The 115,343-nt window shown below is 40.1% G+C and carries 95 protein-coding genes, 8 pseudogenes and 2 riboswitches (2 of these 105 only partly in view); of the genes and pseudogenes, 32 read left to right on the top strand and 71 right to left on the bottom strand.

Features of this window, described 5'->3' with window-relative positions; all coding sequences use genetic code 11:
- Window positions 1–894 carry the 3' portion of an accessory Sec system translocase SecA2 gene (gene secA2 / locus CEF16_RS12390; protein WP_091580797.1) on the top strand. It extends 1,476 nt beyond the left edge of the window, so 894 of the gene's 2,370 nt are visible here — the last part of the coding sequence; its start codon lies off the left edge, out of view; it ends in the stop codon at window positions 892–894.
- A complete protein-coding gene (locus CEF16_RS12395) occupies window positions 894–1,814 on the top strand; it encodes an accessory Sec system S-layer assembly protein (protein WP_091580794.1) in 921 nt (306 codons plus the stop codon). Before secA2 ends, CEF16_RS12395 begins: the two co-directional genes overlap by 1 nt.
- Before the next feature lie 278 nt (window positions 1,815–2,092).
- On the opposite strand, the gene CEF16_RS12405 is transcribed toward CEF16_RS12395, so the two are convergent.
- Both CEF16_RS12405 and CEF16_RS12410 read right to left on the bottom strand, forming a co-directional pair.
- A complete protein-coding gene (locus tag CEF16_RS12405; protein ID WP_091580789.1) occupies window positions 2,093–4,312 on the bottom strand; it encodes an S-layer homology domain-containing protein in 2,220 nt (739 codons plus the stop codon).
- A 318-nt stretch (window positions 4,313–4,630) separates the two neighbouring features.
- Entirely contained in the window at window positions 4,631–7,720 is a 3,090-nt protein-coding gene (locus CEF16_RS12410) for a CotH kinase family protein (protein WP_091580786.1), read from the bottom strand.
- 463 nt (window positions 7,721–8,183) lie between these two features.
- Between CEF16_RS12410 and CEF16_RS12415 the strand changes: the two genes are divergently transcribed.
- The 4 genes and pseudogenes from CEF16_RS12415 to CEF16_RS24430 all read left to right on the top strand — a co-directional run.
- On the top strand, window positions 8,184–8,963 hold the full coding sequence (locus CEF16_RS12415; RefSeq protein WP_091580784.1) for a polyphosphate polymerase domain-containing protein: 780 nt from the start codon (window positions 8,184–8,186) through the stop codon (window positions 8,961–8,963).
- A gap of 352 nt (window positions 8,964–9,315) precedes the next feature.
- A complete protein-coding gene (locus tag CEF16_RS12420) occupies window positions 9,316–9,996 on the top strand; it encodes a DUF4956 domain-containing protein (RefSeq protein ID WP_091580781.1) in 681 nt (226 codons plus the stop codon).
- Window positions 9,997–10,069: 73 nt separating this feature from the next.
- Entirely contained in the window at window positions 10,070–10,330 is a 261-nt protein-coding gene (locus CEF16_RS12425; RefSeq protein ID WP_096241750.1) for a helix-turn-helix domain-containing protein, read from the top strand.
- A gap of 38 nt (window positions 10,331–10,368) precedes the next feature.
- Window positions 10,369–10,657, top strand: a pseudogene (locus CEF16_RS24430) (transposase); the annotation flags it as partial.
- A 331-nt stretch (window positions 10,658–10,988) separates the two neighbouring features.
- Here CEF16_RS24430 and galU read toward each other — a convergent pair.
- Window positions 10,989–11,873 (bottom strand): UTP--glucose-1-phosphate uridylyltransferase GalU, encoded by an 885-nt coding sequence (galU, locus tag CEF16_RS12435; RefSeq protein ID WP_091584043.1) that lies wholly within the window; start codon window positions 11,871–11,873, stop codon window positions 10,989–10,991.
- 22 nt (window positions 11,874–11,895) lie between these two features.
- Window positions 11,896–12,849: an S-layer homology domain-containing protein gene (locus CEF16_RS12440; protein ID WP_170031896.1), complete on the bottom strand. Its 954-nt coding sequence runs from the start codon at window positions 12,847–12,849 to the stop codon at window positions 11,896–11,898.
- A 505-nt stretch (window positions 12,850–13,354) separates the two neighbouring features.
- On the opposite strand from CEF16_RS12440, the gene CEF16_RS12445 reads away from it, so the two are divergent.
- Complete coding sequence (locus CEF16_RS12445; protein WP_091584036.1) at window positions 13,355–13,921, top strand: transposase; 567 nt, start codon at window positions 13,355–13,357, stop codon at window positions 13,919–13,921.
- Between the two features lie 19 nt (window positions 13,922–13,940).
- The gene (locus CEF16_RS12450) at window positions 13,941–14,396 is read left to right on the top strand and encodes a single-stranded DNA-binding protein (protein ID WP_091584033.1); all 456 of its coding nucleotides are present in this window, start codon (window positions 13,941–13,943) and stop codon (window positions 14,394–14,396) included.
- Between the two features lie 296 nt (window positions 14,397–14,692).
- Here CEF16_RS12450 and CEF16_RS25320 read toward each other — a convergent pair whose 3' ends face one another.
- Complete coding sequence (locus CEF16_RS25320) at window positions 14,693–14,950, bottom strand: S-layer homology domain-containing protein (protein WP_091584109.1); 258 nt, start codon at window positions 14,948–14,950, stop codon at window positions 14,693–14,695.
- A 20-nt stretch (window positions 14,951–14,970) separates the two neighbouring features.
- A complete protein-coding gene (locus CEF16_RS12460) occupies window positions 14,971–16,758 on the bottom strand; it encodes an SLC13 family permease (RefSeq protein WP_170031900.1) in 1,788 nt (595 codons plus the stop codon).
- 381 nt (window positions 16,759–17,139) lie between these two features.
- Between CEF16_RS12460 and CEF16_RS12470 the strand changes: the two genes are divergently transcribed.
- Entirely contained in the window at window positions 17,140–17,379 is a 240-nt protein-coding gene (locus tag CEF16_RS12470; protein WP_091584028.1) for a DUF362 domain-containing protein, read from the top strand.
- Window positions 17,380–17,499: 120 nt separating this feature from the next.
- On the opposite strand, the pseudogene CEF16_RS12475 reads toward CEF16_RS12470, so the two are convergent.
- Window positions 17,500–17,823: pseudogene (locus CEF16_RS12475) on the bottom strand (hypothetical protein); the annotation flags it as partial.
- Between the two features lie 523 nt (window positions 17,824–18,346).
- On the opposite strand from CEF16_RS12475, the gene moaA reads away from it, so the two are divergent.
- The 6 genes from moaA to moaD are packed head-to-tail and all read left to right on the top strand — an operon-like array spanning window position 18,347 to window position 22,901.
- Window positions 18,347–19,363: a GTP 3',8-cyclase MoaA gene (gene moaA / locus CEF16_RS12480; RefSeq protein WP_091584023.1), complete on the top strand. Its 1,017-nt coding sequence runs from the start codon at window positions 18,347–18,349 to the stop codon at window positions 19,361–19,363.
- A gap of 22 nt (window positions 19,364–19,385) precedes the next feature.
- Entirely contained in the window at window positions 19,386–20,414 is a 1,029-nt protein-coding gene (locus tag CEF16_RS12485; RefSeq protein WP_091584020.1) for a MoeB/ThiF family adenylyltransferase, read from the top strand.
- Window positions 20,415–20,419: 5 nt separating this feature from the next.
- Window positions 20,420–21,709, top strand: coding sequence for a molybdopterin molybdotransferase MoeA (locus CEF16_RS12490; RefSeq protein ID WP_091584018.1), 1,290 nt, complete (start codon window positions 20,420–20,422; stop codon window positions 21,707–21,709).
- Window positions 21,679–22,206 carry a molybdopterin-guanine dinucleotide biosynthesis protein B gene (gene mobB, locus CEF16_RS12495; protein WP_170031903.1) on the top strand — a complete coding sequence of 176 codons (528 nt, stop codon included), beginning with the start codon at window positions 21,679–21,681 and terminating at the stop codon, window positions 22,204–22,206. Before CEF16_RS12490 ends, mobB begins: the two co-directional genes overlap by 31 nt.
- Complete coding sequence (locus CEF16_RS12500) at window positions 22,199–22,675, top strand: molybdenum cofactor biosynthesis protein MoaE (protein WP_091584012.1); 477 nt, start codon at window positions 22,199–22,201, stop codon at window positions 22,673–22,675. The genes mobB and CEF16_RS12500 overlap by 8 nt, the downstream gene beginning before the upstream one ends.
- Window positions 22,665–22,901: a molybdopterin converting factor subunit 1 gene (moaD, locus tag CEF16_RS12505; RefSeq protein WP_425427985.1), complete on the top strand. Its 237-nt coding sequence runs from the start codon at window positions 22,665–22,667 to the stop codon at window positions 22,899–22,901. The genes CEF16_RS12500 and moaD overlap by 11 nt, the downstream gene beginning before the upstream one ends.
- A 383-nt stretch (window positions 22,902–23,284) precedes the next feature.
- On the opposite strand, the gene CEF16_RS12510 is transcribed toward moaD, so the two are convergent.
- From CEF16_RS12510 to CEF16_RS12520, 3 genes are all read right to left on the bottom strand, one after another.
- Window positions 23,285–24,241, bottom strand: coding sequence for a glycine betaine ABC transporter substrate-binding protein (locus tag CEF16_RS12510; protein ID WP_091584007.1), 957 nt, complete (start codon window positions 24,239–24,241; stop codon window positions 23,285–23,287).
- A 72-nt stretch (window positions 24,242–24,313) separates the two neighbouring features.
- Window positions 24,314–25,147 (bottom strand): ABC transporter permease, encoded by an 834-nt coding sequence (locus CEF16_RS12515; protein WP_091584004.1) that lies wholly within the window; start codon window positions 25,145–25,147, stop codon window positions 24,314–24,316.
- Entirely contained in the window at window positions 25,131–26,333 is a 1,203-nt protein-coding gene (locus CEF16_RS12520; RefSeq protein WP_091584002.1) for a quaternary amine ABC transporter ATP-binding protein, read from the bottom strand. Before CEF16_RS12520 ends, CEF16_RS12515 begins: the two co-directional genes overlap by 17 nt.
- 268 nt (window positions 26,334–26,601) lie before the next feature.
- Here CEF16_RS12520 and CEF16_RS12525 point away from each other — a divergent pair, with 268 nt between their 5' ends.
- From CEF16_RS12525 to CEF16_RS12535, 3 genes are all read left to right on the top strand, one after another.
- Entirely contained in the window at window positions 26,602–27,153 is a 552-nt protein-coding gene (locus CEF16_RS12525; protein WP_091583999.1) for a GbsR/MarR family transcriptional regulator, read from the top strand.
- Window positions 27,154–27,199: 46 nt separating this feature from the next.
- Window positions 27,200–27,727, top strand: coding sequence for a nitroreductase family protein (locus CEF16_RS12530; RefSeq protein WP_091584106.1), 528 nt, complete (start codon window positions 27,200–27,202; stop codon window positions 27,725–27,727).
- A 582-nt stretch (window positions 27,728–28,309) separates the two neighbouring features.
- Entirely contained in the window at window positions 28,310–30,205 is a 1,896-nt protein-coding gene (locus CEF16_RS12535; protein ID WP_170031906.1) for a 5'-nucleotidase C-terminal domain-containing protein, read from the top strand.
- A gap of 90 nt (window positions 30,206–30,295) precedes the next feature.
- On the opposite strand, the gene CEF16_RS12540 is transcribed toward CEF16_RS12535, so the two are convergent.
- Window positions 30,296–31,249 (bottom strand): agmatinase family protein, encoded by a 954-nt coding sequence (locus CEF16_RS12540; protein WP_091583994.1) that lies wholly within the window; start codon window positions 31,247–31,249, stop codon window positions 30,296–30,298.
- Window positions 31,250–31,532: 283 nt separating this feature from the next.
- Between CEF16_RS12540 and putP the strand changes: the two genes are divergently transcribed.
- Together putP and CEF16_RS12550 are read left to right on the top strand one after the other, a co-directional pair.
- Window positions 31,533–33,035 carry a sodium/proline symporter PutP gene (gene putP, locus CEF16_RS12545; RefSeq protein ID WP_091583991.1) on the top strand — a complete coding sequence of 501 codons (1,503 nt, stop codon included), beginning with the start codon at window positions 31,533–31,535 and terminating at the stop codon, window positions 33,033–33,035.
- Between the two features lie 18 nt (window positions 33,036–33,053).
- Window positions 33,054–33,743 (top strand): aspartate/glutamate racemase family protein, encoded by a 690-nt coding sequence (locus tag CEF16_RS12550; protein WP_170031909.1) that lies wholly within the window; start codon window positions 33,054–33,056, stop codon window positions 33,741–33,743.
- Window positions 33,744–33,837: 94 nt separating this feature from the next.
- Here CEF16_RS12550 and galE read toward each other — a convergent pair whose 3' ends face one another.
- Entirely contained in the window at window positions 33,838–34,842 is a 1,005-nt protein-coding gene (galE, locus tag CEF16_RS12555; RefSeq protein WP_091583985.1) for a UDP-glucose 4-epimerase GalE, read from the bottom strand.
- Between the two features lie 284 nt (window positions 34,843–35,126).
- Between galE and CEF16_RS12560 the strand changes: the two genes are divergently transcribed.
- The gene (locus CEF16_RS12560; protein ID WP_091583982.1) at window positions 35,127–36,128 is read left to right on the top strand and encodes an LLM class flavin-dependent oxidoreductase; all 1,002 of its coding nucleotides are present in this window, start codon (window positions 35,127–35,129) and stop codon (window positions 36,126–36,128) included.
- Between the two features lie 42 nt (window positions 36,129–36,170).
- On the opposite strand, the gene CEF16_RS12565 is transcribed toward CEF16_RS12560, so the two are convergent.
- The 12 genes and pseudogenes from CEF16_RS12565 to CEF16_RS12620 all read right to left on the bottom strand — a co-directional run bounded on the left by CEF16_RS12565 (window position 36,171) and on the right by CEF16_RS12620 (window position 46,873).
- On the bottom strand, window positions 36,171–37,223 hold the full coding sequence (locus tag CEF16_RS12565; RefSeq protein ID WP_245917853.1) for a phosphotransferase family protein: 1,053 nt from the start codon (window positions 37,221–37,223) through the stop codon (window positions 36,171–36,173).
- 41 nt (window positions 37,224–37,264) lie between these two features.
- Window positions 37,265–37,690: pseudogene (locus CEF16_RS12570) on the bottom strand (3-hydroxyacyl-CoA dehydrogenase family protein); the annotation flags it as partial.
- Window positions 37,632–38,204 (bottom strand): alcohol dehydrogenase catalytic domain-containing protein, encoded by a 573-nt coding sequence (locus tag CEF16_RS12575; protein WP_342750473.1) that lies wholly within the window; start codon window positions 38,202–38,204, stop codon window positions 37,632–37,634. The pseudogene CEF16_RS12570 and the gene CEF16_RS12575, both read right to left, overlap by 59 nt.
- 4 nt (window positions 38,205–38,208) lie before the next feature.
- Complete coding sequence (locus tag CEF16_RS12580; protein ID WP_342750474.1) at window positions 38,209–39,195, bottom strand: NAD(P)H-dependent flavin oxidoreductase; 987 nt, start codon at window positions 39,193–39,195, stop codon at window positions 38,209–38,211.
- A 58-nt stretch (window positions 39,196–39,253) separates the two neighbouring features.
- The gene (locus CEF16_RS12585) at window positions 39,254–39,838 is read right to left on the bottom strand and encodes a TetR/AcrR family transcriptional regulator (RefSeq protein ID WP_091583977.1); all 585 of its coding nucleotides are present in this window, start codon (window positions 39,836–39,838) and stop codon (window positions 39,254–39,256) included.
- A gap of 298 nt (window positions 39,839–40,136) precedes the next feature.
- The gene (locus CEF16_RS12590) at window positions 40,137–40,472 is read right to left on the bottom strand and encodes a beta-ketoacyl-[acyl-carrier-protein] synthase family protein (RefSeq protein ID WP_245917854.1); all 336 of its coding nucleotides are present in this window, start codon (window positions 40,470–40,472) and stop codon (window positions 40,137–40,139) included.
- A gap of 84 nt (window positions 40,473–40,556) precedes the next feature.
- Window positions 40,557–40,863, bottom strand: a pseudogene (locus CEF16_RS12595) (alpha-amylase family glycosyl hydrolase); the annotation flags it as partial.
- Window positions 40,864–40,926: 63 nt separating this feature from the next.
- Window positions 40,927–41,746, bottom strand: a pseudogene (locus tag CEF16_RS12600) (carbohydrate ABC transporter permease).
- Complete coding sequence (locus CEF16_RS12605) at window positions 41,746–42,609, bottom strand: carbohydrate ABC transporter permease (protein ID WP_091583975.1); 864 nt, start codon at window positions 42,607–42,609, stop codon at window positions 41,746–41,748. The pseudogene CEF16_RS12600 and the gene CEF16_RS12605 overlap by 1 nt, the downstream one beginning before the upstream one ends.
- 16 nt (window positions 42,610–42,625) lie before the next feature.
- A complete protein-coding gene (locus CEF16_RS12610; RefSeq protein WP_091583972.1) occupies window positions 42,626–43,855 on the bottom strand; it encodes an ABC transporter substrate-binding protein in 1,230 nt (409 codons plus the stop codon).
- A gap of 34 nt (window positions 43,856–43,889) precedes the next feature.
- Window positions 43,890–45,578 carry a glycoside hydrolase family 13 protein gene (locus CEF16_RS12615; protein ID WP_091584091.1) on the bottom strand — a complete coding sequence of 563 codons (1,689 nt, stop codon included), beginning with the start codon at window positions 45,576–45,578 and terminating at the stop codon, window positions 43,890–43,892.
- Window positions 45,579–45,865: 287 nt separating this feature from the next.
- Window positions 45,866–46,873 (bottom strand): LacI family DNA-binding transcriptional regulator, encoded by a 1,008-nt coding sequence (locus tag CEF16_RS12620; protein ID WP_091583969.1) that lies wholly within the window; start codon window positions 46,871–46,873, stop codon window positions 45,866–45,868.
- A gap of 170 nt (window positions 46,874–47,043) precedes the next feature.
- Here CEF16_RS12620 and asnB point away from each other — a divergent pair.
- Window positions 47,044–48,931, top strand: a pseudogene (asnB, locus tag CEF16_RS12625) (asparagine synthase (glutamine-hydrolyzing)).
- A gap of 238 nt (window positions 48,932–49,169) precedes the next feature.
- Here the strand turns inward: asnB and phnE (CEF16_RS12630) are convergent.
- The 5 genes and pseudogenes from phnE (CEF16_RS12630) to CEF16_RS12650 form a co-directional block, all read right to left on the bottom strand.
- Window positions 49,170–49,955, bottom strand: a complete 786-nt coding sequence (phnE, locus tag CEF16_RS12630; RefSeq protein WP_091583967.1) for a phosphonate ABC transporter, permease protein PhnE — start codon at window positions 49,953–49,955, stop codon at window positions 49,170–49,172.
- Window positions 49,952–50,755, bottom strand: coding sequence for a phosphonate ABC transporter, permease protein PhnE (gene phnE / locus CEF16_RS12635; RefSeq protein WP_091583965.1), 804 nt, complete (start codon window positions 50,753–50,755; stop codon window positions 49,952–49,954). The genes phnE (CEF16_RS12630) and phnE (CEF16_RS12635) overlap by 4 nt, the downstream gene beginning before the upstream one ends.
- Window positions 50,752–51,517 (bottom strand): annotated as a pseudogene (phnC, locus tag CEF16_RS12640) (phosphonate ABC transporter ATP-binding protein). The gene phnE (CEF16_RS12635) and the pseudogene phnC overlap by 4 nt, the downstream one beginning before the upstream one ends.
- A gap of 337 nt (window positions 51,518–51,854) precedes the next feature.
- Window positions 51,855–52,883: a phosphate/phosphite/phosphonate ABC transporter substrate-binding protein gene (locus CEF16_RS12645; protein WP_091583962.1), complete on the bottom strand. Its 1,029-nt coding sequence runs from the start codon at window positions 52,881–52,883 to the stop codon at window positions 51,855–51,857.
- A gap of 114 nt (window positions 52,884–52,997) precedes the next feature.
- Window positions 52,998–55,592: a single stranded DNA-binding domain-containing protein gene (locus CEF16_RS12650; RefSeq protein WP_091583960.1), complete on the bottom strand. Its 2,595-nt coding sequence runs from the start codon at window positions 55,590–55,592 to the stop codon at window positions 52,998–53,000.
- Window positions 55,593–55,766: 174 nt separating this feature from the next.
- Here CEF16_RS12650 and CEF16_RS12655 point away from each other — a divergent pair, with 174 nt between their 5' ends.
- Window positions 55,767–56,612 carry an HAD family hydrolase gene (locus tag CEF16_RS12655; protein ID WP_091583957.1) on the top strand — a complete coding sequence of 282 codons (846 nt, stop codon included), beginning with the start codon at window positions 55,767–55,769 and terminating at the stop codon, window positions 56,610–56,612.
- Window positions 56,613–57,366: 754 nt separating this feature from the next.
- Here the strand turns inward: CEF16_RS12655 and CEF16_RS12665 are convergent.
- Both CEF16_RS12665 and CEF16_RS12670 read right to left on the bottom strand, forming a co-directional pair.
- A complete protein-coding gene (locus tag CEF16_RS12665) occupies window positions 57,367–57,936 on the bottom strand; it encodes an FAD-dependent oxidoreductase (RefSeq protein WP_091583951.1) in 570 nt (189 codons plus the stop codon).
- 666 nt (window positions 57,937–58,602) lie between these two features.
- Window positions 58,603–59,517, bottom strand: a complete 915-nt coding sequence (locus CEF16_RS12670; RefSeq protein ID WP_091583948.1) for a TIGR01777 family oxidoreductase — start codon at window positions 59,515–59,517, stop codon at window positions 58,603–58,605.
- Window positions 59,518–59,811: 294 nt separating this feature from the next.
- On the opposite strand from CEF16_RS12670, the gene cobT reads away from it, so the two are divergent.
- The gene (cobT, locus tag CEF16_RS12675) at window positions 59,812–60,855 is read left to right on the top strand and encodes a nicotinate-nucleotide--dimethylbenzimidazole phosphoribosyltransferase (RefSeq protein WP_091583946.1); all 1,044 of its coding nucleotides are present in this window, start codon (window positions 59,812–59,814) and stop codon (window positions 60,853–60,855) included.
- A gap of 17 nt (window positions 60,856–60,872) precedes the next feature.
- On the opposite strand, the gene CEF16_RS12680 is transcribed toward cobT, so the two are convergent.
- From CEF16_RS12680 to dcuS, 6 genes are all read right to left on the bottom strand, one after another.
- Entirely contained in the window at window positions 60,873–62,300 is a 1,428-nt protein-coding gene (locus CEF16_RS12680) for a HAMP domain-containing sensor histidine kinase (RefSeq protein WP_091584089.1), read from the bottom strand.
- Complete coding sequence (locus CEF16_RS12685; RefSeq protein WP_091583943.1) at window positions 62,293–62,976, bottom strand: response regulator transcription factor; 684 nt, start codon at window positions 62,974–62,976, stop codon at window positions 62,293–62,295. Before CEF16_RS12685 ends, CEF16_RS12680 begins: the two co-directional genes overlap by 8 nt.
- A 521-nt stretch (window positions 62,977–63,497) precedes the next feature.
- Window positions 63,498–64,121 (bottom strand): hypothetical protein, encoded by a 624-nt coding sequence (locus tag CEF16_RS12690; RefSeq protein WP_091583940.1) that lies wholly within the window; start codon window positions 64,119–64,121, stop codon window positions 63,498–63,500.
- A gap of 198 nt (window positions 64,122–64,319) precedes the next feature.
- A complete protein-coding gene (locus tag CEF16_RS12695; protein ID WP_091583938.1) occupies window positions 64,320–66,008 on the bottom strand; it encodes an SLC13 family permease in 1,689 nt (562 codons plus the stop codon).
- 173 nt (window positions 66,009–66,181) lie between these two features.
- The gene (locus tag CEF16_RS12700) at window positions 66,182–66,907 is read right to left on the bottom strand and encodes a response regulator (protein ID WP_091583936.1); all 726 of its coding nucleotides are present in this window, start codon (window positions 66,905–66,907) and stop codon (window positions 66,182–66,184) included.
- A complete protein-coding gene (gene dcuS, locus CEF16_RS12705; RefSeq protein ID WP_091583934.1) occupies window positions 66,904–68,514 on the bottom strand; it encodes a DcuS/MalK family sensor histidine kinase in 1,611 nt (536 codons plus the stop codon). Before dcuS ends, CEF16_RS12700 begins: the two co-directional genes overlap by 4 nt.
- Window positions 68,515–69,001: 487 nt before the next feature.
- Between dcuS and CEF16_RS12710 the strand changes: the two genes are divergently transcribed.
- Together CEF16_RS12710 and CEF16_RS12715 are read left to right on the top strand one after the other, a co-directional pair.
- Complete coding sequence (locus CEF16_RS12710; RefSeq protein WP_091583931.1) at window positions 69,002–69,181, top strand: hypothetical protein; 180 nt, start codon at window positions 69,002–69,004, stop codon at window positions 69,179–69,181.
- 234 nt (window positions 69,182–69,415) lie between these two features.
- The gene (locus tag CEF16_RS12715; RefSeq protein WP_091583929.1) at window positions 69,416–70,627 is read left to right on the top strand and encodes a CynX/NimT family MFS transporter; all 1,212 of its coding nucleotides are present in this window, start codon (window positions 69,416–69,418) and stop codon (window positions 70,625–70,627) included.
- A gap of 363 nt (window positions 70,628–70,990) precedes the next feature.
- Here the strand turns inward: CEF16_RS12715 and CEF16_RS12720 are convergent, their stop codons facing one another.
- From CEF16_RS12720 to CEF16_RS12745, 6 genes are all read right to left on the bottom strand, one after another.
- Entirely contained in the window at window positions 70,991–73,717 is a 2,727-nt protein-coding gene (locus tag CEF16_RS12720) for a YheC/YheD family endospore coat-associated protein (protein ID WP_170031912.1), read from the bottom strand.
- Window positions 73,718–74,532: 815 nt separating this feature from the next.
- Window positions 74,533–75,204 carry a thiaminase II gene (gene tenA, locus CEF16_RS12725; RefSeq protein WP_091583923.1) on the bottom strand — a complete coding sequence of 224 codons (672 nt, stop codon included), beginning with the start codon at window positions 75,202–75,204 and terminating at the stop codon, window positions 74,533–74,535.
- A 1-nt stretch (window position 75,205) separates the two neighbouring features.
- On the bottom strand, window positions 75,206–76,492 hold the full coding sequence (locus tag CEF16_RS12730; protein WP_175488348.1) for an acetylornithine deacetylase: 1,287 nt from the start codon (window positions 76,490–76,492) through the stop codon (window positions 75,206–75,208).
- Between the two features lie 72 nt (window positions 76,493–76,564).
- Window positions 76,565–76,667: riboswitch (TPP riboswitch) on the bottom strand.
- 137 nt (window positions 76,668–76,804) lie between these two features.
- On the bottom strand, window positions 76,805–78,244 hold the full coding sequence (nhaC, locus tag CEF16_RS12735) for a Na+/H+ antiporter NhaC (RefSeq protein WP_091583919.1): 1,440 nt from the start codon (window positions 78,242–78,244) through the stop codon (window positions 76,805–76,807).
- Between the two features lie 27 nt (window positions 78,245–78,271).
- Entirely contained in the window at window positions 78,272–79,297 is a 1,026-nt protein-coding gene (locus CEF16_RS12740; protein WP_091583916.1) for a proline racemase family protein, read from the bottom strand.
- The gene (locus tag CEF16_RS12745) at window positions 79,294–80,484 is read right to left on the bottom strand and encodes an NAD(P)/FAD-dependent oxidoreductase (protein WP_091583914.1); all 1,191 of its coding nucleotides are present in this window, start codon (window positions 80,482–80,484) and stop codon (window positions 79,294–79,296) included. Before CEF16_RS12745 ends, CEF16_RS12740 begins: the two co-directional genes overlap by 4 nt.
- A 268-nt stretch (window positions 80,485–80,752) precedes the next feature.
- Here CEF16_RS12745 and CEF16_RS12750 point away from each other — a divergent pair, with 268 nt between their 5' ends.
- From CEF16_RS12750 to CEF16_RS12760, 3 genes are read left to right on the top strand one after another with little or no spacing between them, the layout of a single operon-like run.
- Complete coding sequence (locus CEF16_RS12750) at window positions 80,753–81,028, top strand: (2Fe-2S)-binding protein (RefSeq protein ID WP_091583911.1); 276 nt, start codon at window positions 80,753–80,755, stop codon at window positions 81,026–81,028.
- Window positions 81,028–81,363: a (2Fe-2S)-binding protein gene (locus CEF16_RS12755; RefSeq protein WP_091583908.1), complete on the top strand. Its 336-nt coding sequence runs from the start codon at window positions 81,028–81,030 to the stop codon at window positions 81,361–81,363. The genes CEF16_RS12750 and CEF16_RS12755 overlap by 1 nt, the downstream gene beginning before the upstream one ends.
- On the top strand, window positions 81,360–82,583 hold the full coding sequence (locus CEF16_RS12760; protein WP_091583906.1) for an NAD(P)/FAD-dependent oxidoreductase: 1,224 nt from the start codon (window positions 81,360–81,362) through the stop codon (window positions 82,581–82,583). Before CEF16_RS12755 ends, CEF16_RS12760 begins: the two co-directional genes overlap by 4 nt.
- Before the next feature lie 35 nt (window positions 82,584–82,618).
- Here CEF16_RS12760 and CEF16_RS12765 read toward each other — a convergent pair whose 3' ends face one another.
- The 6 genes from CEF16_RS12765 to CEF16_RS12790 all read right to left on the bottom strand — a co-directional run bounded on the left by CEF16_RS12765 (window position 82,619) and on the right by CEF16_RS12790 (window position 89,750).
- Window positions 82,619–84,058 carry an aldehyde dehydrogenase family protein gene (locus CEF16_RS12765; RefSeq protein WP_425428024.1) on the bottom strand — a complete coding sequence of 480 codons (1,440 nt, stop codon included), beginning with the start codon at window positions 84,056–84,058 and terminating at the stop codon, window positions 82,619–82,621.
- Window positions 84,059–84,077: 19 nt separating this feature from the next.
- Complete coding sequence (locus CEF16_RS12770) at window positions 84,078–84,959, bottom strand: dihydrodipicolinate synthase family protein (RefSeq protein ID WP_091583901.1); 882 nt, start codon at window positions 84,957–84,959, stop codon at window positions 84,078–84,080.
- A gap of 98 nt (window positions 84,960–85,057) precedes the next feature.
- Window positions 85,058–86,806 (bottom strand): sigma-54 interaction domain-containing protein, encoded by a 1,749-nt coding sequence (locus CEF16_RS12775; RefSeq protein WP_091583898.1) that lies wholly within the window; start codon window positions 86,804–86,806, stop codon window positions 85,058–85,060.
- A gap of 336 nt (window positions 86,807–87,142) precedes the next feature.
- A complete protein-coding gene (locus CEF16_RS12780; protein WP_245917856.1) occupies window positions 87,143–88,189 on the bottom strand; it encodes an ABC transporter substrate-binding protein in 1,047 nt (348 codons plus the stop codon).
- Window positions 88,186–88,956, bottom strand: a complete 771-nt coding sequence (locus CEF16_RS12785) for an ABC transporter permease (RefSeq protein ID WP_091583895.1) — start codon at window positions 88,954–88,956, stop codon at window positions 88,186–88,188. Before CEF16_RS12785 ends, CEF16_RS12780 begins: the two co-directional genes overlap by 4 nt.
- Window positions 88,953–89,750: an ABC transporter ATP-binding protein gene (locus tag CEF16_RS12790; RefSeq protein WP_091583893.1), complete on the bottom strand. Its 798-nt coding sequence runs from the start codon at window positions 89,748–89,750 to the stop codon at window positions 88,953–88,955. The genes CEF16_RS12785 and CEF16_RS12790 overlap by 4 nt, the downstream gene beginning before the upstream one ends.
- A 268-nt stretch (window positions 89,751–90,018) precedes the next feature.
- Window positions 90,019–90,123: riboswitch (TPP riboswitch) on the bottom strand.
- A 143-nt stretch (window positions 90,124–90,266) separates the two neighbouring features.
- Between CEF16_RS12790 and CEF16_RS12795 the strand changes: the two genes are divergently transcribed.
- A complete protein-coding gene (locus CEF16_RS12795; RefSeq protein WP_091583890.1) occupies window positions 90,267–90,461 on the top strand; it encodes a hypothetical protein in 195 nt (64 codons plus the stop codon).
- A gap of 518 nt (window positions 90,462–90,979) precedes the next feature.
- On the opposite strand, the gene CEF16_RS12800 is transcribed toward CEF16_RS12795, so the two are convergent.
- Window positions 90,980–91,735 carry an IclR family transcriptional regulator gene (locus CEF16_RS12800; protein ID WP_091583888.1) on the bottom strand — a complete coding sequence of 252 codons (756 nt, stop codon included), beginning with the start codon at window positions 91,733–91,735 and terminating at the stop codon, window positions 90,980–90,982.
- Window positions 91,736–92,018: 283 nt separating this feature from the next.
- Here CEF16_RS12800 and CEF16_RS12805 point away from each other — a divergent pair, with 283 nt between their 5' ends.
- A complete protein-coding gene (locus tag CEF16_RS12805; RefSeq protein ID WP_091583885.1) occupies window positions 92,019–92,447 on the top strand; it encodes a gamma-glutamylcyclotransferase family protein in 429 nt (142 codons plus the stop codon).
- A gap of 71 nt (window positions 92,448–92,518) precedes the next feature.
- On the opposite strand, the gene CEF16_RS12810 is transcribed toward CEF16_RS12805, so the two are convergent.
- The 7 genes from CEF16_RS12810 to CEF16_RS12835 all read right to left on the bottom strand — a co-directional run bounded on the left by CEF16_RS12810 (window position 92,519) and on the right by CEF16_RS12835 (window position 98,272).
- On the bottom strand, window positions 92,519–93,700 hold the full coding sequence (locus CEF16_RS12810) for an iron-containing alcohol dehydrogenase (protein WP_091583882.1): 1,182 nt from the start codon (window positions 93,698–93,700) through the stop codon (window positions 92,519–92,521).
- Window positions 93,701–93,812: 112 nt separating this feature from the next.
- On the bottom strand, window positions 93,813–94,043 hold the full coding sequence (locus tag CEF16_RS24435; RefSeq protein WP_245917857.1) for a hypothetical protein: 231 nt from the start codon (window positions 94,041–94,043) through the stop codon (window positions 93,813–93,815).
- Window positions 94,043–95,122 (bottom strand): sodium:solute symporter family protein, encoded by a 1,080-nt coding sequence (locus tag CEF16_RS12815; RefSeq protein WP_245917858.1) that lies wholly within the window; start codon window positions 95,120–95,122, stop codon window positions 94,043–94,045. Before CEF16_RS12815 ends, CEF16_RS24435 begins: the two co-directional genes overlap by 1 nt.
- A 292-nt stretch (window positions 95,123–95,414) precedes the next feature.
- On the bottom strand, window positions 95,415–95,609 hold the full coding sequence (locus CEF16_RS12820) for a hypothetical protein (RefSeq protein ID WP_091583879.1): 195 nt from the start codon (window positions 95,607–95,609) through the stop codon (window positions 95,415–95,417).
- Window positions 95,590–95,772, bottom strand: a complete 183-nt coding sequence (locus CEF16_RS12825) for a hypothetical protein (protein ID WP_091583876.1) — start codon at window positions 95,770–95,772, stop codon at window positions 95,590–95,592. The genes CEF16_RS12820 and CEF16_RS12825 overlap by 20 nt, the downstream gene beginning before the upstream one ends.
- A gap of 9 nt (window positions 95,773–95,781) precedes the next feature.
- Entirely contained in the window at window positions 95,782–97,212 is a 1,431-nt protein-coding gene (locus CEF16_RS12830) for an aldehyde dehydrogenase family protein (protein WP_091583874.1), read from the bottom strand.
- Between the two features lie 64 nt (window positions 97,213–97,276).
- Window positions 97,277–98,272: a LacI family DNA-binding transcriptional regulator gene (locus tag CEF16_RS12835; RefSeq protein ID WP_091583871.1), complete on the bottom strand. Its 996-nt coding sequence runs from the start codon at window positions 98,270–98,272 to the stop codon at window positions 97,277–97,279.
- A 271-nt stretch (window positions 98,273–98,543) separates the two neighbouring features.
- On the opposite strand from CEF16_RS12835, the pseudogene hisD reads away from it, so the two are divergent.
- Window positions 98,544–99,762, top strand: a pseudogene (gene hisD, locus CEF16_RS12840) (histidinol dehydrogenase).
- Between the two features lie 366 nt (window positions 99,763–100,128).
- Here hisD and CEF16_RS12845 read toward each other — a convergent pair.
- From CEF16_RS12845 to CEF16_RS12920, 14 genes are all read right to left on the bottom strand, one after another.
- On the bottom strand, window positions 100,129–100,920 hold the full coding sequence (locus tag CEF16_RS12845; protein ID WP_091583868.1) for an alpha/beta hydrolase: 792 nt from the start codon (window positions 100,918–100,920) through the stop codon (window positions 100,129–100,131).
- 1,015 nt (window positions 100,921–101,935) lie between these two features.
- Window positions 101,936–103,717, bottom strand: coding sequence for an L-lactate permease (locus CEF16_RS12850; protein ID WP_091583865.1), 1,782 nt, complete (start codon window positions 103,715–103,717; stop codon window positions 101,936–101,938).
- Between the two features lie 267 nt (window positions 103,718–103,984).
- Window positions 103,985–104,764: a fumarylacetoacetate hydrolase family protein gene (locus tag CEF16_RS12855; protein WP_091583862.1), complete on the bottom strand. Its 780-nt coding sequence runs from the start codon at window positions 104,762–104,764 to the stop codon at window positions 103,985–103,987.
- A 31-nt stretch (window positions 104,765–104,795) separates the two neighbouring features.
- Window positions 104,796–106,253 (bottom strand): FAD-binding oxidoreductase, encoded by a 1,458-nt coding sequence (locus CEF16_RS12860; RefSeq protein WP_091583860.1) that lies wholly within the window; start codon window positions 106,251–106,253, stop codon window positions 104,796–104,798.
- Complete coding sequence (locus tag CEF16_RS12865; RefSeq protein ID WP_091583857.1) at window positions 106,253–107,614, bottom strand: (Fe-S)-binding protein; 1,362 nt, start codon at window positions 107,612–107,614, stop codon at window positions 106,253–106,255. Before CEF16_RS12865 ends, CEF16_RS12860 begins: the two co-directional genes overlap by 1 nt.
- A gap of 3 nt (window positions 107,615–107,617) precedes the next feature.
- Complete coding sequence (locus CEF16_RS12870) at window positions 107,618–108,943, bottom strand: FAD-binding oxidoreductase (protein ID WP_091583855.1); 1,326 nt, start codon at window positions 108,941–108,943, stop codon at window positions 107,618–107,620.
- 75 nt (window positions 108,944–109,018) lie between these two features.
- Window positions 109,019–109,720 (bottom strand): FadR/GntR family transcriptional regulator, encoded by a 702-nt coding sequence (locus CEF16_RS12875; protein ID WP_091583852.1) that lies wholly within the window; start codon window positions 109,718–109,720, stop codon window positions 109,019–109,021.
- A gap of 1,048 nt (window positions 109,721–110,768) precedes the next feature.
- A complete protein-coding gene (locus CEF16_RS12885) occupies window positions 110,769–111,461 on the bottom strand; it encodes a GntR family transcriptional regulator (protein ID WP_091583846.1) in 693 nt (230 codons plus the stop codon).
- A gap of 215 nt (window positions 111,462–111,676) precedes the next feature.
- Entirely contained in the window at window positions 111,677–112,549 is an 873-nt protein-coding gene (locus CEF16_RS12895) for a hypothetical protein (RefSeq protein ID WP_091583840.1), read from the bottom strand.
- A gap of 151 nt (window positions 112,550–112,700) precedes the next feature.
- Window positions 112,701–113,159 carry a flavin reductase family protein gene (locus tag CEF16_RS12900; protein ID WP_091583837.1) on the bottom strand — a complete coding sequence of 153 codons (459 nt, stop codon included), beginning with the start codon at window positions 113,157–113,159 and terminating at the stop codon, window positions 112,701–112,703.
- 57 nt (window positions 113,160–113,216) lie between these two features.
- Window positions 113,217–113,567, bottom strand: a complete 351-nt coding sequence (locus CEF16_RS12905) for a cupin domain-containing protein (RefSeq protein WP_091583834.1) — start codon at window positions 113,565–113,567, stop codon at window positions 113,217–113,219.
- 2 nt (window positions 113,568–113,569) lie between these two features.
- Window positions 113,570–114,265 carry a DUF2848 family protein gene (locus CEF16_RS12910; RefSeq protein ID WP_091583831.1) on the bottom strand — a complete coding sequence of 232 codons (696 nt, stop codon included), beginning with the start codon at window positions 114,263–114,265 and terminating at the stop codon, window positions 113,570–113,572.
- Window positions 114,262–115,053 (bottom strand): carbon-nitrogen family hydrolase, encoded by a 792-nt coding sequence (locus CEF16_RS12915; RefSeq protein WP_091583829.1) that lies wholly within the window; start codon window positions 115,051–115,053, stop codon window positions 114,262–114,264. Before CEF16_RS12915 ends, CEF16_RS12910 begins: the two co-directional genes overlap by 4 nt.
- Window positions 115,054–115,076: 23 nt before the next feature.
- A protein-coding gene (locus tag CEF16_RS12920) for a 4-hydroxyphenylacetate 3-hydroxylase family protein (protein ID WP_091583827.1) crosses the window boundary here: on the bottom strand, window positions 115,077–115,343 show its end. The gene runs 1,203 nt beyond the window's last position; 267 of the gene's 1,470 nt are visible here — the last part of the coding sequence; its start codon lies beyond the right edge, outside the window — the gene reads right to left on this strand; its stop codon occupies window positions 115,077–115,079.

Here is a 115,343-nt window from a genome sequence, read left to right on the forward strand (position 1 = left end):
GATATCATGCTTGGAGAAGGCGCGGCAGAAGTGGGAGGCTTGTTTGTGCTTGGCACCGAACGTCACGAAAACCGTCGTATCGATAACCAGTTAAAAGGACGTTCCGGACGTCAGGGAGACCCCGGAGAAACCCAAATGTTTCTTTCATTAGAAGATGATATGCTGCTTCGCTTCGGAGAAGAAGACATTGAAAAATTACAAGAAAACTTACAAACAGACACAGTTGGGAAAGTTTTAAATGAAGACGCGCACCGTGCTGTAAATCTTGCCCAAGAAATGTGCGAAAATGCAAATGCTTCCTTCCGTGAATATACGCTTAAACTGGACGACATCGCCAATGAACAACGAAATGTCATTTACACGCTGCGTGATAAAGTGCTCGAAAACAAAGATCCGCTCAGCACATGGATCGATATGGTTCAATCCAGTACGAAGAAGCTTGTGGAAAACTATTGCGGCGATGAATACCTGCCCGATGACTGGAATATGGAAGAACTGCAAAGCCGGTTAAATCATATTGTACTAAACCCTAAAATACAGCTTCCTAAAAACGTAGAAGACCGCCGCGACATCTTGGAGATTGTGGAAGAAAGTACAGTAGAATACTTAAAAAAAGTGGAAGCTTTTCGTGAGAAAAGCGGTGTCCAAACCCAGGCCCGCAAAGTACTATTAACAACTATTGACCGTCATTGGCTAAGTCATCTAGAAGAAATGACACGATTAAAAGAAGGGATTGGGCTGCGAAGCTATCAGCAAGAAGATCCTATGCGCGTCTTTACCAGGGAAGGATATGAATTATTTGCAAGAATGTACGATATGATTGAACAAGACGTTTCCGTTCATTTATCTAAATTAATACGACCATTAGTGCAGCCAGAAGAGGTGAAAAAATAATGCTCTCATTTTTTCGTAAAAAAGGAAACGGCAAACCAAAGATGGAAGGAAACGAAACGACCGTTTCTTCCGAAGAACTATTAAATGAAACAAGCGAAACAGACGACACCGAACAAAAAGTAGAGACAGACCTGTCAATTCATCCTGAATGGACCATCTCCAAAGAAGACCAATATTCCTTTCAGTTTTTGAACATGGAGTGTCCGCCGTTAAAACCAAATCAAATTTCGCTTTCGGGCATCAGTCTTCAAGAAGAAAAAGACGGACAATATCAAGTCACTGCATTTATTCGCAACAGCTTAAATAAAACGATTAAACTTCATGAAACAACGTTAGTACTGCTTGACAGTACAGACAAAGTACTTGGACGAAAAACGATGGACTTATCCCAGGCAGGAGAAATTCCAGGTAAAAGCAGCCGTCCTTGGAAATTTTCTTTTGCCGGTACCGACTTATTTATAACCGAACTTCCAAATGAGGGATGGAAACTGGCCTTTCAGCTAAAACCATCCTCCCGTAAACACAGCCTTTCTCTTGAAAACAGCTGGGAACAGTCCTTAGCGGAAAAAGACAAAGTGAAACTGCAGGAAATGGTAGATAACTTGACTCCTCCCAAACCTGGAGAAGTAAACTTTATGGGATTAAAAGCCCTTCGAAAAGAAAACGGAGACCTGCACGTTACTATGCTTATCCGTAACGGCAGCAATAAAAATATTAATCTGGAACAAATTCCTCTGCAAGTAGAAGATGCAAGCGGCGAAACCATTGCTAAAGGCGGGTTTACGCTCGATAAATTTGAAGTAAAAGCAAACACGAGCAAACCTTGGACTTTTATTTTCCCGCAAGAGCTTGTAAGTGATGAAGAAATTGATTTGAGCAGCTGGCAAGCGTACCCGGTTCAAAAAAATAAGAATCATTAAATGAAAATAGAAAAGTAAATAAAAATAACCCATTTCCGTCTTATGTAGGCAGAAGGGGTTTTTATATGCATAGGGGAAAGACGTACCTTTGCATTTACAGGCATAACTTTTTTGATTTGATCGTATTTTTTTCTTTTATGAGCCGTTTTCGCAAATTTATGTTTAGAAAAATAAATAAAAATGCTACAAATTTGTTCTTGCGGGGTCTGGACCTCCACAATGCATTAAAAAGCTCCTGCCCATGTGAAAAACCACAAGGGCAGGAGCAATTAATTTTTTTATAAATTTTCTAATGCTCGTTTCATAAATGTCGCGAATTGGGCTCGTGTAACAGCTTCTCCGGGACGGAAGCTGCCATCACTGCCGCGGCCTATGTCATGTGCAGCCAGTGCCTCAATTTCTTCATAAGCCCAGTAATTGGAATCTACATCATTAAATGTGTTTGCAGGCTCACTCTCGAGCTTAAATGCACGTGCGAGAATTACAGCCATCTGAGCACGAGTCAGATCCCCGTTCGGACGGAAGGAATTACCGTCGCCGCGCATTAAGCCTTCATCCGCTACCGTTGCTATAACGGAATAAGCATGAAAATCTTGATCTACATCTTTAAACCCAGGATCCGGTCGATTAATTCGGTCAAAATCGAATGATCTAGAAAGCATGCTTGCTGCTTGAGAACGTTTTAATTTCATACCGGGACGGTACGTTCCATCTTCATAACCGCTCACAATCTCACGTTCTGCAAGGTATTCAATTTCGCTTGCTGCCCAGTAATCATGGCTGACATCGCTAAACATGGCCGGTGCGTTTACTTGAACAGGTATTTCTTTTTCATTTCCGGCCAGTTTTGCAGTAATGGTGCCAGAACCTTTTTCACTGCTGGCTGTAAATCGCCCATTGCTGTTAATGGTACCAATATCACCGCTGACTTCCCATTCGATCCGAGAGGAGTTAAATAACAGCTTTTCTCCGTTAGATAGTTCCGGGCTTGCTGACAATGTTACAGTTTCCCCGGTGCCAATGTTCAGTTGAGAATGCGATAGATTCCAAGAATAAAACGTGTTGGTTACTTTTACAGATGTTGACCCTACTTGATTGCCATTAAAATTCGCTTGAATGCGTCCTTCCCCTGCCTCTTCTGCAGTAAAAGTGCTGCCGCTCATAGAGCCAGTGTTATTGCTGACACTCCAGCTGATTTCACTGCCGTTTACGTCTACTGGATTATAATATTTATCCATGCCGTAGGAATAAGACATATCCATCTTATGACCTACTAGCAGTGTACCGCTTTCTCTAGAGAGAATAAGACGTGCCAAGTCAGAAGTTGGAGCCGTACTTACTGCCTGTAGGGTAGAAGAGACAGAACGCTCGCTGCCTGCTGAAAGATTGTTCATGACACTAGCAAACTCATCTCCATGATTTCTTGCTATTAAGGTAGTTGAACCGCCGCCATCAAAGTTCAGCGCTCGATCTGCACCTAATCTTTTCATATAGTTTGCCAGCTCACCGATGTCTGCTCGATCTAAAGTGACCATATACGCTTTATTACCGGAAGCATCTACGCCTACCGCTGTGCGGGCCGTTTTTAACGTATACCGCCAGCTGTTTGGATCCATTGTTATGTCTACTTCACCATTGTGAACGAGCTGAGGCCCGCTTCCTAAAATAAAGGAAGCGTCTTGCCAGCGGTCATTAATAGAAGCTCCGACTGTAATAGAGTCGCCAGCTTTTACATCTTTTAATTGATCATACTTCATTCCGTTAGCAGAAAGGACAAATCCATTAGTTGGGATACGCGAATTTCCATTTTCATTGTAATCTCGTACTTCTGAAACGGTTCCACTGATTTCATCGCCAAACGAAAAGCTTCCAGGACTCCCTGAAGCGTTTTCCACCACAATTTCTATTCCATATGAATTGGTGCCTGTCCTATCATTTATGTAAGAAGGAGTAAACAAAACCGCTTCATTTTTGCGGCGGGTGTTATTAATATTATTTACGCTTACCGATTTTCCGTTCACTTCGGCCGTTACCTTGGCATCATATTCCCCAATGAAAACTTTTCCATTGCTTCTTTCTCCAAACACAATTGGTTCACTCCGATAGTGTTGTCTGCCATCCGAGATTTGTCCGAAACTAATAATCTCGTTATCTTTAGTGATAATACTAAACGGCAGCTGACTAGAGCCTGCGCCCATATCAAAAAAAGAAGCATTGATCGCACCAACTACTCTATTACCTTCTGAAGAAGCGTTCCTTGCCTGCTGTGATGTCGTTTGCAGCTGATTAAGCGGATTAGGCACTCCGATATCAAGTTTACTATGTTCATCTGTTAAATCGATCGTTAAAACACTTGCTCCAGCACTCGAATCACTATTATAGGACACTCCCGGCCCAACTTGAAACGACGCAGCTCCAGCGCCTTGAGCTGCCGTAAAAAACAGCGTCATGGAAAGCGCAGCAGTAACCCCGTGTTTCATTACATTTTTTACATTCATTTTTCTAAATCCTCTCCCAATATGTAAAATCTTATGAAACTATGAAATTTATACTAATAGTAGAATATTCCAACTGTCGGATTCTGTCAATTCTATTAGAATAAATGTAAAAAAGATGCACTCGCTAAAGTTAAACGATTGAAACGAAAAATAGTTGTTTCAGCGCTTATCCTCTTGATTCTGCGCTTTTTTTTCTCTGATACAACTCTTCTGCTCTTCTCCTCTTGCAACTCTTCATGCCGCTTTTTCAGATCTTCCTATATTTCAACCCGAAAAAAGTCAGGAAGCTCGCTTCCTGACTTTTTTGTTCTATTTTTATTATTGTATAACTTCAAAACTGTCGATGTGAACACGGTGGTTCACAGCATCCTCGTGGTGGTCTCCACTTACTGCAATTGTTAAGGTATGCGTTTTATCCTCTAACCCCTCGACGCTGTATAATTCTTTGTTAAAAGCAGGTTCTTCTGCGAAAGTATCTACTTCCGTTTTTTCTCCATCTACTTCGATTTCTGCTATTCCCTGAGTAACTCCTTCATAACCAAACCAGCGGATGCCTGTTCCTTTAAAAGTAATTTCTACTTTATCTCCAGCTATGTCGCTAAACGCAGCTGTTCCTTCATGGTGTTCTTCATTCGTGCTTTCCTGCCAGCTTCCTTCAAACTTTGCAGCTGGATGATCCTCATTATAAACACGAGCTTCATCAGCTGGATCTATTACTTTTACTCTCGCCATAGCAGTTACTTCGTCATTTTCATTATGAATGGTCAGTAGTCCTTCTCCAGCTCCTTCAGCGGTGAATTGTTCCCCGTCTGTCTCTCCCAGGTCCGGGTTGCTGATGGAAGCATAAGCACCCTCTGCACTTCCTTCTTCAGACCAATTGATGGTTTCACCGGATTCTACGGTGATATTTTCTTTTTGGACAGAAGATCCTTCGACTTGGATTGTGCCGATTGCTTGTCCGTCATTACTGGCAAGTTCGATTTCCGTATTTCCATCTGCCGAAATAATCAGTCTGCCGTCTTCATCAACGGATTCCGCATCCGCGTTACTAGAAGTAAGTTTGGCCGGTTTTCCATCCACTCTTATTTCAAGCGGAACTCCTGCTAGATACTTACCTTCCCATTGGCCGTTTTCTAGCGGTACTTCTTCTCCATATATTTCTACTTCATGATCTCCTTTGATATCAAACGTAAGATCAGCGTATCCATCTAACTGAAGATAGTCAATTAAATGGGCGTACATATAGTCATCACGTACTTGACCAAACTGTCTCATCACATCAACATTTTCGTGCCATTTTTCCATGCTTTCTGGTTCGTCCCAGCGCTCTATATTTTTCTTCATTTCAGGTTCATACATCGCTTCAAACTCTGAGAGCTTCTCTGTTACTATCTCATCGTCAAAATGAGTGTTCAAATAATGAGCAAATTTGCCGGCAAACTGAGCTCGAAACTCTTCATTTTCAAGCAGCGTGCGTAAAAGGAACGTTGCCCAATCTGGGTTAGGCCAGCTGTCATTTCCTTCTTCCGTGGCAAAACCAAGCGTGTGGTGAGCTGCCGTTTCACTCACACCAGCCAAATCAAAACCAAAATCAAGATCAAACACTGTCCAGCGCCATTTGCCATTTGGCTTTTCCCGCCAGTATCGGTTATTGTTTGCCGGCCAGTCCGTGTTTCTTACGTAAATCTCAGCGATATTATAATCAATAAAGTTATTAATATCCATTTGTTCTTTAACCTGTGCATACACTTGCGGGTCCGTTATATCGTTATGTTCCATGTACGAAAGCATTTTTTGATAGTGGCGGTTGTCACCTTCTCTGACATTAGCGTTATTTTCTAGATATTCAAGATCCTCTTCTAGGATGCCGAATTTATATTCAAAATAATGTTTGTCAATGCGTTCCCTCAGGTTATAAATTCCCCAATACTCTCCATTCAAGTACAAGTTAGATGATTTAAATGCCTGTTTTTCTACATCAAATCCGGTAATAAGCTCTTGCAAGAAGGCATCCCGAAAGAGCGTGTCATCCCAGTCATTACCTGAATTACGGAGGAGAAGCCGATTATATTCACTGTCATCCTCGCTTTCAAAAATAGGATAACTGAATGTATTTTCACTATCATAATCAGAGCGGCCGTATAAGCGGAATGATTTTTTTGGATAGTAGCGGCTTGTATTGCCGTGAAGTCTCACTCCCGCCTGCTGGTGAATCATGTTCGTGCCGTCCGGCTTGTACATTTCTACGCTCACTTCTCGTTCCCATTGGTCGCCGCTCTGGGCATAGTTCGCCGTTTCTTCAGGATTTTCAGCATCCTCATCGTAATTTGCACCTTTTGCATAAATGCCATTTGCTTCGCCGAAGAAATCATCTGGGTTTCCTGCGATAGATACAATCGGAAATGTACTCTCTTCTCCAATAATGTACGTATTAGAAACCATTTCTCCTGCGTTACCATATTGATCAAAAAATTTCGCTTTGACGACCGTAGTTTCATCCACCTCTATCGGGCCTGTGTATGGTTCGGAATCTTCATTTGGCTCACTTCCATCTGTGGTGTAGCGTATTGTCCCTGGTTCTTCTTCCATCAGCTGCTCTAATTCAATTGTTTGAGGAGATGGATAAACACCTCCCTCTTGATTGAAAACAAGTGCAAGCTCAGGTTTATCAATATCCATGTTGTCTACTTGTTCAAACAGCGGAATGAAATCTTTCATATTGACACCTGGATTTCCCTCTACGTATAGCCGTTCTGTTAGATGAGGGAGCTGAAACACCGGTGAGAAGTCTTGAATGGTATTATGCCGTAAATTAATATCTTCCAATTTATTCAAATTAGATAATACAGATATATCCTCAATATGGTTATTACGTACATTTAACTTCCTTAATTCCACCATATTTTCTATCGGGGCCAACGACGTAATGTTATTGCCTCTCACATTTAAATCCTGTAAAGCCGTCATGTGGGCAATGGCTTCTACATCATCAATACCAGTCTCCCTCAAATCAAGGCTTCGCATTCTTTCCATTTGTTCAAGAGCTGATACATCTTCCACATGATTTCCACGAAGGTTAAGGTCTTCTAAGTATATTAATTCCTTCAGCGGTTCAATATCTTCTATCCGATTTCCTTCTAAATTTAAATCCCTCACGGTTATTAGTTTTTCTATTCCTTCTAAGGATTCAATCCCGCTATAACTTAGATCGATCGCATCGACTTCTTGTAAATCTTCTTGTCTAACCGGCCCTTCTGGCTGATCTAACGCTTCCCGGACCGCCGCCTCTAAATTTTCATCTCCAAAATGCACAGTGCTGTCGTCAGCTATGATAAATGCAATAAAACCAATAACCACTGCGATCGGGATCAGCAGCAATGCTGCTCCTTTTGAATGTTTACGGTTCAAAATGCGGTCCCTGCCTTTCCTTTTCTATGGCGTATACTTTGATCCTTTAACAAAGTTAAAACTTTCCTAAAATATTAGAAAAACTTGGCTTATCACCATGTAAAGGATGCTGCCTAAAAACGCCGCGTCCATCTGCAACGGAGGCATTAGTATATCCTGTACGTTGAATGCCGAAGTTTTGCTTCTTGTTTACCACTAAAATCTTTTGACTTTCTTAACAATGGAACAAACTATATTATAGCAGACTACATCATCTTCAAACAGAGTCGTTTCAGCAAAGCAAAGACGCTTCATTATGCACTTCCTAAAAATTTAAAAATGTGAATCATATACCATGTCACTATCGATTTATACATGATATAATTTTAATATTGTAAAGCTTTTGTTAATGTTTTGTTAATTATGTAAATAGGAATACCGATATAAACGCAGTAAAGGTTTACTAAAAGGATGGTGAAGGAAGATGCTTTCAAATGAAATTTTTCAGAGGTATGAATTAAAGTATCTTATCCCATTTGAAAAATACCAGGAAATTGCAAAACAACTCACGGCAAATGGTAAATTGCGCTACGACAAATTCGGTGATGGATTTGGCTGTTACAATATTGTAAGTCTTTATTTTGATTCCGATGATAAGAAAATTTATTATGAAACCCGCAATAAATTAAGATTCCGCCAGAAGCTTCGTCTCCGTATTTATGATGATGCCACCATAAACAGCCCTTCCTTTTTGGAAATTAAACAAAAGTTTAACAAGGTGGTTAATAAGCGCAGAACCAAAATAAAATTAGCAGACGCCTATGAATATTTGAAATATGGTAATCAACAAGGTGATTTACGAGATTATGAACCTTCTAACCCGCAGATTATGAACGAAGTAGAATCATTTCGCAGCTTGTACGAATTAAAGCCGCGAGTGGTGGTAAGCTATGACCGCCAGGCTTTTCACGGTGTAGAAGATTCTGATCTGCGCGTAACCTTTGATTATAATTTGATGGCACGGGATAATAACCTTCACATTGAGGACGGTCCGGGGAGCACTTATTTTGTTAATCCTAACTTAGTCGTTATGGAAGTCAAAGTTTCACAAAGTGTTCCTTTTTGGCTGTCAAGAATGCTAAGTGAATTTGAATGTCCGCGGCGCAGTGTTTCTAAATTCTGTACCAGTATTGATCTCATGGAAGAAATGCAGCAGTCCCGCGAGCAATCTGTAAATGAAAACCTTAAGTCTTTAATTGTGTAAAAGCTCTTACTGCCATAAAGGATATTGCCAGAAACGCTTTCAAAACCTATAATGAAAAATGGAATAAAAATTCTTGTATACGGTCAGACCCTTGCGGCAGCTAAGTGATTTATAAACTGATGATGCTATTACAAATACTCAGTTTGCAAATGCCACGTCATATACGTTTAATGATGGTCATAATGATTATACTTTTTGAACAGTATCAAACGGGGTTGTTTCAAAAGCTGAATCGGAGGGAAAATGCTACCCATTCCTCTCCGCCGACTTCTTTTGAGACAGCCTCCTCCTTTTGTGTAAAGAATGAACCAATGTTAACAATATTTCACGGATTTTTTAGAGGAGAATTCTCATGAATCAATTTATGAATGAAATTCGCGATTTTTCAGATTTAACCACCAGAGCAGTAGTGTTAGAAGGCCTTGCTGCTATTGGGCTTAGTTTTATACTTAGTTTGATCATTACCTTTTTGTATAAAAAAACACATAAAAGCGGACGCTACTCTCAATCCTTTGTGCATACGATTATCATTATGTCCGTTGTTGTCGCCATTATTATGATTGTTATCGGCAATAACATCGCCGTTGCTTTCGGTCTAGTTGGTGCCTTCTCTATTATACGCTTTAGAAGTGCGATGAGTGATCCAAAGGATATTGCGTTTATCTTTTTTGGCATGGCAGCCGGTATTTCCTGCGGACTCGGCTTTTATGCACTGGCGGTTATGTTTACTATTGTTTTATCGATATTAATTTATGTTTTATTTGTATTCGACTATGGCGGAATCAAAGGGTCATACAAATCTTTAAAAATAACGATTCCGGAGAACATGCATTATGAAAACGTATTTGATGATATTTTTGAAGAATACTTAGAATATCATCAACTGAACATGGTAGAAACGACGAACCTCGGTACCATGTATCAACTCACTTACTTGATTGCCAAAAAAGAAGGAATCAGCGACAAAGATTTAATGGATGCGATCCGAGAAAGAAACTCCAATCTTAAAGTTGCCGTTGGTATGGTAAACTAACTAGAAAAGAACCGTCAGAAATGTACTGCACCCCAAAAGTTAGAGTAAAATCTAACTTTTGGGGTGTTTCTTTATGGCTAAATATAGTGAACAATTTAAGTTAATGGTAGTAAGAGAATATCAAGAGGGTTATTTGGGATATGACATGTTGGCTAAGAAGCATTGCATGACAAACAGTTCACCAATTAAAAGGTGGGTGAAACTATACGAGAAATTTGGGATAGAAGGATTAAAAAGGATACGACAAAAGAAAGTTTATTCTGTTCAATTCAAGCTGGATGTATTAAGCTTTATGAAGAGAACAGGTTCTTCAGAAACGGAAACAGCCCTTTAGTTTGGTATAACAAACCCTCCAATGATAAGTTCATGGCTCAAGGGTGGCATTATCAACATAGAAGTTGGGTTAAGACACTAAAGAAAAATAATGTGTTTCAGAGTATGTCGCGGAAAGGTAACTGTATAGATAATTCTCCTATGGAGAACTTCTTCGGTCTATTAAAACAAGAGATGTATCACGGTGAGGCACGATCCTCATATGAAGATTTAAAAAAGAAAATTGAAGAACAATATCGATTATTATAATAACAAGCGTATAAAGCAAAAATTGACAGGTATGAGTCCAGTTCAATACCGGATTCATACTTGCCAATTAGCTGCTTAATATAAAACTCTAACTTTTGGGGGTCACCTCAAAAAACGGTTCTTTTTTATATGTTTCATAGTATTTTTGGCAACGACTTCATATTATCGGCTTGTTAACTAACCGAACTTCTACTAAAAATGTACACCCTGACGCCTAGGAAGTGACGTTTTGGTCGGAGGAGTGTGTTATTTCGTTGAAAAAAGTACAACTCAGTGCGGTACGCGGCATTCGTATGTCACGTACGTTCACTCCACAGTTCAGCTTATACTGTTTACCAATAAAACCTATGCTTTCTTAACAGCGAAAAAAAACCTGATTTTGGGACACCCCCGAAATCAGGCTTTTTTTGTTACTTCCTTGTATGGGCTTCTAAGGATTCTTTCAAATATGCTTCCAGTGGTTCTTTTAAATCGTCACGGTGTAGGGCAAAGTCAAGGGTAGCTTTAATAAAACCAAACTTATCGCCCACGTCGTAGCGGACACCGCCGAATTGATAAGCCAGCACAGCTTGCTTTTGATTTAATTCTTTAATCGCATCTGTTAATTGAATTTCGTTGCCTGAGCCTGGCGGAAGCTGTTGTAAAATCTCAAAGATTTCCGGACGCAGCACATAACGGCCCATAATCGCATAGTTAGAAGGTGCTTCTTCTAGCGGAGGTTTTTCTTTTAAATCCTCAAGATGCAGAACACCTTCCTCTATTTCTTGTCCTTTTGGCTCCACAATTCCGTACTTTGAAACATCTTCATCTGGCACCTGCTGCACCCCTACTACAGAAGAGTGATACCGCTCAAACGTTTCAATCAGCTGCCTTAAGCATGGTTTTTCTGATTTTACTATATCGTCCCCAAGCAGTACCGCAAACGGTTCATTTCCCACAAAGCTGCTTGCACAAGCAATGGCATGTCCTAACCCTTTTGGTTCTTTCTGCCGAATATAATGGATGTTTGCCATGTTTGAAATGGCTTGTACTTCTTCGAGCTGTGACCATTTTTTCTTTTTAGACAATGTTTCTTCTAATTCATATGACTTGTCAAAATGGTCTTCGATCGCACGTTTACCGCGCCCGCTGACAATAATAATATCCTCAATACCAGATTCAATTGCTTCCTCGACAATATATTGAATCGTCGGCTTATCTACAATGGGAAGCATTTCTTTCGGCTGAGCCTTTGTTGCTGGTAAAAATCTTGTTCCAAGCCCTGCTGCTGGTATAATTGCTTTTTTTACTTTCACAAAGATTCACTCCCCGTTTCGTTTACTCTTCCTGTTCGTCCCACAACATAAATATATCACTAGGACGAGGATTGATTTCTATTTCTCCAAGCTGCTGAACTTCTTCTGTTTGTTCTGCCTGTTTTAATGCATTAAATATATCATCTGCTGAAAGCGGAGCTCCGAGTGCTTCTGCAGCCTTAGAAGCTAGTTCAAAATTAGACTCGGTTGTCCGTGATATGACATATTCCCTGCGCTCTCCTTGATAAGCTTGAAATAAATGATAGTATTCAGGATCTGCGGTTGCAAAACTGCTGTTGTCACGTGCATACAGGGTTACTCCTGCTTCACTATACAACGAACGGACTTTTTCTGTGTAAACATTTGAACCTTCTGGTGTCATATCTAGTAATATTTCACCCCGCCATTGCGTGAATTGACTGTCATGCAGGCGTTTGAGGAACACTGCTGCCTGGGCGCGAGTCAATTTGCCATTGACATCATAACGTTCAGTTTGTGTGCTTCCGTCTTGTCGTCCTGTCGTCAAGTCTTCTTTAAACATCCATGCTACAGATTTCTCTAAGCCTGGTTCCTGGCCTTGAGAATGAGCAAGCGCCTGGCTGATAATACCGCGGGTCACTTCTCTGTTTTTAACCGAATCATTACGCAAACCAGGCATTCTTAACAAAGAATTAGAGAGCGCTTGATAGGATGGCTGAGACCAATGGCTGTTTTCTCCTTCGCTAGTTTCAAGGTTAAAATACCGCTGAAGGATGGTCACAAACTGAGCCTCCGTCATTTCATCTCCCGGCCCGAAGCTGCCATCTTTATAACCGGTCATCAGTCCGGATTCATCTGCCCAGGTTATTTCTTCATAGGCCCAGTACCTTTCATTGACATCTGGAAAGCCAGCGGATTGAGCATTTGCCTTACTAGGCTCGAATGACCCTATATGAAAGTCAGCTTCACTTATGTACAATAAAGAACTTACGGTCATAGCTGCGATTGCCATTTTACAAAACGATAGTACAATACTGCGGCTGTTAGTATTCGTAATGCTGTTAAATCTTCGGTTTAAGATTGTTTCCCCACCTCCTAAAAGCTGTAATCCTTTTTCATTATATCGTTTCTAGCATTGCGCTTGCTACCTTCACAGAAAAAAAGTCGAGCAATGTTTCGGATCTTCCCGATTTACGGCCAAATATCCCAGACAATTCCCATAAAGCTTATGAAAGATGATCATTCCTGGGCTTTTCACATTATGGGATTTTGGGGAGGGCCTGGCCCCTCATAAAATTGTAAAAAAAAAGTAGTGATTTTATCCTATTTATCTGGTATATTTAGGTTACTCCATTCCGAAAGGAGGACCGTTAACGTTTTACTGCCTAATCTTTTGTAAGCTAACCCCCTAAGCTTACAGCCCCCTCTTATTAACTTTACCTCCCATCTTATGATGGGTCTTCTCATTGTCTTGTTTATCATCCTAAAGGTGGTGTTAAAGCGTGCCCCGTCAAGAACGGATCTGGTTCCCAGGACTTACGTACCGCATAGAAGCTAAGGGAATTAGAAACTCTCAGCTATTCTATGATGAAAAAGATTATTCCCACTACATCTATCTATTAACAAAAATAAAAGCAGATTGCGGCTTTGACCTGCATGCTTATTGTCTACTCCCTAACAAAATTGATTTATTAATAGAAACATTTAAAACAGACTTGTCTACACTAATGCATCGGCTGCAGACAAATTATGCCATGTACTTTAACCGGAGGCACCAGTTACACGGCCATGTGTTTCAAGGAAGGTACCTTTCTGAACCGATCAAGGATGAAACGCATTTTTTTGAAAGTTCACAGTATATTCACCTTACCCCCCTTCGTGAAAAAAATGTGAATCGTCTATTACACTACCGTTGGAGCAGTGCTCGAGATTACCTTTCTCCTCAACCTGAAGAAGAACCTTTACACCCCCTGCTGACACTAGATCGAACACTGCAGCTTTTCCCATCTCCAAAACACCAGCACTTTGAAGAATTTTTATTCAATTTTATGAGGGAAGAAATCCTGTAGAGCCAGAGAGGAGCTTTTTATGTTTAACCAGGTCACGATTGTAGGCCGTTTTACTCGCGACCCAGAAGTAACCTATACCAAAGACGGTACAGCTGTCTGCAACTTCACCTTAGCGGTGCAGCGATCATTTCGTAATATGCAAGGAGATTTTGATGCTGATTTCGTCCCGATTACTGTCTGGAGAAAACAAGCAGAAAACACCGCACTTTACTGTCATAAAGGTGCTCTTGTTGGAGTGAACGGCAGAATCCATACGAGAATTTATGAAAATAAAGATCAAAAACGCATTCAGGTTGTAGAAGTGAATGCCGATCAAGTTCGCTTACTTAAACTAAATTCCAATCAACAGTCCCCTGCCGCTTCACCTGAAGCGTCTCCAGTCGATAAGAACAGCCGGGATGGTGTTCAAACTCCGCTTGCCCCTACAGAAAACGTTCCCGTGATGAATGTAAGAGAAACGAACACGCCTCAGTAAACAGAAATATCATAACAATTTTGCCTTCAGAAACAGGTGTCTTCTATTATCCTCGTTTTACTTCTCCTATAGTCCCTCCAATTGTAATGCCTCTGGTCTGCCTGTTGCCAGAGGCTTATTTATATATGAGATGAAAAAAGTACATTAAAGGCTCTTCTGCATGAGCGGCGAAAGCGAAAACACCTTACTGGGTGAACATTCGAGAAAGCCGGGGAGCTTGTATCATAAAGGGGAGCGGAAACATACAAACCTCCCCAAGCAAAAGCTAAGGGAGGCATCCTTTTACATTACTACGTTTAGTTGCTGAAGTTTACAAATTTCAGGTATTCATCCAGCATTTTGGCCATCTGAGCACGGGTGGTACCTGTTTTTGGATCAAAGATAGTGCCGTCTTCACGGCCGCTGATAATCCCTGCTTGAACTAATCGTTCTACATCTTCTTTCGCCCAATCTCCAATTCTATCTGTGTCGTCAAAAGAAGCTATCGATTTATGTTCGTCCAGTTTTTCTTCTTCAAACCCTGTGATGTCTAATGCTCGAGGAGTAAATTCGATTAACTTTTCAAATTATTGCATTAACCCCAAACCGTCCATGTAATGGATACCGTAATGGCCATAACCATCAAACTGACAGGAATCCCGATTTTCATAAAATCAATAAATCGGTAGCCTCCTTGTCCATAAACAAACAAATTGGTCTGATAACCGATCGGGGTAATAAAACTTGCTGATGCAGCAATCGCTACGATAACAGCAAGCGGTGTGATTTGAATGCCCAAAATCGCTGCCGTTTCTATAGCTACTGGAAGCATAATAATAGCAGCTGCGTTATTCGTAATAACTTCGGTCAATATATTGGTTAACACGTAGAGCAGTATAAATATTCCTATCAACCCAAATGGTGCCATCCATTGCAGCATCATTTCTGCTAAATAAGTAGCGGCCCCTGTTTTCAACATGGCTTCCCCAATTCCAAAAGCTGCTGATATGACAATCAGCACTTGAAATGGGATATAATTTTTCATTTCTCGAACTGGTAAAATGTTTAATACCAATAACAGCATAACTGTCACAGCTGCTGCTGTAAAAATAGAAATGATTTGAGCTGCTGCCAACACGATCATCATACCGAAAAGGATAATTGGCAGAAATCTTTTCCACGCCGGAAAAGGTTGAAAGGGATTGCTGCTTTTATTCGTTCGTAATATCGTGAATTCATTTCTTGTACTCGTTCTATTTTCAAAGTCAGGTCCTGCCAATAGCAACAGTGTATCACCAGGTTTAATCGTAATTTCTTCCATCCGCTGTACATGCTGGTCATCGTAGCGGTGAACTCCGACAATCGCTGCGTCAAATTGCTGAGGAAATAACGTATCTTTCATTTTTTTAAATAACAGAGAAGAATAATGAGTTACCACTACTTCTAAAAGCTGGCTCTCTCCTTGGCGCAGGCCATCAAGCTGATACGCTGCACCTGTATCTAATTGAAGTCCATCCCGGCCCTCTAAGTAAGCAATGTCGTTTAAACTGCCGATCAATAGCAAATAATCATGTGCTTTAAGTTTAAAAGACGAAGAATAATTCTCTAAAACTTTACCTTTTCGTACAATTCCAAGCAGCTCCACCCCATTTTTTTGATGCAGGCCTGCTTGTTTAATGGTTTTTCCCGCAAAATCCCCATTCGGCTCTACTACCATTTCCGCTGAAAAGCGTTTTTGGTTTTTATCTGTATTATAATATGGCATGGTAGGTACTCGATTTGGAAGCATTCTGAGCCCAATTCCAATCATGAACACAATTAAAAACAACGTAATGGGCACGCCGATAATCGCAAGTTGAAAAAAAGAAAAGCCTGCAAACCCTCTTTCAATCAGCATGCCGTGGACAACCAAATTAGTAGACGTCCCAATCAGCGTCATCGTGCCGCCGGCAATGGTTGCAAACGAAATCGGCAGTAAAAATTTAGAAGGTGCAACGTCATGTTTTTCACACCATTGGCGGACGTATGGGGTGAAAGCCGCCACAATCGGCGTGTTATTCAACACACCGGAAAAAAGGGAAGAAGGCACCATAATACGAAGCAAGGATTGTCTTGGACTATGGCCGTTATTTAAAACATTTTCCACAAACCTTTCCACTAATCCGCTTTTTTGTACCGCGCCGGCAACAATACATAGCAAACCAATCGTAAGCATCCCTTGGTTGTAAAACCCTTGCACCGCTTGTGCAGGGGTAAGAATACCCGTTAAAAGGAGTACAAAAAGCGCAGTAAGCAAAATAACTTCAGGGCGTGCTGCTTCTTTAATTAAAGCTCCCATCATCGCTAGAATAACGATACCGGTTACTGCCATCTCCCACGTCATCACCATCACCCCCGCTTTCATATCCCTGTGTACTATATATATGTAATTAAACAAAGTAATTTGATAGGTTTTATAAACTTTAATATTATATTATACCTTTCTTATCGGAATTGTAAATATTAATCACTCAAAAAATAAAATTACTTTAAATTTTTTCAGCTTCCACCGCATATAATCGTGCAGCAGTTTATTTTTAAAAAAACTGACTTTGTAGATTTTCAGGCTCTTTGATACACTATAAATCAGAATAAAAAATTTCGACGAATTTAGCAGGAATGAAATAAAAAATATAGAAGATACTGAATAAACAGCTGCAATTTTGCCTATTGTACACACCAAGAAATTTAGACACATGGGCCACTTAAAAAGGAGGTGGAGCATATGGCTTTTGTTATTACCTCACCTTGTATTGAGGAAAAAGCCGGTGACTGTGTAGAAGTTTGCCCGGTCGATTGCATTGAAGAAGGCGAAGATCAATTCTATATCGACCCTGACGTATGCATTGATTGCGGCGCTTGTATTGTCGTCTGCCCGGTTGAGGCTATTGTAGAAGATACCGAACTCACGCCTGAAACAGAGCCATTTTTAGAGAAGGCTAAAGAGTTTTACGGCACGAGTTAACAGAAAGAGCCTGGATTCTCTTATCTCCAGGCTCTTTTTTATGCTTTAAGAAAATTTATTTTTTCTAACGGAATAAAATATAAGTAAAGACTAGGGCTTTCCGCCGAAATCACCAAAAAATTATCCTGTAAGAGAAATAATTCCTGCTCCTACAAAAATAAGAGCAGCACATCCTATTAAATGGAGCGTGATAAAAAATATTCTTGATAAAAGAACGGTTAAAATAGGATCTACCGCTAATATAGCGCCAACATAGGCAACATTTATTTTTTGTACAGCGATAAAGAAACTTAGTAAAGCAAAACTCGTGGACAAACCACCTAAAATGTAAAATTTATTTCGAATATTAACGTTCATTTTCAAAATTTCTATTATATTTCTTTTTTTCCAATAAGCGATAATGAAAGCACTAACAAAATCAACAGCTGCTCCAATAAATGCCCCAGCAAAAGGATTTCGTAAAAAATAATAGCCTGCTTTCTAACTGCCTGTCCGACCCCAAACCCTAAAGCGGAGCCAAGTGTAATAATATAGCCAATTAATTAGCTCTCGTGTTTTCTTGTGTTAGAAAAACTTGGCTTACCGCCAAGTCCAAATGGCGGAAGCCGAGTTTTCCTAATAATAAAAATAATGACTTGCTAATTAGGAATCTTTCATATACAATGACAAAAAATTTAGGGGAAAATATTTCATTATGTGGAAATTTGTAAATAAGATAGGAATAAAGCAGAAAGAAAAGAAAGAAAAGATTTACATTTTTGGGTGTCATCACATCGAAATGCTAAAAAACTGCAGTTTCTCATATGCTGATCATCGATAAAATGTCTCCTTTCCTTAACAGGACAAGTTTTTATGATAAAATGGCACCTAAGAACCTATGAATGATCACAATATATAGGTAATACACTCACCTTCGTCTTGTCATCCTAGTCTTGTATTACTAATTAATCCTCTTAGGAGGGAAATAATGAAAAGAAATGTTATCACAGACACGTTAAACCGTCCTTTACGCGATTTGCGTATTTCTGTCATAGATCGTTGCAATTTTCGCTGTTCCTACTGTATGCCTAAAGAAATATTCGGCGATGATTATCCGTTCATGCCAGAAAATGAGCTGCTTTCCTTTGATGAAATCCTTCGTCTGGCAGAACAATTTACAAAACTAGGAGCAGAAAAAATTCGTATTACCGGCGGTGAACCGTTAATGCGAAAAGACCTCCCTCTTTTAATAGAACAATTATCAGAATTAGAAGGAATCCATGATATTGGTTTAACGACAAACGGCGTATACTTGATTAAACAGGCAAAAGCCTTAAAGGAAGCCGGTTTGCATAGAGTAAATGTCAGCCTTGATGCAATAGAAGAAAAGGTTTTTCAGACCATGAACGGCAGAAATGTAAAACCGAAAGCAGTATTTAAAGGTATCGATGCTGCTTTGTCAGCCGGCCTGCAGGTAAAAGTAAACATGGTCGTAAAAAAAGGAGTCAATGACGGACAAATCCGTCCTCTGGCAGAATATTGCAAAGCTAAAGGCATCACTCTCCGTTTTATTGAATATATGGATGTCGGTCAAACGAACGGCTGGAACTTTTCTGATGTGGTAACCAAAAAAGAAATTTATGAAAAGCTGACTGATATTGCTCCATTAATTCCAGTAAAAAAAGCTTATTTTGGAGAAGTAGCGTCAAGGTACCGTTATAAAGACAGTGATGTGGAAGTTGGGTTTATCTCTTCTGTCTCTGATGCGTTTTGTTCGAGCTGTACTCGGGCACGTATTTCAGCAGACGGGAAACTCTACACTTGTCTGTTTGCCGAATCAGGCCATGATTTACGTGCTTTCCTTAGAAACGGTGCCTCTACCGAAGAATTAGAACACTACCTGACTTCGATCTGGACCAACCGCAGCGACAGATATTCTGAGGAAAGAACGGAAGAAACCGTAAAAAAACGAAAGAAAATTGAAATGTCTTATATAGGCGGATAGACAAATAAGGAGGAAAGGGCCGATGGATACTCGTTACTCAAGACAAGAACTTTTCTCCGGAATCGGAAAAGAAGGGCAAAAGCGGCTCCAGGAAAAACATGTGCTCGTTCTTGGAGCTGGAGCCCTTGGAAGCGCAAGTGCAGAGACTCTCGTCCGTGCTGGTGTCGGTACCCTTACTATAATAGACAGAGATTTTGTGGAATGGAGTAATCTTCACAGACAGCAATTATACACCGAAGCTGATGCCGAACATAACCATCCAAAAGCTATCGCAGCCAAAAACCGGCTGCAAAGTATTAATAAAGACACAACGGTAAAAGCATATGTACTCGACGCCAAAGCCGATAATCTGGAAAAGTTAGTTCAAGGTGCTGATGTTGTTATTGATGGAAGCGATAACTTTGATATTCGTTTCATTATAAATGACCTTTCGCAGAAATACCGAGTTCCGTGGATTTTTGGTGCTTTTGCAGGGAGTTTTGGAATGTCTTATACGTTTCTGCCCGAAAAGACACCTTGCTTGCAATGCATTCTTTCCACCATCCCTAGCAGCAGTATGAGCTGTGAAACGTCCGGCATCATTGCTCCTGCCGTACAGATGACATCCGCCCATCAAACCACCGAAGCATTAAAAATACTTACAGATCAAGAAGAGTCATTGCGTAGGACATTGCTGTTATTTGATGTGTGGAACACCCAGCAGCAATCGATCCGCACCGACAAGGTAAAGAAAACAGACTGCCCTTCCTGCGGCAAAGAGAGAACCTACCCATACCTAGTCCACGAACAAGATACAAGGCTTGAGGTATTGTGCGGACGAAATACCGTTCAAATCCGGCCACCGGAGAAAAAAGAATACGATTTTAACGCGCTTGCCAGCGAGCTCAAACAACATGGAAATGTTAGAAAAAACAGTTATATTTTAATATGCACATTAAGTGACTGCAGACTTGCCATTTTTCAAGATGGACGCGTACTTATCCATGGAACCAAAGAAATTGACAAAGCCAAACATTTATATCACCGCTTTATCGCAAAAGAAAAGGAGTAGAGAGTATGGTAGAAAAACGAATGCCCCTCCCGGTTGCTGAAGCTGTGGAGCGTGTCATGAATTATAAAAAAAGACAAGAAAAAGAATGGGTTCCGCTAGAAAAAGCACATGGCCGTTTTTTGGCTGAAGATTTAAAAGCCGATCATGACGTACCATCGTTTGATCGCTCTCCTTATGACGGATTTGCTATTATTGCCGAAGATACAACCGAGGCATCCCAGGAAAAGCCGGCGGTACTCGAAGTGATCGGTGAAATCGGTGCCGGCTCTGTATTTGAAAATGAAGTCAAACAAGGACAAGCCGTACGGATTATGACCGGAGCCCAAATTCCCGACAGCTGCAATGCTGTAGTTATGCTAGAACTTGTTAAAGAGAAAAAAGATAATAATAACAGCTATATCGAGATCAAACGGTCTTTTAAAGCCGGTGACAATATATCCTTTCAAGGCGAAGATACGAAAGCAGGAACATCTCTCATCGATAAAGGCACCTGCATTACACCGGGCATCAGTGCATTACTTGCTACATTTGGATATGATAAAGTCCCCGCTGCCAAAAAACCTGTTGTTGGTATCATTGCTACAGGCAGTGAACTTTTAGAAGTCAAGGAGCCCTTGCAGCCGGGGAAAATTCGTAACAGCAATGCCTATATGATTATGGCACAAATTGAAAAAGCAGGTGCAGAACCGAAGTATTTTGGCAAATTCAGCGATGATTTTGATGATTGCCTGCGTGCAGTTCAAGACGCCCTGGCGGAAGTAGACTTATTAATAACGACAGGCGGTGTATCCGTCGGTGATTATGACTACATGCCTGCTATTTTAAAAGAATTAAATGCTTCTGTGTTATTTAATAAAGTAGGAATGCGGCCAGGCAGCGTTACCACCATTGCTGCTATGGAAGACAAGCTTATTTACGGTTTATCTGGGAATCCATCTGCCTGCTATGTTGGCTTTGAGCTTTTTGTTCGTCCGATTGTCCGTCATTCTTTATTTACTAACAAACCCCATCTAAGAAAATCTAAAGCTGTATTAGGCACGAGCTTTCCAAAGCCTAACCCGTTCACACGCTTTGTTCGTGCCAAACTGTTCGATGAAGACGGTCAATATCAAGCGGTTCCTGCTGGTCTTGATAAATCAGGTTCTGTCACTTCTCTTGCCGAAGCGTCTGCTTTTATTGTTCTCCCTGGAGGCACACGCGGGTATGAAAAAGGAATGATTGTGGACATTTTACTGATCGACGATGAGCAAGGAAGTGAATGGCCATGGGCCAACATTGTCCCGTCTTACAAATAATTGGTTACAAGAACAGCGGAAAAACGACATTTATGGAAAAGTTAATAAAAAAAAGCAGCTGTCTCGGCCTTCAAGCAGCCTCGGTAAAACATCATGGCCACGGCGGAGAACCAGCAAAAGAGAGGGCCGATAAAGACAGCTGCCGCCACCAGGAGGCTGGGGCCTTCCTTTCCTCTGTAGAAGGAAGCGGGATGCTGCAGCTGCAAGCTTCAAAAACGCGGTGGGACCTAGAAGAAATCATTGAATTATATCATCATTTTCACCCTGATATTATTTTTGTAGAAGGCTACAAAAATGCTGCTTATCCAAAAATAGTACTATTGCGTAATCAAGAAGATGAACTCCTTCTAGACCAGTGTACAAACGTAATTTGCGCTATTTCTCATTATAAGAACACTGATGAGAAAAGACGTCTCCCGGTACGGCATTTCTTTATGCAAGACGATGCCGAATATATTGATTATATTTTTCAAAAGGTGAGAAGACAAGATGAATAAAGAGAAACGTTTTGAGGTAACGGATCACCCTATATCAACAGAAAGTGTTATTCAGAAAGTAACGCGCCGTGAGTGCGGAGCTATTACTACATTTATCGGAACGGTTCGTGAATTTACTGACGGCAAACGAACTCTTCGCTTAGAATATCAGGCTTATAAAGACATGGCCGAAAAAATGCTGGAGCAAATTGATAAAGAAGTACAAGAAAAATGGCCGAATGCAATGAGTGCGATTACACATCGTACAGGAACGTTAGAAATTTCCGATGCTGCTGTCGTCATTGCGGTATCCTCTCCTCACCGGAAAACAGCATATGAAGCTAATGAATACATTATTGAGCGCATAAAACAAATTGTCCCTATTTGGAAAAAAGAGTATTGGGATGATGGCTCAGCCTGGATAGGTGATCAATTAGAAAAAACCCCGTATCCAGAAGGAAACCCCCCGAAAGGAGCAAATGATGATTAAAATATTATTTTTTGCCCGCTTGCAGGAAGAAATCGGTAAAGATAGTTTAAATATAGAAAAAGCTGGCTTAACCGTCAATCAGTTAAAGCAGTGGCTGGAAAAAGAGCACGGTTTGCATTCTCTTGATCAAACCATGGCTGCAGTGAATGAAGATTATGCTGATGGATCAGAAGTGCTTAAAGAAGGAGATACCGTAGCATTAATCCCGCCAGTGAGCGGCGGATGAGATCAAGTACACCCATTAAAAAAGGTATGGAGGTCAAATTTCTCCATGCCTTCTTTTTCTTTCAATTTTACCATTGCATGAAGCTAGAGCGATGGTGATTGAAGCGGAGAATATTTCCTCTATTTTCCAATACTATCCGAATTTGCTGATTTACTCGGCCGTTCGTAACCAAATACTAGCCAAAAACACCGTTTTACTCGCCAACAATAGCCATTTTCTCGCCAATGCTTCTTTTTAAAAATCTCGTTAAAAATCTCGGCTTGCCGCCGAGTCCTCATGGCGGATGCCGTAGTTTCACTTATACTTTGATCCTTTAACAAAGTTAAACATTCCTAAAGTATAAAAAAAGAACCACCCCAAAGCTGGAGTGGTTCACAAATATTTTATTGAAGATCTTCGATAGAATCAGCTTCCACATACTCTGGTACAACAAGACCGATTTTCGCGCCTTCAAGGTTTGCACCCAGGTCTTCGAACTCTCCTTCATAATCGTTGTAATATTGTTCGTGTGTCCCTGGGAGCCATGCAGCTACCATAGCATCTGCTTCACCTTCAGCAACTGCACCAAACATAATCGGTGCTTCCATTGAGTTTGTCTTGACCTCGTACCCAAGATCAGACAATACAGTTGCCACGACATTGGTAGAAGCAATTTCAGAATCCCAAGCAACAAATGCTAGAGTGATCTGTTCACCATCAACTTCTTCGACACCTTCCGTCCATTCGGAAACCATGTCTTCATTTTCATCTACCCAAGTGCGGGCAGCCTCTTCTGGTTCAGTGCCTTCATTTACCTCAAGCATAACCTCTTCCATATCCTCGCCTTCCCAATTGAAGTTATCGAGAACCTGATAAGCTTCCGGCATATCAGCTTCCAAATCGTTTCTTACGAGGGTATGAATATCTTCTGATTCACCAAAAGACCCTTCAGGATCTTCGAGATATTTCAAGTCATGAACGGCAAACTTCCAATGCGGGTTCCAGCCTGTTACGATAATAGGTTCTTCATTGGCAATTGCATCATCTAATGCACTGGTCATAGCAGCCGAAGAACTTGGCTGTACACTCCAGTCTTCTAATTCATAATCTTCAATAGCTTGCTCTGCTGCTGCCATAACACCTGCACCAGCGTCAATACCAGTAATGGTGTAATCTACTTCTTCTCCGATATTGCCTGCTGCTTCTTCGTCACTTCCTTCATCTGCACCGTTTTCTTCTGTATCTTCTGGTATCTCTCCTTCTGTGGTGTCTTCTTCGTCTTCCTCTGCCCCGCATGCTGCAAGGATAAGAGACAAGGAAAGTCCTGCAGCTATACCTGCTCTTTTCCAAGTCTTCATCATGATTGACCCACTCCTTATAAAAATATTATATATGTTTACTCTTGTTTTTTTATCAAACAAGAGATAAACGCCTTATTTGTCTTTGCTTAAGCTTTGCGTTAAGCGATCAAGAATAATAGCGAGAATAACGATGGCGAAACCGGCTTCAAAGCCTCCGCCTGCATCATTACGGCCCACCGCATAATACACGGCTGTTCCAAGACCGCCTGCTCCGATCATCGAAGCAATAACAACCATCGATAAAGCAAGCATAATCGTCTGGTTAATTCCAGCCATGATCGTTACCTTGGCCATTGGAAGCTGTACTTTAAACAGCTTTTGACTAGCAGTAGAACCAAATGCATCTGCCGCTTCTATCGCTTCGGTAGATACTTGACGAATCCCCAAATTCGTCAACCGGATCGTCGGCGGCATAGCAAAAATAACTGAAGCTACTACACCCGGCACTTCCCCTATACCAAAGAAAGCAACCGCCGGAATTAAGTATACAAATGCGGGCATCGTCTGCATAAAATCAAGTACTGGTTTAATAATGTTTTCGACGATATCGTTTTTTGCCATCCAAATCCCAAATGGCACACCGACAACTACCGAAATTAAAGATGCAGATATCACAATCGCAAGGGTTAATACCATGTCTTCCCAATACCCCATATTATCTATGAGAAAAAGTCCAAGAAACACAAAGAATGTAAGCCCTGATTTTCTTCCTGCAAACCAAAACGTAAGGGCACTAATTAAAACAATTAAAATCCATGAAGGTAAAAAACCGATTATGGCTGCTAAGCTTTCAATGATGACATCAATCAATTCCGTTAATGTATCAAACAAGAAATCAGCATTTTTTAACCAATCAACAAATGCATCTATCCAGTCGGCTAACGGTAGTCTAGGAAGGAAGTCCATCTTGTTCCACCTCACTTCCGGACAATGCCGCTATGACCGTTCCACGAACGACAACGCCTTTTAATTTTTCTTCTTCCACAACAGCTACCGGTACATTTGTATAAGTAAGCAAGTTCATGATTTCTCTTAATACCGTATCTTTTGCAGCAGTCGGAACATTGGTCTGAATAATTTCTTCTATATTGTTTTTTCCTTCTTTCACCATTCGGGATACATCATCAGCATGGACAATTCCTATTAACTTTCTCTCTCTATTGGTGACATAAATGCTGGATATTCTAGCATCTCTCATCCGCTGCAGTGCAACACGCGGTCCTTCTTTATCCATGTTCACAGATTCCGCGCGCGACATCACGTTTTCTACCGTGAAAACTTTTGAACGGTCTACATCTTCTACGAATTTTTCTACGTATTCATTTTCTGGATTCGTGAGAATTTCTTCGGGTGTACCGACCTGAACAATAGCCCCATCTTTCATGATAGTAATACGGTCTCCTATGCGGAGCGCTTCATCCAAGTCATGTGTAATAAACACGATCGTTTTTTTCATCTTCGTTTGTAAATCGAGCAGTTCATCCTGCATATCTTTACGAATAAGCGGATCAAGTGCGGAAAACGCTTCGTCCATTAATAAGATGTCCGGATCATTTGCAAGAGCTCTAGCCAATCCAACACGCTGCTGCATGCCTCCAGACAACTCTTCAGGATACATATTTTCATAGCCTTTTAAACCAACAAGTTCAAGCGCGTTGAAGGCCTTTTGTCTTCTATCTTCTCTTTGCTCTCCTTGAATTTCGAGTCCGTATTCTACGTTGCTAAGTACGGTTCGGAAAGGAAATAACCCAAAATTTTGGAAAACCATACTCATTTTCTTGCGGCGGGTTTCTCGCAGCGTTTTATCATCCATAGTAGATAAGTCTTCTCCGTCTACCCAGACATTTCCAGAAGTAGGATTAATCAAACGGTTCAATAAACGAACGAGAGTAGATTTCCCGCTTCCCGAAAGCCCCATAATAACAAAAATTTCTCCATCTTCAACGGAAAAAGAAGCACGGTTAACCCCAACCGTATTTCCTGTTTCACTTAAAATGTCGTCTTTGCTTTTATTTTGTTTAAGCAGCTCTAGTGCTTTTTTTGGCTTTTTACCAAAAATTTTCGTAAGGCCGTCAACTTTTAACTTGGCCACCCCTATACACCTCATTTAATCGATTTGCGTTCAAATAAATTACTTTCCTCACTATACGGGAATAGGGAAAAAGTAGCAAATCTTATTTATCGTTAATACAGTTTGTTTGAATCGTAAAGTTTAAACTGTATGAAATTTATTTGCTTATATCTATTAATGCCTTCCTTTTTCTACATATTTCCTATTTTTCTTTCACTTTTACTATTTTCTCCTATATCTGTTAGACTTTTTTCATCTGAGTTAAAAGCGGGAAAGGAGGTTTTGAAGGATGGATGAATTCAATAAAAATAAATCATATGAGTGGGAAAAACTGCAAAGTACAAGACACCATTTTATCTCGGTAATGGCACAAAACATGGGTCTGTACGGCATTTCGGAAACTAACGGGAGGTTATATGGAACCGTATTATTTTCCGATGCGCCAATGACGTTAGATAGCATGAGCAAGGCTCTTGAGATGAGCAAAACGAGCATGAGCACCGGTGTTCGCGCCCTGAGTGATGCATGTATGCTTTCTAGGGTCTGGGAAAAAGGTGTGCGAAAAGATTTGTATCAAACCGAGGATGATTGGTATAAATCATTTATTTCTGTATTTGTGAACCGCTGGCGGGAAGCAACAGATAATAACCACGATGCTGCCTTAGAAGCTATTCACGAGTTGAAAGAAATAAACGAACAAACCGATGATGTTTCCTTACAAGAACAAATAGAAACGGATATCAACAAACTTCAACAAGCAGTTAAATATTACAGTTGGCTCGATGAAGTGATTGCTCTTTTTGAAAACGGAGATATTTTTCAAATTGTTGAAAAAAAATGATATGATGGTAGTGAGTTCCAATTCCGATGAGAAAGGGCGGATTAGAATGGATTACAAAGATATTATTCGAAACCGGCGTGAAATTACAAGCTACCACGACAAAGATATTCCAGATAAAGTCATCAAAGAATTACTGGATGCTGCTGTGCTTGCACCTTCTGGAAATAATTTACCATCTCGTGAATTTATTGTGGTGCAAAACAAGGAGATGCTTCAACATTTGGAAGGTGCCAGCCCTTTTATACCATGGATGAAAGAGGCAAAAGCTGCGATCGTCGTAACGGGCAGACCCGATATTAGTAAATACTGGCTTCAGGATGCTTCGATTGCTTGCAGTTTCATTTGGCTTGCTGCTGTGGACAACGGACTTGGTTCGGCATTTGGAGCCATTTATCATGCACAGGACCAAGAAGAATCAAGAAAAAGAGAGGGGTATGTCCGCGAAGCATTATCCATTCCAGATGACAGACGTATTGTGGCTATTTTAGGACTAGGATACCCTTCTGATCATCCAGGACCGAAAAAGCCGCCAGAACATAGTGAACTTGTCCATTATGAAGTTTTTAATCAATGATTTCTTATCATGATAAGGAGCTGCCACAATGACAACAGGGTGTGGATAGCTCCCTTTATCAGAGAATCGTTTTGCCTAAGGCGTAAGTATGCATCTTTCGATATAACAGCCGATAAAGGAACGAGCATACGCCATTTCTTTAAAGATCAGTTATACCTTAGCACTGTTCTTCCACGTCCTGTTCGCAATGTAAAACGCGGCACCTTCTTTCTACGTTGACCATTGTATTATCTTTTAGCAGTTCACCCTATCTTTTATCCTTTCAACGATCTCTAAGGCAATAAAGCAGGCAGCAATAATGACCGCAATCATAGATAGCACAAGAATAATTGTATCCTTTTCTTTTTGCAAGCATCACCTTTGACTACATGACTGCTTTATTTTACCTGCTCCCTTTTTATCATTTTATAAAATTCCCACCTGCTCTATTTGTCCAGGCAACATACTAATGACAATTTCCCTAATCCTTTTTTTATATCAATATAATCGAAGCATTCCAAATTATTCATGCAGCATTCCGCCTTTTTTCCTAAAATAATCAATAGCTGGACAATTTTGTTAATAACATACAGGAGGGATGGCATGTTAAATAAGTGGACAGTCTGCTGGTGTGCTGCGGCGCTATTATTAATTTTGCCAATAAGCCAGGCATCGGCAGCAGAAGAGATTTCTCGTGAAGAGTTCATCAAAGAACTAATGGATACTATGGATGTGCCTGTAGAAAGTTGGGAAGTGGAAGAATCACATTTCACCGATGTCGACGAAGAATTTGCTCCGTATGCAGAAGCTGCGTTAGAACTAGGCATTACAAACGGCTGGACCGAAAAAGAATTTGGAACAGAGAAATCAGTTACTGGCAGCCAGGCCCTGCTCCTTTCACTGCGCGCTCTCCAATTGGAGAACTCATATGATAGGTACGACAGTACTATAAAAAACGGAAAACACCGTGGTAAAGCTGCTCAGCTAGGTCTTCTGCAAAACTATGAAAGCGGACCGCTTCGCCCTAACCATCCTATTAATGAAGATCAAATGGACGAGCTGTTTGATCGATATGAAAACAACTTTGAAAGACTAACTTTTGTACATACCAACGATGTACATGGACGCCTTGCTGCCGATGAAGAAAACGGAGAAATGGGCTTAGCTAAAATTGCAACGATTGCAGACAAGATAGAAAATGAAAGTGAAAGTAGTCTAATAGTAGATCTTGGTGATGCTTTTCACGGTACAAATGTCGTGAATTTTAATGAAGGCGAAGCGGCAGCAGACGTCATGAATGAAATCGGGTACGACGCCTTAACCGCCGGAAACCATGATTTCAATTACGGTTATGAACGATTGCTGGAATTAGATGACAGGACTGATTTTCCTGTGTTAAGCGGCAATGTCGTTTACACAGAATCCGGGGAGGAATTTTTAACTTCCACTCATCATGTGAGGGCTTTGGATAAAACAATTGCGCTCGTAGGGTTAACTGCAGCAGATACACCTATAAGCACGCATCCTGACAATGTAGATGGATTAACATTTGAAAACGAGGTCGATGCTGCACAGCAGCTCGTTGATGAAGCCCGAAAAGAGGCCGATCATGTTGTTCTTTTAACTCATAACGGCTACTCCGTGGATCAGAAAATTGCAGAAAAAGTGGACGGAATTGACTTAATTTTAGGTGGACACAGTCATACGACGATAGAGTCACCTAAAAAACATGGAAATACTTTTATTTCTCAAGCCTATGAACACAGTAAAGCAGCCGGTGTTACTCATATGGTTTTTCATAAAAATGAACTCCTAACCGTAAATGGCCACCTTATACGTGATCATGAAGAATTAGAGCCGGATCCTGAAATCGAGCAAATTATATCAAACTATGAAAAGGAAGTAGAGGAGCAGTTAAGTGAAGTCATCGGCACGATTGATACAACGCTTGATGGAGCACGGGAGTTAGTGCGCACCCAGGAAACCAACCTTGGCAACCTAGTGACAGATGCCATGCGGGAAATGACAGATGCTGATATAGCTATTACAAATGGCGGAGGGATCCGTGATAATATGGAAGCAGGTGATGTGACGCTTCAAGATGTGCTCACTGCTTTTCCATTCCCAAATACGGTAGTTGCAATTGAATTAACCGGTGAGCAAATTATAGAAGGCATTGAACACGGTATTAGGCTGTACCCGGAACAGAACGGAGGTTTTCCGCATATATCCGGAGCTCAGTTTACGTTTGACCCTTCACAAGAACCAGGATCTAGAATTCAAGAGTTCACTATAAATGGTGAAACTCTCGATGAACAAGAAACGTATGTGGCAGCGACCAACGACTTTTTGGCAGCAGGTGGTGACGGCTATGAAAGCTTCGCTGAGGGAGAAACCCTCTTTGAATCAGGTAAAGCACTTAGCGATGTAATCAGCGATTATATTGCAGCTGGAAAGCCTATTCCGAAAGCAGAAGGACGTATTATTCCCCTTGACTAATAGAAGCGGAAAAAGGGTGTCCCTAACGTTACTAGCGGACACCCTTTTTTACATAGCTCCAATGAGACATAAATATAAATATTAAAAAAATTATCCCTGTTGATTTTTCACTACACCGGCAAGAGCGTACAACACGATCGTGGAAGCCAGATGAGCAGAAAACTGGTTAAGATCTGTTTCCGGATAGACTTCGACAAAATCCATACCGATAATTCCTTTTTTGCCGAATTCGTGCACCAGCGTCAACAGTTCATAGGAAGTAAGACCATTCGCATCAGGCGGGCCGCCTGGATTAAAAGCAAAGTCTAAAATGTCGCTGCAGATGGATAAATATACAACATCTACATCCTGACTTGCTTTTTGGTAAATCTCATCGGCCATTTTATAAATATCACTGCATTCACGGATATCTCTTACTGTAATCGTCACAGCACCTGCTTCGTTGGCAAATTTACCGCTTTCCGGTTTGTTTCGAGGACCGTGAATCCCGGTATGAATTAAGCTTTCGTTACGCACACCGTCCAGCTCATACAAACGGGCAAACGGTGTATTTCTTGCATATTTATCGTCACCAAACGTTTTTGCATTGTCGTAATGCGCATCAAGATGAATGATGCCGACTTTTTTGCCCTGTTCTTCCACCAGCCCCTTAATAATAGGGTATGTAATACTATGGTCACCGCCTAACCCGATTGGAAACACAGACAGGTTGCTCCATATATTTTTTCGTGTAAACGAGGTAATATGATCCATCGTTTCTTCCGGGCTGTTCCAGTTAATCATAATGTCGCCTAAGTCACCGAGTTTTATATGCTCGAATACATCGACAGCATCGAGTTCAGGCAAAAAACCGGAATAGCGGCCTGACGCAAGGCGCATTGATTTCGGGCCCATTTCACAGCTCGTATAATTCCCCCACGTCACGCCGCCTTCCCACGGCACACCATAGACGACGGCATCTACTTCATTCAGTTCTTTTTTATCATGTATCTTTTTACCATTTAAAAAACATGGTGTATTTCCATAAACAAATTCTTCAGCCATTTACATTGTCTCCCTTCCATACAGGAAATTTTTAAGCTGATTTGCTAGAAAATTTTACCGTATTATTAGGAATGCGTCAATTTTATCCCCCCTTTAATGTCTGATATTAATTTGACTTTAAGAATGCACTTCATTACTATGAATACACTTATAATAACCAAAAAGGAGGGAATTTTATGGAAACATTTACATTTTGGACGTGGTTTTGGCTCTTTTTCCCTATGCCTCTTCTGATTGTATGGGCGATTGTTTCTTATATTAAAGAAAAAGGAGGGAACCAAACGTGAATCCGGTTTATATTACATTTGGCTTTTATTTAGTACTTCTGATTGTCATTGGTATTATCACTTACCGTATGACAAACTCTATGTCAGACTATGTCCTCGGCGGAAGAAAACTAAACAGCTGGGTAACCGCTTTTTCTGCACAAGCCAGTGACTTCAGCGGGTGGCTGCTCCTGGGTCTGCCAGGTGTCGCTTATGCTTCAAGTATGAGTGAATGGAGCTTATTTATTGCAATTGGTCTTGCCGTTGGGGCTGCAATTAACTGGCACTATGTAGCAAAACGACTTCGAAATTATACGTATTTTGCTAATGATTCTATTACAATTTCTGAGTTTTTCGAAAACAGATTTCGTGACAAATCACATCTTCTTCGCGTCGTTTCCGCTGTGTTTATTGTCATTTTCTTTATGTTTTATACAGCATCTGGACTCGTTGCAGGCGGAAAATTGTTTGAAACGACCTTTGGATTTGATTACACGCTCGCTCTTTCCATAGGAGCTCTTATCATTTTCGGTTATACCTTTCTTGGCGGGTTTATCGCAGTAAGCTGGACGGACTTTATTCAAGGTTTTCTGATGTTTTTAGCCCTTCTGGTGACACCAATTATTGCGATACAGCAGCTGGGCGGTTTTGGTGAAGTTCTATCTGCTCTGGGGCAGGTGAATCCTTCCCTGTTAAGTGTTGGTGAAGCAGTAGAGTATGATTTTGCCAATGATGTCTTCTGGGAAACTTCAGGCACTGTTACGATTGTCGCTGTTATTTCCGCACTCGCCTGGGGACTCGGCTATTTCGGCCAGCCTCATATCCTAACTCGTTTTATGGCGATTAAAAGCGTTGCTCATATTCCAAAAGCGCGGCTGATTGCCATTATCTGCGGTCTTGTTGTGCCGCTGTATGGTGCGATTATGGTTGGTACTGTTGGAATCGCTTATTTTGGGCCGGACAATCCGTTAAATGACCCGGAACAAGTATTTATTCAGATGGTACAAGTGGTTTTTAATCCCTGGGTAGCTGGTATTCTGCTTGCTGCAGTGTTATCTGCAATTATGAGTACGATTGACTCACAGCTCCTCGTATCATCTAGTGCATTAATTGAAGACTTTTACCGCGTGTTTATTCGAAAACAGGCTTCTCAAAAAGAACTCGTGTGGGCGAGCCGGACCGCTGTGTTTATTATTTTGCTGATTGCTTTCATTCTTGCCTTTAATGAAAGTAATACCGTGCTAGAATTGGTATCGTACGCCTGGGCAGGATTTGGTGCGGCGTTTGGCCCGGCAATTTTGTTTTCACTGTTTTGGAAAAGAACAACTATGGCTTCCGTTCTTGTTTCTATTATCGCGGGAGGCCTAACCGTCCTTCTCTGGGGCTACACAGGTTCAGATCTGTATGAAATTGTTCCAGGCTTCGCGCTTGCCTCTCTATCCATCGTCATTATCAGCTTAATCAGCAAAGGCCCTTCTCAAGAAATAATGGATGAGTTTGATCACGTGCGTCATATGTAGAACAATGGAGTGATAAATGTGAAAAAGATCGGATTGATTGGCGGCATAAGCTGGCAGTCCACCCACTATTATTATAAGAAAATAAATGAAGAAGTCTCCCAACGCCTTGGCGGCATGCATTCCGCCAGGGTTCTGTTAGAAAGTGTAGATTTCAATGACATCGTGGCTGCCCAGGAAAATGATGACTGGGAGCTGGTGGGAGAAACACTAACAGAAGCAGCTCTAAACCTCGAAAAAGGGGGAGCACAATTCCTGGCGATTTGCAGTAACACCGTACACGCCGCTGCCTCCAAGGTTCAACATTCCTCCAATTTGCCTTTTATTCATATCGCCGATGCCACAGCTGATGCTGTTAAAAATCAAGGTATTGTCAAAGTCGGGTTAATTGGAACTGAGTACCTGATGAAATCAAGCTGGTACCGAGAAAGACTTCATTCCTGCAGCATTGAAGTTATCCTTCCTGGTGAAGTTGAACAAAAGGAGCTGCAGCGCCAGATTTTTGAAGAACTTTGCTTTAGTCATGTTCGCTCTTCTTCTAAAAGACAAACGGTTAATATTCTTAATAACATGAGAAAACAAGGTGCTGAAGGGATGGTTCTCGGCTGCACCGAATTTGGATTAATGCTGCAGGAAAAAGACGTTTCTTATCCTATATTTGACAGCTCGGAGATTCACATAAAAAAAATAACAGACCAGGCGCTAAATTAAGCCTGGTCTTCTTATTTACTGCTTTCCCGGCGACCAAACGTCGCTATTTCTACTTTTTCACTCATCTTTCTCCCTTCATTTAATCGCTCCAGCATCAACTCATCCGCGGCCTGCCTCCATATCCTTGAGGATTTAAGCTGTGCCAATTCCAGGCATCTTTAATAATCGTGTGAATATCGGTACGTTTTGGCTCCCAGCCAAGCATTTTTTTTGCTTTTTCAGAAGAAACAATCAGTCTGGCTGGACCCCCTGCTCTGCGTTCACCCGAAGTAACAGTAATTTGTTTTCCTGTAACTGTACGAGCCGCTTCAATTATTTCTTTGATAGAAAAGCCCTCACTGCTTCCAAGGTTAAAAACATCACTATGCCCGCCCTTTTTTAAATGATTCAGGGCCTTAAGGTGGGCAGCAATTACGTCTTCTACATGTATATAATCCCGTATACACGTGCCATCCGCAGTCGGATAATCTTCTCCAAATACAGTAACGGCTTCGCGCTTACCCATTGCTGCTTCTAAAATAATCGGAATAAGATGGGTTTCCGGGCGGTGGTCTTCTCCTATCAACCCGCCCGATCGTGCTCCTGCTGCGTTAAAATAACGAAGCGACACATAACGAAGTCCATGAGCTTTTTCACACCATTTCATCATTTTTTCTATCGCCCATTTTGTTTCTTCATAAGGACTTTCCGGGTTGGCTCGTGCCTCCTCTGTAAATGGCACCTCTTCTGGCTCTCTATACACAGCGGCCGTGGAGGAAAATACAATTTTTTTCACATTTGCTTCTATCATTGTTTCAAGCAGCACTTGAATGCCAAATACATTATTGTCATAGTACTGAAGCGGATTTTCTATCGACTCACCAACAAGAGAGTGAGCGGAAAACATCATAACCTGGCGGATTCGTTTTCGTTTAAACACATTCCTCATAAACGCACGGTCACGAACGTCGCCTTTGTAAAACACTGCTCCTCTTGGCAGGGCTTCAAGATGACCGGTTTGTAAATTATCTACGACTACAGGCTGTTTTCCCTGCTCTAGTAATTGATGCACAGCATGTGAACCAACATAGCCAGCTCCTCCTACTACAAGAACACTCATGCTAGACTTACCTCCTCGATCCATTCTTTTACTCGGTCCTGCATTTGCTTTATAATAATCAGCCTAATAACCAGTAGCTAAACGATAGTACGGTTGAACATTCCTGATACTAATACGCATTTCTATCATATTAACATTTAGTAAAAATAAATAGCACGCGGAACAGAGAAATGGACCAAATAAATCTAAACGAATTAAAATGCAACCACTTTGCTTTTTTCTTATTATCTCATCCATAATAAGCACAGACTAAGACATGAATTGACGTGAAAGGAGATTGTCTTTTGAAATTAAGCATCCTTGATCAGTCCCCCATTTCAAAAGGGTCTACGGCCCGTGAAGCATTACTGCAAACAAAACAGTTAGTCCAAACAGCGGAAAAACTGGGGTATTCGAGATTTTGGGTGGCAGAACATCATAGTACAAGCGGGCTCGCCAGCACCTCCCCCGAAGTGCTAATTTCTCACTTAGCTACAAGCACCAACCATATTCGTATCGGTTCAGGCGGTGTCCTGCTGCCACAATACAGTCCTTATAAAGTAGCGGAAAACTTTAAACTGCTTGAAGCGCTGTTCCCTGGCCGAATTGATCTTGGTGTCGGACGTTCTCCAGGTGGCGGTGAAACGATAAGGCTCGCTCTCACAGATGGAAAAAAGAAAAACTTAATTGAATTTCCAAGACAGCTTGCAGATTTACAAGGCTTTTTAGATGACGATTTACCAAATGACCACCCTTACGGAACGATAAAAACAGCACCAGCAATTGATACCATACCCCAATCCTGGGTACTTGGGCTTTCTAGACGTGCCGCTAAACATGCGGCGAAAAACAGTACTGGTTTCACATACGGCCATTTTATTAACCCAGAGTACGGCCAAGAAGCAGCAGAAAAATACTTATCATGCTTTCAGCCTACTAAACGTATGCCGCATCCTAGAATAAACGCCTGTGTATTTGTTATCTGTGCAAAAACGCAGAAAGAAGCCGAAGATTTAGCTCTTAGTCAAGACTTGTGGCTTTTAGCAGTTGAAAAAGGCAGAAGCACCCAAATCGTTTCGGTAGAAGAAGCCAAAAACATCCCTCTTACCTCTTTGGAGGAAGCACGAATACAAGAAAACCGAAAACGAGCAGTCATCGGCTCTCCTGACTACGTAAAAAAAGAGCTGCACCACTTGGGTGAGCTCTATCAAACGGATGAAATGATGGTCATTACAAATATTTTTGATTTTAATAAAAGAGTCCGTTCTTATGAACTGTTAGCAGAAGTTTTCGATTTGCAGTCTTAGTCACAATTCCAACGCCGCTAATTTAGAAGGAGATGGCTCCACTTAAACGATGCGGCGCCGTCTTGCATTCTCAGCCATTTCCAATAAGTTAGCAATACTTGTATTTAACGTTTTGAACCTGCTGTCTTCTATTTCTCCTATTTTCCAACGGTGATAGAGCTGCTGGAGAATTCCAGCCAGTTTATAAAAACCAAAGGCAGTATAATAATGGATATCCGATAGATCACGGCCGCTTTTAGTCGCATATTCCTCTAAAAACTCTCTTCTGCTGTAAAACCCTGATTGATCGGTAACCCTGGAGATCCCTATGTCCGGGTCATCGGATTCCGCCCAGTAAGCAATGGTTGATCCTAAATCAGTAAAGGGATCACCAATGGTAGAAAGCTCCCAGTCCAGAATGCCTTGAGTTTTTCCCGGATCATCTGCATCTAGCACCATATTGTTCAATTTAAAATCATTGTGAACAATCGTCGTTTCTCTTTCGGGAGGAAGATGATCGATCAGCCATTGCTCAAGATCTTTCACTTGAGGCTTATCCTCCGTATCAGCTCTTTCGTACCGTTTGATCCAGCCATGAACCTGCCGCTCTAAATAACCTCTTGGCTTTCCGAGATCTTGTAAATCAGCTTCTTTATAATCAATAGATTGAAGCGATACGAGCGTATTTATGACGTTTGTTGAAATAAGCTGTCCTGCATTTTCTTTATCCTTATATTCAGCAGGCAGTTCATCATCCACCACAACGCCTTCCTTTTTTTCCATCACATAAAAATGTTTATCCATCACCTCTGGATCATCACAATAGAGATAGGGCTTTGGAGCAAGCGGAAAAACTGGATGTACTTTTGTTAAAATGCGGTGTTCTCTCTTCATATCGTGAGCCTTAGGAGGAACATAACCAAACGGCGGCCGTCTTACCACGGCTTCCCAGTCACCAATTCGCAGCAAATACGTTAAATTAGAGTAACCTTCCGAAAATTGCTTAATTTCCATATTGCCTTTTGGAAGATCTGGCACCTCAGAACGAAGATAATGTTCAACTTTTTCCCAATTAATCGTTTCCTGCCGGCTGTTGTTTATGCTTTGTTCCCTCAAATGATCCCACCTAACCTTGCACAATATTGTGTATTTACGTATTATTTGTAAGAATAAAAACCTTCTCCTGTTTTTCGTTTCAAACGACCTGCTCTTACGTATTTTTTCAATAGAGGAGCTGGTCTGTATTTTGAATCGTTCGTTTCTGTATAAAGCGTTTCAATGACCAACAGGGTCGTATCAAGCCCGATCAAATCAGCAAGTGCTAACGGTCCGATTGGATGACTGGCTCCGAGTTTCATTCCTTCATCAATGTCTTCTGCACTGGCGATGCCTTCTCCTAATACAAAAACAGCTTCATTTATCATAGGAACGAGGATGCGGTTTACGGCGAATAATGGGGCATCTTCTACGGAAATAGCTGTCTTATTAAATTCTTTTACTAGACGATGAGCAGTTTCAAACGTTTCATCTGATGTTTGTTCGCCTCGAACCACTTCTACCAGCGGCATTACCGGTACAGGGCTGCTTCGACTTACCGCGCCAGCCATTTATCCTAATTGAATCGCAGCAGAGCCCACTCCTCCTGATCCAGCGTGTACTAACAGTACCTCGCCTTTCTGTCAAACGGCCGCAGCGATGAAGCGCGAAATAAAAAGTCTGATACGTGATAAACATCGAAGCTGCTTCACTCGCTAGCAGCGATTCCGGAATCGGAAAAACATCTTCTTCTTTGACAACAACGTACTCACTCCACCCCCCATTTGGAAGCTGAGGAGTAGCCAGAACACGCTGTCTTTTTGAACTGGCTGTACCAGGACCGGTGTCTTTAATTTCTCCTGCTATCTCTGCGCCAGGTATAAAAGGAAGCGGCGGCTTTTCCTGATACTCTCCTTTACACAGTAAAATATCAAAGAAATTCAGAGCAGCTGCTTCTGTTTTAATAAGAATTTCACCAGGGCCAGGCTCGGGTGCAGGCATCTCTTCTATTTGAAGGGATTCTTTTGGTTCTCCTAATTTCCGTACTTGCCAGGCTTTCATATTACTATCTCTCTCTCAATTGCTTAACTGTTAATTCGTTAAAAGCGGAGTGGTAAGATTCTTTTAATTCCTCTATCATTTCCTGAAGCGTTTGTATTTGTGTCACCGAACCTACACCGTGTCCTGCTGACCACACATCTTTCCATGCTTTTGTTTCGGAAAATTCGCTGACATTATGCTTCGTTACTTTTTTATCCACAATATCTTTTGGATCGATTCCTGCTTGTGTAATACTCGGTTTAAGATAATTAGCATTTACACCGCTAAACACATCCGTATACATGATGTCTTCCATTGTTGATTGAACGAGCATTTCCTGATATTCTTCCGGTGCTGAGCTTTCGGCTGCAGCTATAAATTTTGTTCCGATATAAGCGAAGTCTGCACCCATTACCTCAGCTGCTAAAACATCTCGGCCATCTGATATGCTTCCTGCTAAAACGGTAATTCCATTAAAAAACTGTTTTACTTCCTTTAAAAATGCCATCGGATGATAAGTGCCAGCATGACCGCCTGCACCATTACAAACTAAGATAAGCCCGTCTACTCCTTTGTCTGCTGCTTTTTTGGCAAAAAAGATATTAATGACGTCAGCAAAGACGAGTCCCCCATACCGGTGCACGATATCAACAACTGGCTTCGGGTCACCTAGCGAAGTAATCACAATCGGCGGCTGGTATTGTTCTATTAGCTCTAAATCTTCGTCATAACGCTTGTTATGATTTTTATGAGAAATAAAGTTTACAGCCCAAGGTGCGATTTCCCCTGCAGGATTTTCTGTTTTTGCCTTTTCTATTTCAGCTTTGATTTCTGTCATCCATTCGGCCAATATATTACCCGTTCTAGCATTTAAAGCTGGAAAAGATCCGATGATCCCGGAGGTACAGCCTTTAATAACCGTTTCAGGATTTGATACTAGAAACATAGGTGCCATAATGACCGGCAGTGACATATTATCGGAAAATTCTGAATACTTATGGCTTTTATTCAATCTTATGTCCCCTCTCCATCATTGAATTTCTGTAACATAGAAGAGCTGTAGTAAATCTTTATGTGAGGATTTTAAGCAAATATTTTGCATAAACATCGGCAATATCTTCAATGTTTTTATCTCCCTCGGATGAATACCATTGTTGAATCCAATTCACCGCTCCTAGAATAATCATGCGTGCCATCTTTTTTTCCTTAACTGCAAATTCTCCGTTTTCTATACCTTGCTGAATAATTTTGTCAAAAATACTGGCATACTCATCTCTTTGCTGCAAAATCAAGGAGATATGTTCATCAGAAAATATTAGTTCCGGCTTGATAATCATATTGAACGTTTCTTTTTCGTTAATTACTACTTCGATATGAAACGTAATTGCTCTTTTCATTTTTTCGGTGGATGAAATATTTTCTTTATATATCTCACCTACTTGTTTGGAAACCTCTGATAGAATGAGATAATGACATTGATAAAGTAAGTCTTCTTTATTTGCAAAATAGTAGTATAAAGCTCCTTTTGTCATTAATAATTCAGCTGCAATATTCTCCATTGTGGCGCCGTTGTACCCTCGTCTAGATATAATCTTAGAAGCAGAACGAAGAATATCTTCTTTTTTCCTGGCGGCTTTTTTTTCTCTTAAATTCATTTAAGCCCCACCTCCAATCGTTATTAATATGGCGTATGGTGATCCCCCCCTTATATGTAAAGGCTTTCATTTATGAGTACAAGAGGTTCTTTCTCCACGTTTGTTTATTCTGTAGGTTCAAATTCATTCTATAAGGTTTAAATTTAAATTACAAGTATAATTTTAAATATTTTGACAAATTTCAAGAAAATATCTGGACCTCCTTGCGGCTCAGTGCTGGTCTAGTCTATTAGAACGTCCATTCTTTCTACAATGAAGAAAACCAGCCTTCGCCAGACTGGTTTGCCATTATATGAAATCATAACTGCATGTTTTCTACAATCATAGCAGCCCCTGGACCGCCGCCTGCACAGAGCGTTGCACATCCATACCGTTCTCCGCTTCTTTTCAGTTCATGAAGCAAGGTAACTAAGAGACGAGCTCCTGTTGCACCTGCAGGATGTCGCAATGAAATGCCAGAACCATGCCGATTCACGTTATGAAGATCTAGCTTAAGGTCCCGGTTAACAGCTAAAAACTGCGCAGCAAACGCTTCATTAATTTCCCAATAGTTTATAATCTTATTAGAAAAACTCGGCTTGCCGACGAGTTCTATGGCGGAAGACATAGTTTTACTTATACTTAGACCCTTCAACAAAGTTAAAATTTCCTAAAATACAAAATAGTGTATCTATTACTATTGATATTAGCAATCTTTTATCTTTTGCTGATAGATGCAGTGATTTACCACTAAATCCATGATCACCTTCATATCACGCGCATGAATTTCTGAAACCAGTCTGTTAAATACCTCAAAGTCTTGTGCTTTTTCCATAATGGCATAATAATTTGATATATCATATCCATTATCTATGTCCGGAGATCTATAGAAAGGATTCAGCCTGAGAACATCTACTCCAAGTTCCTTAAAATAGTCCAATTTTTATATTAGTCCACCAAGATCGCTATATCTATTCCGGTTGTATCGTTAAAACTGCGCCAGTAAAGTGATACACTACTGCTTCTTTCCACCAGGTTTTTTGTATATTCTCATTACTTATCATAAAATAAACCGGCTAATGGTTTACATTATACCGGTTTATTGTTAATTATTTCACAGCTCCTCTAGTCACCCCGCTGATAATCCATTTTTGGGCGATGATATACACGAGAACCATCGGTATTAAAGCTAGTAGATAAGAAGCAAAGGCAAGGTTGTAGTTCGTATTGAACTCCGATTGAAAAATATACTGAACCAGAGGAAGCGTGGCATGATCGGGGTCTGACAAGATAACGAGCGGAAGCATAAAATCGTTCCAGGCAAACAAGCAGGTCAGTATCGCTACCGTGGCATTCATCGGAGCAAGCAAAGGAAAGATTACCTTCCAAAACACACCCCATGAACTGGCTCCGTCAACAATCGCTGCTTCTTCTAATTCTCTTGGAATAGACTTAATGTATCCCACATAGATGAATACGTTAAAAGAAAGCTGATACACCACATAAAGAAAAATTAACCCGAGCAAATTATCCATGTTCCATACCGCAGTCTGCCGCACAATCGGAAGCATGATGATGGGAAACGGTACAAACATAGCACTGACAAAATAATAAAATAATATTTTATAAAACTTTTTATGCATGTTTCTTGCAATCGCGTAGGCCACAAGAGTATTTGTTAAAACCGTAAGAATAACGACACTGACAGTTACCGTTAAACTATTCGAAAGGGCATTGAAAAAATTGGTCAGCTCTATTGCTTCCATGAAGTTTTCCCAGCGCCATTCCTGCGGCAGCGATAAAAGCGGTCTCGACATTTCCTCAGGGGGATTTCAAAGCTACCGTTACTGTTAAATATAACGGAAACAATATAACGAGTGTTCCAAGTATTAATAAAATTGTTATCGGCCAGTTGGTTTTTCGGTTCATTATAATTCCACCTCTCGTTTTTGCAGGACACGGAGTTGAAAGATTGAAATAATAACAATTACAACAAAGTAAATCACAGCGTTCGCAGACTGATAGGCAAATTCTCCGCCTTGAAATCCCCCTCGGTAAATAAGCAGCGAAATAGACTCCGTAGCCTGTCCCGGTCCACCGCCTGTTAACGCAATGATGTGGTCAAAGACCATTAAGAAATTTTTCATCGCAAGCACCATGTTGATGGTAAAAAAAGGTGCAATAAGAGGAAAAGTTATACTTATAAAATTCCTCCACTTTCCAGCACCATCGATCTTCGACGCTTCATAAATATCTTCAGGAATCGTCTGCAGACCAGCCAAATATAAAATCGTATTGAAAGCTGTCGCCTGCCAGACAGCCATGATCACGACACCAACCCAGGCAAGGTCCGGATCTCCGAGAATATTTCCTGTCAGGGCATTTAAACCAATTGCTGCAGCGATTTCCGGTAAGAAATGAGTAAAAATAAAATTGAAAATAAAACCGACAATTAATATACTTAAAATGTTGGGCACAAAATAAAGCGCCCGCAGTGTTTTTTGAAATTTTATTTTCGCATTCAGCCCTAACGCAATCATTAAACTGAATATGTTTACTAAAATGGTAGACACAATCGCAAATTGAAACGTAAAACCATATGCACTAAGTGCTCTAACATCCTGAAGTACATTAAGATAGTTGCTGAAGCCTACAAAATTCCACTCTCCATACCCTTTCCAATCAGTGAAACTGTAAAAAAACCCTTGCAGGACAGGATAGGTATGAAAGGTGAAAAAGAGAAGCAGGGCCGGCAGCGTCATCATTAAAAATGCTCGATTTCTATTTGCCATTATGCTCTCTCCTTTCCTAATATCTTCGCTCAACTTTTTCCCATTCGTTGTCCATTTTTTGAAGGAACCGCTCTTTATCTTTTTGAATGTAAAATTCCTGAATTAAATTTTCTGCTCCAATACCGGGCGGATAATAATGATCGGGGAAGCTTGTAATTCTGCCTTCCTCAAAGTTTTCCCGGATGCCTCCTAAAACAGGATCATCTTCATAGACTCCTTCTAAGGCAGGGAAAGCTGCTTGTTCATCGGTGTATTGCTTCATGTTTTCTTCTTCAAGCATAAAATCAATAAACAACTGAGCTTCTTCTGGGTGTTCCGATTCTTCCAGTGTTGCAAATAGCACATCGACCCCTGAAACTAAATCATTTTCGTCCGGCTCATTTGTAACCGGCATAGGAAATACCCCTAAATCTAGGTCCGGGTTCACCTCTAAAAGCTCTGGGACAGCCCAGTTTCCTTGCAGATAAATAACCCCTTCCCCATTAGCAAAAGCATTGTTGCCGTCATCATAGCCAATACCAAAGGTGCGGTCATGGCCATATTCCAACAGAGTCAGCATTTTATCCGCTACTTCTTGATAATCTTGTTGAAAGCTTGCTTCATCGTTGTTTTTCTTTTGAGCAAATTGCTCCGGCTCCAAATTGCCTGCTACCGCATTCCAGGCAATCATGCCAGTCCATGCTTCTTGAAGGGTAAAATAAATCGGTATTTCTCCTTCTTCTTTTGCTTTGTCTAAAATTTCAATAAATTCATCCCACGTTTTTGGCGGTTCCACCCCAAGCTGTTCGAATTTTTCTTTGTTGTAAATTACTGTATTGGCATTGGTCGCATAGGGGACACCATAGGTTCCACCTGGCTCCTTTTCTGTTAGGTCATCCAGCATCTCTAGATAGGCAGGCTGAATATCTTCTATTAACCCGCTGTCACTGTAGTCTTTTAATATCCCAGCGTCTGCGAGTTCACCATATAAAGCGCTTCCAGCAATGGCCAGCATATCCGGCATATCATCTTTTACAAGCCTAGTCCGTAAAATCGTCTCTGCTTCCGGCGGTGCGTATAAATCCACTTTAATATTCGGATGCTTTTCTTCAAATTTCTCGATTAAGCTTTGATACGTCCCAATATTCTCTACTTTATTTGAAAACAATTCTAGCTCCACTTGTCCATCGTCTCCACTGCTTTCCCCGCAGGCTGCCAAAAGCATGGCAGCCATAAACGAGAAAAGGAACCCTCCTTTTTTCCACATCTTTTTTCCTCCCTTTTATGTGCTGGTTTGGTTATCAGGAAAACTTGTAAACAAATGCTTCATAAGGATTCAGCCAAACCGATAGCAAATCATCATTTTCGCTGCGTCCCTCATCGTTTGCGATCAATAATTCTTTGTTTTCTCCTACAAAAGAAGGAATATAGTCTCGCTTGACTTTTTTATCTGTAAAATTACATACCACAAGCAGAGTTTCTTTGCCTAAAGTGCGTGTATAAGCAAAAATGTCTTCATCTTCTTCAAACAACAGCTCATAATCACCGTACACCACGATTTCTTCTTGCTTTCTTAATTGAATAAGTTTTTGGTAATAGTAAAAGATAGAATTGGGATCTTGGAGTGCTTGTTCTGCATTGATTTGTTTGTAGTTTGGATTCACTGCAAGCCACGGAGTGCCATCTGTAAAACCTGCATTTTCTGAAGCATCCCATTGCACAGGAGTTCGTGCGTTATCACGGCCTCTTGCGTAAATCGACTGCATCAGCTTGTCCGGATCGGTATCAAACTCTTCCCGCTGTTCGTTATACCAATTTAATGTTTCAATATCTTCGTAGTCCTCGATAGATGGAAAAGCTACGTTTGTCATCCCTATTTCTTCTCCTTGATAAATATAAGGCGTACCTTTCATCATATGAAGACAGGTGGCAAGCATTTTCGCAGATTTTTCTCTGTATTCTTTGTCATTGCCGAATCGGGAAACCACTCGCGGCTGGTCATGGTTGTTCCAATAAAGGCTGTTCCATCCTTTCTGTTCCAGCCCTTTCTGCCACTTTGTCATAATTTTTTTCATGTCGGTTAATTTCCACGGCTGATTATCCCACTTTCCGCCAGGACCATCACCCAGTCCCATATGCTCAAAGTGAAACACCATATTTAATTCCTTTCGATCTTCTCCAGTGTAAAGTTTTGCTTCCTCTACGCTGACACCCGGCATTTCACCGACCGTCATTACATCGTAGTACTGGAGAACTTTGTTGTTCATTTCATGTAAAAACTCATGAATCCGCGGGCCGTTCATAAAATAAGGCGAGCCGGAGGCGTATTTGACTCCCGGTTTCTTTTCGCCGTCAGGAAAACGCTGATCCTTGGAGATAAAGTTGATAACATCCATCCGGAAGCCATCTACTCCTTTATCAAGCCACCAGCGCATCATTTCATACACATCTTCTCGCAGCTCTGAATTTTCCCAATTTAAATCGGGCTGTTTTTTACTGAAAAGATGCAAGTAATATTCTCCGGTGTTTTTATCATACTGCCACGTTGAACCGCTGAAGCTGGATTCCCAATTGGTCGGTTCTTCACCGTTTTTGCCTTCTTTCCATATGTAGTAATCTCTTTTCGAATTTTCTTTAGAGGAACGGGACTCTGCGAACCATGGATGTTCATCGGATGTGTGATTCACCACCAAATCCATCACAAGCTTCAAGTCTCGTTTATGCATTTCTTCTAACAGTTCATCAAAGTCTTCCATGCTCCCGAACTCATCCATAATCTGCTGATAATGACGGATATCGTAACCGTTATCATCGTTTGGAGAATCATACACCGGAGATAGCCAGACCACATCTATTCCTAACTCTTTGAGATAATCGAGCTTTTCTGTGATCCCTTTGATGTCTCCAATCCCATCACCATTGCTGTCATTAAAGCTTCTTGGGTAAATTTGAAATACGACGCTTTCTTTCCACCATTGTTTTGTCTGCATATGGTTTAACATCCTTTCATCTTCATCTTGGTATGTATTAAAGTGCTGAGTTTCACTCTTAACTGATGAAATTTCCTGTCTAAACGCTGAATCGGTAGTTTTAAGAGCTGAATTCATTAAGTAGAAGAGCTGTATCCTCGGATAAATGCTGAAATCTTCACCCTAACCACTGAATTGGCGGCTCTAAGAGCTGAATCCCCTCCTACAAACAGCGCTCGTTAAATAGAAAGCAAGAGTAAACGTTTACTCTTTTGTGTAAAAAGAAGCAGTCAGTAAAATTACCATTTCTACAGCTCTTTTACTGACTCGCGTTCCACAATACGGTGAGGCATTATGATGTTTTGACTGCTCTCTCCCGTTTTCAATGTTTCAAACAGCAGTTCCGCTGCTTTTTCACCCATTTCTCTTAACGGCTGGGCAACAGTAGTGAGTGGTGGAATCGCCATTTCTGATATCTTAATATTGTCGTAGCCAATAATAGAAATGTCATCCGGGGTTTTCACGTTCATTTTATAAGCAGAAGCGAGTGCGCCGACTGCCATTTCATCACTTGCAGCAAATACTGCAGTAATATCTTCTGCTTCGCTTCTCAGCTTTTTAAACATTTCCATCCCATCTTCATAGGAAAATCCCTCGGCTGAAAAGACAGAAGGGCCTTGATCAAGCAGTTCATAGTCACGAAGAGCTGCTTGAAAGCCTTCTATTCTCGGAAGACCAGCAATAATATCTTTGGGACTTCCACTGAGCATTCCAATCCGCCGGTGTCCTTTTTCTATTAAATAGGAAGCTGCTGCATAGGAAGCATCCCGGTCATCCACTTTCACATACGGCAGCGGATGTTTCTGAGATTTGGTTGAAACAAGGACCGCCGGAACTTTCATCGCTTCAATTGCTTCATAATATTCATCTTTCAACACTTCACTGGCAAACAAAATGCCTTCCACCCTTTTTTCACTTAAGAGCTGTAAATAGTCGAGTGTTTTCTTTCCCTGCGATGAGGTATTGCATACAATGACACTATGCCCCAACCGATGTGTAACGTTTTCAATACCATAAAGCAGTTCTGAGGTTACCATGCCTGATACATCAGGAAAAAGGACCCCGATTGTCTGTGTTTTATTGTTAATTAAACCACGTGCCACAGCGTTAGGTTTATACCCCAGCTCTTTAATTGCTGCTTGCACCCGCTCCTTCGTTTTCTCTGAGTATCCCGCAGAAGTACTGTTTAAAATTCTTGAAACAGTGGCTATAGAAACATTTGCTTGCTTGGCCACATCTTTTATGGTTGGATTCATTATATCGATCTTCCTCCCAACAGGGTAAACGTTTACTCTTTATAAGAATCACTTTACTGTATCAACCATCACACGTCAATAAAAATAAATTTATTTTATTTGCCACTTTTTCTCAAGTTTTTACGTCAAACTGATGTAAAATATATACAGAAAAATATGGGGGTAGCTAAATGTGTGGATTTCTCGGGGAAATGACAGATTTTCCAAAAACGATAAATGAGCAAGATAAATTGCAATTTTACGAAAGAAACAACTTACTTTATCATCGCGGGCCTGATGAAGAAGGCTACTATTTCGATGAACACGTTTCTTTAGGTTTCAGACGATTAAGCATTATTGATTTAGAAAGTGGAAGTCAGCCGGCCAGCTATGACAGTGAAAGATATTGGATTGTGTTTAACGGAGAAATATATAACTTTTTATACTTAAAAAGTCAGCTTGCTGATAAGGGGTATACTTTTTCTACCTCCTCAGAGGCGGAGGTTATTGCAGCGATGTTTTCTCATTGGCACGTTAACATGTTTTCATATCTTCCGGCATGTTTGCTATTCTTATTTGGGATAAAGAAGAACAAGAACTGTATGGAGCCAGAGATCCTTTTGGTATAAAACCGCTGTATTATAAAAAAGAGGAAGTTGACAGGATCACTTTTTCATCTGAAAAGAAAACCTTAATGGCAGAAAAAGAAAATATAAATGAAGAAGCGCTGCACCATTACATGAGTTTTCAATATGTCCCTGAACATACGCTAACAGCAAACATCTGCACCCTTTCCCCAGGCTGTTACTTTAAGAAAATACCAGGGAAACCTATTGTTGTTTCGAAATATTGGGAACTTTCTTTTCAACCATTTTACCGTGAAAAAACAGAATGGCAGACACTTATTAAAGAAACATCATTTTCATCCGTCCACGCCCACTTACAAAGTGACGTTCCTGTTGGTTCTTTTTTGTCAGGGGGCATTGACTCTGCCATTATTGCATCGATTGCAAAAGAGTTTAAGCCGGACTTGACTACTTTTTCCATAGGATTTGAAACACAGGGTTATTCTGAACTTGATGTGGCAAGAGAATCAGCTGAAAAACTAAAAATAGAAAATAGAAGATACACTATTTCCGCTGAAGAATTTGCAGAAAGTCTTCCAAAAATCATATGGCACATGGATGACCCTTTGGCCGATCCTTCCTGTGTTCCTCTATATTTTTTAGCGAAAGAAGCAAGAAAGCACGTCAAAGTTGTTTTATCTGGAGAAGGAGCAGATGAGTTATTTGGCGGTTACAATATTTACCGAGAGCCTCTTCGTTAAAGCTATTTAATTATTGTCCGGCTGTTTTACGCGGCTTATTAAATCAAGCTGCTAAAGCACTTCCAGATCAAATGAAAGGAAAGAATTTTATTGAAAGAGGAACGACACCCCTTGCCGAAAGGTATATTGGCAATGCCAAAATGTTTGAAGAACATGAAAAACGATTATTTTTAAGAAATACGTCAGAGGACTGGCACTATCAAACAGTTACACGTCCTTTGTTTGAAAAAGCGCAGCATTTACACCCAGTCCAGCAAATGCAAGCCATAGATATTCAAACTTGGCTCCGCGGTGATATTTTATTAAAAGCAGATAAGATGACAATGGCTCATTCTTTGGAACTACGTGTTCCGTTTCTAGATAAAGAGGTATTTGAGGCGGCTCGTAAACTGCCATTTAACCTTACTATAGCCAATAAAACGACAAAATCCATTTTGCGGGATTCTTTTCGCGGAATTGTCCCAGACCATGTATATGATCGCAAAAAACTAGGTTTCCCTGTCCCAATTCGTCATTGGTTAAAACACGAACTATATGATTGGGCAGTACATCTTATTAAAAACAGTCAAACTGAACGTTATATCGACAAATCATACATCTTATCGCTCTTAGAAGCTCATGCTTTAAACAAAGCAGACTACAGCCGTAAAATCTGGACCGTGCTCATTTTTATGATTTGGCATAACGTTCATATGGAAAACAAATACCCATTTGAAAGTGCTCAAGTGCAGCCTGCCTCGGCAATCGTTTAAAATAATTAGCGGTTATGGCTATTCCTTAAGTAATTCGTAAACAAACAGTACAGCTTGCCCACTCTCTCATATTAGGAAAACTTGACTTTCCGCCAAATAGTGTTTTGTAAAGTTAACTTTCTATAGTACAAAAAAGCGAATCATTGCATTTATTGCAAATGATTCGCTTTTTTTTACAGTGTGCCCCTTTGCGGCTGTTATTCGGTTCATTTTCCATAATCAGTGTTCGTCTTACTCATTAAGTTAAACGAGCTCTTATTTTGCCTGATATTACATCAATCACTGTTACCATTACGATGATGCCAAGTAAAATAATTCCAACTCGTTCCCAGTCTCTTACACTTAAAGCAAATATGAGCGGAGTGCCAATCCCTCCTGCCCCAATAATACCTAAAATCGTAGCAGCCCGAACATTTATCTCAAAGCGGTACAAAACGAAAGAAAAAAAGTTAGGCATCACCTGAGGAATCACTGCAAACATAAGGGTTTTCACAGGATTGGCTCCCGTTGCAACCAATGCTTCCCGAGCACTGAAGTCTATTCTTTCTATATCCTCAGAAATAAGCTTTCCGAGCATCCCAACTGCTCCAATTCCCAGGGCTAAAACCCCCGAAAAAGCTCCGGGACCAACTGCTTTGATAAATAAAAGCGCAAGCACTATATCAGGAAAGACACGAATGAAGCTTAAAATAAATTTATTCGTTCCAACGACCGCTTTATTTTTCACAATATTACGAGCAGCCATAAACGAAAATGGGATGCACAAAAAGGCTGCGATAAACGTGCCTAGTAACGCTATCGCCAACGTATCCAGCAAACCACGCAGCAAATCTTCTCCTTTTGGGTCATAAACATAAGTCCAATCCGGCTGCAGCAGCCCTGAAAAAATAGAAGAAATAACTTCCATTGAAGTTTCTTTAAACTGCAAAATCGGTAAACCAGAAAATGCCCAAGTGTATACAGCCAGTACAGCGATCACAAGCAGCACTCTTCGAATGGTTAGGAATGATTTGTCTCGCTTCATGTTAATTTCTCCCTTGCAACCGTACTAACATAGTCAATAATTAACACCACTGCTAAGGTATATACAATCAAGGAAGCCGTTTTATCGTATTCAAAAAAGCCTAACGTTTGTTCATAATACAATCCAATTCCTCCCGCGCCGACTAACCCCAGTACAGCTGCCGCTCGGACATTAATTTCAAAGGCATATAAAAAAAACGAGACAAACGACGAAGTAACTTGGGGAAGAACCCCAAATACAATCCATTTTATTTTATTGGCACCAACAGCGGTCATTGCTTCCATTGGTCCAGGATCAATGGATTCAATCGACTCATAGAACAATTTCGAAATAATGCCGAGTGAAAAGAGAGCTAACGCAAAAATACCTGGAATAGGACCAATGCCAAATATAGCCACAAATATCGCAGCCAAAAGAAGTTCAGGCAGTGTTCGAATTAAATTTAAAATAAATCGGCAAGGGATAGTTACCCACGACGTATGAATAACATTTCTAGCGGCCAGCATAGAAAGCGGTGCGGCTAAAAGCCCCCCAATCGTCGTACCGACCACCGCCATTCTGATTGTTTCTAAAATCGGAACGGTGATCTGAGAAAAATAACTCCAATTTGGAGGAATCAATTGAACAATAAGATCCCACATATTTGGAAGACCAGACATCAATTCTTCAAATGAAAATCCTGTCTGCCAGCCGCTTGCCAGAACAAGCAGTAAAACAAGAAGAACGGTAAACTGCTGCTTCGTTTTTTTAGGCGGAGCCGGCATGCCTGTGGTTTGATTTTTTAATTCTGCTGTTTTCATCGCGCCACACCCATTATTTCATCTTCTTCCAACGGACGTCCGTAAATTTCAGCAAACATCTCGTCTGTTGCATCTGCAACTGGTCCATCAAAAACGACTTCTCCTTAAACCGATAATTCTCGTTGCATATTTTCTTGCCACGTCGATAAAATGCAAGTTAACAACCATTGTTATACCTAATTCCTGGTTTACACGCTGCAAGTCGTCCATCACTTGTTTTGTCGTTAATGGATCAAGTGATGCAACGGGCTCATCAGCAAGAATCAGTTTTGCTTCTTGTGCTAATGCCCTGGCAATAGAAACCCGCTGCTGCTGCCCCCCGGAAAGCTGGTCTGCTCTAATATAAGCTTTTTCGGGCATATTCACACGTTTTAAAGCCTGAATGGCAAGCTCTTTATCTTTTTTTGGAAACAAACCGAGAACCATCTTCCACGTCGAATGGTACCCTGCCCGGCCTGATAGAACGTTACGCATCACAGAAGAACGTTTCACAAGATTAAAATGTTGAAAGATCATTCCAATGTCACGGCGAATACGATACAAGTCGGTTCCTTGTGCTTTTGTAATAGATTTACCTCCAACGATAATTTCTCCGTTACTTACTTCATGCAGACGATTAATGGAACGAAGCAACGTTGATTTTCCTGCGCCAGATAGACCCACAACCACAACAAATTCACCTTTTTCTATTTTAATATTGATATTTTTTAATCCTCTTGCTCCGTTGGGATACACTTTCGAAACATTCTTAAACTCTATCACACAATTTCACCTGCTCTTTCTTTCCTTCGGTAAATGTGAATTTCAGGCTTCTTAAAGAAAACTTGGCTAGCGCCAAGCCTTTAGGCGAAGGCGATTGACTAGTTGCACTTATACTGATTTCCTCAACATTTTGACGACGTCGATGATTCATTCATGCTAAAATTTTATCCTATCAGTGTTAGAAAAACTTGACTTGCCGCCGAGTCCTTATGGCGAAGTCTTAGTTTTTCTATGCTTTGCCCCTTTAACAAAGGCAAAATTTACTATAGTACAAGGAAAGAGCTGCCCAAGACGTTTGTCCACGGCAGCTCTTCTTGTCCATATTCTCACGTAGACGTTACTCGACTTCTTCACTTACTTTCTCTTCGTATTCTCTTACGATATCAAAATTGCTGTCGTCGGATTCGGTGTACCCTTCATGAGAATAAATATCACGAATAATTTCGCGTCCTTCTTCATCTTTTCCAATGTTGATAAACGCTTGTGTAACATCTTCTTTCATATCGTCGGTAATTTCTGGACGAATGGCGATCGTGTCATTTGGAATATCTTCTGTAAACTCTATAACTTTTGTTTCATCAAACACTTCTTCGTAATCTTCAACTACCGTATTACGAGCATCCTGGAAAGTTACAGCAGCATCTACATCTCCATTCAAAAGAGCTATTATCGCCTGATCATGACCTTTCAACGTGACGGGTTCTACATCTTGAAGAGGATGAAGGCCGACATCCATTAAAGAAGCTGCCGGCCATACAAAACCAGCGGAGGATGTCACATTCTGATAACCAATTGCTTTTCCTTCAAGATCTTCAAGAGATTCGATATCGGAATCTTCATTTACAATAAACATAGATTTATAGAAATCAACGAGCTCGTCCGTTGCAGAACCATCTTCATCGTTCACACCATATCGCTGCGCCTGAAGAATGACTTCTGCCGCTCCTTGTTCTTCAGCTAATACATAAGCAGTTGGAGGCAAAAATCCTACATCTATCTGTTCAGAGTCCATTGCCTCTACAATCGTATTGTAATCCGTTGATACGCTTACTGTTACCGGAATCCCTAATTCCTCACCGAGAAGTTCTTCTAACGGCTTTGCTTTCGCTTCCAGCGTATCAGCGTTTTGAGAAGGGACAAATTGTACATTAAGTTCGTCAAGTTCTTCCCCCTCTTCACTAGCTGTTTCTTCATTTTCTTCACTTACTTCTGCCTCGGCCTCATCTTCTTCTGCTTCGACTTCTTCGTTTGACTCTGCTTCTGTTTCTTCTCCAGCTGCTTCTTCTGTTTCCTCGCCTTCACCGCAAGCTGTCATCAATCCTAGTGATAGAAGCAGTGAAAATCCCATGTAAGCAAATTTTTTCATGTTTTTACCCCCTAAAGTCTTAGTAAGTATTTCTCACTAAACTCTAGCAAACTTGTGTAAAAGGAATATTTTTCTTCCTTGTTGAAATAATTAATTTTGTTTATCTTTTGTAAATTATTGGGGGTATTGCCAGTATTGTAGGTATTCTTCTTCTATTTTTTTACCAGATTGTGCTTTCATCTGATGCTGCAATGCATTCCATTTCCCTTGCCGGGATGGTTCATTTTTTGCCTGCTGGACATTCTCTGCTTTTTTCAGCAAGCGTTCCGCCACTTTATCATTTTTAATAAACCCTTGTTGGTTTCCTTTCTCAATCAAATCGTCTAACTGTGATAAATCAAGCACTGCCTCAACTGTAAAAGTGCGTTCTGTACTATTTCCTTCCTCATCGGCTGCTTTGACGTTTATTTCATATTCACCGGGCGTTACCAGCAAAGGAGAAATTTTTATTTGATCTTCCCATGTTTCATCGTTAAGGAAGGCTGTTACTTCAGCAATATCGTTATCTTTATCCGTTACCGTGATAGGCACGGAGTATTCTTTTGTTATATCAAACGTAGAAAAATCAATATCCTGAATTACTGGCGGATGTGTTTCTTTTTTGATATCTTCCAAATTCAGAAGCATAAGCTGATAAGTGTCTTGATAAATAGAAGCAATTCCGGCAATCGTTACAAGATCTCCTTCTTGGAATTGAGATTGAAATGATTCTAAGGAGATTCCTGTTCGATTATCCACCCGCACTCTCGTTGCTTTATCATTTTTATCGATATCAAATTCAAACGCATTATAATAACTTTCTACATTTTTTATTGTACCGGAAGCTATTTCTACACGTTCTCCTTGATTCTGATCATTTACGTCGTTCACTACATGATACGGCGGTAATTCTGTTGAACCGTTCTTTTCTATAGATTCAATGTCTGTCAGCTCGATTTGGTTTTGAAAAGACGCTGTCGATCCTGTTATTGTTACGTGCTCACCTTTTTCAAAACCGCTGTCATGCTGATAAATATATATTCCGCCTGTATCATCCTGCACATAAAAGCCTTGAGCTCCAAATATCCCAGGTGTGGAAGTAATCACGCCCTCCACTTGTACAGTTGTTCCTTCTGTTTGCTGACGGGCTTCAGCAATCGTCATGAATTGCGGCTCTTCTTCCGGATTATCGGATGTTTCTTCAGCCAATGTTACCGTGGTCGTATAAAGGTTGCTTCCACCTTGTCTTAAGCGCAGATTAGCTGGTCCTTCCGTTCCTTCTTTGACTCGAACAGTTAATTCTTTTACAGCAATACCTTCTTCATCCGCTGTTACCGAAAACTTCTCGCTGTATCCGTAAGAAGAGGGCCAGCTCCCATCTTCGTTTTGTACTTGGGCTATCTGCTCTCCTCCATCAAGGTACATTCCAGCGTTATATCCCGTTACTGTTTCTCCAGATTCCAGTCCTTCTATAATTAATTCCAAAGTGAAAGATTCATTGTTTGGAAGCGGGTCTTGATGCTGAAATTGATAGGAAGGATCTTTTTCTGCTTCTTCATATGATCCATAGGACCCTGAAGCAAAGGTATCCGGGTTATACCATTCATAATTTGCTGCAGGCTCAGACCAGGGCTCTTTTTCAGGTTCTGTAGATTGTTTAGGGGTTTCTTTATCTAAAAGCGGCGAGACGTTATCCAAAGGTATATCTTTTTCAGAAAAGCTTTCATAGGATTCTTCTTCAGCTAACCAATCCACCATATTTAAAAGTAAAACGGAATCGTCTGCTTCTTGAAAACCATCATATGTCGTTTTACTATCTCCTGTTTCTTCATTGCGGTATTTAGGTGTTGCGTCTTCAACAGGAGAGGAATCTCCGATAAAAGCTGCCTTACCGGCTTGAAGTTTAGAGATAGCAGCATAAGGCCCTTCTTCTTCTCCGCCTCCAAAGTAGATTCCTTCATCCACAGCCGGTCCCCATTTATCACTTTCATTTAAATTTTCAGGTAAATAAACAATCCCTTTGGCTTGTTCTGGATTGGTTATTGCTAATGTGGAGCCGGCATGCACCGCTACTTCATTCACACCTTCTGTAATACCAAAGGTTTCGTCAGGTGAAACAATTTCATCGGCCGTAATTGTACCAGGAGCATTATATCGAAAGCGAATCCCAAAATGATCAGCTAACCAATCGGAACTTTCTACTCCCTCCATGGCTGCTTTTTCATCATCATCCATGCCTTTTGTTGGATTACTGTAAGCCCCGCGGCGGTACCCATTCATAATTTCTGATGAATCCCAGCGATTTTTATTGCGGTCTGCATTGTAATGATCAGAAATGAAGAAAATACTGCCTCCGTTTTCGGTATATTCAATTAGTGCTTCTTGCTCTTCTTTTTGAAAAGGAATATTAGCCTCAGGAATGATAAACACATCATACGCTTCTAAATCATCCACTTGTATTGGGGTTATTTGACGAAGCTCCTCTACGTAATAACCCCTATCAGCAATTCCTTCTGCAAAATCAGAAAAAGCACCATCAATCACCCAGTCAGCTTGTCCAGCCGTCTGCCCGTGCGAATTATCAAATAATACCTGTTTTCCATTAGCCTCTTCAGGCTCGATAACGGGGGCAGGGGCTTCTGGACCAAATGCTGCTGCCGTCCCCGGAATCCATAAACATACTGCGAGTATAACTGCAGATAAAAACGTGCGAACATGACGTAATTTCACTTTTGTTTCCTCCTTTTAACAACTTTTTTATAGTCACCGCCAAGTATAAAACTCCTTTATGTACATACTTTTAAAATAGTGTAAATATTTTATAATGCTTGTATTATTTTCCTATTTTCTTTTTCTCTTTGGTATACTAATGAAACAATAAAAGACAGGGGAAGGAAGGTCACATTGCCAATTCAGTGGAATGAAATAAAAACAGCGATCTTTGATTTGGATGGAACATTATATGAAGATACTCATCATTTTGAGTACTATGCAGCATTACTAGAAGAAAAGCTAGAAAAGAGCGATCGGAATTCTTTTAGAAAAGATTATGAAAACATGCTGAAAGGAAAGCACCCGGTTGCTGTCGGCCGTGTATATGATGCAGTCCGCGACCGTGTGTTAGAAGTAGATCCGGAAACAAACCGTGTGATAAACACATGGGATTGGGAAGGAAAACCCGTTACAAAAGAAGAGGAATATAAAGAGCCGATTACTTTTGATTTTGATTCCATGATTGCGATTGGTGATGGTTGGTGGCTCCCTGTAGCAGCGGCAAAGCACTATGGTTTACAAAGTACTTATGATGCTTACCATAAAACTAAGGAATTTATGCAAACAGAAGCCTTTCAATTTGCTGAACAGCCCGAACGACGAAAAGCACTAAAGCAGCTTAGAGCTCATATGAAACTTATTCTTATCACAAATTCTCAGGCAGATGATGTAAAACGGCTGCTTGATACTTTAGATTTAAAGGGAATTTTTCATGAAGTGATTGCTAATGCCAAAAAGCCTGTACACACAGAAGAGCACTTCAAAAAAATAATAGAAACAGAAAAGATACTGCCAAATGAAGCCGTATCGCTTGGTGATAACTATTTAAATGATATCGTTCCAGCAGAAAACCTAGGAATGAATGCTGTCCTTATCGATCCACAAGGCTGTACAACGACACGCCGACATACAGAGTGTGTTCAATCACTGACAGATTTATTTCCAGCCATTCAGCGATTACAGAACACCTCCTATTAAAAAACTAGTCGATAGTTCATTCTGAAAAACAATGACATAGATATGGCGGCCTTATACTAACTTCGAAATATTTTATCCGCCTGATCATTTAATAAGAAAAGCGCAAGCGCCCTGCTCAGCCGCGACAGGTTCTGGAGCTTTCGCGCAGGGTCGCCTGCGGCCCGGAGTCGAAAGGGAAGAAACCCCGAGCGGCTGGGCGCTGAAGCTAGACATCAAAAACGCCAAATATTTATAATTTCTTACCTTATAAGAAAAGTGCAAACACCTTGAAATAAGAAGATGGGCTAAGTTAAAGACACTGCTAAGATCACACAGGTCCGGGTGCTGAAGTCATCACTTCATATGGAAAGACGCCCGATGACGACGCCGCTGAGCTGGAAAGTTCCTCCTTATCAATGTGCGCTGAAGATAGACATGAAAACACCCAACTTTTATACTTCCTTTTATTTAAATGAAAAGGATAACCTCGATCTGTGAAAAGATCTGGTTTTCCTTCTTTTACATTAAAACCCAACCGGTCCGGCACTAAAGCTATAGGCAGACCAAACAATATGAAAGCTGTTATTTGCAATGGGGAAATAACTCTGGTGATGAAGCTTTGAACGAGCATTAAATCCTTTACGAGTAAAAACGCTAAAATTATAATTTAACCAAAACAAATCCCCAGTCTGTTACTATACCAGCTAATATACACTAGACCTTTTTCTTTTACACAGCTTCCGTTTTTAAATCTATTACGCTTGTGAAAAAAACTCTATTTTGATTTTAAAACGTCATGATCTACATAACGTTCACCATTTAATTCTGTAAGTACATTTATCGCTACTTTTGCTCCGTCACCTGCAGTAATAATCGTGTGAACACTTACACCGGCAACGGTCCCTGCAGCCCATACTCCTTGTATGCTTGTTTTACCAGCATCATCTGTGTCTATAATCGTCTTAATACGCGGTTCCTTTCCTTCCGTGGTTTTTATACCGGATGTTTCCGCAAGCTTGGTGTTTCCTCCAGTCGTTATAATAACGTGTTTGGCTTCATAGCTGCCATCATCAGTCTCGACTATTACGCTCTGATCTTTTTCATTTTTTACGTTATTGACCTGTGTTTTTACCATTTCCGCTCCGAACTTTTGGGCTTGTTCTTTTCCTGTTTGCAAAAGTTCAGGTCCTTCGACTTCCGGAACACCGTAATGGTTTTCCACCCAGGCTGCTTTGGTCATGCTTTGATCGCTATCAAGGACGAGTGTTTTCTTGCCTGCTTTTGCAGTAAATAATGCGGCACTTGCGCCAGCAGGCCCTGCTCCGACAATAATTACGTCATACATGTGTAACTCCTCCTACTAATTATTTTCGCATTTTCCTAACCACTAACAGTTTAAATCTATTATATTAAAAAGGTCAAAGAAAACGCTTGCAGACTTTTTAACACGGTTTCCTTATTTAGGTCTTCTTTTTCGCCTCTATCTGATTCAGCGATCCTCTTCTGTTATCAGAGCTTCGCCTTCTTATCTCTCTATTAACTTTTAAACATACTAATGAGGAAAACTCGGCTTACCGCCAACTCTATGGCGGAAGACGTAGTTTTTCTTATACTTTGTTCCTTTTAACAAAGGTAAATATTCTCAAAGTACAAAAAATAAATCCCCGATTGCTGCGCTCGGGGATTCGAAAAAGTATAAGGAGGCTTAAAAGCTTGCGGATGGGAAGGACTTCATAGCGAAAAGGGTGGCTGACCTCTTATCAATCAGCTCTATTATTTAAAGGAGGAATTATCATGCTCGCCTGAAGAAATTATCCTTACCACATTTTTTATACTTTTAAGATGCTGGCATTGGCCTCCTTATATTAAAAAGGGGGATTTGGGATAGATGAGAGTGTGTGTTATCTATCCGTTACAATTCTTACTGTACGCTCGTTTTGTGTCAGCAAAATGTCAGGATAACAATTTTTTAGTAATATATATTAAAAGGATTCGTTGACTTCTCTTCTTTTTATCCCGACAATAAATCAGACAATGCGGTTTTAAGATTATTATATTGAAAAGTGAAGCCTTCATCTATTAATTTTTGCGGCAAAGCATTGCGTCCTGTCAATGCAAGGCTTGGTTCTGTCCCCATCACCACGTAAGCTCCTGCCCATACGAGCGGTGTTGGAGCAGGCGGCGCCCAACCTTTATTCATCACTTTGCGCAACGTTTTCATGAACACTTTATTCGTTACTGGCTGCGGTCCAGTTGCATTATACATGCCGCCCATCGATTTATCTTCTATCGCTTTTAGAAACATACTATTTAAATCATCGATGTGCAGCCAGCTTATATACTGATTGCCCGGACCAACTTTGCCGCCGAGATTGTATTTCGCCAATTTTTTTAACGGTTCTAATGCACCGCCATCACGACCAAGAGCAAAACCTATTCTAAGCATAACTTGTCTTGTATGTGGAAGGGATGCTGCAAAAAAAGCTTTTTCCCAAAGCTGGCAGACTTTGACCGAAAAGCCTTCTCCATGTGGAGAGCTTTCGGTACATACATCTCTTGTATTTCCAAAGATAGCAAGTGAACCTGCTTGAACAAATGCCTGAGGCGGCTGCTCGCATGATTGAATTGCTTTTTGCAGGATTCTCACAGAGTAATAACGAGAACGAATGATTTCTTTTTTATTTTCTTCGGTATAAATGCAGTTCACACTTTTTCCAGTAAAGTTTACGACGGCATAACATCCGTCCAGCTCTTTTGCCCAATCTCCCATCGTTCTGCCATCCCAGTGGACATAACGGATACTATTCTCCACTCTAGAATGTCGTCTAGTTAGAATCGTTACGTCGTATCCTTTATTTAAAAGAAACAAGGCTAACGATTGACCAAGAAAACCAGAACCGCCCGGAAGTACAATTTTTTTATTCATAGATATCCCTTCCTTCAAAAGCGCAAAAAACTAGTATCTTTCTAACCATACCATATTTTCAACCTTCTTCGTTTCCTTTTAAAAATATTGGTAAAAGGTGTATCATTACAAAAGAAAAGCCTAAGCGGCCAGAGTGGCTGCTTGCTGATCAAATATTAGAAAAACTTGGCTTGTCGCCGACTCCCTTATGGCGGAAATCGTAGTTTTTCTTATACTTTGTTCATTTAACAAGGTTAAACATTCTAAAGTACAATAACATAATTATATTTGTTGTCAGTAAAGGAGTTATGTTAAATGACGATTGCTCAATGGACGTCCCGTATACCTTCCCTGGATATGGAAGCAGGCGAAAAAGCAGCAGCATACATAGATAATTTAACGAAACCACCAGGAAGTCTCGGCCGTCTTGAAACCATCGCAGCCAAACTAGCGGCAATGACTGGAAATCCTTTTCCAGAGGTAACACCAGCAGGCGTGCTTGTGTTCGCGTCTGACCACGGCGTCACTGCAGAAGGTATTTCTGCTTTTCCTCAAGAAATAACAGTGCAGATGGCCAAAAACTTCCTAAAAAAAGGCGCTGCTATCAATGTGTTTGCTAATCAAATCAATGCCGATTTCCAGCTGATTGATATTGGAATGGCCAAAGAAGTAAACGAAAACGGAATTATTTCGAGAAAAATAAAAGCAGGAACGGCCAATTTTTGCAAAGAAGACGCTATGACAAGAGACGAAGCAGTTCAAGCGATTCAAGCTGGTTTTGAAGAAGCCGAAAAAATGATTGCCCGAAAAGGGATTAAATGCTTGATTTTAGGCGAAATGGGTATTGGCAATACGACGGCAAGCAGTGCAATGATATCTGCGTTCACCAATAAAAATCCTGCCAGCGTCACAGGTCCTGGTACTGGTCTCACAGAAGAGCGCATTCTTCATAAACAACATATTCTTCAAACTGCACTACAAAACAGAAACATAAATGCCCATGATCCGCTTGATATTTTAGCAAAAGTGGGCGGATTGGAAATAGCCGGCATTACCGGTGCCATGCTGGCAGCTGCGGCTCACCGGGTGCCCATTCTGGTTGATGGCTTTATTAGTGCTGCAGCTGCTGTTACTGCTCAAGCTCTTTCGCAGCTTGCTGCCGATTATATGTTCGTCGGCCATTATTCGACTGAACCAGGGCATGCTATTGCCATAAATATACTGGACAAGAAACCTTTGCTTGATCTTCAGATGAGACTTGGCGAAGGCAGCGGAGCAGCGCTTGCTTTTCCTATTTTGCGTTCAGCTTGTGCGATGGTTCGTGAAATGGCTACCTTTGATGACTTAGCCAACTATTAAAAGGGCTCCGTTTCACTTTATCGTTTTTCCTCTATTAGAAGTTTAAGCGTAAATACCGTACGTCCAGGACTGCTTTCTTTTAAGACAAGGTCACCCTCCATGCTTTGGGCAATCATTTTACTAAATGGCAGTCCAAGCCCTAAACCGTGAGTGTCGTATTTTTTATTTTCTCCTCGGTAAAACCGTTCAAAAATAAAATCTTTTTCTTCTTCTCTAATGCCTGGCCCATTATCTTCTACATTTATTTCGATCCAGCCGGGCCTTTCTTTTTCTATTGTAATAGAAAGAATCCCATTTCTTTTAACGGCTTGTTTTGCGTTGTTCAATAGGTTTATCATAATTTGCTGAAGCCGGATAGAATCCACCTCTGTGTATATATCCTCTTTTGGCAGACTTTTGTTTATTTCAAGACCTTCTTCATCATTAGCCACCTGCCATTGATGAAGAATTTCTTTTATTAATTTATTCACTTCATATTTTTCTTTTGTAATCGGTATGGCATGGGCCGCCAAGGAGTTAAATTCAAGTAAATCAGCAACCATCGTTTTCATACGGTTTGCTTCGTTTAATGAGACATTCAGAAAATCTTTCGCTTCCTCCCCATGTACTACATCATCCCGAACTGCTTGAATAAGCCCAGTCATAGAAGTAATGGGTGTTTTTAATTCGTGAGTCACCCCCGCAAGCAGTTCAGAACGAAGAGCTTCAAGCTGCTGGAGCCGGCTTGACATTTCTTTAAATGAATGAACGAGCTCGTGAACTTCTTGCTCTTTCATATTCTCTGGAAGCGTGAAATTATAATTCTGCTCTTGGACATGTTTGGCAGCAACAGCTACGTCTTGTATCGGCTTTGACAACTTTCTTGAAAGAAAATAAATAGTGGCCCAGCCGATTAGTGCCAGAGAGAAAAGCATTATTGCAAGCAGCCGGTACTCTTCATTCATCTGTGTGAGCTGATTGGCAGACTGAATTATTACTACCCAGCCAGCAGTCACCCCTTCTGCTTGTATGGGCCGTTTTACGATATACGAATGATCTCCGTTTTCTAATTTGAGACGCTGTACTTCACTATCTGCTTGTAGAATTCTTAGTGGGAACCTTTCTGATGTAAAGGGTTCTCTTTCAAATGGATTAGACAATACTCTTCCATTTGCATCGACAATATATATAATCGGATCAAGCTGCGTATCTATGATATTTTGGCGTTCTTGAATATACTCCAGTACGCCTTCTCTAGGGACTGTTTCCCCCGATTGTTCCTCTACGAACCGATCCGCAATTTCTTGAGCTAAATATTTCGTAACATTTAAACGATGTTCAAGATTTGTATGACGAATCCATATTATAGACACTATCGCCACGACAATGAGACCAATAATCAGCGTAATAAAATAACGAGTGGTCCAATAACGAAGCAATGAAATTTTCTTGTTGTTGTTATTCATAAACACAAAATTGATACCCCAATCCTCGCAGCGTTTTTATTTCACCTTCTGTCTCCGGCCAATTCTGGAGTGACTTTCTAATACGTTTGATGGATAAATCCACCGCCCGGTCACTGCCTTCATAATCTATTCCCCAGACATGTTCAATTAACTGTTCTCTATCAAAAGTTTGATTCGGGTGTCTGGCAAGAAAAAATAACAAAGACAAATCCCGCGGTGTTAACGGTACATCCACACCATTTAGTTTAACACTATGTGCTCTCTCGTTAAGTGTTAAACTGCCATAGTGTTTAACTTCCTCTTCTTGAAGCGTTTGGCCTGTTCTGCGCAGCACTGCTTTCACTCTAGCAACTACTTCACTCGCATCAAACGGCTTTGCGATGTAATCATCCGCCCCGCTGTTTAATCCTTTCAAACGATAATCCACATCTCCAAGCGCTGTCAGCATGATAACAGCACATGCACTTTCTTCACGGATGTGCTCTAAAATACTCCATCCGTCTTTTCCCGGAAGCATGACATCAACGAGGGCCAGGTCCGGCTGCATATCACGAAAAGCCGGCATAGCATCATCTCCATGAAAAACCGCTTTTACTTCATAGCCTTCTTTTTGCATATATGCTTGCAGCACTTTGCTGATCGCTGCTTCATCTTCTATAATTAATATCTTGGTCATTTATACGCTCACTCCTTCACTTTCCCTTTCATAAAGGGACATGAAGATGGAATTAAATCTACATTACGTTCTTATAGTCCTTAGTTTATACTTTGATCCTTCAGTAAATTTAAGCTTTCTTAAAGTATTAGAAAATCTCGGCTTGCTGACAAATCCAAATGGCAGATACCTTAGTTTTTCTTATACTTTAATCCATTAGCAAATTTAATCTTTCTCAAAGTATAAGAAAAAAATGAGTTTACTTCCAATTTTCACAGTTTTGGTCACTTATTAATAGAAAAACTTGACTTACCACCAAACCCAAATGAAGCTTTAGTTTTTCTTATACTGTTTAGCAATAAAAAATTTATACTTTCCTAATAGTACAAAAGGAAACCCCCGATTTATGCATCAGGGATTTCCATATATCTATCAAAAGGGGGTCAATGAAAAAGTTTAGCTGTTTGATCGCTTATTGCTGCGCTGCTTTACAGCAAGGGGTTCTTTTTTATGCAGGCTGCTGGGGGACAACACTGCATTATTTATTCATACATTAAGGGGTCAACATCATGCTTTCCGGCAGGGAAGATGTCTAAATGTTTCGCTTCTTTCTCATGTTCGTTTACAATTTCGTCCAGGATTTCTTCTGGGCTTTTTCCGGCAGTTTCGATTCCGATCTCGTCTGCTGCCATCTGAACTTGTTTTGCTTTTATTTCTACCATAATCTGCTGTACTTCTTTACCATGGGGGTCAATGTTTAATTCTTCTGCTTCTTTTTTTAGTTCTGCAAGGCTCACTTCTTTCACTAGCTCATTTACATCTTTTCCGTTTGCCTCAATGCCATAGTCTGCTGCTTTTTTCTTTAAAGCTTCTTCTCTCCTTTTTTCAGATAACATATCTTTTTCATTCGATTCTATTCCTAATTGATTAGCATATGATTCGGTATTTGCTGCTTTGTCTGTCTTCATTGATTTACTGCTTTCTTGATTAAAATGATTTGCTGCTTTGTTGGGAGAAAAGCTTGTTTCTTTGTAGTGTATTGCTTTTTTGGCAGTTATGCTGTCTGTGGAATGCTGTGCGGCACCTGCTAGACCTGGTGTCGTGCCAATTATTCCAATAGACAAAACGGATGCCAGTAGATAGTTTCTTTTACGTTTCCATAGCACCTCACTTCCCTCCTGAAATATTTGTTTGGATCAGCTCTTGCCGATCACATTTTTAACTTTAGAGCACCTATATGTCAGCATGATGTCAATCAAAAAAATTTTTCACCAAATTTTTTACGACCCTAACAGCGTCAAACTTTCTAGATATAGAGGAACGAGAAAAAACCGTCCCTGGCTAGGTGGGACGGTTCCTCCTGTTTATCTAAACTGTGATGGTATGCTTTGCAGGTCAATATCCCAAATGGCTGGTAAATAAAAAGTTACAGAAAGCACAATGATAATAATCGCGAGAATATTTAACCAAAAACCGTTTTGCACCATTTGAATAATTTTCAGTTTGCCTGTTCCAAATATGATAGCGTTTGGCGGCGTTCCGACTGGAAGCATAAATGCACAGTTTGCTGCCATTGCACACGGTACCATTAAGGCATAAGGGTGTACATTTAAGGCAAGCGCCAGGGACGCTACAACAGGCAATATCATTGTTCCTGTTGCTGTGTTGGAAGTTATCTCCGTTAAAAACAGCACTAATGCGGTTGCTACAAGGACGATAAGGATAAAGTTCATACCTTCAAGGACAGTCAATTGTTCACCAATCCAATTAGACAGCTCTGTTTCACTGAAACCAGCTGCAATCGCAAGACCTCCCCCGAATAGCAGAAGAATACCCCATGGAATTTCTCTGGAATCTTTCCATTCTAAGAGTTTTGTTGCTTCTTTTTTCTTTGCCGGAATCATGAAAAGAAGCACAGTAGCTGTCATCGCAATCATTCCGTCACCGATACCTGGAACTCCTACGATATCTTCCCAAATAAACGTACGTGTAATCCACATAAATGCAGCAAACAAGAAGACAGAAAGCACTGCTTTTTCTTCGAACGATATATTTCCAAGGACCGTTTTTTCACGCTGGATGAGTTCACGTCCGCCTGGAAGCTGCTGCATATTAATTGGATAGACAATACGTGTAAGATACAACCATGCACTAACCAATAAAATGGCAACAAGAGGTACTGCAAACGCCATCCAGCCTGCAAATGAGATTTGAACGCCATAAAGACTATCAACGGTCCCTGCTAAAATGCTGTTTGGCGGTGTACCAATTAACGTTCCAAGACCGCCGATGGTACCGGAATAACCAATACCAAAAATGATGGCTTTTTCAAACTTTGGAACGTCAGCCTCATGCTTGCCTCCTTTCACAGCCTCTGACACTTGATATGTTATCGCTAAGCCGATTGGTATCATCATCATAACAGCTGCTGTGTTAGAAACCCACATGGAAAGAAAGCCGCTGGCGATCATAAATCCTAATATGATTTTTCTTGTGCTTGTCCCGATAATTGAGATAATATTCAGAGCAATTCGCTTATGAAGATTCCATTTCTCCATTGCTGTTGCAATAAAGAAACCACCAAGAAATAAGAAAATAATATTATCCCCATAGGCGGAAAATACTGTATCCCCATCTAGAGCTCCTGTAATTGGCAGTAGAATAATCGGCAAAAGGGAAGTCGCCGGAATGGGAATTGCTTCTGTAATCCACCAAGTTGCGATCCACAAAGTCGATGCCAATACGGCTTTTGCTTCTGGATTCAACCCTTCTGGATTAAAAAACAACAATGTAAATATAAACAATAAAGGCCCCAATAGAAGTCCTATAAACTGCGCTCTTGTGTAAGCTGGTTTTTCCTCGTCATCACCTGATTTTCCTCCTGGTCCGCCAGGGCCTCCCGGACCGCTTCCAACAGCAGAATCTGCTTGATGCTTTTTTGTTTCGGCAGCCTTTCCTGCTTGTCTGATTTGTGAGAAAGTCAGCAGCTTTTTTGTCTGCGCATGAGACGACCAAAGGCTTTTCCAAACGGAAGTTGCAGTTCCTTTAGTCATAAAAAATCCTCCCTTCATGATGTAAACGCTTTCTGCTCACTATAAAAGATAGGATGTAAACGCTTTCTGATCACTATAAAAGATAGAAGGGTGAAAGTATACCTTTCGTAAGTAATCCAAATCTTTTGTAACTAAAAAAAGTAAGAAAAGGATTATAAAGAAAGCAGTCAAGGTTACTCTTTATCCGCTGCCATGAATGTGTTAATTACATCGATTTTATCTATCCTTAAGCGAAATTGGTGAAGCGGTCTTCCGGTTGATTGGTAAATAACATCAGCCTCTAACACATCGATGTCTACTAAATAATGTAAGTATTTCCTCACAGACACTCTTGAAATTCCAGCTTCTTCGGCTATATCTTTGGCTGAAAATTTTCGATCCTGCCATGCTTTTATTTGTTTGGCAATACGAGCAAACGTAATAGGAGTAAGCCCTTTTGGCAGTGAGGAGATCTTTCCCTCTGATTCCTCCCTGTTTAATAAAAAAGGATCCAGTTCTTCCTGACTCACTGCTTCTGCCTCGTTAATAAGAGCCTGCTTTTTCTTATAAAGAAGCAAAGACTCCCTAAAACGCTCAAAATCAAATGGCTTAATTAAATAATCAACGGCACCGTAACGAAGAGCTGTCTGTACGGAGTAATTGTCATTTGCAGCTGTAATGATAATAACGTCAACAGGGCTGCCGCTTTTTCTAAGATCTATCAGCATGTCAAGCCCGGTAGTTTTCGACATATAAACATCTAATAAAAGCAAATCCACCTCCTCTTTCTTTAAAAATTCCCATGCTTGCGATACATTATGCACCACTCCGGCAGCTTCAAATCCATCCACTTTTTCCAGGTAGACTCGGTTAAACTTAGCTACCATTGGATCGTCTTCTACAATTAATACCTTTATCATGCTTTTTCACCTTCATATGGAATCTTCACTTTAAAAATCGTTCCTTGCTCCTCTTCTGTTCTCACAGTAATTGTTCCATTTAATTCTTGCAGGGCTTTATTTATTAAGTACATACCAAGGCCTCTGTTTTCCCCTTTTGTAGAACGACCTTTGCTAAATATATGGTCCCTGTCGGTTTCACTGATCCCAGGTCCATTGTCTTTAATCATAAAATGAAAATACCCATCTATATAATTAATAGTCATTTCTATTCGTTTATCTTCCTGACCTGCTATAGCTTCGTATGCATTATCGCTTAAATTCCCAATGATTGTAATAAGGGCATCTATTTTTTCTGTGTCCTTTAATATTGGCAGTGGGAAATTACCATTAATTTTAACCTTTGTCCCTCTTTCTTGAAAATGGTTGAGTTTATTCAACAAAAACCCTGCTAAGACGGGATCTTTTACGACACGGGATACAGAACCTACTTCTTGTTGATAAGCTTTAGATATTTGTTTTATATAATCTTTAAGCTCTTGATAGGATTCTGTATGTACCATCGCTGACATTACGTGCAGTTTATTCATAAATTCATGGGTTTTTTCGCGCAAGGTTTCTGCATAATGTTTCGCACCTGTCAGCTGTTCTACAAGGGATGCTAGTTCTGATTTGTCCCGAAACGTTGCCAAAGCCCCGACTACCTGATCATTAATAATTACTGGCACTCGGCTTTCTACCAATACCACCCCATTCAAGATGTGTTCTTGGTCGAATTCAGCTTTTTGATGAGTAAGCACTTGCTTTAACGATGAAGAATTCAAAAAAGATTCTGCATCCTGTCCTATTGGATTTTTTATTAAACCGGTTTTTCTGAAAAGCTCTTTAGCTGCATCATTAGCAACAACAATCGTGCCTGTGTCATCAATAGCTACAATTCCTTCTCGAACCGATGCAAGCATAGCTTCTCTTTCTTGAAGAAGCTGTGCTATTTCATTTGGCTCGAGACCATGAAGCGTTCGTTTGACACGCCTGGCCAGCAAGACAGCACCAATGATACCAGCAAGCATGCCAGCTCCTGTGCCAAGATAGACCATACGTTGTTGTTTCATGACAACACTTTCTACATTATCTAATAAAATACCGACAGAAACGACCCCGATTTGTTCGCCATTTTCGTTCCAAATCGGTACAAAAGAACGAAGCGACTCCCCGAGCGTCCCTTCTGCAACAGAAGTGTAGCGTTCTCCACGAAACGCCCTATCTTCATCTCCGCCGACAAAATACTGACCGATCCGCTCTTCCACTGGATGAGACTGTCGAATATGGTGCATATCCATGACCACAATATATTCCACATTGGTGTTTGCCTGTACGTCAAGGGTGTATGATTGAATGGTTTTCGACGGTTCCCCATCTGCTAATCCTTCTATGACTGCCGGCGCACGGCTCACCGTATTTGCAATGTTCATCGTTTTATCTTCTAGTGTTTCTCTTGCTTTTTCTGATGTATCCCTTCCAATTAATAAACCTGTCACAGACAAGGCGACAATGATAACGAGACATACAAGCAATGTAATCCACGTTTGCAGTTTAAGTGTTTTGTGTTTATGAAAAAAACCTTTCATATGAATCTCCCTGGCTACGTATTATGTTCATCTAATGTACTATATCCAGAAGCGTGAGTCTATTTTCTTTTTTAAACTATACTAGGTACTAATGTTTATACAAGACATCCTGAAATCTATTAAGAAGTTATTTTCCATTGTACTGATAAAAAAGTATTAGGTTATATTGAAGCAAAACGACGGTATGCGCGGCGGCAAGCCGAATTTTTTATGAGTGAAGATTTCTCTTCTCAATATACATAGTTAGATTTGTGAACTTCTGCATTTTTTCTCCATTATAATTCCTTTTCATGCTCTCTGCGGTGACCTTCAGTCATAAAAGTCATACTATTATAACGGTTTAAAAGAGCCACGATCCTATTTGACCCCCATAAATTACGACTTTTCTATTATTTATTACAAATATATTACATGATAATATGTATTTTAAATAAATGTTTTCCAAATGATTCTATTTTTTGGTACGAAAAACAAGGAGGAATTTCTGTTGAACGAAGATAAACCATACGTAGAGTTGTTGTTGTCCTCTCCTAACCCGCATTCAAGCTTTTTATCCTTATCGCAGACCATTTGGCACCAACAAGATGTAACAACCTGTGCAAAAAAGAATGCGCTGCAAAAAGTGGTTGCAGCATATGAAGAAATCTGTCAGAACATGCACCGTTAATCGATTTTTTCTTTTTATCATTGATAATCAATCTTCTATTACATTCATATTACACCCAACCTTTATGGTTGGGTGAATTGTATTATATATAAACTATTTAACGGCCAATCAAATGACAAACTTAAACTTTGCATGGGTGATGCTAACCATTTGGCTGATTCCATGCTCCACGTTTATAATAAACATATACTTAAAATATATTGCCAGGCGCTTATTTTAAAAAGGATGTTTTCGATGCCGTCATTTAATGCTGAAAAAAAACAGCCTCATTCTACTCATTTTTTTCTTATTCTAGGCATTATTTTTGTGGCTTTTAACTTAAGACCAGCTATTACCTCGGTTGGCCCACTGATTCCTATTATTAGAGAGAGCACCGGCATGTCCAACAGCATGGCTGGTTCTTTAACTACTATTCCTCTTTTATCATTTGCGGTTTTTTCCTTGCTTGCTCCAAAACTTGGTCTTCGATTTGGTAATCATATTTCTATTTTTTTTGCTCTTATCATTTTGGGCACTGGTATTCTTATGCGTTCCACAGGAATAATCGCTGCCATTTTCATAGGCACCGCTTTAGCTGGAGTCGGAATTGCCATATGTAATGTACTGCTTCCCGGGGTTGTCAAGTTTAGTTTTCCGAAAAAAGTAGGATTAATGACCAGTATTTATACAATGTGTATGGGTAGTTTTGCCAGCATTGGTTCAGGTGTCAGTATTCCCCTATCTGAATCACTCGGCCTTGGCTGGGAAAAAGCGTTAGGGGTGTGGTCTGTCCTTACTGTGCTTGCTTTAATTGCATGGACCCCTCAAATCAGAGGAAAGAAAGAAGCAAAGAAGCCAGTCAAAGAGAATAAGACGGCTTTCTCCCAATCTATCTGGTCATCTACTCTGGCTTGGCACGTAACCTTATTCATGGGGATGCAATCCTTTTTGTTTTATTGTTTAATCACGTGGATTCCTGATGTATTGCAGGAATTAGGAATGAGTTTGTCTGCAGCAGGCTGGATGCTGTTTCTTCTTCAATTAGTAGGCATTCCCTTCAGCTTTACAGCTCCTATCCTAGCGGACAAATTGAGCAATCAAAAACCTATTGTTATAACTATTTGCACGTTGTATTTTTTGGGCTTTACAGGCCTGTTGTTTATCCCTAACATCGCCGTTATTACTATTAGCGTATTATTTTTAGGAGTTGCACAGGGAGGAGCCATCAGCTTGGCATTAACCTTACTGAGTCTTCGAGCAGCCAATGCCCGCCACGCCTCCTTACTTTCCGGCATGGCACAATCCTTTGGTTACTTGCTGGCAGCAGTCGGTCCTGTGTTCATGGGATTTTTGTATGATACCTTTCATACATGGCAGCCATTTCTCATCGTCTTATCTGTTGTCGCCATGTTTATTTTATGGTTTGGATTGAAAGCAGCCGAAGATAGATATGTACTGGCAGAATAAACAATACAGTATAAGAAAAACTCGGCTTACCGCCAAGTCCAAATGTCGGAAGCCGTCGTTTTACTTATACTTTAACCTTTTAGCAAAGTTAAACTTTCCTAATGTACAAAAAGCCAGGCTGGAGCAATTCCATCCTGGACTAACCTAGCGGGAGAATATAAAGGGAAATATATATAAGGGAGTTCGTGGATGATTGACATCAACTATCGATAAAACTAAGTGAATATACAGGATTATAAGATGCCATTATTCCCGAAGACCTATTCCTGAGAAAAATCAACGAACTCTTAGACTTTTCTTTTGTCTATGAGGAGTTCAAGGCCTGGTATTACATGATAACGAGGGAAACGCCAAGTTTAGGTGTTACCCTTTAAAGTCGCTTATATATTTAGCATACTGTAGTGGATTTAAAAAAACACGTTTTATCACATCTTTGTCATAAGACTTGTAGAGAGAGTTATATCCAGGTTTTGCATTACATTCAATAAGCCAAATGTTAAAGTTATGGTCTAAGGCAAAATCTATCCCTAACTCTCCAAAATCTCCATATGCATTTTCCATACATTCATAAGTGGTTAACAAAAATGCATCTATCTTGTTTTTTAATTGAAATATATCTATATTTATCTCTGATGGAAGTTTTTCAAAAAAGTCCTCGAATCGATGTACTTTGGATCCTGTTCTAGTACTTGTTAATGGTGCATTCCTTTTCCCGACCCTAACCGGATACGACGTAATATCAAGCTTTCCTTCCCTGTTTTTCTGTACAGTCGCTCTCATATCAACTGGGCAATCTAGGATTTTCAATACATTTATTGCTTCTTGAATAATGAACTTCTTACTATCAAACTGCTGCTCAAATATTTTAACTAACTCTTTTATATCACTAACAGTACTCTCAACAATTCTGTCACTGATATAGCTATACTTATATTTATCCTTTGAAAGCTTTATCACCTGCATGACACCTTTTCCGTTATTACCATAACAATCTTTCATATATAATGCATTACTTATTTTAAACATTTCTCTTAAATCTTTATATCTTCTATAAAACATTGTTTTAGGTATAAAATTGCTTATTTCCTTATACCTGGTTAATTTCTGATGTAAATCCCATTTATCAAATGTGTGCCTCGTGTTTAGCTTTTTTAATGAATTTGATTTTTCCAATTGTTCTCGAATAAAATCTGATTTTGCTTGCTGCTGCGGCAGCACGCCTCCTCCACGATCATATAAAACATCAGGCAACGGAAATTGAGATGTCTCCCAGTACCGCTTCTCCGTATTGAAATACGTTCCCAGTATTTTGTGTCTAATAAAATCAACATCATGCAGCGAGAAAAAGTATAATACTGTTCCAGCCTTCTTATTTGCTTCTATCAATTTCAACTGTCTGAATATTGGATTTTGCTTTCTCAGTTTCCGTATTACACCACTGCTTATAAAGACTCCTATAACAGGCCCTATACATAACTGATTTTCATTAATTCTCAGCGAATATTTACTGCCTTCTTGAAGCCAAGTCATTTTTTTAAAGAATTGTTTAGGAATGTATGCTATCTCTTTAGTTTCATTTGCAATACAAGAAACGTTTAATGACATACTCCCTGCTTTGAAACTGATATTAGAGGAATCCTCCAGCTTTTCATAAATGTGTTTAGGTAATGTAATGTCAGTGGCATTACCTTTATCCATCGCTTGCCGTAAAGTAATAGACCAAGCATTCTTAGTTAAAGTTCCATTTTTTTTACACGTTAAAAACTTAGCATATTTTAGAACATGGATAAACTGCGATCCAACCTCTTCTGTATCATCTATTCCTGGTACAGGATCTTTATCAGGTTTAGAATTAGCTTCAATAAACCAAAGTCCTCCTTGATCATCAATTGCCATGTCCATACCTAGTTCACCAAGAGTACCGAACTCTTTTTCGATATAAGTTGCGATTTTTATCGTTTTGTTATAAATTTCTTGTTCAGTTGGAATAGCATAATTATTTAAACGGTTTAATAGATCATAATAGTCCCTATAATTAACGACTCTTCCTCCAATATTTTCATTGGTAATAGAATAATTCTCTTGTGCCAATCGTATTTGACAATAATCAGCTTTCCATTTTCCTTTATCATTTTTCTGAATTAGAACTCTTAGATCCATTTTTTTACTATTAAGTTTTATCAAAGGTATGCCCTGTTGAATAATAAAAGGTTTGTCACCAACAAAGGAATCAATATGACTCTTTACACCTGATTCATTATTTATAAAAATTTTTTGCAACCCTTTATTGTAAAAATTAAGAATAAAACCTCCATCACTCTTTTCAATAGACATTACTTCTATGCCGCGACTTCCATAAAACGATTTCAAAAATACATGTTGGTACTTTTCTAACATGTATATTACCTTATCAAATGTTTTGTAGGTAATTGTATGAGGCAAGTACTGCTTAACTTCATTGTACTTGTATAAAAGCTTATGAACTTTCCATTTCCCTAAAAAATCACAATTATTAATGAGCTTCATGGCAGGATGCGTTGTAAATTGGTTACGAATATGTTTAACCAATGGCTTTTCCTCTCGTTGGAAACCAACACCTCGATCATAAATTACATTAGAAAGAGGTAACCAGTAATCCAGCCACTTCCCCCATTTAGGTGCATAAATATATCCTTTCACCTTGTTTTCAAACCACTTTATATCATTAATGGAGAAATAGTATAATAGACAACCTTCTTGCATACCTGCTTCCATGTGTTTTTGCAAACTGAAAGGAATTTCTCCTTTTGAAATATATTTCATATACTTTGTATTAACAAACACACCAACTACGGGGCCTAGATAAATATTTGTTTTTTCTTCCTCTACCCATATATTAAGGTGTAGATTACTCAATAATAAAAGGTTATGAAAAATTTCATTTGGCACATACATATATTCAGTATCCTCTTTGTGCCCTTCTATAAATACCTGTTCATGTAATTGACCAACGCAAATATTATAGAATATTCCCTTCTCTAAACCTAATGAATAAACTATTTTTTCAGGCAAATAAACTTTATTACTTCTTTTATTATGAGATTTTTTCACCTTTATCCTCATCATTTCCTCCTAAATATCCAACCGTTTATATTTGCCCATATCACTAAATAGAAATCTATCCTTTTATAAGCACTTTTGAACCTACGCCTATTTGTACCAAATGTATAGACGATCGGCACAAGGCTTTTATGCATTTATATATTGTTATTCTGACTAGAGGATTAGTGTTCATATTCATAACTCCATTAGAAGAAAAACCTAAAAAGCCTCCCCTTCACGGTTGGTTTCCTTCCGTTTAAAGGGTCTTTAGTTCGCTTAGTTCATTGCCATTTTAAGCATATTTTTAAGACAAGTCTTTTCGGATACACCGCATACTTAAAACGGTCTAAAACAGCCATAGCACTAGGAGCTGATTGAATCCCAGCCCCGAATAATAAAATCCAACATTCCTTGACATTCTGCGGAGCATAAGCTTTGATCCTTTTACCAAATAATACTTGATCTACGCCTAAAGCATTAATAGCCGGTTAAAAACCGGCAAAACGATAACTAAAATGGCGATCGTATCCATTAAGTAATTTAAATTTTGTTAACGTTTAAACATACCTTATTCAAAGCTTCCCCTTCTAAATTTACAAAACGGAAACAAAAACAAAATCACTACATTCCTAATATAGAGCAACACTTAAAAGGTTTTAATACTATAAAAACTGGTTTCTAATATCTAAATCTACCATTCTCCGCAATACCAAGGATTATAAACAGTTTATTAAGATAAAAACATAGAAAAACCCGAATAATCAGCACTTTATACGTGTCAGTTATCCGGGTTACAAGTCGTTATAAACCTTTTTATATCCGAGTTATTCGGTAGGCCACATTTCCCCTTTATACGCCATATCCCAAAACATATACTCAAACCGCGTCGTGTTTAAGAAAATTTCCTCAAGGTGCTTTAGTTCATGCTCTGGTTTTCCATGAGTCAGCCGATCAAGCATGTTGATCGTCCATTGGGTTAACTCCTGAAACTCGTCGTCGGCATACATGTTAATCCATTCGCCGTAAAATTCGTGGTCGCTTGCTCCAGGAATCTGAGAAAGAGATTTTCCAATTTCCGCATAACTCCACATACATGGCAAAAGGCTTGCAACCAGTTCTGCAAGACCGCCGTTTTGTCCGACTGCCAGCATATAATGCGTGTAAGATACAGTAACAGCAGCTGGTTTCGCGTTTTCAAGTTCTTCTTCACTGATATCAAATTTCTTCGCATACTGGCGGTGAAGATCCATTTCAGTGTTTAAAGTAGAATCCAAGAGTTTTGCGAATTCACCCATCGTTTTCACGTCGGAGGCTTTCGCTGCGCCGATCGCAAACAGTTTTGAGTATTCAATTAGGTATAAATAATCCTGAATCATAAAATAACGAAATTTTTCTCTATCAAGTGTTCCATCACCCATTCCTTGTACAAACGGGTGATTATGATTCTTTTCCCAAATCGGTTTGACATTTTCATATAGTCGTTCGCTAAATGCCATATTAATCCTCCTCCCTTTCTGTCGAGCACCAGTTATAAATGAGTGAAATCATTACTTTTGTGAATTGGACAAGCTGATCAATAGAGACTGATTCGTTCACCGCGTGAGCATTTTGAAGATCCCCCGGGCCATAAATTAAGGTCGGGATGCCAGCGTCGCCCAGCCAGCCTCCATCGGTAACGGTTGGAGACATGCTGATTGGCGCTTTTTGACCAAATATGTCTTGATGTGCTGTTTGCAATACTTTTGTTCCTTTACCATTTTCCTCAATATCTAACGAAGGAAAAATTTCGCCGCGGTCTTCAATCATCGACGTCCCTCCCCATTCAAATAATGGAGGGTTTTCTCGCAGCCACGGGTCAGCGTCAGCGACACGGCGAATATGATCTTCGACTTCTTTTGCTACCATGTCGTGATCTTCATCTGGATAAAAGTGTACGGTAATCCAAAGCCGGCATTCATCTGCGACAAAAGCAGCATGGCGCCCCCCTTCAATGACTGCCGGATTTATGGTGTTCATCCCAGCTGGAAAACCAGGATAAGATTTTGTAACGGCCCAGTGTTTTTCCAGCTCTTGCAGTCCTTCGATGATTTTCGTCATTTTCTCAATAGCACTTGCCCCTTTCACACCGCCTCCAGCATGAATCATATTTCGGCGAGTAGCGTCATGATACGTCTGCGGACTTTTCACCGTAATCCAGCCGGTGATGACGCCGCCCTGCCCTTGAATATTCAAGTCACTTGTATCCACAACCACGGCTAAGTCGGCACTGTATCCTCGTTTGCAGCATTCCAGTGTCCCAGCTTCCCCAACTTCTTCTCCTATAACGGATTGAAAAATAAGATCTCCGGGCAGGCGGATGCCTTGTTCTTGCAGCAGTTTTACCGCAAATAGCGCTCCAGCAAGGCCTCCTTTCATATCCGCTGTTCCTCGGCCGTAAAGTCTGCCGTCTGCTGCCACTGGCTCAAATGGACCGTATTTCCATGATTCATTCTCTTCATCGACCTCTGCGACATCCATGTGTCCGTTAATAATAAGGCTTTGATGTGTTTCAGGATCTTCACCTTTCCACGTCCCGACTACGTTAGGATCACCGGGATACACATCCCAAACGTCTGTGTTAAAGTCGTGTTCTTTTAAAAATTGTTCGATAAATTGCTGTGCTTCTTCTGTGTTTCTTGCTGGCGGGCTCGGTGTTTGAAAGCGGACTAAATTTTTTACAAGTTCAAGAAGTTCATCCTGTCTTTCTTCCACCAGTTGATTTAATTGCCAGAGTGTTTTTTCCACCTTATCCCTCCTCTTAAAAAATAAAAACCACTCTAGCGAAGAGTGGCTGTACATATTATGGTTGTCCCATACTTATATCCGCTCACACTTCCCTACGCTAGTATTAACTAGTTCAGGTTATAGGGTTAGGACAACCGCCCTTCTCAGCTGTATAACAGCACCCCTAGTGTCAAGCCTACCTATTTTTTTGTTGGAATCCTTTAAAGACAACATAGCATAGAATAATCATATTTAAAACTAAATTTTCATATTTTTTTCACCCTGGCTGACTCAGTCGAACATTTTATATTATACTATTTTTCGAAGTTCTTGTTATGCTTCAAATTTTGTTGTATTCACCGTTGAATCTTCGTAATTTTCTGTATACTCTTTGCCTTTTGTGTACCATATAAACTTGCCTGTAAAGCCGTATAGGAGAGTAATAATAATTACAAGGAAATGAAACCATAGAAAAGGCAAGTACGCCATTGTTGAGACACCTAATGTTACTGCCATAAAAACCCCGCCATCTGACCAAGGGACCATAGGCGTTGTAATAGTTCCTCCTGCTTCTGTGTTTCTTGAAAGTACACGTTTATCGATATTTAAGCGATCATAATTTTCTTCTGTGATTTTACTTCCGGTAATTACAGAAACATAGGCAGCACCGCCGAAGAAATTCCCAAAAAATGCAGCAATTAATGTTGTTAGTGTAGTTTTCCCAGCATTATCGGCCCATTTTAACAATGTTTGGCAGATGACATGCAGGATACCAGCAGCTTCCATTAAACCCCCTAAGCCTAATGCGAGTAAAATTAATAAAATAACCTCTAGCATGGACACCATTCCGCCACTATTTAACAAAGTATCCATAAATTCAATACCTGAATCGATGGAATACCCTTGATAAGAGGTTTGAATGGCATCTAAAAACGGAATGCCCTGAAATGCAAAACCCCAAATAACTCCTAAAAACGCACCAAACGTAATAGTAGGAATGGATGGTTGCTTCATCGCTAAAAGAGCGATAACAATGAGCGGCGGAACCAGCATATACCATGATATATTAAATTGACCCTGCAGCGCTCCCATAGCTTCTTCGGCCCTTGTTAAATCGACGCTGTTTCCTACATAGAAAAAGCCAACAAATATGAACAATAGACTTGCGATTCCAAAAGCAGGACCGCTTACATAAAGCATTGACTTAATATGTTCAATGATATCTACCTTTGTTAAAGAGGCGGTCATTACGGTTGTATCCGATAATGGAGACAATTTATCGCCCACATAAGCACCGGAAATGACCGCACCTGCTACTAAGGGGAGAGGGATTCCAAAGCTTTGTCCAATACCAATCATTGCAATCCCTGCCGTACCTGCCGTTCCAAATGACGTGCCCGTAGCTAGGGAAGTAAGCGCACAAATAATAAGTGTAGCAAACAAGAAAATGTTTGGACTTATAACAGATAAACCGTAATAAATAATGCTTGGGACGATGCCTCCTGCAATCCAGGTTCCAATTAAAGCCCCGACAGTAATTAAAATAAGCACCGCTTCTAATCCATTCGATATTCCCTGGAGCAACCCATCTTGAAGCTTTTTGTAACGCAGTCCTATCCACAGCCCGAGTCCTATCACCATAAACCAGGAAGTAAATAATGCTAATTGAATAGGAAGTTCCAGCAAATTTATAAAGCCAAACATAATGACAATAAATAAAATTAAAACCCCTATCACTTCATAGACTGTCGGTAACCTCGCTTCTTTTTTCAAACCCCTCACCCTTTCTCATTTATTATTTTAATGATCTTCCATTTCAGGAAGCAGCAAAAAACCTTCTGTCAAAGGATCTTCCGGATCCAAAAAAAACTGATGTGCACCCGTTATCCATGCAGAACCTGAAATCTGGGTTTCTACCGCACAAACGCCTTGTACATTTATTTCATCTAGAACCTGTCCTTTAAAAACACTGCCTACAATGCTTTCGTGGCAAAATATTTCTCCTTTTTTAATTTCTTGTTTTGCAAATAGTGTAGCAAGCTTGGCTGAAGTTCCCGTACCGCAAGGAGACCGATCTATCCCAGCTGGAGGAACGACAACAGTATTTTTGACATGTACATCAGAATGTTTTGATGGTTCGAAAAATTCTATATGAGTAAGTCCATTAATAAAAGGCTTTTCCGGGTGTCGTATCACATGTTCTTTATTGATTTTCTGCCTGAACGAGACAGCTTTTTCTATAATACGAGCACTATTTTCCGGCGTTAAATCGAGTGAAAGGGAACGAGCATCAATTATTCCGTAAAAATTCCCTCCATAAGCGATATCACAGGCGATAGTTTTTTTCATTTCATCATCTTCCACTTCGATCGATTCCAAAAAAAATGAAGGGACATTGTTAAACGTTACCTCTTTCGCCCTTCCATCTTCTATTTTGATTTCCACTCTTACTAATCCCGCTGGTGTCTCTAATGTTAATGCGGTACACGGTTCTGTCATATCCACTTTCCCAGTTTCTACTAAAGCTGTACAAAAACCAATCGTATCATGGCCGCACATTGGGAGATATCCTCCCGTTTCTATATATATCACGCCCACATCTGCGCTGGGGTGGCAAGGTTCAAGCAAAACAGCTCCTGACATTACATCATGCCCCCGTGGTTCATACATTAATAGTTTCCGGACCCAATCATAATTCGTTTTCATATCCTTCATTTTTTCTTCTATCGTTTTGCCTTGTAACGAGGGAACGCCACTTAATATGGTTCTGGTCGGGTTCCCTCCAGTGTGAGTATCTATGGTATGGAAAACATGCTTTGTATTCATAGTGCGGCCTCCTTTTTTTGGAAACGGTGTAAACTTAGTTTATCTACTGGAACAATTGTTTTTTCCTTTTCTTCTATCAGTTCCTGGATGAGTTTTCCTGTAACAGCGGCAAGGCTTATTCCATCTCCTTCATGCCCTGCTGCTATATAAAACCCTTTATATCCTTTTACCTCTGAGACAATCGGCAAGTGATCAGGTGTCCATGGCCGTAGACCAGCATAACTCCGAATTATAAGCATATCTTTTAATTTAGGGTAGAATCGTATGGCGCGATGGGCAATTTTTTTTACTACATGGAAATCCACTTTTGTTTGAAAGCCATTAAATTCTCTACTGCTTCCAATAAGAAAATTCTGGCTCTCTGTTGGTTCAAATACGAGGGCAACTCCATACTTTTCCGTTTCAGCATCCACTTGTCTTTCTCCCCCGAATTTAGATATAAGATAACCAAATTCCATAACTTTTCGCATCCCAAGAGGCATTTCACGCGCGGCAACAATAATATGACCCTTTCGAGGCTGAATAGGAATATCAATATCTTCGTCAAGCATTTTACTTATTAAAGGCGCCCATACGCCGCCAGCATTTATGACCTTATCAGCACGTATAGCCCCTTTGCTTGTATCAACTACATACTGATTGGTCCCTATTTCTTTTTCTATATTGTTCACTTCCGTATGGGAATAAAAGGAGGCACCATATAATTTTGCTCCATCAATCAGTGCATAGGTCATCAAATAGGGATTGACCGTTGCATCACTTGCACATTCCAGCCCCCCCGGAAGATCATCTGCGAAATACTCGGACTCCTCCCTAAGATCAGCTCGGTCAAGCATTCTAAATGGAAGGCCTGCTTCTTCTTGCTGATTAACCCATTTTTGGGCTGCTTCCATTTCTTCATCTGTTTCACAAACAAGAATACTTCCTGGATTTCTATACTCAAAAGAACCGTTTAATTCTCCCTTTAGTTCATGTACCAGCTTCTGGCTGACTAAAGACATTTGACTATCAAACCCAGGATCTTTATCAATTGCTAAAATATTACCGTCACACTTAGAGGAAGTACCTGAGGCAAATTCTCCTTTTTCGATCAGGACAACATCATGACCGGCTTTGGCAGTGTAGTATGCTATCGCACTGCCTATTATCCCTCCTCCTATAATCAGGGCATTACAATTTTTTCTCATGTAAACCTCCTTTCTGCTCTCTCCCTTTAACTAATGCAAGCAACATGCCAACGTTAAAGTAAGCATATTTTCCTCCACACTTCTTATAAAAGTCTAAATATTTAGAATAAATGTCTAAACATTTAGACTTTTGACGATATTCTTAGATTTCACCAAAACTTCTAAAAAGCTAAATAATTTCTTCCCCCGTTAACTTGGACAGTTTTATACAAGTTGTCCTATTTGGCTAGATTTTTGCATGATATTAAGGTCAAAAGGAGGAACATAAATGAGAAAAAATGATACTATTATTTGCCGCTGCGAGGAAGTTACATACAAGGACCTATTAAAAACAGCAAATACGTATCAATGTACAGCAAGAGAATTAAAGCTTCGCACTCGTGCCGGCATGGGAATATGCGGAGGACGTACATGCCGTTTTTTAATAGAAGGTATTGCACAAGCAAACAAATCCAATGAAGTAAGTTTTTCTAAAGAGGTACCTCTTAAATATCAGCCTCCCATCCGCCCTATTCGATTCGACTCTGGAAAGGAGAATGGATAATGGATAATAGAATTAAACATCACCCGATTTTAGGAGATTTAAATCATTGTAGTTATTTCACTTTCGATTTTGATGGTAAAACGATCAATGCTCGAGAAGGGGAAACGGTTGCGGCCGCTTTGTTAGCAAATGAGATTCGAACGTTAAGACGGCACGAAGCAACTGGTAACCCGCGCGGTTTTTATTGTAATATTGGACATTGTTTTGAGTGCCGAGTAGAAGTGGATGGACAGCATGGTGTCCGTGCTTGTATGACCCTTGCCAAAAAAGGAATGAGCATTCGAAGTCTTCATAGTCTTCCAAAACCCTTTCAGAAAGGAAAGTGGAGTAATTGAAGTACAGCGATACCGTGATTATAGGGGCTGGTCCTGCAGGATTAAGCGCTGCGATTACTTGTGCAAAGCATGGGGTAAAGGTGACTGTCATCGATGAATTTATAAAACCTGGCGGAAGATTGTTAGGTCAGCTTCACGAAGAAAAAAAAGATGTCTGGTGGAATGGCATAAAAGAAGCCGATGCTTTATATGAAGAAGCCTTAAAACATAACGTTGATATTCATTTGGAAACATCGGTGTATAACATTGAAAAATCGGATCAGTGGCTAACAGAAACCTCAAACGGTGACTGGAGATCACCTTGTCTGCTGCTGGCAACCGGAGCTGCTGAATCTCCCCTATCTTTGCCTGGGTGGACCTTACCGGGCGTTATGTCGATTGGTGCTGCTCAAGTAATGACTAACGTCCACCGTGTAAAGGTTGGAAAAAAAGGAGTGATAATCGGCATCAATCCATTAACAATGGCTATTGCAAGAGAATTGCAGTTAGCGGGAATAGAGATACAAGGTATTTATTTTCCGCCCTATGATCAAAACCTTAAACACTCTGAAACTCCAGAACAAACACTAGCAGACATGAAACGAATGGCTCATTTGGCACCCTCTCCTCTTCTTCGTTTTGGTAGTAAATTATTAAGTACGAAATGGATGAGAGAAAAAGCTATTCAATACTACCCCAAAAAAGGGTTCTCTATTTGGGGTATCCCGTTGCATTTTAATAAAGGAGTCACAGAAATAACGGGTGAACAAAAAGCAGATGGTATCTTCTATTCTTCCATTGACCCTTATGGGAAGCTGAATACAGAAGAACAATTCTTTCTAGAAACGGATTTTGTTTGTATGTCCGGAGGACTTTATCCATTGGCAGAGCTTGCTGCCATAGCGGGTTGTCCATTCTATCTTATCCCTGAACTAGGAGGGCATGTCCCGCTTCACAATGAAACAATGAAAACCCCTATAGAGAAACTATTTGTAGCAGGTAATATTACAGGTATAGAATCAGCAAAAATAGCAATCGTTCAAGGGGAAACAGCTGGCCTGTCGATCACACAGGCACTCTATGGGTCTTCTAAAGGACTCGACAAACAAATAACAGACAGCATAGAAAAACAAAGAAATACACGTAAAGAAGCACTAATCCAATTTCACCCTGCTATTCAACAGGGCAGGGAAAAAATACAAAAGCTTTGGAGACATTATCATACCCCCCTTCCGACTTAAAAGGACGGTTACTCCATCGAGTAACCGTCCTTTGATTAATAATGCCAGCCATAGTTTATAGCACAAGTTTTTGTTTCACTATAAAAATCAAGAGCAGCTTGTCCCTGTTCTCTTGTATGTGAACTAGATGACTTCATACCTCCAAATGGGGCTTGGTATTCTACTCCGGCGGTTTCCTGATTCACGCGCACCATTCCTGCTTTTGCATTTTCCAGAAAATAATGTGCGTTCGATACACTATTAGTAAAAATGGAAGCACTTAATCCGTAAATCGTGTCATTGCAAAGCTGAACAGCTTCTTCTACATTACTTGCAGTTACAAGTGTAATAATAGGGCCAAACGTTTCTTCTTTCCACAGCGCGTGGTTCGTATCTATATTTTCTACAATTAATGGCGGGATATAATAGCCATCTTCTTCTGGCAAGGCCCCTTCTACTACAATATTTCCATCTTTATGTGCCATAGCAGCATACTTTTTTACTTTGTTATATTGTTCTTCGGAAGCCACTGGGCCAGTAAACGCTTCTGGATCACAAGCTGGAGCAACTTTTACGTTCTTCATCTCTTCTATTAGAGCTTTCTTTAACTCTTCTACTATTTCTGTTTCTACAATTACCCGGCTTGTGGCTGTGCATTTTTGTCCGGCAGAGCGAAATGCCCCACTTACAATGGTACCAGCTGTTTTTGAAAGGTCTGCATCTTTTAATACAATCGCTGGGTTTTTACCTCCCATTTCTGTTTGGCATTTAATATTCCGTCTCGAACATGTTTCTGCTACCTTTTTGCCTACTTCCGTGGAGCCGGTAAAGCTTAATCCGTCGATGGCCGCTTCTTCCATTAACTGCTGACCGACGTCTCTTCCTTTTCCTATAATTACATTTATTACACCGTCAGGTAAACCGGCTTTTTCAAATATTTTCATCATTTTTGAAGCTGTTAATGAGGCATTTTCCGCCGGTTTCCATATTACTGTGTTTCCACAAATGAGAGCAGGAGCTATTTTCCACACTGGAATGGCCACAGGAAAGTTCCAGGGTGTAATCAGAGTAACAACCCCCAACGGAACACGTTTTGCATATTGAAGGACATTAGGAGCACTAGACGGTATGGTTTCTCCATCAGGACGGACTCCTTCTGCGGCATAATACTTAAAAAGCTGAACAGCCCGCTGTATTTCTCCTTTCATTTCTGTAATTGGCTTGCCCATTTCCTGACTTGCAACAACAGCTAATTCTTCTGCATGATTATTTATTTCTTCCGCTAGCTTATATAATAGTTGGCTTCTTTCGGCCCCCGTTTTAGCCGCCCACACCTGTTGAGCATTCCGAGCAGATTCTGCCGCTTCATTGACTATGTCTTTTGAACTAAACGCAATATTTCCCACTGTTTTGGTAATATTAGAGGGGTCAACTACCCTTTTTTGGTTCCCCCCACCACGTTTTTCTTTCCCTTCAATAACACTAGTTGCAGTAATCAAAAAACATACCTCCTGTTTAGGAATAATTCGCTTCTTTTGCATTGTAAAAATCTGCTTTAATATCTTTATACATTTCATCAGGTAAAGGAAGACGCGGCGGTCTTGTTGGCCCGCAATCCTGCCCCGCTAAATTCATCATATATTTTATAGACTGAACGAGCTGGGGCTTCGCATCATAATGGAATAAAGGCAGAAGTTTTCGGTATAACGGCAATCCGTTTTTCATATCACCCACTCTTCCGTATTGAAAAAGACTACTTCCTTCTTTTGGCAGTGCATTTGGAACCCCAGAAATCCACCCGGTTGCCCCCGCTAATGCTCCTTCAAATGCCAGATCATCAACTCCTATCATGACTTCGAGGTTTGTTTGTTCTAGAATATCGTGTACTCTGCGAACATCTCCGGAAAATTCCTTCACACCAACAATATTGTCAAAAACCGATATTTCTTTTAGTAAAGCTGGAGTTAAATCTGTTGGATAATCATGCGGATTGTTGTAAGCAATAACAGGAAGGCCTACCTTGGATAATTCCTCATAATGCGCTATGATTTCATGTTTTAGCGGGTTATAATTAATAGGAGGCAACGCCATTATTCCGTCTGCACCTGCTCGTTTGGCATGGCTGGCCCATTCGACAACCTGTTTCGTAGACGGAGCTCCTGTACCTGCTAAGACAGGCACCCTCCCATTGGCTGCTTCAATTACTGTCTCCACAACTTGCGCCCTTTCTTGCGGGGCAAGCGTGGCATACTCCCCAAGAGAACCTCCTGGAATTAAGCCATCTACTCCTTCTTCGATTAACCAATCACACAATTTGGTAAGACGTTGATAATCCACCTCGTACTCCTGCGTAAAAGGAGTGACTATTGCTACATATACTCCATTAAAATAAGCCATTTGCCTTCCCATCCTTTCATTTATAAAGATACGTTATATTTTTAATGCAAAAATAATGCCACATCTGCAAAATTTACAGACGTGGCACTATTTAATTTCTATTCGTTATCTAATTGATGTTTATTTAGTTTATTGTAAAGTGTTGCACGTGAAACTCCCAATGTTCTTGCCGCCAGATTTTTATTACCACTTTCCTGTTCTAGTACGTTACGAATAACGTTTCTTTCATGTATCTTCATTTCTTCTTTTAAAGATAGAACTTTTTCTCTTTTAAAAGAATCTATCGTTTTTGTCGTCCCTGAAGAAACTCGTCTTACTCGCTCAGGAAGATCGCTGGAATGAACGACCTCACTTGTACTAAATACTACAATGTGTTCAATCACATTTTTCAATTCTCTTATGTTACCAGGCCATGAATATTCCATTAAGCTTTTCATTGCTTCAGGTGACACAAGCTCAATTTGACGTTGATACTTATTGGATAATTCGTATAGATAAAGATGAGCTATGTCGACAATATCATCTTTTCGCTCTCTCAAAGGCGGGATCGTTAGCGGAATGGTGTTTAACCGATAATATAAATCTTCTCTGAAGTTGCCTTCATGTACGAGTTTTTCTAAATCTTTATTGGTCGCAGCCACTACCCGGCAATCCACTTCAAGTTCTTTTGTTCCGCCAACTGGGAAATAACTATTCTCTTGTAATACCCTTAAAAACTTTACCTGCATATCCAAAGGAAGTTCACCAATTTCGTCTAAGAAAAGAGTCCCTCCCTTGGCAAGAGCAACTTTCCCCGCTTTTCCTTTATTTAATGCTCCAGAAAAAGCACCTTTTTCGTACCCAAACAATTCACTTTCAAATAAAGTTGGTGAGATAGCTCCACAATTAATCGCTATAAATGGAGCATTCTTATCTTCTCGAATATAATGGACCGCTTTAGCAAACAGTTCTTTTCCAACGCCTGTTTCTCCATGTATTAAAATCGTAGCATTGGTTGTAGATATTTTTTTGATTTTTTCTTTTACTTTTTCTAATTCTTCACTTTTGCCATTTATCATAAGAAAAGGATCGGGTTCAGCGTGGAACTTTTGCATTTTATTTTCTAAGTCACTTATTTTCTGGTTGGCTTGATAAAGTTCGCGATTTAGTTGTACTTGGCTTGTAACGTCCACTTCAGCTGCAACTGCACCAATGATTTCGCCTTCCAAATAAATAGGTTGAGAGTTTATAAGCACAAATAAATCCGGTCTTGGTTGATGCTGATATCGTTGAAAAGCCTGGCCTGTATACAACGAATCTCTACATTTTAACATTGATTCTTTAAAAAATTCTGTCATTTGTCTTCCCAATATATCTTCTTTCTTTATAGAAAAAATCTGCTCTGCCCCTGATGTCCACACTACGGTTCGTTCTTCTTCATCGATCATGGAGATAGAAGTGTCCATGGTATCAATCATCGCTTCAAAGTAAGCATTTAAATGTGCATAAGAAGCATATAGTTCTAAAAATGCTTGTTTAACATCTAAAACCCCTATTGGTTGATCACTTTTACCTACCACTACTGCTTGTTCCGCTTCTTCCAAAACAAGCATCATTTCTTTTAAAGATTCCGTTTTTTTTACAGTCGGAACAGAGACGGAGAAACAACTCACGAGCTCTTCCGTTAGTACTATATTATTTTTTTCTCGGCATACAAACTTAAAGTAATTGCCATCCTTTTGATAGTAGTACAAATGATTCTCATCCCGATACCCTTTGTGAATACTACTTAAAAGACTATTTATATTAGAAAAAAAGGACACATCCGTATCAATCAAATCTTCTACATTAGGAAGTTGATGTCTCATTATGGTACACGGCCCCCTGTATAAATATTTAGACTAGTATACAGTATTTTTATGTAAAGTGTAAAATTTATTAGACAGTATAACTTTCACAAAACCCAATAGCACTCCATGAACAAGAAGATCCAATATCATTTTTAAGTAGAGAAAATTCTTTATTCTTCCATTTAAACCCCTTGACCTTAAAATAAACAAGTTCTGCCAGTCCAAATGGTGGAGCCTTAGTTTTACTTATACTTTAATTCTTTAATAAAATTAAACATTCTTAAAGTAGAACAAAAAACAGGCTTGATACAAAATCGTGTCAAGCCTGCGTTCCCGTTTTGCAAAAGTCCTAATCTATTCAAGGTTCATAAAAATCTCTTCCGTCTCTGGTGTTTCTTCAATATATCCCGTCTCATTCAGCCATTCCATCGTTGCTTTCCAAGACTCGGCACTTTGGCTTCCAAAAGGTTCTTCTTCTGTTTCCATTTTGTCTAGCAGTACCTCAAGGCTTTCTTCTTCTACTTCCCGTTTTAGAGGAAAATTCTCCTGATCCTGGTGATCAAGCAAGATGTCTAGACTCTCATCTGGGTTTTCTTTCATAAATTCATAGCCCTTTTCAGCTGCTGCCCAGAACGAACGAATTTTTTCTTCGTTGTTTTCTATATTCTCTTCATTTGTCACCATGACGAGTTCATAAAATGGAGGGACTCCGTAATCGACCGGGTTAAGATAATCAACCTCGTGGCCTTCGTGTTCAAGAACCGGTACTTCATGGTTAATATAAGCTCCGACTACAGCGTCTGTTCTTTCCGTAACAATGGCTGAATTAAGTTCAAAACCGATGTCAATTAGTTCCACTTCATCAAAATTGCCGCCATCTTCTTCTACCATTGTTTCTAGAATCGGTTCATTTACGGGAATTCCCGGATATCCGACTTTTTTCCCTTCTAGATCTTGAGGGGAATCAATATCAGCACCTTCTAAGTGGACAACATGGTTTAACGGTGATCGTACGATAGCAGCAACAGAAACGACCGGCACTCCTTCATTTCGCGCTGTGATAACGTCCGGCTGATAAGTAATACCCAAGTCAACTTCCCCTGTGGCAGCAAGGTTTAAAGGATCCGTTGGGTTTGTCGGAAACTGAATGTTCACATCCAGACCTTCTTCTTCAAAATATCCCTTTTCCTGTGCCGCATATAAATAACTATGTACAGCGTTTGGATACCAATCCAGCATAACGTCTACTTCTTGAAGCTCTTCCTCTGCATCTTCATCTCCTGCTTGACTGTCTTCTTCATTACTTTCATCAGCATTGCATGCTCCAAGAGCAGTGATTGAAAATGCCAGCATCCATGCCATATTCTTACGTTTGTTTGTCTTCCACCATCTTTTGTTCATTCTTTATCACTCCATTTTGTTGTTGTTGTTTTTTCTAAAAGTTTTATGGCTAAAAATAATAAAATGCCTAACAAAGATAAAAGAACAATCGGAGCAAATACTCCTGCGCCATCCATTTGAGTCATCATACGGCGGCTAAAGTAGCCAAGCCCTGCGTTTGCCCCCAGCCATTCTCCAATAGCAGCTCCGATAACACTCATCGTTACCGCGACTTTCATACCAGAATAAAAATATGGAAGAGCAGATGGTACTTTTACTTTCATAAAGATTTGTTTAGAACTCGCTCCCATCGTTTTTAGCAACTCTTCAAATTCACGGCTTGCCGAACGCAGACCATCGAACGTGCTGACCGTAATAGGAAAAAACGTAATTAAAACAGTAACGGCTACCTTACTCCAAATCGAATATCCAAACCAAAGGACGAAAATAGGCGCAAGCGCTATAATTGGAATCGTCTGCGACGTAATGAGAAGCGGAAAAAAGCTCCGCTCGATCACTTCGTTTTGGTTCATCCAAACCGCAAGCCCTACTCCTGATACGATAGAAATGCCAAGTCCAATAAGGATAATATTTAACGTTGCCGGCAAATGCACGAAAAACAATATATCATGTAATTCCCACAGCTTAAGCAATATCTCTGTCGGGGAGGGCAGGATGTAACTTTTATCATAAAGCCGTGCTCCGACTTCCCACATCATTAAAAGAAGTGCCACAATAATGCCCGAACCTGCATAGGAAAGCCAGCTATTTACCCTTTTCTTTTTCATAGCTGCACCTTCGATGTCATTTTGTTTAGCAGCTCCTGTTTTAATGCCATAAATTCAGGATCGCTGCGAGTGTTTCTTTCTCTTGGACGGCTTAACGGAATGATGACTTCTTCTAAGTTATTCTCGATGGGCGGCTCGGTAAAAAGAAGGACACGGTCCGATAAAAACAGCGCCTCTTCTATATCATGTGTAATAAAAATCAGTGTTTTCTGCCAGGTGCTCCATTGTTCAAGCAGCCACTCCTGCATGGAAAAACGAGTCATAGAATCAAGAGCGCTAAACGGTTCATCGAGCAGCAAAATGTCATTTCCGCTCAGCATCGCTCGTAAAAACGACACCCTTTGTCTCATCCCGCCGGATAGTTCGTGGGGATATTGGTGCTCTGTGCCTGCCAGGCCGAACTTTTCTAAGTGACTTATTACTTGTTTTCTGGCTTCTTTTTTCCGTACGCCCTTTATTTCCAACGGCAGCACGCCGTTTTCTAACACGGTTCTCCAAGGAAGCAGCAAATCATTTTGCGGCATATAGCCCACTTTACCTAGACGATTTTTTTCTTCTTTTTGGTTAATGAAAATGTTTCCTTCGGCTGGATTCTCCAGCCCCGTCGCCAGCCTGAAAAACGTAGACTTCCCGGAACCGCTTGGCCCAAGCAGGCTGACAAATTCACCTTTACGGATATCAACGTTAAGCTGTTGAAAGATAGAAGAAGATTCCTGGCCGTAATGAAAAGAGACTTGTTGAAAGTGAAGTTGGGAACCAGATGATTCTGGATTGATATTGTTTGTTTTAACCATAAGGCAGCCGCTCTTTCTGCCTGGCTGGATACCAGCATTTTATATATTCCATGCTCTTTTCATCCTTTCTTTTCTCAAAAAATATGGTCTTGCTCTTTTATTTCAACACTCTTCGTTTGGGATTCAGCGCTTTGCTTCTTTTGCTGCGCTTCCCCCATTGGAATTCAGCACTTCCAATAAAAAACCACTCTAGCGAAAGAGTGGTAGTGGTTGTGGGCATAAAAGAAATGGACAAGCCCATATCCGAGGCTGATCTTTATCATTTATTTTATGCTCGCTCACACTTCCCTCCGCTAGTTCTAACTAGTTCAGGTTCCAGGGTTAGGATAATAAAATCCCTCTCAGCTATTTTCTAGCACCCCTAGTGTGGAAGTTATTCTTATTTTCATTTGCTACTTTGTACTTATATCTATCTTCCACATTAGCATAAATACTTTCATTCGAAAACCTTTATAGCTTATAAAACGTCTCGTTTCTGCACAAATTAGAGATATCATTTTAGGAAGGAGGATTTTGATGGAACGAGAAAAACGCCCGCCAAGAAACATCCCAAATAACCAGCAAGAAGAAGAATGGAGAGAGTTTCCTGCTCCACAGGAACAAGTCGCTGACGCATTTGTGGAAGGAACGGTAGTCGGAGAAATAGAAGAAGATCGAGAGGCTGACATTCCACCCGATGAAGAAGGTATTATGGAAAGCGAAGAAGAATAATCACGAAAAGCACAACCCCTTGAAAAAAGTACACAGCACCTGTAACAATGCCAAACTGGCTTGTACAGGAGGTACTGTTTTTGCCCAGAACGTTCTCTGTTTTAGCAGCATCCTTTATTAAATTAGAGCTCAATACCTCCATTTTAAAAAGGGAGCATGCCTAACATCCGTTGCAGCTGCTCCCTTTCACATTCTCATCGCTCTCACACCCTTTTTAATGCCAGATACCCCCTAATAAGATATATGTTAGATTTTATCAACTGCCCTCTTGTCTACACGCATAAACAATAATATTCTCATTTTTCCGCCATCACTTCTTTCCTTATGTTAACTCTTCCATTCTTTTTTAATATTACTCACTTACGGCCGAAACATAGGGTAGTATTTTCCATATATCACCTCTGTATCTGCCATATTGATGGGAGGAATCATTTATTTGACTATATATTCTCACAAACAAATACGTAGAAAAACACCCAATTCCTTAATATTGAGAAAATTTTATTCTTATGAGGAGATTATCTAACCTTTTTCAGCCAGCCTAATTCCTCAGATATTTCAACCGCCGCTCGTGTGACCAGTCGAATATTGTTTTTTAATTGTGTTTCTTGAAATCTCGTTTCCGGTCCTGCAATACTTAGAGAAGCCACCACTTTATTCTCCCAAGAAAAAATAGGTGCCGCAACACTTGCTGTTCCTTCTGTCGTTTCACCAAATGACATAGCAAAACCCTGGTTATTAATGATAAGAAGTTCTTCTTTTAATTTCTTAGGATCATTTATTGTTTTTTCTTGTACTAATTCCTCTATAATTTTATTTCTTTCCAAGAGGTTGAAAAAAGCTAACATCACTTTCTTAGAGGCACCTACTGAAAGAGGGAGTCTCATGCCTGTCGGCTCTGCTATTTTTAAAAGCTGCGGTGAGTCGATACAATCAATAAACACGCCTTCATTGTTTTCAGGCACGGTTAAATATACACTCTCTTTTGATCTGCCAGCAATTTTTTCCATTACCGGAAGAGCAGCGTTTCGAACCGATAAATTATCTCTTATCGACAAGCCAAGTTCCATTAAAGCAAGACCGAGTCGGAACTTTTTTGTCTCCTTGTTTTTGTACACAAATCCACACTCTGACAAACAAGTTAACAAACGGTGTACTGTCTGAACGGGAAGGTTAAGTCTTCGGCTTATTTCTGTAGCACTCCACTCTTCCTTTTCTTCACTCGGTTTAATCGTTGTTAACAAGGTTATAAACTTGCTAACCACACCTGACATTCTTGTTCCCCCTTATCTAAAAAGATAGAGTGTCAATACTATGATAAGTTAATGAACTTATATTTTTAAAAGTTCTGTTATATTTATTTACACGCTTTCTTTCCATATGGAAACATTGCCTCATATGATGGAAACATAGTCATGTGTTATATTGGATTAGCAACATATTATGAAATAATACCATTTTTTGTAAGGGGAACTAGACTTTCCAGTAAGTCATAGAATATACGGGATTTTTGCTTACAACTTCCCTAATAGAGTCAAAAAGGAGAGAAGAGCAAAAATGAAAAACCTTCCTGTTTTTGTATATGGAACATTACGACATGGACTACGGAATTATCAAAGCTATTTGAATGGAAGAACAGAAAAGGAGGTTCCTGCTACTACAAAGGGACGAATGGTGTGTGTAGAAAACGGATCTTTTCCTTGCCTTTTTCCCGAAGGAAATAATATCATTCAAGGAGAGTTAATGTACATTTCAGATGAGATCTTTCCTGAGGTGCTAAAGGATCTGGACTGGGTCGAAGGGTATGACGAAGCGGATCTGGAAAATAGCATGTATGAAAGAAAAGTGGTAACCGTCGAAAATAAAAACGGAGAAAAAGTAGAAGCTTTTATTTATTATTGGAACGTAAACGGCGGGATAGGGGAATACATACCAAGCGGCTGCTGGGTTACGCATGTATCAAGGGAAAAAGAGAAAACTAATTAACAAAGAGAAAATAAAATTAATAAAAGGGATGCCCCAAGTAACAATCATCTTGGAGCATCCCTTTATTTGTATTAATTATTTCCAAATGCTAGTTCCCCATAAAATGCTGCTTGGTATCTATCTCTGATATCGTCAAGCGTATAAGGTTTGGGGCTGCGAGCTAAGAGTCTTGTTTGCTCGATACCGCTTTTGGCGAGCTGTTCTATATCCTTTTCTTTAATACCGAATTTATCCAGAGTAGATGGAATTCCGACCTCGTCGACGATATGCTTCAATTCTTTTACTGCAGTAATGGCTGTTTCACGTTTATTAAAGTTATCAGATTTTACGCCCAGTGCGTCAGCCATTAACACCATTTTATCGATACAAGCCGGCCAGATATAGTCAAAAATATAAGGAAGCAGCACTGCATTTGATTCGCCGTGCGGTATTTTAAACAATCCTCCTAATGGATACGCAAGCGCATGAACACCTGCAACACCAGCATTATAAAAGCTCATCCCTGCCGTCATGCTGCCCCATGCCATATTTCTTCTCGCTTCTACGTCTCCCCCATTCCAGACAGCCGTCCGGATATTGGATGAAATTCGTTTAATTGCATCCAAAGCTAAGGCATCGGTTAGCGGAGTAGCGTTAACCGAAATCAGCGCTTCCACGGCGTGGGTGAGCGCATCTACTCCAGCGGAAGCTGTAATCCGTGCCGGCAGAGTATAGGTGAGCTCTGGGTCGACCACCGCTGCATCAGCTAGTAAGTTTTCATGCGTAATCGCGTCTTTCGTGTTTTTCAGTGTAAATACTGATATATCGGTCACTTCTGCGCCTGTGCCCGATGTTGTAGGAATTAATATTTTTGGAAGCCCTTTGGATGTGAACTTTTTCGTGCCCGTCAAGTTCAAGTAGTCCTCTACTTTCCCTTCATTCTCTTTTAATACAGCCACTACTTTTGCGATATCTAATGAACTTCCGCCGCCGATACCGATTACAAAATCAGCATTAAAATCTTTAACAGCCTGCAGCGCTTTATTTCCTATTTCAAGCGGAGGTTCAGGAATCAGATCTGAATAAATGTTATATTCTAATCCTGCGTTGTTTAGCTGATCTTCTAATTTTTTTACAATCCCTGCATCTATGACACCTGGATCCGCAAACACCATGATTCTTTCTGCTTTATAAGACTGAACAATGGAGGGCACCTCTTGAATGGAACCTTCTCCTGATACAATTTTTATTGGCGAAGCAAAGGTTTTATACATTTATATCACACACTCCTTCTCTATTAACTGTTTATTTTCACATTAGAATGTGATGGAACATTTGCTGGTTTTGATGCAGCCAGCGTGACGATATACATGACAATCATACTTACTAATACACCGATACCGGCTGCTCCAAATGGGTTGGAAAAGTTAAAACCAAACGGTAAATAAACAGTCCAGTAAGTAACTGTACCCAGAGAAGCGAAGACAAAGCAGCCTTCTTCGTTGCTCTTTCCCAAAGAGCTCCGACTACAAGTGGTCCGGCTGCAGCCGCCATAATTCCGCCGATACCAATCCACATAAACACAGCCAAATATTGCGGCGGTGTCCATGCAAGCACTATAGCAGCAATAAAACGACAAACGTGCTGTAACGACTGATTAAGAGTTCATTTCTTTCTGCTTTCTCTTTTGTGATGCTCATTTTTGGCACAAACGTTTTACGATACAAATCATTAGCTAACAATTGTGTAAGAGAAACAATCAGTCCGTCTGATGTAGACATAACCGCTGACAATACAGCTACGGCAAAAAAGGCTGCGACCACAGGCGGAAAGATTTCACTAAACAGTACCGGTACATTTTGGTCTGGAGAGATACCTGCATCGCTTCCTACTACAGCTAGTCCAAGCAAACCGCCAAGTGCCATTAGAGGTAGAATGGTTGCAAAAATCGTACAATACATAATAAGTTTTTTAAGGTCACGGCCGGACTTCACTGCCATGAATTTGTTTCCTAAGTGAGGGAGAACAGCAAAAAGCAAGTGTGCAATGAATAGTAGTGCGACAAGCCAGAAAGCTCCGTACGTGTTATCTCCCGGTAAGAACAACTGATTTATTCCGCCTTCTGGATTTTCATTTTCAATCGTGGCAAGCATATCGCCAAATCCTCCGTCAACACCTACGCTTCCGATGAAGCAAAAGAACACCACAAGAGCTACAATGACCATTAAAAATCCTTGAATAGCGTCTGTCATAATGTCAGAGTGTGATCCACCCATGAACACGTAAGTCGCAAGAACGACAGCCGTTATAATGATATCGGTTTCATAATTGACACCCATCATTGTCTGAAACATCGTAGCTGCGGCAACAAATTGAGAAACAACATAGAAAATTAATAAGATCGATATAATGGTCAATGCAATACGAAGAATATCACTTTTACAGCGTTCACCGATAAATTCCGGAATCGTTCTAGTACCGAATTTATCTCCATATTTTTTGATCACTTTTGCTACAAATAACATCCCAATGACGGTGGCAATCGAGTAAAGCAATGGGTACCACAAACTTGGCGTCCCGATATCATAGGAAAGACCGGGCATCCCCATAAATGTGGAACCACTTGAAATTCCGGCAGCTATAACAAGGGCGACCGCAAACGGTCCATAACCTAGAACGTGCTGTTGCAAAGTCATCAGATGTATTCGTTTTTCTCATTCCAAACCAGCCCATAAAAAGCATCAAACCGATAAAAAGAGCCATGAAGAGCCATGAGTACATTACAATGGTACTGTTCATCGTTCCAGCCTCCTATTCCTTTACATTTAACAAATTTGTTTTCCACAAAATAAGCGCCATCCCAATCCAAGTGCTAGATATTAAAACCGCTATAATCACGAGCATATTCATACTTTTGCTGCCTCCTTTTTGATAAATTGAAAGATTTCAGGAAATTTTTCTATTCTGTCAGCGGAATCGGTCATCGGTTCATACAAAAAAAATTTTCTGTTTTTTGGTCCAGCGTCCGCTTTTTTCAATAAGGTGGTAAGGGACATAAACTGCGGAACTGGACAATCGTTTTATTTTTGGCACACTCCAAGAACGAGCATGATAAAGATAATAGCGGCGGACTGTTTCAAACGCCTCATCTATGCTTTCCTGTTCATCCATAACCGTTTCCATGACAGCAGCTGCCGCTTCTCACACGGTTTGTCATCATCGTCATTTTCTCTTTTCTTTGTCCAAAGATAGAACGATACTCTATCATCCACTCTGTAGCGTATTGCGGATAATAGATGGAAGCAGAATCTTCTTTGTTATGACAATCAAAAACAGGAAGTTTCATTGCTTTCACCTACCCTTTGTAGTTGAGGCTGATCATTTTCAGTTCTGTCATTTCTTCGATCGCATATTTTACGCCTTCTCTACCGTAACCAGAATCTTTCACGCCGCCATATGGCATGTGGTCAAAGCGAAGGGTTGGCACGTCATTAATAAGTACTTGTCCGACTTCGAGTTGGTGCGCCATATTCATAGCTTGAGATAAGTTATTGCTAAAGATCCCAGCATTTAGGCCATAGCGGCTGTCATTCATCTGCTCAAGCGCTTCAGAGGCATTTTTTACTTTATTGATCAGCACAACCGGGCCGAAAACTTCATTGCATGAAATTTTTTCGTTTCGATCCACATTCGCAAGTACAGTCGGAAGAACCCCATTTGCTTTTCCTTTTCCGCCGGTTAACACTTCCGCTCCATTGGCTTTCGCTTCAGCAATCCAATCTAGTACACGCTGCTGTGATTTTTTATTAATTAAACTAGAAACAACTGTACTCTCTTCCGCAGGATCGCCGAACACTATTTCTTTTGTTTTTACTGCAAGAGCTTGTTTAAAAGGTTCAAAGAGTGATTCGTGAACATAAATGCGCTGTGTACTCAGGCAAACCTGGCCGTTATAAGAAAACGCTCCAGCAGCTGCTTTGCTTGCTATGTCATTTAATTGATCCGCGCAGCTTTCATCCACATACATAGCTGCATTGCTGCCAAGTTCAAGTGTTACTCGTTTCAACCCAGCCTTGCTTTTTATAAGCTTGCCGACTTCTGGACTTCCGGTAAAAGAGATCTTTTTCACTCTTTCGTCCTGGTTCATTACTTCTCCAAGTGCCGGTCCATCTCCAGGAATAACGGCGATTGCACCTTTTGGCAGACCGGACTGTGTTAAAATTTCTGCTAATAATATGCTTGAAAGCGGCGTTTGTTCAGCTGGTTTAATAACGACGGGGTTGCCTGCTGCCACGGCTGGTCCAACTTTATGTGTTGTTAAATTTAATGGAAAATTAAATGGAGTAATAGCACCAATCACCCCGAGCGGTTCATGGATCGTAAAAGCATCCCGGCCTTCTCCGCCTTCAGCGGCATCAAGAGACAAGTATTCTCCGTTTAATCGTTTTGCTTCTTCTCCTGAAAAACGCAGCGTCTGGATTGTGCGGTTGACTTCCCCTCTTGCAGCTTTAATCGGTTTGCTCGCCTCTTTTGAGATGATTTGAGCAGCTTCTTCCTGTCTTTCTAGTAATCTATCGGCAGCTTCAAATAAGATGTTGGCACGCTGGTTTGATGTCAACGCTTTCATTTCTGCAAAATTATTATGTGCTGCCGAAATAGCTTCTTTCATATCTTCCTGTGTGCCTTGTGTAATATTTGCAATTTTTTCTTCTGTATGCGGATGATACAATGGGTACGTATTATTTGTTATTTTTTCCTCTCCATTTAGAAACAATCCTTTTAACATAATGCCCTCCCTGTTCTAATCGTGAATACGTATTCTTTAATTTGGAAAAGAAAGACCGTGCTTTTTACAGCTTGCACGTTGTCTTTCGCTGATACAAAATCGGATCCATTGTGATGCGGACCTGCTCTTTAGGATCATCACTGTCTTCAATCAACTCAATCAAATGCTCTATTCCCAACCTGCCGAGATTTTTATCGGTCTCATGCCCAATGGTAGTTAACTCGAAGGCATGGTGACGAGCCATTCTCACATTATCCATGCCGCAAATACTAATGTCTTCTGGAATACCGTAGCCGAGCTCTTTGAGCGTATCAATCGCAAAAATAGCTATAGCGTCAGTCGCCGCAAATATAGCAGTTGGTTTATGCTTTCGCCCCATCATTTTCAAGACAGCTTCGCGGACAGCTTCCTCACTCGTATCTGTTTCATGTATAAGAGCCTGGTCTAAAGCAGTACGTTTTTCGATCTCTTTGCGAAAGCCGGTGTACCTGCCATAGAAAGTAGACGTATATAAAGGTCCGCCTATATAACCGATTTTTTCGTGCCCCAAATCTATAAGGTGATCTGCTGCCATCTTCCCTGCTTTTTCATTATCAATTTCTACAAAATTGCCACCCTTGTTGTGTTTTCTGTTAAACATTACAAATGGTATATTTAACGATTGCAGCTCTTCATAAATAGGATCATCCATAAAAATAGAAGATAAAATAAGACCATCAAGCTGCATCGATAACACCGATTCATATACGGACATATTATCGCCCATATTTTCAAAAAACACATTCATTTTATAACCCTTTTCATTTGCATAGTTAACGATAGAAGTTGTAGTTTCCACGAAAAAAGGGTTGTGTAAGGGACCAGAAATTAAAGCAAGTGTTTTCGTTTGTTTGCTGACAAGAGATCTCGCGATAGAATTCGGGCGGTAGTTCAGGTCTTTCATTGCCTTTGTAACTTTTTCAATATTGTCTTTGCTTACACTCGGTGAGTCATTTAATACCCTAGAGACAGTTGATTGAGATACTCCTGCTCGTTTTGCTACATCTTTTGATGAAACCATAACAGCTCCTTTAAATTGAATTCGTATTCAAATTGTTTATGTACATCATACTAATTTTTCATTCTATTTTTGTCAACCTTAAAACCATTCTATGATCTATATTTTTTTAAATTTTTAGATAAACCATTTACTTTTGTATCCGTTTCCATTTATAATATTTCCGTGAATACGTATTCTATATTGGTATGAAATGACATAAGGAGTGAACGGATATGGCAGTTTTTTTAAAAAAGGAAAAAGTGAAGAAGAAATACAAGCAGCAGACACAAAAGTGCAAAAGCTGTCAAAAACATTATTGAAGATGTAGAAAACCGAGGAGACGAGGCAGTCAACGAACTATCAGACCGATTTGACAAATGGATTCCGGACAGCTTCCTTCTATCAGAATCTGAAAATTGAAAGTATTGTAGCTTCTGTTCCAGATGAAGTGATTGAAGATATAAAGTTTGCCCAAAAACAGATTAGAAACTTTGCTGAACATCAAGGAGATTCTATTCAAGATATTCGAAGTAGAAACAAGACCAGGAGTTATTCTCGGCCATAAAAACATCCCCGTTAACAGTGTAGGCTGCTACATTCCGGGCGGGCGCTACACAATGGTGGCTTCTTCTCATATGAGTATATTAACAGCAAAAGTAGCTGGTGTAGAACGGATTATTGCTTGCACGCCTCCTTCTCAAGGGGAAATTCCAGCAGCAACCGTATTAGCAATGCATTTAGCCGGTACAGATGAAATTTACATCCTTGGCGGGGTTCAAGCCATGACTGCTATGGCTGTCGGCACAGAAACCATTGAGCCGGTTGATATGATGTCGGGCCTGGCAACCCGTTCGTTGCAGAAACAAAACGTCAGCTGTTTGGCCGCGTCGGTATTGATTTATTTGCCGGCCCAACCGAAACGCTCGTTATCGCTGACGAATCAGCAGACGTAGAAATGGTCGCAACCGATATATTAGGACAAGCTGAACATGGACCAACCTCACCTGGCGCGTTAATTAGTACTTCTAAAGAACTTGCCGAATCACTCGAAGACGAGATTTCCCGTCGGCTGAAATCCCTGTCCACAGCTGATGTAGCAGAAGCATCTTGGCGTGACAACGGCTCTATTATTCTAGTAGACAGCCTCGAAGAAGCCGTCACTGAAGCTGATAAATTAACATATGAACATGTAGAAGTCATTACGGATGACCCTGATTCCTTCCTTAAAAAATCTATCAAACTACGGCGCTCTGTTTTTAGGACCAGAAACAAACGTAGCATACGGCGATAAAGTCATTGGTACAAACCACACACTGCCAACGAAAAAAGCAGCCCGCTACACCGGTGGTATCTGGGTCGGTAAGTTTCTTAAAAACTGCACGTACCAAAAAGCAACCAAAGAAGCAAGCGTCGAGATTGGGCAGTATGCTGAACGTCTTTGCGATCTTGAAGGGTTTATGGGTCATAAAGAACAAGTATCCCTTCGCGTGAGACGATACAGCGGAAATTAAGATGGACTTGAAAAAGAGACATGAAAGGCAATTATTTCACCCTCATGCCTCTATTTTCTTATCAATTACTGTTTACAGCTTTTCCATGAATCTAAAACAGTCTTTCGAATATCTGGGTTTGTTCACCTAAAAGACAGGTTTTTTTATAACATAAACTTCCGCATATCTTCGTATGATATTTTTTTATTGCAGACCAATTTCTGTGGCCATCATTCACTTTCGCTATTGCTTTACTTTTTTACATGGTACATTAACAATCTTACGAGGTGCTGGCACAAGATGTTATTTTTGGCTAACAACACTGCGGAATTTCGGCGATAATTTTCTTAGTCTAGAGGCTCCATTATTTTATAATACTTTTCTATGCTATTTTTTCATCTTATCTTTTAAATGCTCTTTTAGAAAATTAATAAGAACGTTGGTCACTTTTGGCTGCACCCACTCTATTCCTCCGTGACCTGCCCCTTTTACCACGTAACGCGTGGAATCGATATCTTCATTTATCAGCGATTCATGTAACATTTCGGTCTGACTTGGAAGGACCAGATTATCGCTATCCCCGTGCAACACTAAAAATGGTGGAGCATCTTCCGTTATATAAGAAATGGGATTTGCTTCATTTGCTGCTTTTGGATTGTCATGGATCGAACCGCCAGGCCCAAAAACTGCTGGACCGTTCACCCACATCGCTTCTGGCGCGGATGGAGAGTCATGAAGTGCTGCGGCTTCTTCCGGTTTTCCTTCTCCCACTTTTGTAAGATCAGAGAGTCCATATAAATTGATAACAGCTTGTACGTCACTGCTTTCCTCTAAATGGGTACCCGTGTCAAATGTATCTATTCCATTGGTTACTCCTGCAAATGAGGAGAGATATCCCCCGGCAGAGCTTCCCATTACTGCGATGCGGTCGGGATCTATGTTGAACTTTTCCGCGTTGGCACGTAAATAGCGAATGGCCGATTTTTCATCTTCTAACGGTGAAGGAAATGAACTTTGGGGTGTTACCCGATATCCCATACTCGCCACGACAAACCCTGCTTCAGCTATATCAAAACGCTGCTGAATGCTTTTATCATGATTCGCTGACATAAAACCGCCGCCCGGAATAAATAGAACTGCGGGCTGTGCTTCTTCCCTTTGCGGCTGCAGCACTTCCATTTCCAGTGGAATGTTTGGATAGCCGTATGTGTAAGGCTAAGAAAATACGACATCTGAAATCAAATCCACATACGGATCTTTTACTGGTACTCAAGCTGTTTAGACTTCGTATCCGCCTGGGCGAAAACAACCGTTACGAAAGATACAATAATAGTAAGTACGATAAATAATGTTCTTTTCATATTAACCTCCAACTTTCTGAGTCGTTTCGTCAAATATACTAAATATTCGAACTTATTATCATAGAGGTAATATAGGAAAATATTAGTTCTTTTCCTATGAAAAATAGGAAGGAAATAGAATGTGGAGGAGAAAAATGATATAAGTTAACACTTGCAAATCTAGTAAAAAGGCGGCTCATAGAACATAACAACGTCCCAAAAAGAAGTCATTATGAAGAAATGAAGAAATGAAGATGAAATAAGCCATTAAAACGAGGAATTAAAGCCAAAACCAGACGAGAGGGATTAGCCAAAAGGGAAGTTTTTCTTTTTACTTTTGGAATCAATACAGGGTTAAAGTAGTAGATATATAGGACAAAAACGTCTATACGAGAAGAAAAAAATGACCCCGGGATTACCGGGATCCGCTGCTTTTATTTATAATTTTCGTGTTAAAAATAAGTGATCGATATTTAATGTTACATTTAGAGGCAACTTTTCTATATGAAGATTACTTTCTATTTTCTTCTAAGATTTTTTCGGCCTGTTTTCTTAATTCAGCGACTTCGTCCATAATATCAAATAAATGGGAGAAAAAACGTTTCATTTCATTACCTCCTTTGATGTGGAGCATCTTTATTATGAACCTTATTTTTCCACTTCTCAAAACGGAAATAATGAAAGGAAAACGAAAACAATTGGCATGTAAGCGTTAATCATACTTGAATATCTTCTTCGTTCTCCTTTTTTCAAACCAGCATTATCCATTTGCCAAAAGCAGATGCCTTAGTTTTCACTTATATTTTTTCCTTTAGCAAATTTAAATTTATATGGAACTTGCGTCCTTCAGTTTTTTACATTCCGACTGTTTTATCTTGTTTTGGAATAACAGGAACTCGTTTGTTATTCGTAGCTATAATATAGCATGCAGCAAGAGCTATAACTAGCACGATAAAAGAACCGATATTGAGAATGCCTTTGTCGCCAAACCATACAATCGAGTAGCCAAGCGCACCAGTTAAGAGAGCATAGTACAAGAATGGGAAAATGGTTTTTCGGATAATGGCCCCTTCTCTTCCAACTAGTCCAACCACCGCACAGGCTGCAACAACGTTATGGACACAAATCATGTTTCCGGCCGCCCCGCCAACAGCTTGCAATGCAACGATCCAGGTAGAATCTACGCCGATCCGAGAGCCTACGTCAAATTGGAACAAGGAAAACATCATATTACTTACCGTATTACTTCCAGCAATGAAAGCACCCATACCTCCGATGAACGTGCCAAATAACGGCCAAAATTCTCCTGCTGCCGAAGCAACCGCTCCTGCTAGTTCAACCGGCATACTGTCAAACCCTGAAGCGCCACCCCCGGAATTCAAGAAAACTTGCACCATTGGGACTGTGAAAATTAAGGCAGCAGATGCAGCAATCATTGTTTTAGCAGAATGTGACCACGCTTTTTTGTAAGATGCTCCATTCATGCCATGAATAAAAAATGTAATAAGAGAAACAATGACAAAGATAGTTCCTGGAGAAAACAATGGTTCAAAACCTGCAGAAATGTCAGTACCAAACACATTCTGTATTCCTAAAGTCCAAGAACGAAACCATTCATTAAATGGGAACGCTTCCAATCTAGTGATTACAAGAAAAGCACCAATTAATAAATACGGTGTCCAAGCGCGAACCATGCTCATGCTTCCGCTTTTGTGAGCAATATCTTTAATTTCAATTGAGCCGATCCACTCTGGGTTCCATTTTGATTTGTCATCAAAATCCCATGTCTCTTCTTTTGAAGGCATAAGAAATCCTTTTTTCGCCGCTGTTACGACGATAGCCAAACCGACGAGCCCGCCAATCATAGATGGAAACTCAGGTCCAAGGACATTCGCAACGATCACATAAGGAATCGTCATCGACACAGAAGCGAAAAGGGCAAACTTCCACATTTTGATACCTTCAGAAAATGATTTATTTTTTCCAAAAAACCTAGTCATCAGGGCTACCATAAAAAGTGGAATCAGCATACCAGCTACAGCATGAAGAATAGCTACTTTTCCTGCAATATCTGTAGTAAGTGCCAGGAAATTGCTTGTAATGGAAGAATCAGCAGCTAACCCTTCCTGTACACCAACAAGCATAGGTGTCCCCGCTGCCCCAAATGATACTGGAGTACTTTGGATAACCATACCTGCTACAACTGCTGCCATAGCAGGAAATCCTAATCCTACCAATAAAGGGACCGCCACAGCAGCCGGGGTTCCAAAACCGGCTGAACCTTCAATAAATGAACCAAACAGCCAAGCGATAATAATGACCTGTACACGCCGGTCAGGCGAAATATCTGTAAATCCCTGACGAATCGTTTTAAGGCCTCCGCTTTCTTGCAAGGTGTTTAAAAGTAAAATCGCTCCAAAAATGATATACAACAGTGAAACAGCCGTAACCAGACCATTTACAGATGCTGCTGCCACTGTTGAACCCGGCACGCCCCAAACAAACAATGCCAGAATAACAGCTACGACAAAAGAAATCGGCATAGCTTTACTTGCAGGCCAGCGCAGCCCTACGAGAAACACAGCTACTACAATAATTGGTAAAAGAGATAAAAAGGCCAGCATTCCCGTACTCATGTTCTTTTCCCCTCTTTCCTTTTTCATAATATTTTGTTTTCTATCTATATGAAATAATCCGCACATAAAGGAGTTGACTAATTATGACGAATTATTGTTTAGAAAAACTCGACTTGCCGCTAAGTCCAAATGGCGGAAGTCGTAGTTTTGCTTATACTTTGATCCCTTAACAAATAACAAAGTTAAATATTTTATAAAAAAAAGCAGTAAAAAGCCGCGACGATTCACAGTGAATGCAACGTTGCAAACCGGCCGCGATCTTTTCAATTATATAGAGGCTGCGCTTCGTTTCGCTTTCACAAAGCTATTTCTTAATGTCCCAATTTCTTTGATTTCACATTCAATCGTACTTCCTTCTCCTGTCATTTCAGCACCAACTGGGCTTCCCGTCAAAATAACATCACCTTTTTTCAAAGTCATGACACTAGATAAGTATGAAATCATTTCACGAATAGGAACGATCATTAAACCTGTAGGACTGTTTTGTTTTTCAACACTATCCAACTTGGATTTTACGTTGACGTTTAACGGATCAAGATCTGTCTCGATGAAAGGTCCTAGCGGCGTGAATGTATCAAATGATTTCCCTACCATCCAATGACCATCTTCATGGAAAAATTGGGGAGCTGTTACATCGTTGCCAACTGTATAACCAAACACGTAATCTAAAGCATTCTCTTTTGTCACATCTTTCATATCCTTGCCTATAACAACAGCAAGTTCGGATTCAAATTTTACTTCTTCAATACTACATGGAATAACGATTTCTTCTTCTGGGCCAATCACCGACGATGTTGGTTTAAAGAAAAAGACCGGGATTTCAGGTAACATGTTCGGACGGTCTTCTGCCTTTGTCACAAAGTTTGCTCCAATACCAATAATTTGGTTTGGCTCGATAGGAGCAAGCAATTCCACGTCGTTTTGAGAAAACGTGCGCCCTGTATAGCTCCAGTTTTCAAAAATATCTCCTTCAATTTCTTTGATCCCTTCTTCTGCTGCCACACCGTTAAGGATCTCTGATTCAACGGTAAACCTAGTAAATTTCATGATCATTTTCCTTTCTTTTTTCAGTATTTTATTATTCCGCAGCTTCTGCTTTTAGTTCATTTTTTACTTCAGCACAGCGTCCTGGAGATGGGAACAGCTTTCCTGCGTTTAATAAATAATGCGGATTGAACACTTCTCGAATATCGGTCTGCGCTTCAATTTCTTTGTCCGAAAATACAAAGCGCATTTCTTCTCGTTTTTCAATACCTACCCCGTGTTCACCGGTAATTGAGCCGCCGGCATCGGCACATGCCTGCAAACATGCACTACCTGCTTCTAATGCTTTATCGGTCTGACCGGGTATTCTGGAGTCAAAAAGAATAAGGGGATGCAAGTTTCCATCACCGGCATGGAAAATATTTGCGATCCGAAGTCCGCTTTCTTTACTGATATCCCCAATTCTCTTGAGCACTTCGGGCAATGTACTTCTTGGAATCACGCCGTCCTGAACAAGATAATCCGGAGAAATTGCCCCCATTGCTCCGAATCCAGTTTTCCGGTTCGCCCACCAATTTGCTCTTTCATCATCGTCTTGGGCGACCTTAACAGAGCGGACATTTCGCTTTTTGCAAACATCCAAAATCTCATTAATCTGTTCATCTATACCAGCTGAAATACCATCCACTTCAATCAGGAGCAGCGCTTCAATATCTTTTGGATGTCCAACCGGAAATGCCGCTGATTCGACCCCTTCAATTGCGATTTTATCCATCATTTCAAGAGCAGCCGGTACTATGCCTGCAGATACAATATCAGATACAGCCTGACTTCCATCAGCCACATCATCAAAATAAGCCAGCACCGTTTGTTTTTCCTCTGGGTTTTTCAAAATCCGTACCGTTATTTTAGTAACAATGCCTAAGGTCCCCTCCGAGCCGGTTAAAATACCGAGCAAGTCATAGCCTGGCGCATCCGGAATACCGTCGTGGCCGATTTCCATAATCTCTCCAGTTGGAGATACAACCTCAAGCCCCAATATATGGTTCGTTGTAACGCCGTATTTCAGGCAGTGTGCGCCCCCTGCATTCTCTGCCACATTACCGCCTATTGTACAGCAATACTGACTCGATGGATCCGGCGCGTAATAATAACCTTTGTCCGAAATTGAGTTTGTCAATTTAAGGTTCACATAGCCGGGTTCTACAACAGCTCTCCGGTTTTCTAGGTCGACACTTAACAACCGTTTCATTTTAACGAGACTTATAATGACTTCCCCATTTAATGGAATCGCTCCCCCGCTTAGTCCCGTACCTGCTCCTCTGGCAAGAAAAGAAAGATCATTGTCCGCGCAGTATTTCACAACCTCTGCTACTTCTTCAGTATTCTTTGGAAATACTACTGCTTTTGGCATATGGCTGTGAATCGTAAATCCATCCGATTCATAGGAAATCAAATCTTCTTTATGAAAAAGAATTTCTTTTGGCCCCACAATAGCTGCTAATTTTTTTATATGCTTATCATTCGTTTTTAATCCTTTTTTTCGCAGCATCAGGTCTGCCCCCTTTGCTTATCTTCTTTTTGATAAGCCCAATCTAAAAGCTGGATCGTGTGGACAACTTTTTCATTCCTTCCGTACTTTTCAACACCCATCGCCATTTGCAGCATACAGCCGGGATTACCCATGGAGATCATTTCGACTTCTTCTGGAACGTTTTCCATTTTACTTTCCAGTACACCATCTGCCATTTCCGGATTTGTAATGTTATAGATTCCTGCACTACCGCAGCAGCGGTCTGCATTTGGCATGTGCACCATTTCAACTCCTGGTATATCAAGCAGAATGTCACGCGGTTCCTGGCGCACCCCCTGCCCGTGCGCTAGGTGGCAGGCGTCATGATAGGTAAGTTTTGTGTTTATTTCTGCTTTTGGCTTTTCATAACCGCTGTCGTGAAGATATTTAGAAACGTCCACTACTTTATCTGCGAATTGTTCTGCGCGCTCACGCCATTCGGTTTCTTCTTCACGAAACAATTCAGGATACTCGGTTAACATACAGCCGCAGCCTGCTGCATTGGCAACAACAGTGTCTGCGTCTTCAAAGGCTTCAATGTTTTGCTTGGCGAGCTTTCTTCCCATGTCACGGTCACCTGCATGAACGTGAAGGGCTCCGCAGCATGTCTGTTTTTTAGGGATGGCGACGTCGTTTCCGTTTCTAGTTAATACATTCACGGTAGAATCATTAATGTCACTAAACATAACATCCATCACACAACCGGTTAAAAAAGCCACTTCATTTTTTGCTTCGCCTTTTGCTTTCACCACTTCTTCTTTTTTATATTTTTTTCTTACCGACTGTTTTACTTCCGGCATGACGGTTTCCATCGTTGCTAAATGGTCGGGCATAATATTTAACAAGCCTGTTTTACGGACCACTGTCTGCATGCCGCTCTTTTGATACAATTTTAATAGATTACCAGCGGATTGAAGCCGGCCCGGATGCGGAAAAAGTCCGTGCAAGAAAAACTTACTCACCGCACCTCTCCATCCTGTTAAAGGTATGGCCTGTCGAATCTGCCCGCGCGCTTCCTCAATCAAACCGCCAACATCGACGTCAGCCGGACAGGCAGTCGTACACGCTTTACAATCCAGACAAGCAAATACCGGGTCCATAAACTGTTCGTTTACTTCAAGCTTTCCATCCGCAACGGATTTAATTAAATGGACGCGTCCGCGCGGGGAATGCTGCTCCTGTCCGGTCAATTCATAAGTCGGACAGGCCTCTAAACACATGCCGCAGTGTACACAATCAGCCCATTTATCTTCATCTGGTTTATCTTTCCACAAATAATTGCTTAAACTTTCGCTAGTACATGGCGGCTCTTGAACGATATCTTTTTCTTTCATACTCATTTTCTATAACCCTCCTACGTAACGCTTAGGATTGAGCGTTTTTTTCGGGTCAATTTTTGTCTTGATGCCTTCTAGTAAAAAGAAATAGGAAGGCTTTTCCCCCCACACATCTATGACCTGGCGCAGCGCCAGCGGTAAGTGTTTTATCACCGCATATCCGGTTAATTGCTTCACCGTTTTACGTAAAGAATTAATAGCTGCGATGATATCGTCCTGCGCTCCTTGCAAGTGAACCTGACATAATCCATGGCCTAATCCTCCGTGCGCAAGAACAGAAACATTATGTGCATCTTCTAACCAATCGCTTTCCTTCAAGACTTGGATGACATCAAGATTTTTCACCCCAACCTTAATCACAGCTTCTGCCGCCTGCCCCTTTCGTTCCCTTTGTCCATTTGGAAACAAATTATTAAAACGCTTCCAAAATTCTTTTGCTTCTTGCTGGGCGAGAATGGTCATTTGCGAAGCTCCGGATTTCATATTTTTCACAAACTCTTCTTGGTAGTGAACGGAGCTTTCTACGTCTTCAAAAGCAATGGCCAGCGTAAAGACTTTTTGCCCAGTCAGTTTTTCAGAAAGCTCTGGATTTAACAGCTCCAAAGAAACAGGCTCCATCATTGAATCAAGGAATTGTACGGCAAATGAACGTATCTCTTCTCTGCTTTCTTTTTCAAATGTCAAAAGTATTAAACTCTCGTGCTTTGGAAGAGGCCTTAGCTTTAAAGTAATTTCAGTTACTACTCCAAGGGTCCCCATCGAACCGATAAAAAGCTTATTCATGTCATAACCTGCGACATTTTTTACCACTTTTCCGCCAGAGCGAATGATTTCTCCATTCGGATACGCCATTCTTAAGCCAATGACATGGTCTCTTGCCGAACCGTAACCAAGTCGTTTAGGGCCGCTGTCATTTGCAGCAATAACTCCGCCAATCGTAGATTCTTCGGGATGAGAGGGATCAAGTGAAATCTTTTGATTATATTTAGCAAGGTAGTCTTGCAGTTCTTGAAAAGGGGTGCCTGCTTTTACAGTAATTGTCATGTCGCCAACTGTATGTTCAATAACCCCTTTATAATCAGAAAGCGACAATAGAATGTCAGCCTTGTTTTCCGTTCCGCCAAAGCCTCGCTTCGTGCCATTCCCAGCTATATTCATCTTTTTATTATTTTCGTTCGCGTAATGAAGAACCGTCGAAATATCGTTTTCTGTTTTTGGAGAAATTACAATGTCGCCGTCATTTCCAAAAAACTGATTTGGTGACAATTTTTCTTCTATATGTGAATCTGGCAGCAGCGATTTTAAGTCGCTTAATAAATCAGATGTAATCATCTTTGACATCCCCTTTACAAATGTTGCATATTGAGCAACGAAGTTTCTAATATTGTCGAAAAAAAGAGAAAACCTTTATTCCATTGTCGAGGTTTCTCCTAAAAATCCTTCCTGCAGCAGCTCTTCGACAAGATTTAAATGATTGATCATTGCCCGCTTTGCCTCGTCAGCGTCTCCTGCTTTAATGGCTTCAAACAAATATAGGTGCTGTTTCATTATACGTTCCACCGTTTCCTTGTTTTCACGGATTTGGCAATGGAAATCTTTCATTGCTTGTTTCATCGTAGCTGAAATATATTCCATCAGCTGGATAAGTATCATATTACCTGTTGCTTTTGTAATGGTTATATGAAAATGGTAATCGGATTCCCACCCATCTAAAGGATTATTGAGAATGCCTTCTAAAATCCTTATATCTTCTTCCGAGCGGTGAATAGCGGCCGCTTCTGCCGTTCCGGTTTCAAGGATCTTTCGCACTTGAAACAGTTCCCTTATATTTTTCGTCGCAGCATGCAGAGCGGTTTGATTAAAAAGCTTCGTTGAGTCAAACTCACAAATGAATGCTCCTTCTCCTTGTTTCATATAAACGGCGCCTTTGCCATTAAGGGTAAGAAGAGCGTCTCGTACAGCAGACCTTCCAACATCTAATAATTCACACAACTCTCGAATCGAAGGCAGCTTTTCCCCTGGCCGGAATGTGCCATCTTCAATCATATTCTCGATCTGTTCAGCCACTAATGCAGAGACTTTTTTCTTTGAAATCTTCTCTATGTTCACCTGCACACCACCCTTCATCCAGAGGTGCATCTTACTGATCAATGATCTGATGTGTGATCATCTATAACTTTATTAAATCATTCCTTTAAAGCGTTTTCAATAATTTTTTTAAAATTTGCTCAAGTCATGCAACATTATTTTTAGAAAAAATCGGCTTGCCGCCATGTGAAGGAAGCCACTGAACAACAAATTATTTCCCGATTGTTCTCACAAGCGGGAGATAGTTTCCATTTCATTTCCAATACTATCCGAATTGGGCGATTTACTCGCGTTCCTAACGAAATACTATCCAAAAACATCTTTTTACTCGCCAATGATCACGATTTTCTCGCCAATCACATTCTCCAACGCAGACCAACAAAAAACCATGTGAAGTTTACTCACATACTTACAGAAAAACACCTAGATTGGCTTTATTATATGTATTAACAAATCATTTGGGAGGGAACAACATACATGGAAGATCAATTTAAAAACCCTGGTTTACTATCAATGATAAAATTGACTTTTGTTGTACTCTTTCAATAACGGAACGAAAAAGCAAGGGTGCCCTCCACTAAAAGGTCGCCCTTTTTTCATTTTTTCACGCTGGATTAATATTAAAAACACTTCCCGCTCAGGCTCCTGTACGGAAAGTGTTATTTTTTGTTCTGCTTTAGGAATGTTTAACTTTGTTAAAGGAACAAAGTATAAGCAAAACGATGACTTCCGCCATAAAAACTCGGCGGCAAGCCAAGTTTTTCTAATAAACACTTTATGTTATCCTTCCTGCTAATCTACTTCTTTCAAAGTACAAAATGAACGGCTTGAATAAAATAACCACTCCCGATAAATAAGCAAAACAGAATTGTAAATTCCAACCTTAGATATTTTAAAAGGAGTTTCATTAATAATATTAGACATAATTCCTGATGTCGCATAAATACATAATCCGAAAAAATGACTATAGAGCCGTAAGTTTTCTGTAACATTATTAGATATGGAGAAAAATAGCAACACTGCATACTAGGAAGTGACATAGATGTTTAGTATCTAATTTCAACATATCTTATTCATCTCCGGAGCTTTGTAATTCACTTTTTTGAATCATCTCCAGAACTTGACCAGTGTTATTTAAATGTTTCTTTAAAGCATCTGCCGCCAAATCACTATCTTTCTTTTCGATGGCAAGAATAATATCTTTGTGTTCTGATAGTACTTCATCCATCCTTCCGTACTTTTTTAATGCTTTAATACCAATTAACCGAGTCAACTCGTTTAAATTAAGAATGATTTGTTCAACTAAAGTATAGTTCATCACTTTTAAAGGGAAAGAATGAAATTCTTGATCTAGTTCTATAAATTTCAAATTGTCATTTTCTTCCTTAGCTTTCAATTGCTCTGTATAAATGTTGTTTAATTTATTAATCTGGTCTTCTGTTATAACAGAGGTCAATTTTTTTATCACGTCAACTTCAATAGATGTTCGAAGCAAAAAGATTTGTTCTTGTTCAATCGAAGATATATTTTTTACTTGCAAACCTTTTCTTGGAATCGAAATAATTAATCCTTCTTTTTGTAAATCTTGAACGCTTTCTCGTACCGGGGTTCTCGACGTATTAAGCAAATTTGCCAATTGGACTTCTGTAAAAGTAGTATTCTGGGGAATTTGACCACTTAGTATTGCTTCTTTAATCTGTCTATAGACTCTTTCTTTTGTGGTTTCTTCCTTAACGATTGGACTTAACCTTAAATCACCCATTTTATTCACCTAACTTTAAGAATATAATATATTCGCTATTACTAACTATAAGCCAAAATTCTATTTGAATCACGTAACAGATTTTATCCTTTATTAAAAAATTACGTTTTTTAAAGGTTATACTGCTTTTCTGGGGATATATTGTCATTATACTATCTGTTAATATACAAAACCTGCCGAATTGTATTTTATATTCAGCAGGTTTCCCATGAACATTAAATCGATACACGAACGGTCTCTATTTGTTCTTTCCATATGATTTTAATATTTTCATCCAGGGTGTCATTTCTTTTAATACGGTCGTTTAATAATACTTCCAAATAACCATTTTCACTCTTAAAAGGAATGGTACAGACCCCTATATATCTTTGATGACCTATATCTGCTTCAATTTTATATATTCCAGTAACTGGCATCAAATATTCTTCTTTAATCGATAAAATTAATAAATCACTTTGATGATGATTATTAGTTACAGTAATAAGTTCTCTGATTTTACCCATTATCTTATAATCATTACCCAGATAATTTCGAATCTTATGCACTTGCCCTGTTGACAGCAATTGTCTAATTAGGGTTGAACTAATTTTTTGATAGTGCTGTTCTACTTTTGATACTGTAGTTACTTCAAATTCACCTTTCCCATCAGCTGCTAATTGTTTCATATTCCCTAAACCCCTGTATCCGTATTTAAAATCAAAACCAGCAACAACGTGTTTGGCATTCACTCCGGAAATAAATATATTCATGAATTCTTTATAGGAGAGCTTAGAGAAAGGCAAATTAAAGTTAATAATATATAATTTGTCGACTCCCATATCTTGTAAAATTTCTTTCTTTACAGAAAGGGGGGTTAAGTAATGATTAATTCTATTTTTTTTATTTTTATTTACTATTTGACTCGGATGTGGATGAAAAGTCATTACAGAAAAATCCAATTTCTTTACCGTTGCTATTTTTTTTGTCATGTTTAATATTTCCTTATGGCCTACATGAACTCCATCGAAAAAACCAAGAGCTAAAACACATGAATTAATATCAGAAGGCAGTATATAATTTTCTGGGTACTCTAAGTATACTACTTCCATCAAAACCCCCCTCTGTGTGAACGTAGTATAAAATTCACATGATATAGAAGCTTTTATGAAAAGCTCGACACGACCTTAAGGGCGTGTCGAGCTTTGGAAACATTCTTGTTTCAAAGTGCTATATCCAATGTGACTATACACTATTAATAAATCAGTTAACTGTTTGATATTTACCATTATATAAAGCTAAAGGGTTGGACTCATTTACAGCAATATCTGTAACAGCACCAATAAATAATGTGTGATCTCCTTCAATATGGGCATTTGCTACATCACAAGTCAAATGCACAATCGAATTCTCAAGCACAGGCATTCCATTAAATTGCACAAAATCAACACTTTTTTCTTCTTTGATTTGCCCTGCGAAATACATAGACATGTCTTCTTGTCCTTCCGCCAAAATGCTGACAGCGAACTTCCCAGATTCTTTAATGTACTTATTCATACTAGCTTTTTCATGAACCGAAATTAAAATCAATTTCGGTTCAAGAGAAACAGACATAAAAGCATTTGCTGTCATTCCATGTACTTTTTCATCTACTTTAGTAGTTATAACAGTTACTCCAGTAGTAAACTTAGACATAGCGCTTTTGAATAGTTGATCATTCATATATAATTCTCCTTTTACACGTATGTTGATGAAAAATTTGTACTTACATTTCTGGTTTTATTGTCCTTTGGCATAATATCTAACCTCAAATATCTTACATCCGTTTGGAGCTTTCCACGGGCCATGTTTCATCCCAGGCGGACGACAAGCAACCATACCGCTTGTAAATTCTTCATTCAGCTCTAAATCAATAATAGAACCTTCTATAATATAAAGCTCTTCCCAAAAATCATGAAGTTGAACACCATTAGGAGAAGTATCTGTTCCTGGTTCAAACTGAAGTATTCTCGTAGCAACCTCAGATCCAGGGATTTGGGCAATAATTCTTTGCGAGAGTCCCTCTACTCCAGGTATAGATTCCGTTTCAAATTCCTTATAATCAACAAATTCTAGTTCAGGTTTACTCATGATTATACCTCCTTAGGATTTTTAATATTTTCTGCAATTTTTAAAAGATGTACATCGTAATGTAAGGTAATGCTTCTATTTTCAATAGGATCATATAATTCAGCAATGAATTCTTCTCCATATATAAAACCTTCACTTAACAAAGGAAGCGTACCGCAAAATATAACGGAGTCTGAGCTATAATAGTTTCTTTCTTTGATAATATTCACTAAGTCTTCAGGTTTCATAAATTCATTTAACTTTCCAGATTGGTACAGGTGCTGGCCTTCTTTATCGACCATCCAGCTTTTCATTTCTATCTCATCCCAGTAACTCTCTACACTAGCTAAAGGCCATAATTCGCTTGTTATCGGCTTCCCGCAGACTTGTTTAGATTTTTGTACAGAAACAGATTCTAATTTTCTATCCGTATGGTCACTTCCAATACCGATGTACCATTGTCCATTTATTTCTGCTGCTATTACTTCTGCTTCTCCACTGCTGTCATTGTTAACAACGGATATCTGGTCATTGGTTGTTAATAGTTCCGGTGACAAATCATAGATCATTGGGATAGCCGGTGGCGGTTCTACCCCCAGCTCTTCTTCTAATTCTTTAATATGTTTTTGCAATTGTTCTTGGTCTTTTGAAGTATATCCAGCAATAAGAAGCCTTTTAGGTTCCCATTCTACTTCTTCCTTTCCTATCTGAAACTTCATCTTGCATAGACTCCTTTCTCCATCACTCTGTGTTTTAACTGTGGAAATGACTCTCTTATTTTATCTATCTGAGATAAATCAATATCTGCTTTTAGAATGGCTTCATTATAATCTGCCCTTGTTAGTACTGCTCCAAAAGGATCTACAACTTGACTATGGCCTCCTAATTTCACACCTTGCGTATTCCCTGCACAATTACAGGAAACCAGGTAACATTGATTTTCCAGGGCTCTAGCCACATTAAAAATATTCCAATGTTCAAGTCTCTGATGAGGCCAAGCTGAGGTAACTAAAAATATCTCTGCCCCCAAGTCCACTTGTGCCCTATAAAGCTCTGGGAAGCGAAGATCATAACAAGTTGTTAGACCAATTTTCCCGAAAGCTGTGTCTATAACAGTTGGTTCTTCCCCTCTAGTTAAAATTTCCCCTTCTTTTGAACCATATCGAAACAAATGCATTTTTCGATATGTCCCAATGACTTCTCCATCCTGATTGAACATAATACTCGTGTTATAAAAACGGCCTTCCTCTTTTTCCACGAAGCTCCCAGCAAATATATAACAATTCATTTTTTTCGCCTTTTCAGAAAAGTGCTGCACAAAGGGGCCGTTTATTTCTTCTGCTTCTTCTTTATATTTGTCAAACGAAAAGTAGCCAGTTGCCCATATTTCTGGCAGCACAACCATATCCACCTCGTTTACATCATCTAGTAAGCTATCAACTCTATCTATTCTTTCTTGTTTTGTTTCATCATCTCTAATTTCAAGCTGCAAGGTCGCAATCTTCATTCAAAACCACCTCCACATCTACTTTAATTTTGTTTTTCTAGTTCAGGAATGCTATAACTGGATAAGCATTTTTCGACCATCTCTACTGTTTCCTGGTAACCATAATTTCTATAGGCGTGTCCTTTGGCTACGTGAGGAGCTCCTGCATAAAACATTTCATATTGTTGATGTCTACCGCCAAATTCTGTACCTATTAAGTCCCATGCTAATTTGAAAAGCTTCACTTTATCTTCTGAAGTAACGTCTTCGTTACTTGTTTTAATATACTTTTGCATATCATCTTTTGTTTC

This window comes from Alteribacillus bidgolensis, from assembly GCF_002886255.1.
GTDB classification, from domain to species: domain Bacteria; phylum Bacillota; class Bacilli; order Bacillales; family Marinococcaceae; genus Alteribacillus; species Alteribacillus bidgolensis.

What these genes read in the sequence shown, in the direction of transcription:
- CEF16_RS12440 (WP_170031896.1), bottom strand. Translation starts at nt 12,849, where the DNA reads ATGACCGTAAGTTCTTTATTGTACATAAGTGAAGCTGACTTTCATATA.
- CEF16_RS12615 (WP_091584091.1), bottom strand. Translation starts at nt 45,578, where the DNA reads ATGCAGACAAAACAATGGTGGAAAGAAAGCGTCGTATTTCAAATTTAC.
- tenA (WP_091583923.1), bottom strand. Translation starts at nt 75,204, where the DNA reads ATGGCATTTAGCGAACGACTATATGAAAATGTCAAACCGATTTGGGAA.
- mobB (WP_170031903.1), top strand. Translation starts at nt 21,679, where the DNA reads ATGGGCCAACATTGTCCCGTCTTACAAATAATTGGTTACAAGAACAGC.
- CEF16_RS12800 (WP_091583888.1), bottom strand. Translation starts at nt 91,735, where the DNA reads ATGTCAGGTGTGGTTAGCAAGTTTATAACCTTGTTAACAACGATTAAA.
- CEF16_RS12540 (WP_091583994.1), bottom strand. Translation starts at nt 31,249, where the DNA reads ATGGCTGAAGAATTTGTTTATGGAAATACACCATGTTTTTTAAATGGT.
- CEF16_RS12905 (WP_091583834.1), bottom strand. Translation starts at nt 113,567, where the DNA reads ATGAGTAAACCTGAACTAGAATTTGTTGATTATAAGGAATTTGAAACG.
- CEF16_RS12605 (WP_091583975.1), bottom strand. Translation starts at nt 42,609, where the DNA reads ATGGCAAATAGAAATCGAGCATTTTTAATGATGACGCTGCCGGCCCTG.
- galE (WP_091583985.1), bottom strand. Translation starts at nt 34,842, where the DNA reads ATGAGTGTTCTTGTAGTAGGAGGAGCTGGCTATGTTGGTTCACATGCT.
- CEF16_RS12645 (WP_091583962.1), bottom strand. Translation starts at nt 52,883, where the DNA reads ATGAAAAAATTTGCTTACATGGGATTTTCACTGCTTCTATCACTAGGA.
- CEF16_RS12460 (WP_170031900.1), bottom strand. Translation starts at nt 16,758, where the DNA reads ATGACGTGGGAGATGGCAGTAACCGGTATCGTTATTCTAGCGATGATG.
- moaA (WP_091584023.1), top strand. Translation starts at nt 18,347, where the DNA reads ATGAAAAGAAATGTTATCACAGACACGTTAAACCGTCCTTTACGCGAT.
- CEF16_RS12585 (WP_091583977.1), bottom strand. Translation starts at nt 39,838, where the DNA reads ATGAATTTAAGAGAAAAAAAAGCCGCCAGGAAAAAAGAAGATATTCTT.
- CEF16_RS12870 (WP_091583855.1), bottom strand. Translation starts at nt 108,943, where the DNA reads ATGATTACATCTGATTTATTAAGCGACTTAAAATCGCTGCTGCCAGAT.
- CEF16_RS12510 (WP_091584007.1), bottom strand. Translation starts at nt 24,241, where the DNA reads ATGATGAAGACTTGGAAAAGAGCAGGTATAGCTGCAGGACTTTCCTTG.
- CEF16_RS12405 (WP_091580789.1), bottom strand. Translation starts at nt 4,312, where the DNA reads ATGAATGTAAAAAATGTAATGAAACACGGGGTTACTGCTGCGCTTTCC.
- CEF16_RS12860 (WP_091583860.1), bottom strand. Translation starts at nt 106,253, where the DNA reads ATGCTGCGAAAAAAAGGATTAAAAACGAATGATAAGCATATAAAAAAA.
- CEF16_RS12855 (WP_091583862.1), bottom strand. Translation starts at nt 104,764, where the DNA reads ATGAAATTTACTAGGTTTACCGTTGAATCAGAGATCCTTAACGGTGTG.
- CEF16_RS12785 (WP_091583895.1), bottom strand. Translation starts at nt 88,956, where the DNA reads ATGAAAAAGAAAAGGGTAAATAGCTGGCTTTCCTATGCAGGTTCGGGC.
- CEF16_RS12900 (WP_091583837.1), bottom strand. Translation starts at nt 113,159, where the DNA reads ATGAATGATCAACTATTCAAAAGCGCTATGTCTAAGTTTACTACTGGA.
- CEF16_RS12835 (WP_091583871.1), bottom strand. Translation starts at nt 98,272, where the DNA reads ATGGTTTCATCAAAAGATGTAGCAAAACGAGCAGGAGTATCTCAATCA.
- cobT (WP_091583946.1), top strand. Translation starts at nt 59,812, where the DNA reads ATGACGATTGCTCAATGGACGTCCCGTATACCTTCCCTGGATATGGAA.
- CEF16_RS12740 (WP_091583916.1), bottom strand. Translation starts at nt 79,297, where the DNA reads ATGAATACAAAGCATGTTTTCCATACCATAGATACTCACACTGGAGGG.
- CEF16_RS12775 (WP_091583898.1), bottom strand. Translation starts at nt 86,806, where the DNA reads ATGAGACATCAACTTCCTAATGTAGAAGATTTGATTGATACGGATGTG.
- CEF16_RS12755 (WP_091583908.1), top strand. Translation starts at nt 81,028, where the DNA reads ATGGATAATAGAATTAAACATCACCCGATTTTAGGAGATTTAAATCAT.
- CEF16_RS12530 (WP_091584106.1), top strand. Translation starts at nt 27,200, where the DNA reads ATGGATTACAAAGATATTATTCGAAACCGGCGTGAAATTACAAGCTAC.
- CEF16_RS12750 (WP_091583911.1), top strand. Translation starts at nt 80,753, where the DNA reads ATGAGAAAAAATGATACTATTATTTGCCGCTGCGAGGAAGTTACATAC.
- CEF16_RS12415 (WP_091580784.1), top strand. Translation starts at nt 8,184, where the DNA reads ATGCTTTCAAATGAAATTTTTCAGAGGTATGAATTAAAGTATCTTATC.
- CEF16_RS12745 (WP_091583914.1), bottom strand. Translation starts at nt 80,484, where the DNA reads ATGAGAAAAAATTGTAATGCCCTGATTATAGGAGGAGGGATAATAGGC.
- CEF16_RS12715 (WP_091583929.1), top strand. Translation starts at nt 69,416, where the DNA reads ATGCCGTCATTTAATGCTGAAAAAAAACAGCCTCATTCTACTCATTTT.
- CEF16_RS12450 (WP_091584033.1), top strand. Translation starts at nt 13,941, where the DNA reads ATGTTTAACCAGGTCACGATTGTAGGCCGTTTTACTCGCGACCCAGAA.
- CEF16_RS12780 (WP_245917856.1), bottom strand. Translation starts at nt 88,189, where the DNA reads ATGAACAAAAGATGGTGGAAGACAAACAAACGTAAGAATATGGCATGG.
- CEF16_RS12485 (WP_091584020.1), top strand. Translation starts at nt 19,386, where the DNA reads ATGGATACTCGTTACTCAAGACAAGAACTTTTCTCCGGAATCGGAAAA.
- CEF16_RS12695 (WP_091583938.1), bottom strand. Translation starts at nt 66,008, where the DNA reads ATGACTAAAGGAACTGCAACTTCCGTTTGGAAAAGCCTTTGGTCGTCT.
- CEF16_RS12425 (WP_096241750.1), top strand. Translation starts at nt 10,070, where the DNA reads ATGGCTAAATATAGTGAACAATTTAAGTTAATGGTAGTAAGAGAATAT.
- CEF16_RS12610 (WP_091583972.1), bottom strand. Translation starts at nt 43,855, where the DNA reads ATGTGGAAAAAAGGAGGGTTCCTTTTCTCGTTTATGGCTGCCATGCTT.
- CEF16_RS12810 (WP_091583882.1), bottom strand. Translation starts at nt 93,700, where the DNA reads ATGTATAAAACCTTTGCTTCGCCAATAAAAATTGTATCAGGAGAAGGT.
- CEF16_RS12395 (WP_091580794.1), top strand. Translation starts at nt 894, where the DNA reads ATGCTCTCATTTTTTCGTAAAAAAGGAAACGGCAAACCAAAGATGGAA.
- CEF16_RS12805 (WP_091583885.1), top strand. Translation starts at nt 92,019, where the DNA reads ATGAAAAACCTTCCTGTTTTTGTATATGGAACATTACGACATGGACTA.
- CEF16_RS12910 (WP_091583831.1), bottom strand. Translation starts at nt 114,265, where the DNA reads ATGAAGTTTCAGATAGGAAAGGAAGAAGTAGAATGGGAACCTAAAAGG.
- CEF16_RS12915 (WP_091583829.1), bottom strand. Translation starts at nt 115,053, where the DNA reads ATGAAGATTGCGACCTTGCAGCTTGAAATTAGAGATGATGAAACAAAA.
- CEF16_RS12535 (WP_170031906.1), top strand. Translation starts at nt 28,310, where the DNA reads ATGTTAAATAAGTGGACAGTCTGCTGGTGTGCTGCGGCGCTATTATTA.
- CEF16_RS12680 (WP_091584089.1), bottom strand. Translation starts at nt 62,300, where the DNA reads ATGAATAACAACAACAAGAAAATTTCATTGCTTCGTTATTGGACCACT.
- moaD (WP_425427985.1), top strand. Translation starts at nt 22,665, where the DNA reads ATGATGATTAAAATATTATTTTTTGCCCGCTTGCAGGAAGAAATCGGT.
- CEF16_RS12830 (WP_091583874.1), bottom strand. Translation starts at nt 97,212, where the DNA reads ATGTTAAAAGGATTGTTTCTAAATGGAGAGGAAAAAATAACAAATAAT.
- CEF16_RS12895 (WP_091583840.1), bottom strand. Translation starts at nt 112,549, where the DNA reads ATGGAAGTAGTATACTTAGAGTACCCAGAAAATTATATACTGCCTTCT.
- CEF16_RS12420 (WP_091580781.1), top strand. Translation starts at nt 9,316, where the DNA reads ATGAATCAATTTATGAATGAAATTCGCGATTTTTCAGATTTAACCACC.
- CEF16_RS12815 (WP_245917858.1), bottom strand. Translation starts at nt 95,122, where the DNA reads ATGACTTTGCAACAGCACGTTCTAGGTTATGGACCGTTTGCGGTCGCC.
- CEF16_RS12525 (WP_091583999.1), top strand. Translation starts at nt 26,602, where the DNA reads ATGGATGAATTCAATAAAAATAAATCATATGAGTGGGAAAAACTGCAA.
- dcuS (WP_091583934.1), bottom strand. Translation starts at nt 68,514, where the DNA reads ATGAAAGGTTTTTTTCATAAACACAAAACACTTAAACTGCAAACGTGG.
- CEF16_RS12685 (WP_091583943.1), bottom strand. Translation starts at nt 62,976, where the DNA reads ATGACCAAGATATTAATTATAGAAGATGAAGCAGCGATCAGCAAAGTG.
- CEF16_RS12795 (WP_091583890.1), top strand. Translation starts at nt 90,267, where the DNA reads ATGGAACGAGAAAAACGCCCGCCAAGAAACATCCCAAATAACCAGCAA.
- CEF16_RS12670 (WP_091583948.1), bottom strand. Translation starts at nt 59,517, where the DNA reads ATGAATAAAAAAATTGTACTTCCGGGCGGTTCTGGTTTTCTTGGTCAA.
- phnE (WP_091583967.1), bottom strand. Translation starts at nt 49,955, where the DNA reads ATGAAGCGAGACAAATCATTCCTAACCATTCGAAGAGTGCTGCTTGTG.
- CEF16_RS12845 (WP_091583868.1), bottom strand. Translation starts at nt 100,920, where the DNA reads ATGGAAGTGCTGCAGCCGCAAAGGGAAGAAGCACAGCCCGCAGTTCTA.
- CEF16_RS12500 (WP_091584012.1), top strand. Translation starts at nt 22,199, where the DNA reads ATGAATAAAGAGAAACGTTTTGAGGTAACGGATCACCCTATATCAACA.
- phnE (WP_091583965.1), bottom strand. Translation starts at nt 50,755, where the DNA reads ATGAAAACAGCAGAATTAAAAAATCAAACCACAGGCATGCCGGCTCCG.
- CEF16_RS12825 (WP_091583876.1), bottom strand. Translation starts at nt 95,772, where the DNA reads ATGAAACTTCCTGTTTTTGATTGTCATAACAAAGAAGATTCTGCTTCC.
- CEF16_RS12575 (WP_342750473.1), bottom strand. Translation starts at nt 38,204, where the DNA reads ATGAAAGCCTGGCAAGTACGGAAATTAGGAGAACCAAAAGAATCCCTT.
- CEF16_RS12515 (WP_091584004.1), bottom strand. Translation starts at nt 25,147, where the DNA reads ATGGACTTCCTTCCTAGACTACCGTTAGCCGACTGGATAGATGCATTT.
- CEF16_RS12490 (WP_091584018.1), top strand. Translation starts at nt 20,420, where the DNA reads ATGGTAGAAAAACGAATGCCCCTCCCGGTTGCTGAAGCTGTGGAGCGT.
- CEF16_RS12865 (WP_091583857.1), bottom strand. Translation starts at nt 107,614, where the DNA reads ATGAGTATGAAAGAAAAAGATATCGTTCAAGAGCCGCCATGTACTAGC.
- CEF16_RS12620 (WP_091583969.1), bottom strand. Translation starts at nt 46,873, where the DNA reads ATGAATCCAACCATAAAAGATGTGGCCAAGCAAGCAAATGTTTCTATA.
- CEF16_RS12470 (WP_091584028.1), top strand. Translation starts at nt 17,140, where the DNA reads ATGGCTTTTGTTATTACCTCACCTTGTATTGAGGAAAAAGCCGGTGAC.
- CEF16_RS12850 (WP_091583865.1), bottom strand. Translation starts at nt 103,717, where the DNA reads ATGAGTACGGGAATGCTGGCCTTTTTATCTCTTTTACCAATTATTGTA.
- CEF16_RS12770 (WP_091583901.1), bottom strand. Translation starts at nt 84,959, where the DNA reads ATGGCTTATTTTAATGGAGTATATGTAGCAATAGTCACTCCTTTTACG.
- CEF16_RS12665 (WP_091583951.1), bottom strand. Translation starts at nt 57,936, where the DNA reads ATGTATGACGTAATTATTGTCGGAGCAGGGCCTGCTGGCGCAAGTGCC.
- CEF16_RS12885 (WP_091583846.1), bottom strand. Translation starts at nt 111,461, where the DNA reads ATGGGTGATTTAAGGTTAAGTCCAATCGTTAAGGAAGAAACCACAAAA.
- CEF16_RS12790 (WP_091583893.1), bottom strand. Translation starts at nt 89,750, where the DNA reads ATGGTTAAAACAAACAATATCAATCCAGAATCATCTGGTTCCCAACTT.
- CEF16_RS12700 (WP_091583936.1), bottom strand. Translation starts at nt 66,907, where the DNA reads ATGATAAAGGTATTAATTGTAGAAGACGATCCAATGGTAGCTAAGTTT.
- CEF16_RS12820 (WP_091583879.1), bottom strand. Translation starts at nt 95,609, where the DNA reads ATGGAAACGGTTATGGATGAACAGGAAAGCATAGATGAGGCGTTTGAA.